This window comes from Micromonospora humi (assembly GCF_900090105.1).
Taxonomy (GTDB): domain Bacteria; phylum Actinomycetota; class Actinomycetes; order Mycobacteriales; family Micromonosporaceae; genus Micromonospora; species Micromonospora humi.
This window is the reverse complement of record NZ_FMDM01000006.1, coordinates 164,347-278,080: the sequence shown is the minus strand read 5'-3', so window position 1 is coordinate 278,080 and position 113,734 is coordinate 164,347. Positions and strand designations below refer to the sequence as shown.

Below are 113,734 nucleotides of genomic sequence, written 5' to 3'. Positions count from 1 at the left end.
CGAGCCGGCCACCCCGTCGGTGCCGGAGCGGCCCGACCGCTCCACCGGGCGGGCCGTGCTGGCCGGGCGGATCGCCGCCTGGCTGACCGTGCTGGGCGCCGCGCTGCACCTGGGCGCGGTGGTCACCCGGGGCATCGCCGCGGAGCGGATGCCCTGGGGCAACATGTACGAGTTCGTGCTGACGGTCACCTGGATCGGGGCGGCCGCCTGGCTCGTGGTGCTCTGGAAGCAGCCGTCGCTGCGCCGGCTCGGGCTGTTCCTGACCCTCGTCATGGTGCTGCTGCTCGCGTTCGCCGAGCTGAAGCTCTACGTGCAGGTCGTGCCGCTGATGCCGGCGCTGCAGTCGTACTGGTTCATCATCCACGTGTCGACGATCATCTTCTCCTCCGGCATCTTCCTGCTGGGCGTGGTGCCGGCCGCCGCCTACCTGATGCGGGCCGGCTGGGAGCAGGGGCGGCGCAGCTTCCCGTACACCCTGGCCCGCCGGCTGCCGGCGGCGGCCGGGCTGGAGCGGTTGACGTTCACGCTGCACGCCTTCGCCTTCCCGATCTTCACGTTCGCGGTGATCGCCGGGGCGATCTGGGCCGAGGCGGCCTGGGGTCGCGCCTGGGGCTGGGACCCCAAGGAGACCTGGGCGTTCATCTCCTGGGTGGTCTACGCGGGCTACCTGCACGCGAGGGCCACGCCGAGCGTGAAGCGCAGCGTGGCCACCTGGATCGCGGTCGTCGGCTTCCTGACCGTGCTGATGAACCTGTTCGGCGTCAACTTCTTCTTCACCGGCCTGCACTCGTACGCCGGCGTCTGAGCCTCAGTGGCAGGTGCCCGTCCCGGAGTCGGTGAACGTCTTGCCGGCCACCGGGAGGAACTGCCAGGAGTAGGCGTTGGTGGAGAGCGTCAGCTTGAGCACCCCGAACGTGGTGCCGTTCTTGACCTGGCTGTTGGCGGCCGGGGCGGGGAACGTGCTCATCAGCGGGCGGCCCCCGGTGCCGACCACCCACTCCCGGATTCCCCGGTCGGGTTCGGCGACGCCGGCCGGATTCTGCGGGGCGAAGCGTTCGTACTGGTGGTTGTGGCCGTTGATGACGATCTCGGCGCCGGCGTCGTAGAGCGCCTGGAACAGCGGCCGGACCGCCGACGACTCACGGCCGCCGGAGCTGAACAGCGGGTGGTGGTACTGCGCGAGGGTGCAGCGGTTCGGGTGCGCGGCGAGGTCGGCCCGCAGCCACTTCTCCTGGGGTGAGCCGGCCTGGCAGCCGCCCACGCGGGAGCAGTTGGTGTTGAGCACCACGATGTGCCAGCCGGCCTTGTCGAACGAGTAGTAGCCCTTCCCGGGCGGCAGTACCGCGCCGAAGTAGTCGAAGGTGGGCTTCGCCGTGGTGGACGAGATGTAGTCGTGGTTGCCGAGGATCGGCTTGGTGCGGTCCTTGAACTGGCCCCAGGTCGGGTCGTAGCAGTCGGCGAGCTGGGCGGCCGTGCCGCTGTCGGTCAGGTCGCCGCCGGCCATCACGGTGCCGGGCTCGCGGGCGACGATCTGCGCGGTCTGCGTCGCGCCGGTGGTGCTGCACGCGGAGATGTCACCGGCGTTGAGCAGCACGTTGTCCCCGGTCTGCGGTGGACCGGTGGTGATGACCAGCATCGGCGCGTAGGTGCCGGACTCCCGGCTGTCGTAGAAGGCGCCGTCCGGGTTGGTGGAGGAGAGCGCGAACGCGACCAGGCCGTTCCCGGTGACGGCGCTGGTGACATCCAGCTCGTACCAGGTGTTGGCGCGCACGGTGGCGAGCGAGGCGAGCGGCGCGCCGACGGGTGCCGGCCGGTTCGCGTACGTCAGGGTGCTCTCCGACCAGCCCGTGCCGGCTTCCTGCGCGGTGCCGCCGTTCGGGCTGGGGGCGTTGGCGGTGTTCTGGACGTGCAGCCGGAGGCGGGCGGTGGAGACCGGGTCGACCAGCCGGGTGACGGTGAACTGCAGGTAGGAGATCCGGGTCGGGGCGGCGCCCACGGCGAGCGAGTTGGTGCCGTTGAAGTTGGCGTTCGGGCTGGACGAGCTGACGTAGCTGTCTGCGGTGGCGGCAAACGGGAAGGTGGTGGTGGCTGCCGCCGCCGGTGGCGCGGCGGTGAGCAGCCCGGCGATGAGCGTCAGGGCGGCCAGCCCGGCGTGGAGAGCGTGCCGTTTCATGGGATCTCCGTTCCGGCGGCCTCGCGCTCGTGCCGTCCGGGCAGACCGTGCCGCCTCGTCGCGGAAACCCAGTGGACGATGCGGAGCGTGACACAGTCGTCACCGCAGGTGGAGATCTGGTGACGGCGTGGGGCACGACCGCTCCCCGCGGTCGTGCCCCACGCGCTCAGCTCACGGTGACCGCTGCGGTGTCGTTCGCCGGCTCGTCGTCGGGCCGGGGGTAGGCGTACGGCACGGTGACCGAGCCGGGGGCGCCGAGCGGGCCGTCGACCCGCAGGTCGAAGTCGACGAGGTAGCTGGCGCCGGCCGGGAAGACGCCGTCCGGCACGGTGCAGTACCAGGAGACCGGCGCGTCCGGGTCCTCCTCGTCCCCGGCGCTGGAGCAGCGCTCCCCATTCGTCACCACCGTCCCGGCGGGCGGGGTAAAGACGAAGCGGCCGCCGCTGTCACCGGAGACGGTGCCGTCCGGCACCCCGGGCCCGTCGTTGCGCAGGCCCACACGGACCCGGACCGTCTCGCCCGGCGCCCCGGAGACGGACGCACCGACCGCGACCACGTCGAACGCGCCCCGGACGGCCCGGAGGTAGTACTGGCCGGACTCGGACTGCTGGTCGGTGCCGAGGACGTCGACCGGGCCGCCGACCGGGCGCAGCCGCAGCGCCGCGTCGGCCGGGCGGTGCCGCAGTTTCACGCCCTCGGGGAGCGGGCCGGCGGTGGCCTCGGGTGCCACGGTCTGGATGATCCGCTTGTCACCGATCGCGGCCGGGCCGACGGTGGCGGGGAAGCCGCCGGGCACCTCGTAGCGCCGGCCCGGCATCAACTCCCGGCCGAAGTGGCAGACCACGATCGTGCTGAGCTGGCCGCCGGTGCCGTAGCGGCAGTTGCGGTAGGCCGTCGGCTCCAGGCCGACCGGGAAGCGGAACGTCGCCCTCAGCCCGGTCACCGGCCGGTCTCCGATGCTGATCAGGGTCACCGGCACGGCGAGCCGGTCGCCGGTGCCGGCGCCGCCGACGTACGCGTCGACGAGATCGGCGGTGGCCGGCCCGGTGCGCACCGTGACGGTCGCCTGCTGGGCCTCGCCGTCGAGGCCGTCGGCCAGTGCCGTCCAGCCGATGGTGCCGGCGACGCCGTCGCTGGCGTCGGCCACCGCGCGCAGCACGATCGGCACCGTGCCGTTGACGCCGCCGAACTCGTCGGTGGTGGCGTCGGGGGGCATCGGGCAGGTCACCGTCGCTCCCGCGCGGTCGCACCAGGCCGGGAACGTGGCGGTGGCGACGCCGCCCAGGCCGCTCAGGTCGACGGTGACGCGCGGGTGGACCGCGTCGGCGTCGCTGCTGAGCGAGAGGGCCGCGGTGCGGGCGGGTGCGGTCGGACCGCCGACGGTGGTGTCGCCGAGCCAGCCGCCGACCCAGCCGGGGCCGGGGTCGGCGGCGGCCGGTGCGGGCAGTGCCGCGATCAGACCCAGGGCGGCGAGCGCCGCCGCGCCGGCCGAAACGCGCAGACGTCTCATCGAGCTCCTTGCGGAAGGGGAGCCGACCCGAGTGGCCGGCGAGGGAGATCCTATGAGGAGCGTGTGACGTCGGTGAGCCCGCTCAGCACCTCGTCCACGCGCCTGGTGATCTGGTAGGCGACCTCGGGCAGGTCGGCCAGGTCGAGGCGGTCGGCCCGCAGTGCGAACTGGGCGTGCAGTTCGCGGGCCACCGCGTCGCGGATCCGGATCTGGAGTGGGCTGAGGCCGTCGGGGTCGCCCACCACGTATGCGTCGTCCATCCGCCCATGATGGCGGACGTGCGTCCTTGCCGTTTCATCGACGTGTGTCTATGGTTAACTGAAAGCGCTTTCTCACCCATCGTACGCACGCTCGAAAGGTGAAACCGGATGAGACGCAAAGTCGCCACGCGGTGGCTGGCCGGCGGCGCCACCGTGGTCGCGGGTGCCGTGGTCGCGCTGGCGTTGCAGATGCCCAGTGCCTCGGCCGCCACGAACCTGAGCCTCGGCGCCGGCGCCGACGGCTCCAGCAAGGCCAGCGGTACCAGCTACGGCAACGTCATCGACGGCAACGCCGGCACCTACTGGTCGCCGAGCGGCTCGACCGGCACGATCTCGGTCAAGTGGGGCAGCGCCACCACGGTGTCCTCGGCCGTCATCGTGCCGGCCTCGGGCGGCGGCTCGATCAGCGGCTGGCAGCTCAAGAACTTCGACACCGGCTCCGTCCTGGCCAGCGGCGGCAGCGCCCCGAGCACCATCACCTTCTCCTCGACGTCGCTGAAGAAGATCTCCTTCGTCATCACCAGCGCGTCCGGCACCCCGCGGATCGCCGAGTTCGAGACGTACTCCGGCGGCGGGTCGACCCCGACCAGTGGCCCCACCGGCGGCCCGACGTCCGGCCCGACCGGCAACCCGGGCACGCCGACCGGTGCGTGGCCGTCGTCGGCCGGCTCGGTGAACATCTCCAGCACGGTCAACGTCTCCGGAACCTTCGACGGCGGGATGAAGACCTACTGCTGCATGGGTGACGGTGGGCAGGGTGAGTCGCAGGACCCGATCTTCAAGGTCGCCAACGGTGGCACGCTGCAGAACGTCATCCTCGGTTCGCCCGCCGGTGACGGCGTGCACTGCGAGGGCACCTGCACGCTCCGCAACGTGTGGTGGAACGACATCGGTGAGGACGCCGCCACCTTCAAGCAGACCAACGGCGGCACCTCCTACGTCATCGGTGGCGGCGCGCGCAGCGGCAGCGACAAGACCTTCCAGCACAACGGCAACGGCACGGTCAACATCTCCGGCTTCTACCTCAAGGGGACCGGCAAGCTGTACCGCGCCTGCGGCAACTGCTCCACCTCGTACACCCGCCACGTGCGCATCGACAACGTCCTCGTCGACGACATCGACATGCTCGCCGGCATCAACAGCAACTGGAACGACACCGCGACGATCACTCGCGTGGTCGTGGTCGGCTCGGCCGTTATCTGCGGCAAGTACAAGGGTGTGGCCAAGGGCAGTGAACCGAGCTATCTCGGTGAGGGTTGGAACGACGCCAACTGCAAGGTCAACAGAAGCGACGTCATCTTCCGGTAGTCGGGTTCACCGAAGGGGCACCCACCGCCCGGTGGGTGCCCCTTCGACGGCTGAGGTTCACCCGCCGAACCAGCCGGGGACGTCGAGGTGGAAAACGTCGGCCGGGACCATCCGGCGCAGGTCGTCCTCGATGGCCGCGACCCGGTCGGCGCCGAGCGTGGCCGCCCAACTGTCGCGTAACTCGTCGAAGACGATCGCGGAGCGGCGCAGCCCGTCGTGGCCCCGGGCGGTCATCCGGACCAGCTTGCGGCGCGCGTCGACGGGGTCGTCCACGCGTTCCAGGTAGCCGAGCGCGACCAGCCGGTCCACCGTCTTCCCGGCGGCCTGCTTCGAGACGCCGAGGCGTTGCCCGAGGTCGGAGGCGGTGGTGCCGGCCGGGCCCACCGCCTGGAGGACGAAGCCGTGCGCGGGGCGCAGCTCGGCGTGACCCTGCCGGGCCAGCTCGGCGTGCAGGTCGTCGATGAGCGTGCGGAAGCCGGCCAGCAGCAGCAGCGGCAGCGCGAAGCCGGGGCGGTCAGGCGTTGCCATCTTCGACAACCACGTTTACTATTTGGTCAACCACGTTGACTATCTTACGAGAGGGGACGCGAGATGTCCCGCTTCACCGCGTACGACCTGCAGACCGCGCCCGCCGCCGCGCGGCCCGTCATGGCCGGCGTCCACCGCAAGCTGGGTCACCTGCCCGCCGCGGTCGGTCTGATGGCCGGTTCACCCGAGCTGCTCAAGGGCTTCCTCGCCGCGAACGCCGCCTTCGAGGCCACCGACCTCGACCCGGTCGCCCGGGAGGTGGTCGTGCTGACCGTGGCCACCCGCAACGGGTGCCACCTCTGCGTGGCCATGCACACCGCGACGCTCACCCGCGACGGCGCCGCTCCCGAACTGATCGACGCGCTGCGGGCCGGCGAGTCGTTGCCCGAGCCCCGGCTGGAGGCGCTGCGCCGGTTCACCGTCGCCGTCCTCGACCACCGGGGCGCGGTCCCCGACCCCGAGATGGACGCGCTCCTCGCCGCCGGCTGGCAGCCGCGGCACGCGCTCGACGTGGTGCTCGGCGTCGGCACGTACACCATCTCCACGTTCGCGAACCGGCTCACCGCCGCGCCGCTCGAGAAACCCCTCCAGGAGTACGCCTGGACGCCGGCTTCCTGAGCCGGGCCTCAGCGCAGGAACGGCAGCAGCAGGGCGGCGAGCTTCGCCGGCTGCTCCTCGAAGAGCCAGTGGCCGCAGTCCTCGACCACCGCACCGGTCACCGAGTCGGCATAGCGGCGGACCTGCTCCGCCACCTGCCCGCCCAGGCTGGCCTGCGCGCCGACGGCGAGCACCGGCATCGGCAGCTTCGTGCCGCGGTACGCCACGTTGTCCGCGACGTCCCGCCCGAACGCCCGGAAATAGCCGAAGCTGGCCCGCAGGTGCGCCTCGTCGCGCAGGTGGCCCGCGTACTCCTCGATGTCGTCCGGAGTCAGGCTGCCCTTGTTCACCATGATCGAGTCGGTGAACCGGTCGACCCAGAGCGCCTCCCGGCCGGCGACGAGCTGCTCGGGCAGGCCGTTCGGGACGTTGAAGAAACCGAAGTTCCACACCGCCGGGCCAGCTTCGGTCAGCGCGGGGATCGCGTAGATGCTCTCGTCGGGAATCGGCGCCTCGCTGAGCACCAGCCGGGCGACGGAGTCGGGATGGGCCGCGGCGTAGGCGTACGCGACCATGGTGCCGAGGTCGTGGCCGACCAGCCGGATCTCCTCGGCCAGGCCGAGGCCGGTCAGCAGCCGGTGCAGGTCGGCGGCGACCGTCCTCTTGTCGTACCCGTCGGGCGGGGCGTCGCTGTCGCCGAAGCCGCGCAGGTCCGGGGCGATCACCTCGTACGACCGGGCCAGCTCCGGCAGCAGATGCCGCCACATCCGCCAGCACTGGGGATACCCGTGCAGCAGCACCAGAGCGGGCCCCCGGCCACCTCGGACATAGTTGATCTCCACGTCGCCCGCCGCGGCCCGGTGCTCGGTGAACCCCGCCGGCACCCGCTCGTCACCCATGCGGCCGACTACCCGGCCGCCGGGGTGTTAAGCGGGGCCCCCGCCTCTACCGAATGCGTTAACAAGGGGCCCCGCCTTGCACCTCAGGGGGGTGGGGGAGGATGGGGGTATGGCGCGTGGGTTCCCGTACGACGATCTGAAGGACTTCCTCGCGGCCCTGGAGCGCGCGGGCGAGCTGCGCCGGGTCGGCGTCCCGGTCGACCCCACGCTGGAGATGAGCGAGGTGGTCACCCGCACGGTCCGCGCCGGCGGCCCGGCCCTGCTCTTCGAGCGGCCCACCCGGGGCGAGATGCCGGTCGCGGTCAACCTGTTCGGCACCGAGAAGCGGATGGCCATGGCGCTCGGCGTCGAGCGGCTCGACGAGATCGGCGAGCGGATCGGCGAGATGCTCAAGCCGGAGCTGCCGCAGGGCTTCGCCGGCATGATGGGCGGGCTCGGCAAGGTCATGCAACTCAAGTCCATGCCGCCGAAGAAGGTGCGGACCGCCCCCTGCCAGCAGGTGGTCTACCGAGGTGACGACGTCGACCTGAACCGGCTGCCCGGGCTCCAGGTCTGGCCGGGCGACGGCGGGATCTTCCACAACTTCGGGCTGACCCACACCAAGCACCCGGAGACCGGCAAGCGCAACCTCGGCCTCTACCGGCTCCAGCAGCACGGCCGCAACACGCTCGGCATGCACTGGCAGATCCACAAGAACTCCACCGCGCACCACGCGGTCGCCGAGCGGCTCGGCCAGCGGCTGCCGGTGGCGGTCGCCATCGGCGCCGACCCGGCGGTCGCGTACGCCGCCAGCGCGCCGCTCCCCGCCGACATCGACGAATACCTGTTCGCCGGCTTCCTGCGCGGCGAGCGGGTCGAGATGGTCGACTGCCTGACCGTCCCGTTGCAGGTGCCGGCGCACGCCCAGGTCGTGCTGGAGGGCTACCTGGAGCCGGGTGAGCGGCTGCCCGAGGGGCCGTTCGGTGACCACACCGGCTTCTACACACCGGTCGAGCCGTTCCCGGTGCTGCACATCGAGGCCATGACCACCCAGCGGGACCCGGTCTACCACTCGATCGTCACGTCCCAGCCGCCGCAGGAGGACCACGGCCTCGGCAAGGCCACCGAGCGGATCTTCGCGCCGCTGCTGCGGTTCCTGATCCCGGACATCGTCGACTACGACCTGCCCGCCGCCGGCGTCTTCCACAACTGCGCCATCGTGTCGATCCGCAAGCGCTACCCGAAGCACGCGCAGAAGGTGATGAACGCGATCTGGGGCGCGCACATGATGTCGCTGACCAAGCTGATCGTGATCGTCGACGAGGACTGCGACGTGCACGACTACAACGAGGTCGCGTTCCGCGCCTTCGGCAACGTCGACTACGCCCGCGACCTGCTCCTCACCGAAGGCCCGGTGGACCACCTGGACCACGCCTCGTACCAGCAGTTCTGGGGCGGCAAGGCCGGCGTGGACGCCACCCGCAAGCTGCCCACCGAGGGTTACACCCGAGGCTGGCCGGAGGAGATGCGGATGTCTCCCGAGGTGGTCTCCCTGGTCGACAAGCGCTGGCAGGAGTACGGAATCCGATGACCGCGGTGGCGGAGCGACCCGGCCGGGTCACGTCCTTCCTCAAGCTCGTCGCGATCGAGCACTCGGTGTTCGCGCTGCCGTTCGCGTACCTGTCGGCGTTGACCGCCATGCAGGTGAACGGCGGGCGGGTGCGCTGGGGCGACCTGCTGCTGATCACCGTGGCGATGGTCGGCGCGCGGACGTTCGCGATGGCCGCCAACCGGATCCTGGACCGGCGGATCGACGCCCGGAATCCGCGTACCGCGAACCGGGAACTGGTCACCGGGGCGGTGAGCGTGCGTACGGCCTGGACCGGCGCGGCCGTCGCGCTGGTGGTCTTCCTGGCCGCCGCCGCCCTGCTCAACCCGCTCTGCCTGGCGCTCGCCCCGCTGGCCGTGGTGCCGCTGGTGGTCTACCCGTACGGCAAGCGGTTCACCGACTGGCCGCACGCCATCCTCGCGGTCGCCCAGGCGGTCGGCCCGGTCGGCGCCTGGCTGGCGGTCACCGGCACGTTCGCCGGTTCCGGCCCGGCGTGGCTGCTCGGCGCCGCGGTCGGCCTCTGGATCGGCGGCTTCGACCTGATCTACGCCTGTCAGGACTCGGAGATCGACCGGGAGATCGGCGTGCGCAGCGTCCCGGCCCGCTACGGCCGGCGCTTCGCGCTGCACGCCTCCACGGCCGCGCACGTGGTGACGTTCGCGCTGTTCATCTGGTTCGGCGCGCTGGTCGGCTTCGGTTGGCTCTGGTGGATCGGGCTGGTGCTCACCGCTGTCGCCTTCGCCTACCAGCACGTGGTGGTCAGCCCCACCGACCTGAGCAAGGTCAACCGGGCGTTCTTCACCGCCAACGGGTTCGTCGGCATCGCGTTGTTCCTGCTCGCCCTGCTCGACCTGGTGGTCCGGCTCGGGCTGCGGCCCTAGACCGGTCGGCCCGCCGAGCCCGCCGGCCGGTCAGGGCGTCGCGGCGGCCGGGTAGCGGGCGCTCTCCAGCGTCCAGTCGACAGTGCCGCGGACCGCGGCGGCCACCCCGTCGAGGTGGGCGGTGACCGCCTCGTCCAGCGCCGGGCCGAACGACGGCACCGCCGCGCGCAGCGCCATGAAGCGGCTCATCTCGGCCCGCCAGTGCCCGGCCACCAGGTCCACCGCGGCCGGCAGCGGCACGCCCCGCTCACCGGCCACCGCGAGCACCAGGTTGTGCCCGCCGCCGGTGACCAGGTCGCGTTCCAGCGACGCGATGTCGTTGAACCAGGAGAGCAGGTCGTTGGCGAGGTCGGCGTGGCGGCGCAGCGCCGGGTGGTGGTAGACCGCGTCGGGCAGCGGCCGGCCGGCGGCGAACTCGATCAGCGGGTACGACACGTACGCCGCCGAGGTGGCCCGGCGCAGCCGCACGTACTCGGCGACGCCGGGCGGCCGGCCGGCCGAGGTGGCGGCCGCCTCCCGGGCCACGCCGTCCAGGTGGTCGGCGACGGCGTCGGCGAAACGCAGCCGCCAGCGGGCCGGCATCCGCCGGCGCGGCTCCCGCCACGCCTGCACCAGCAGCCGGCGCAGCGGGCCGGAGAAGCCGGTGTGGCGGGCCCGAGGGCCGTCGCGGAGCAGCGCCAGCGCGCCGTCGCGCAGCGCGCGGATCTGCGCCGGGGTCAGCCGGTCCGGGCCGTCACAGGCGTCGTCGACCAGGAAGAACCAGGTGAACAGCGCGGCCAGCACCCGCAGGTCGGGTTCGGTGGCGTCCGGGTAGAGCCGGCCGGCGTACCGGGCGAAGCCGGCCCGGGCCAGCCGGCTGCGCGTCGCCGGATCCAGCGGCAGGCCGAGCCGGTCGAGCCGGCCGACCAGCCAGGCCTGCGCCTCGTCGGCGTACGGGGAGAGCCGGGGCGGGACGGGACAGTCGGAGCGCAGCTCCCGCAGCACCGCAGCCGTCATCACCGGGCCCTTCCGTGGAGGGGGATCGCCGGACAGAAGAATCCCATGTCGCGGGAAGCCCCGTCGACCCGTCGGACATTTGGCCTGGCAGGCTTGACGTATGCGCGAACCATGGGTGGTCGGCGTCTCCGGCGCTTCCGGGACCCCGTACGCGGCGGCGGTCGTCCGGGGCCTGCTCGACGCCGGCCAGGCGGTGGACCTGATCGTCTCCCGGGCGGCCCGGCTGACCGTCCTCGACGAGACCGGCCGGCCCTTCCGGGACGCGCACTGGGCCGACGACCTGGCCGCCTGGCTCGACCGGGACCTGGCCGGGGCGGACCTGCGGCACTGGCCCGCCGGTGACCTGGCGGCCGGCCCGAGCAGCGGCTCCTACCCGGTACGCGGCATGGCGGTCGTGCCGGCCAGCACCGCGGCCTGCGCCGGCATCGCCATCGGACTCTCCAAGGACCTGCTGCAACGCGCCGCCGAGGTGAACCTGAAGGAACGCCGGCCGGTCGTGGTGGTGCCCCGGGAGACCCCGGTGACGCGCAGCCACCTGGAGCACCTCATCGCCCTGCACGACGCCGGCGCGGTGGTCCTGCCCGCCAGCCCGGGCTTCTACGGTGCCGGGGCGACGGCCTCCGCCCCGCAGTTGGTCGACTTCGTGGCCGGCAAGGTGCTCGACGCGCTCGGCGTCCCGCACACGCTGTTCCGACGCTGGTCAGGTGAGCTGGCCGCAGCCCGCCGGGACGCCGAACCGGCCGGACCGGACGGCTCGTGACCGGCCGGGGCGCGACCCGACCCACCGGCCGGACCGCGCCCCGCTCGCGTCAGTACATGCCGGCGTTCGCCGGGCCGGGGCCGGTCGAGGCGGTCGGGCCCATGTTGCGTGCCTTGCCCATGTCCTCCGCCTCGTCCAGCATGCCCTCCCCCTCAAGCAGGGCCCGCACCTCGGATTCCCGAAACCGGCGATGCCCGCCTGGAGTCCGGATGCTGCCGATCCGGCCGGCCGCTGCCCATCTGGTCACGGTCTTCGGGTCAACCCGAAACAGCGCAGCGACCTCACCCGGTGTCAGCAGGCGATCTCCAGTGTCCACAGCCCCCTCCTCGCGTCGACGAAGCCCCCGGCTGAACACACTGCCCCCGGCCGGTGCGAGCCCAGAGCCGTCATGAGGGACGTATGGCAATTACAGCACCAGCGATCGGGCGTGTCCGCCAAACGCGAAAAACGCACACAGTGGGAAAGTTAGTAAATGGTACCGGCGTAGAACCCCCGTGACCGCGCGTTTGTGAATGGCGACGTGACGTCATGTTCAACGGGTGCCGACCACGCCCGGTCACGCCCAAACCGATAGGGTCACTCTCCGTGGACACGATCGACCTGAGCCTCGTGGAGCTGCTGCGCGGAAACGCCCGCCTGTCCTACGCCGAGCTGGCCCGGCAGGTCGGCCTCTCCGCGCCGGCCGTGCACGAGCGGGTCGGCAAGCTGGAGTCCGGTGGGGTGATCCGCGCCTACCGGGCCGAGGTCGAACCGGAGGCCGTCGGGCTCGGGGTCACCGCCCTGATCGGCATCGTGGAGAACTCCGACGCGGACACCGACGACGTGCTGGAGGCGTTCCGCCAGATCCCCGAGATCGAGTCCTGCTATTTCATGGCCGGCGTCGAGTCGTTCCTGCTCAAGGCGCGGGTGGGCACCATCGCCGAGCTGGAGCAGCTGATCGTGCGGCTGAACCGCACCCCGGGGGTGGCCTCCACCCGCACCGGCATCGCCCTGTCGACCAAGTGGGAGAACCGCCCCCAGCCGCTCGAACTTCCGACCGCCTGACCCTGGCCGCCGACGGTGCGGGCGGTTAGCGTGCCCCGATGACGACCTCGGGGCGGGGTGCCGCCGTGGTGACCGGGGCGGCCGGCGGACTGGGCCGCGCGCTCGCCGCCGCGCTGCACGCCGACGGGTGGCGGGTGCTGCTGACCGACGTCGACGCCGCGGCGGCGGCCGACGCCGCCGGGCCGCTGGGCGGCTGGTCCCGGCCCCTCGACGTACGCGACGACGCCGCCTGCGCCGCGGTGGCCGCCGAGGCGGCCGGCGCGCCGGGCGGGCTCGGGCTCTGGGTGAACAACGCCGGCATCCTGGTCACCGGCCCCTCCTGGGGGCACGACGCGCCGACCCGCCGCCGGGTGGTGGAGGTCAACGCGCTCGGCGCGATGAACGGCACGCTCGCCGCCGTGGCGGTCATGCGGGAGCAGGGCCGGGGGCACGTGCTCAACGTCGTCTCGCTGGCCGGGCTGATCGCGGCGCCCGGCGAGACCGTCTACGCCGCCAGCAAGCACGCCCTGCTGGCGTTCAGCCTCGGCACCCTGACCGACCTGCGGATGGCCGGCGTCCGAGGCGTACACGTGTCGTGCCTGTGCCCGGACGGGATCTGGACGCCGATGCTGCACGACAAGCTCGACGACCCCGGCGCGCTGGCCTCCTTCACCGGGTCGCTGCTCACGCCGGAGCGGGTCGCCGCCCGGGCGGTACGGCTGGCCCGCCGACCCCGCCCGGTGGTCAGCCTGCCGCGCTGGCGCGGCGCGCAGGTGCGGCTGCTCGACGCGTACCCCCGCCTCGCCCTGGCCCTGACCCCGGTGGTGCGCGCCGCCGGTCGGGCCGGGCAGCGCCGGCAGGCGCGCCGGGTCCGGCCGGACGCGAGCCCACCTCGCTTGTAACGTTGCCGGCGTGACTCATCTCGACCGGTGTGACGAGGCCGGCCGGCGCTGGCTGACCGAGGCGATCGCCACGGTCGAGGCGGACGCCAACCGCTCCGCCGACACCCACCTGCTGCCCTTCCCGCTGCCCCGGGCGTGGGGGATCGACCTCTACCTCAAGGACGAGTCGGTGCACCCGACCGGCTCGCTCAAGCACCGGCTGGCCCGGTCGCTGTTCCTCTACGGGCTGTGCAACGGCTGGATCGGCCGCGACACCACTGTCGTCGAGGCGTCGTCCGGGTCGACGGCGGTCAGCGAGGCCTACTTCGCCCGGATGCTCGGGCTGCCGTTCATCGCGGTCATGCCCGCCTCCACCTCACCGGAGAAGATCGCCCAGATCGAGTTCCAGGGCGGGCGCTGCCACCTCGTCGAGGACCCGGCCAAGGTGGTGATCGAGGCGCGCTGGTTGGCCGAGGACACCGGCGGCCACTACATGGACCAGTTCACCTACGCCGAGCGGGCCACCGACTGGCGGGGCAACAACAACATCGCCGAGTCGATCTACGCCCAGCTCGCGCTGGAACGGCACCCGGTGCCCGCCTGGGTGGTGGTGGGCGCCGGCACCGGCGGCACCAGCGCCACCATCGGCCGGTACGCCCGCTACCGCCGGCTGCCCACCAAGCTGTGCGTGGTGGACCCGGAGAACTCCGCGTTCTATCCGGCCTGGCAGGCCGGCGACTGGTCGGTCCGCACCGACCGTGGCTCCCGCATCGAGGGCATCGGCCGGCCCGGCGTCGAGCCGTCCTTCCTGCCCAGCGTGGTGGACCGGATGGTCCAGGTGCCGGACGCCGCGTCGCTGGCCGCGATGCGGGCCGGCTCGGCCGTGCTCGGCCGCCGGGTGGGCGGCTCCACCGGCACCAACCTCTGGGGCGCGTTCGGCCTGATCGCGGAGATGCGCGCCGCCGGCCGCACCGGTTCGGTGGTCACGCTCATCTGCGACCCGGGCGACCGCTACGCCGACACCTACTATTCGGACGAATGGGTGGCCGCGCAGGGCCTCGACCTCGCCCCGCACCGCGCCGCCGTCGACCGCTTCCTGACCGACGGCGCCTGGCCGGGCTGAGCGCTCAACGGGGGTCGGCCCGCTCGGCGAGACCCGGGTACCGCACCACGAAGCCGTCCGGGTCGACCTGAAGCTCGGCGCTGAAGGTGCCGCTGGCGAAGCGGACCCGGCCCGGGCCGAGCGAGGTGTAGACCTGCTCGGACGGCACCACGGTCAGGCCCGGCAGCAGCACCCAGGCGACCGTCACGCTGGTGGCGAGGTCGGCCGGGAGCCGGCCCAGCCCGATCCGGCGGATCGGCAGCGTGTTGGTCAGCGGGGAGCCGCCCAGATCGACGTCGAGCGCCTCGGCCAGCCGCTCCGGGTCGTCCGTGCCGGGCAGGCCCGCCGGTGGGTGCCCGGCCGCACGCAGCGCCGCGTCCAGGTCACCCTCCTCACCGGTACGCACGCGCCACCCGTCCCGGCCCCGCTCCAGGCGTACGCTCCGCGCCCAGCCGGCGCCGTCCGCCTCCACCTCCAACCGGTTCGTCGACCAGTCCCGCGCGATGGTCAGCCGGTACCGGCAGGTGTAGGGGATCGGGTCGACCGCCAGCGCCACGCCCTGCGCGGTCAGCCCCTCGCGGTCGTCGAGCACCACGTGCTCGGAGCCGGCGGTGTCGGTCCTGGTCCAGAAGAGCGACTTCGGCATGGACCGGACGTTACGCGAGCCGGCGGCCACCGGCAGCGAATGCGCGAACGCCGCCGTCGAGCGGGTGCTCGACGGCGGCGTTCGTCCAGATGTTCCCCGGCAGCCCCGGATCAGTGGGTACGGGCCGGCGGGCGCCCGCCGAAACCGCGCCGGTCGTCGCGCGGCCGGTCGTCCCGGCCCCGCCCCTCGGAGCGGAACCCGCCCCGGCGCTCCGCCGGACGGAAGTCGCCCCGGTCGCCGAACCGCCGGTCGCCCCGGCCGTCCCGGTCGCCGAAGCGGCGCTCGCCCTGACCGTCCCGGTCGGTGAACCCGCGCTCGCCCCGGTCGTCGCGGTCGCCGAAGCGCCGCTCGCCCTGGCCGTCGCGGTCGCCGAAGCGCCGCTCGCCGTGCGGGCGGTCGTCGGGCCGGCGCTCGCCGAAGCCGCGCCCGCCGGTCGGCCGGTCGTCCTGTCGCCGGGCGTCCCGGTCGTAGCCGCGCTCGCCCGCCGGGCGGTTCCGGTCGAACGACCGGTCGCCACCGGGCCGGCCGTGCTCCGCGCGCTCGCCGAAACGCCTGTCACCGGCCGGGCGCCCGCCGAACCGGTCACCCCGGTCGTCGGAGCGACGCTCGCCGAAGCGCCTGTCGTCGCGGGCCTCGGGCCGCTCGAAGCGACGCTCGCCGCCGAACCGGTCGCCGTGGCCGCGCTCCCCGGTGGGCCGGTCGCCGAAGCGCCGCTCGCCCGCCGGACGGTCGCCGTAGCCGCCGCGCTCGCCGGTCGGGCGGTCGCGGTAGCCGCCGCGCTCGCCGGTGGGCCGGTCGCGGAAGCCGCCGCGCTCGCCGGTGGGCCGGTCGCGGAAGCCGCCGCGCTCGCCGGTCGGCCGGTCGCGGAAGCTCCGCTCGCCGCGGCCGTCGAAGCTCCGGCCACCACGGTCGAAGCCGCGGCCGTCCCGGTCGCCGAAGCGGCGCGGACCGCCACGGCGTTGCTCCGGCTCCTCGCGGACCGGCACGCCGCTCGGCTCGCGCGCGCCGGTCAGCTCGGTCAGCGCCTCGTCGCCGGCGCGGACCCGCGCCTGGGACGGCTCGACGCCCGCCTTCTCCAGCATGGCCAGCGTGGTCCGGCGCTGCTTCGGCAGGACCAGCGTCGCCACCGCACCCGACTCGCCGGCCCGGGCGGTGCGGCCGGCCCGGTGCAGATAGTCCTTCGGGTCCTTCGGCGGGTCCACGTGCAGCACCAGCGAGACCCCGTCGACGTGGATGCCGCGGGCCGCCACGTCGGTGGCGACCAGCACGTTCATCCGTCCCTCGCGGAACTCGGCAAGCGTCTTGGTGCGCATCCGCTGGGTCTTGCCGCCGTGCAGGCCACCGGCCCGGACGCCGACGGCGGTGAGCTGCTCGACCAGCCGGTCGACGCCGAGCTGCGTACGGGCGAACACCATGGTGCGGCCGTCCCGGGCGGCGATGGACGCGGTGACCGCGAACTTGTCGTGCGGCGGGATCAGCAGCAGGTGGTGGTCCATGGTGGACACGGCGGCCGTCGCCGGCGCGGTCGAGTGGGTGACCGGGTCGGTCATGAACCGCTTGACCAACGTGTCGACGTCGTTGTCCAGAGTGGCCGAGAAGAGCAGTCGCTGGGCGTCCGCCGGCGTCTTCGCCAGCAGCTCGGTGACCTCGGGCAGGAAGCCCATGTCGGCCATCTGGTCGGCCTCGTCCAGCACGGTGACCTCGACGTCGTCGAGCCGGCAGACGCCACGCGCGATGAGGTCGCCGAGCCGCCCCGGGGTGGCCACCACGATCTCCACGCCCCGGCGCAGCGCGTCGATCTGCCGGTCGTACGGCACGCCGCCGACCGCGGTCTTCAGGAAGATGCCGACCGACTTGCCGAGCGGCACCAGCGCGTCGTTGACCTGCATGGCCAGCTCACGGGTGGGAACCAGGATCAGGGCGCGGGGGTGCAGCGGCCGGGCCCGGTTGCGGTCGGCCAACCGGCCGATCACCGGGAGGCCGAAGGCGAGCGTCTTGCCCGAGCCGGTCTGGCCCCGGCCGAGCACGTCACGGCCGGCGAGCGCGTCCGGCACGGTGGCCCGCTGGATCTCGAACGGAGTGGTGATGCCCTGCCGGGTGAGCGCCTCGACCAGCGGCCGGGGCAGGCCGAGCGAGGCGAAGTCGGTGGTGTCGATGGTCGGGTCGACGGTGTCGGTGGTCGGGTCGACGGACGGGGACGTGCCGGAGGCAGCGAAGGTGGTCAAGAAATGCCTTTCGAGCGGGGCGCATCTTCGCGATGGCCCGCCGCGGCACCGTTACGCCGTCGAATCGCCCGCAAGATCGCCCAAGGGCGCGCAGTCGGCGCGCCGGGTCAGTGATCCCGACAAGTGTACGGCGATCCGCCGACACGGCCACCGCACCGCGCGGCCGTAGTGGGCGGGCTCACCCCGTCAGCCCGCTCAACGCGTCGTTGGCCAGGAAGACCACGAGCAGACTGATGGCGATCAACACCGTCAGCGCGACACCCAGCACGATGATGACCTTGGTGTTGCTGGCCCGGGCGGTCGGGGCGTCCTCGGACCAGCCCTGGGCCAGGATGTGACCGGTCAGCGAACCGGAGTTCTCCGTCGGGCTGCCCTGCGGGAACGAGACGGTGGCGAAGCCGGGGCCCTCGGTGCCGCCGTACGCGGTTCCGGCCAGGTCCTGACCGCCGGGCTGCGGGCGTACCGGACGGGTGGCCTCGGCGCCCCGGGCCGGAGTGGCCGGCGGCGGCCAGGTCGGCAGCGCCGGCGCCGGCACCACCGCCGGCGCGGGCGTGGCCGGCGGCTGGGGAGCGTACGTGCCGGCCCAGGCCGGCGGCGCCCCGGTGGCGCCGGACATCGCGGGCGGCGGCGGGAACGGCGGCGCGGGCATCGGACCCGGCGGCGCGGGCGGCGGGGGCACCAGCGGTCCCGGTGGCGGCGCGGGCGGCCCGGGCACCGGCGGGATCGGCCCGGGCGGGTTCGGCCCGGGTGCCGGGGACGGCGTGGGCAGCGGCGGGCTGGGCACCGGTGGGGTCGGGCGGAGCGGCGGCTCCGGCTCGGGAACGGGCGGGGCGGGCGACGGGGGCGTCGGACCGGGGACCGGGGTCGGTGCCGGCTCGGGCTCGGGACCGTGCGGGGTCGGCGGCTGCGCCGGCTCCGGTGGTTGGGCGGGCTCCGGCGGCTCCGGGTTGACCGGGCCGGCCCGGTAGACCTTCGCGGCGGCGGGAGCGGCTGCCACCGAGACCGCGACCTCGTCGGCGGACACCCGGCTCAGGCCCGGCACCGACGCGCTGGCCCGGGCCGCGGGCTCGGTGCGCGGCGTGGTGGTGGCCCGCCCGGCGAACCTGTCGTCCCGGGCGGCCTCGCCTGCCGACGGATCATCCGGCGCCCGCTGCGCGGGCACCTGGGCGGACCCGGAGATCCGCGGCGTCGGCGCGACGACGGCCGAGCCGTCGCCGGTCGCGGCCTCCCCGGCGCCGCCGGGGGTGGTGGCCGGCGGGTCGGCGGCGTCGCCGGTGGACGCGGAGGCGAGGGCCGGCGGGGCGGACGTCGGCGCGGCGAGGCCTGACCCCGCGGTGCTCGGGCCGGCCGTGCTCGGAGTGGTCGCGCTCGGGCCGGCGGGGTTCGGGTCGGTCGCGCTCGGCGTGGCCGAACTCGGCGTGGCGAGGCTCGGAACGGCGGGGTTCGGGGTGGCCGGACTCGATGTGGCCGGGGCCGATCCGGCGGTGTCCGGTCCGGCGGTGTCCGATCCGGCGGTGCCCGGTCCGGCGGTGCCCGGTCCGGCGGTGCCCGGTCCGGCGGTGCCCGGTCCGGCCGTGTCCGGTCCGGCCGTGTCCGGTCCGGCGGTGCCCGGGACGGCCGGTGCCGAGGCGGGCGTCGGGAGGGCGGCGTCGTGGGTGGGGCGGGCCGCCGGGTCGTCGGCGCCCCGGGCGGCGGAGGGCGTCTCCGGGGCGGCGGCCGGCGCGGGGTCGGGCGTCGGACCGGCGGCCGGGACGGCGTCGTGCGGCGGGCGGTCGGTGTCCTCGGCCGGGGCCGGGCGCTCGGCAGCCGCGAACGCAGACCAGCTGGACGGCGGAACGGTCGCTCCGGGGCGGCGTCGGTCGAGCGGCGGTGCGGTCTCCGCCGGAGCGCCCGCCCGGTAGGTGGTGGCGGTGGCCGGCGGCCCGGGGCGTTCCCCGCCCGCCGGCGGCGGCACGGCCGAACCGGCCACGCTGACCCGGGCCCGCGCCCGGGCCACGGCCACCGGCGCCGCCGGGCGCTCGTCGGCGTCACCGGCGGGGTCGGACGTGGATCCCGGGTGGACCGTCTCCGCCGGAACCTCGTGCTCGCCCATCTCGCCCTCCGCACCCACGCTCGCCCCCGACCGTGGCGCCGGCCGGAAGTGCCTGGATCTCACCGTGCCACATTCCGGCCCGGGAACACAGTCGGAGCGGACGGTTGGGTCAGCCGGCGCTGGTCGGGCTCGCGGAGTTGCTGCCGGCCGCGCTCTCGGTCGGCTTCGCCGCGCTCTCGGTCGGCTTCGCCGCGCTGCTCGACGGCGCGGCGGCGCTCTCGGTCGGCTTCGCCGAGGTCGTGCTCGGCTCGGCGGTGGCGGTGCGGCTCGGCGACGGGCTCGGCGACTCGGACGGGCTCGGCGCCGTCGGCGGCGTGGTGCTCGTCGACGGCGTGGGCGTCGGGCTGGACCCGGTCGGCGTCGGCTTCGGGGTGCCCGTCGGCTTCGGCGTGCCGGTCTTCGTCGGCTTCGGTGTCGGTTTCGGCGTCGGCTTCGACGTGGGCGGGTTGGCCGGCACCGTCGGGGCCGGCACGGGCGTGGCCGGGGCCGGCACGGCGCCGACCACGCGGGTCGCGGCGTAGAGCCGGGACCAGCGGACCACGGAGATCTTCACCACGTCGCCGGTGCGGGGCGCCTCGACCATCTTGCCGTTGCCGACGTACATGGCCACGTGGTGGATGCTGGTCCAGCTGCTGCTCGAGGCGAAGAAGAGCAGGTCGCCCGGGAGCAGCGCGTTCGGGCTGACGGTGCGGGACCGGGTCGCGAAGTATTGATCCCGGGAGACCCGCGGCAGGCCCCGGTAGCCGGCGGCCTGGTAGGAGGCGAGCATCAGGCCCGAGCAGTCGAACCGGTCCGGTCCCTCCGCCGCCCAGAGGTAGGGGTCGCCGAGCTGGGCCAGGGCGTAGCGCACGGCGTCGAGCGCCCGGGGGTCGGCGACCAGGCCGTTGATGCTCTGGTTGACGACGTACGGGTTGCCGCGCTGCTGCTCGGCGGCGTCCTCCCGGCGCTCGATGACGAGCAACCTGGCGGCGTTGTCCCGGCGCAGCTTGAGCAGCGCCGCCTCCTGCTTGTGCAGGTCGGTCTCGACGCGGGTGAACTCCGCGGTCTTCTCGGTGACCCGCCGCTGGACCGAGGCGTGCGCCTCGCGGGCGACCCGCTCGTCGTCGGTGGCGCGGAGCAACTCGCCGGTCACCGAGGTGCGGGCGCCCTCGGCCTTGTCGCCCCGGGTGATCCGCTGGAGGTCGCTGAACTGGCGCAGGCTGGTGCCGAACTCGCCGGGCGGCAGCGCGGCGTCGGCCTTGACCGCGTCGGCGGCGGCGCTCTTGGCGTTCTCCCGGGCCCGGACGAGGGCGGCCTGCGCCTCGGTGAGGCGGGCGGTGGCCGTGGTCAGCTCGGCCTGGGCCGCGTCCCGCTCGCCCTTGATCCGCAGCAACTCGTCGCCGAGCTGGGCGACCCGGGCGTCGACCTGGTTGATCTGCGCGATCAGCGGGCCGTCGGCCGGGTTGGCGGTCGTCGCGCCCGGCGCGCCCGCCGTGCGGCCCGGGCCGGTGGCCCCGGGGATCGTGGTGCCGGGAACGGCGCCCGCCCCGGTGGGGAGCTGGAGAGGACCGGTGACCTGCGGTCGGGAGCCGGCGCTGGGGATGGTGTCGGGCAGCGGATCGGCCCAGGCGGGGGTGGCGAGCGCCGCGGCCGCGACCGCCCCGAGCAGGGCGGACCAGAGCGCGGGGCGCAGCACCGGTGAGATCACCGGTGACCGGCCTCGTCGCCGTCGGGCCTTGGTGCTGTCGACCATTCCGCTCCCCGTCCGGTCTGGTGCGCGCCACGCGTCGTGGGCGTGTGGAGACAGGACGGCCCTGGTGTGTGTTCCGCCCCACTCTTGTCTTACCTCACCGGCGCAGCGATGTCGATGTGCGGAGGGTGACGGGCGGTGAACTGGGTCGCTGCGGTCGACCGCGTCGGCGGTCCGTCCGAGGAGCGACGTACGCTCGATCGGGACCCCAGGTGGAAGGACGTGGCTTTCGGATGGACGCCGGACTCAAGCGCGAGCTCGAAGCGAAGGTCTACGCGGGGGAGCGGCTGACCCGCGAGGACGGCATCGCGCTCTATGCGAGCGACGACCTGACCTGGCTGGGCCGGCTGGCTCACCACAAGCGCACCGAGCTCAACGGCGACCGGGTGATGTTCAACGTCAACCGGCACCTCAACCTGACCAACGTCTGTTCCGCGTCGTGCGCGTACTGCTCGTTCCAGCGCAAGCCGGGTGAGAAGGACGCCTACACGATGCGGATCGACGAGGCGGTCCGCAAGGCCAAGGAGATGGAGGACGAGCAGCTCACCGAGCTGCACATCGTCAACGGCCTGCACCCGACGCTGCCCTGGCGCTACTACCCCAAGGTGCTGCGCGAGCTGAAGGCCGCGCTGCCGAAGGTCAACCTCAAGGCGTTCACCGCGACCGAGGTGCAGTGGTTCGAGAAGATCAGCGGGCTCTCCGCCGACGCGATCCTCGACGAGCTGATGGACGCCGGGCTGGAGTCGCTGACCGGGGGCGGCGCGGAGATCTTCGACTGGGAGGTCCGGCAGCACATCGTCGACCACGCCTGCCACTGGGAGGACTGGTCGCGGATCCACGCGCTGGCCCACTCGAAGGGCATGAAGACGCCGGCGACCATGCTCTACGGCCACATCGAGGAGCCCCGGCACCGGGTCGACCACGTGCTGCGGCTGCGCGAGCTGCAGGACGAGACCGGTGGCTTCCAGGTCTTCATCCCGCTGCGCTACCAGCACGACTTCGTCGACTCGGCGGACGGCAAGGTCCGTAACCGGATCCAGGCCCGCACCACGATGGCCTCGCCGGCCGAGTCGCTCAAGACGTTCGCGGTGTCCCGGCTGCTGTTCGACAACGTGCCGCACGTGAAGTGCTTCTGGGTCATGCACGGGCTCTCGGTGGCTCAGCTGTCGCTCAACTTCGGCGTGGACGACCTGGACGGCTCGGTCGTGGAATACAAGATCACTCACGACGCCGACTCGTACGGCACGCCGAACACGATGCACCGCGACGACCTGCTCCACCTGATCTGGGACGCCGGCTTCCGCCCGGTGGAGCGGAACACCCGCTACGAGACCGTCCGCGAGTACGACGCCGCGCCGTCGATGGCCGACCGCCGCTCCGAGCCGCAGCAGGTCTGGGCCTGAGCACGGCGATGGGCACCGAGGAGCAGCCGCGCGCCTTCCCTCGGCGGGACGCCGAGGGGCGCATCCTCACCCTGGGTGACCTGCTCGGCGTGACGCTCGCCGGGCTGGTGATCGGGGTGCTGGCGCTGCTGCTCTTCGAGTGGGCGTTCGCCGCCGTGGGCGCCGGGGGGTTCGGGCGGACCAACGGCTGGCTGGCGGTGATCCTGCCGCTCTGGCTGTTCTGGGACGACTTCCGGGCCTGGGAGTTCGGCGCCGCCCGGGTGCTGGCCGCGCTGGTCGGCATCGGGGTCGGGGTCCTGGCCGGGTTGCTGGCGGCCGGCCTGGCCGCGGGGCTGCCGCCGCTGTTCACCGGCGCGCTGGCCGCGGCGGTGTTCACCGTGGTCTACGCGGTCATCTGGTTTCATGGCGTGCACTGGCTGGCCCGGCGTACGGGCTGAGGCGCGGAGAAAGTGGGAATTCGGGCATGAGCGCGGCGGTCAAGTACACGCTGGGCCGGGTCGGGCTGTTCGTCGGTGTGCTGGCGGCCCTCTGGTTCGTCGAGATGAACATGTTCCTCCGGCTGATGCTGGCGCTGGTCGCCTCCGCCGCGCTGTCGTTCTTCCTGCTCAAGGGCTGGCGGGACGAGATGGCCGGGGAGATGGCCGAGGCGTCGGAGCGGCGGCGCGCGGAGAAGGACCGGCTGCGGTCCGCGCTGGCCGGTGACGACCAGGGCGGGCCGGAGGGCGAGCTCCGGGAGGGCTGACCCGACACGGGGCAGCGGGTGGTCGTCCCGGCCGCTAGGGTCACCCGCCGTGAGTTTCCTGAACAAGATCGACGGATGGCGGACCAAGGTGTTCGTCTGGTTCGGCCTGCCGGTCATCGCGGCCATCGGGCTGATGATGGGTGCCACCGACCTCGTCCCCACCTGGCAGGCGAAGAACGGCGGCGGCACGGCGGGCACGTTCACCGCGGTGCACGAGGACTGCGGCCGGCGCAACTGCGAGTGGCGCGGCACCTTCGCCGCCGACCAGGGTGGTGGCCGGCGCGCCGACGTCATCCTCTACGACGCGCCGGACGGTCTCGCCGTGGGCGGCACCGCACCGGCCCGGGACACCGGGGCGCGGGCCGGCGTCTTCTCCACCACCGGCGGGTCCACCTGGCTGTTGGTGACCGGGCTGACCCTGGCCGGCGTGGCGGCGCTGGTGGCCTGGGTGGTGATCATCGTCCGGAAGGTGCGCGGTCGACGGGCGAAGCCCGTGGCCCCGCCCGTCTCGTTCGCCCCGTCCCGGTAGCTCCGCAGGTCCGGGCCCGGCGCGGACCGCGCGCCGGGCCCGGGCCGGTCACCAGTTGGTCGAGCCCGGGACCACCGGCCACCGCCGGTCGGTCGGCTTGATGAGGTACGCGATGCCGCCGGAGCCGGAGGCGACCGTGCCGTTGGCCCGGTACCGCTTGGTCCGCAGCCAGATCTGCTCGAACTGCTCGCGCTTGTAGACGTTGCGGACCGCGTCGTTCGACGACGACGCGGGGTCGTTGACGATCACGTCACCGTCGGCGGTGAAGCCGACGATCACGAACAGGTGCCCGGAGGTGCCGTAGTTGGCCCCGTCCAACTCCTCGGCCAGGAACGACTGCGACGTGACCACCGGGATGCCGGCCTTGACGAACCGTTCCGCCTCGTCCAGCGAGTGCAGTCGGGTGACGCGCGCCTCCAGGCCCGGGAAGCCGGCCGCGTACGCGGTGTTGAACGGCCAGTTGCCGGCGCCGTCGTACTCGTGGTCGTAGGTCATCCGGGCGGCGTGGTCGACGGTCGGGTCGGCGTAGGCGGGGTCGACCCAGGCGGTGTCCTCGGCCGAGGGCTTGCGGCCCCAGTACTCGACCACCATCTCGGTGGAGGTGGGGGAGCACCAGGCCTCACCGCCGCCGTCGTACTCGGGGTACTCGCCGATGTGGACGTTCTGGGAGTAGCGGGGGACGGCCAGCTCGGTGCCCCAGGCGATGTGGCCCCGGCTGGGCGTGACGGTGAACCGGTCCGGCACGTTCGAGGCCATCGCGCCGAGCATCCGCACCTGCGGTGCGGCGGCCTGGCCGGGTGCGCGGTAGAGCGTCAGCCGGAGCTGGTACGAGCGCAGCAGCACCCCGGCCGCCGCGTCGTCGATGGAGAACGTGTCGGTCCAGATGCTGGAGAAGGGGTCGCCCTGGCCGTCCAGGGTGGACCGCTTGATGTCCTGGTCACCGGAGGCCCAGCGGCCCATGACGTACCAGGGGGTGTGCTGCCCGGTGGTGTAGGTGCCGTTCAGCTCGATCTGGATCCAGGTGCCGGCGGGGGTGCTGGCGTTCCAGGACGCGACCAGTTCGGTGGCGTCGAATCCGATCCGCCGCTCGGGCGAGGTCCAGGTGGCGTACTCCCAGGTGCGGGTGGTGCCGGTGTGCTCGTCGGTGAACGCGGTGGTGCCGGCCGGCCGGCCGATGGTCAGCGCGGGGTGCCGGCCCGGGAGGGCGCGGGTGCCCTGGTGCGAGCCGCCGCGCCAGTCGGGGTAGCGGGAGAACTCCTGGAAGGTGATGTGTTCGTCGTGCGTGACGCCCGGCCGGGGGCCGTGCGCCTGGGCGGGTGCGGTGGTGCCGAGGAGGGTGAGCGCGGTCAGACCGGCGAGGGCGACCGTACGCAGGCGTCTTCCGAACATGGCAGCTCCACGGGGAAACGGCATCGTTGCCGTTCACTGTCGCGCTTGGCGGGAAGTTTCGCCAGAGGTTCAGGCATGGAAAATGATTGCCGACGTGAGGATCCGGTCGGGATGGATCCGGAGAAAGACGAATGTTGATATGACCATGTGACTCCTGGTGAAGTGTGCGGACAACGGGATCTCCCGTACCCCGAGGAGGTTGTCCATGGCCCTCCGCACGCTCCCGACCCGCCGGCGGCTGGCGCTCGTCGCCGCCGTCGGCCTGACCCTCGTCGTCGGCGCCGCCGGCCCGGCCGGCGCCCGCCCCACCCCGGACCGGGCCGGTGAGCCGGCCGCCGTCGCCTACCGGGTGCTCGGCCCACGGACCGTCGCCGACCGCAGCGCGGTCGCCCGCACCGGCGCCGCGATCGACTACTCCGAACACGGTGTGCTGCACGTCACGGCGACCACCGCCGAGGCCGCCGCCATCAACCGGCTCGGCTTCCGGCTGGAGAAGGACGTCGCCCCGGCGCCCGCCGGCGGCGCCACCGCCTACGCCTTCCCACCCGCCGACTCGAACTACCACGACTACGCCGAGCTGACCACGGTGGTGAACAAGGTCGTCGCCGACCACCCCTCGATCGCCCGCAAGCTCAGCATCGGCACGTCCTACCAGGGCCGGGACCTGATGGCCGTGAAGATCTCCGACAACGTCGGCACCGACGAGAACGAGCCGGAGATCCTGTTCAACGCGCAGCAGCACGCCCGCGAGCACCTGACCGTCGAGATGGCGATCTACCTGCTCAACCTCTTCACCGACAACTACGGCAGCGACTCCCGGATCACCAACATCGTCAACTCCCGGGAGATCTGGATCGTGCCGACGGTCAACCCCGACGGCAGCGAGTACGACATCGCCACCGGCTCCTACCGCTCCTGGCGGAAGAACCGGCAACCCAACAGCGGCTCCACCTACGTCGGCACCGACCTGAACCGCAACTGGAGCTACCAGTGGGGCTGCTGCGGCGGCTCGTCCGGCACGAAGTCGTCGGAGACCTACCGCGGCCCGTCCGCCTTCTCCGCCCCGGAGACCGCCGCGCTGCGCACCTTCGTCAACAGCCGGGTCGTCGGCGGGGTGCAGCAGATCAAGGCGAACATCGACTTCCACACCTATTCCCAGCTGGTGCTCTGGCCGTACGGCTACACGTACAGCAACACCGCGACCGGGATGACCGCCGACCAGTACAACACGTTCGCCACCATCGGCCAGCAGATGGCGGCCACCAACGGCTACACACCCGAACAGTCCAGTGACCTCTACATCGCCGACGGCACCAGCATCGACTGGATGTGGGGCACCCACAAGATCTGGGCGTACACCTTCGAGATGTACCCCGGCTCGGCCTCCGGCGGCGGCTTCTACCCGCCCGACGAGGTGATCCCGGCGCAGACCTCGCGCAACCGGGACGCCGTGCTCACGCTGTCCGAGTACGCCGACTGCCCGTACCGGGCGATCGGCAAGCAGAGCCAGTACTGCTAGACCTCCCACCACGGGTGGGGACCCCGGTTCCACCCCCGCCGGGGTCCCCACCCACCCTCCCGTCCGGGCGATCTCCGCTGGTCGTGCGCTACGGTGGCACCGACCGTGCCACAGCGAAGCCGGTGTGAAACCGGCGCTGTCCCGCAACTGTGATGCCCCGTACGCGCGGCGTCGGCCTCCCGCCGGCGCCGACGGACGTGGGACGAGCCAGGTCGCCTGCGGCCCGGTCGCGACACGCGCTCTCGAGGAAGGGCGCCTCGCGGACGGGGCCTATCCACCTGTCGGCGAAGCACCACGCTCCTCGACCGACAGGAGGATCGATGACCCCACGTACCCCTCGGCTCTTCGCCGCCGCGCTCGCGGCCGGCGTGCTGCTCCTCGGCGGCTGCGCCGAGAAGACCTCGCCCGACACCCCCGCCGCCGGCGCGTCCGGAGGCTCGTTCCCCGCCAGCGTGGGCAACCTGACGCTGGAGAAGCGCCCCGAGAAGATCGTCTCGCTGTCGCCGACCTCGACCGAGATGCTCTTCGCCATCGGCGCCGGCAAGCAGGTCACCGCCGTCGACGACCAGTCGAACTTCCCCGCGGACGCGCCGAAGAGCGACCTCTCCGGCTATCAGCCGAACGCCGAGGCCATCGCCGCGAAGAGCCCCGACCTGGTGGTGATCGCCAACGACACCAACAAGATCGCCAGCCAACTCGTCGCGCTGAAGATCCCGGTCCTGCTCGCCCCGGCCGCGGCCACGCTCGACGACACCTACCGGCAGCTCACCGACCTGGGCAAGCTCACCGGCCACCCGGCCGAGGCGGACGCCGTGGTGGGCAAGATGAAGGACGACATCACGGCGCTCACCAAGGACCTGCCCAAGCGCGCCGAGAAGCTCACCTACTACCACGAGCTGGGCCCGGAGCTGTACACCGCGACGAGCAAGACCTTCATCGGCACCATCTACGCGCTCGCCGGGCTGGAGAACATCGCCGACCCGGCCGACGCCGGCGGCAAGAGCGGCGGCTACCCGCAGCTCTCCCAGGAGGTCATCGTCAAGGCCGACCCCGACTTCGTCTTCCTGGCCGACACCAAGTGCTGCCAGCAGAGCGCGGACACGGTCAAGGCGCGCAGCGGCTGGGGCGGCGTCACCGCGGTGAAGAACAACCAGGTCGTGGCGCTGGACGACGACATCGCCTCGCGCTGGGGTCCGCGCGTGGTCGACCTGCTCCGGACGATCGTCGACGCCACCGCCAAGGTCCCGGCCTGACCGTGACCGTACGACCGGTGGACCCCGTGCCGGCCGGGACGCCCGACGCGTCCCGGCCGGCCGGCCGGCTGCCCCGCCGCGGCCCGGCCCGCGCCGACGCCCCGGCCCGCCCCGCCGGGCTGCGCACCCGCTGGCTGCTCGCCGGCCTGGTGGCGGTGCTGGTCGCGCTGGTGGCCGGCGTCTCGTTCGGCCCGGTCAGCCTGCCGCCCGGCAGCGTCGCGGCCGAACTGCTCAACCTGCTGCCCGGGGTGCACCTGGACAGCGGGCTCACCGAGCGGGAGATCGCCATCGTCACCGAGCTGCGGCTGCCCCGGGTGGTGCTCGGCCTGCTCGTCGGCGCGCTGCTCGCCCTGGCCGGTGGCTGCTACCAGGGCGTCTTCCGCAACCCGCTGGCCGACCCGTACCTGCTCGGCGTCGCCGCCGGGGCGGGGCTCGCGGTCACCGCCGCGATCGTGCTGGGCGCCGGCGCCGGCGGGGCGCTCACCGGGCTGCCGGTCACCATCCCGCTCGCCGCGTTCGTCGGTTCGCTCGGCGCGGTCGCGATGACGTACCTGCTCGGCGCCGCCGGCGGCCGGGACCGGTCACCGGCCACGCTGATCCTGGCCGGGGTGGCGGTGTCGGCGTTCCTCGCCGCCGGCCAGACCTACCTGTTGCAGACCCACTCCGACAGCCTCCAGCAGGTCTACTCCTGGCTGCTCGGCCGGCTCTCCACCGCCGGCTGGCACGACGTGCTGCTGGTCCTGCCCTACTTCCTGCTCACCGCCGTGGTGGTGCTGGCACACCGGCGCGAGCTGGACGTGCTCGCCCTCGGCGACGACGAGGCCACCAGCCTCGGGCTGCACCCGCAGCGCTCCCGCTACCTGCTGATCGCCGCCGCCTCGCTGGGCACCGCCGCCGCGGTCTCCGCCTCCGGCCTGATCGGCTTCGTCGGCATCATCGTGCCGCACACCGTCCGGCTGCTCGCCGGCTCCAGCCACCGGGTGATCCTGCCGCTGTCGATGCTCTTCGGCGGCGCGTTCCTGGCGCTGACCGACGTGGTCGCCCGGACCGCCGCGGCCCCCGCCGAGATCCCCATCGGGGTGGTCACCGCGCTGCTCGGCGGCCCGTTCTTCGTGCTGATCCTGCGTACCGCCCGCGGGATGCGGGCGTGAGCGCCCCCGCCGTCGACGTCCGGGGCCTGCGGGTGGAGCTGGGCGGCAGCCCGGTCCTGGCCGGCGTCGACCTGACCGTCGCGGTCGGCGAGTGGGTGACCGTCATCGGCCCCAACGGCGCCGGCAAGTCCACCCTGCTGCGCGCCGTCGGCGGCCTGCTGCCCGCGCCGGACGCCGTCTCCCTCTTCGGTACGCCGATCCGCGCGCTGCGCCGCCGCGACCGGGCCCGGGTGGTGGCCACCGTGGCGCAGTCGCCGGTGGTGCCGGCCGGCATGGCGGTCTTCGACTACGTCCTGCTGGGACGCACCCCCTACATGCCGCCGCTGGGCCGGGAGTCCGCCGCCGACGTGGCCGCCGTGCACGAGGTGCTGGACCGGCTCGACCTGGGCGGGTTCGGCCGCCGCGAGCTGGCCACCCTCTCCGGCGGGGAGCGGCAGCGGGTGTTCCTGGCCCGGGCGCTGGCCCAGGGCGCCACCCTGCTGCTGCTCGACGAGCCGACCAGCGCGCTGGACATCGGGCACCAGCAGGAGGTGCTGGAGCTGGTCGACCAGCTCCGCCGCGAGCACGAGCTGACCGTGCTCGCCACCATGCACGATCTCTCCATCGCCGGCGAGTACGCGGACCGCCTGGTGCTGCTCGCCGACGGCCGGGTGGCCGCCGCCGGCCCGCCCGCCGAGGTGCTCACCGAGGAGTTGCTGGCCCGCCACTACCGGGCGCACGTCCGGGTGATCCCCGGCCCGCACGGCCCGCACGTGGTCCCCCTCCGCCGGGTGTAAGGCGGGGCCCCCTTTTAACAGGTGGTGTTAAGAGGGGCCCCCGCCTCTACCGAATGCGTTAACAGGGGGCCCCTCCTTACACCTCAGCGGAGGGTGGAGACGGAGAAGAGGGCGCCCTGGGGGTCGCGGAGGGCCGCCGAGCGTCCGGCCGGGTTGTCGCGGGGCGGCACGAGGACGGTCCCGCCCAGCTCGGCGGCCCGCGCCGCGGTGGCGTCGGCGTCCTCCACCGCGAAGTAGACCGTCCAGTACGCCGGCAGGTCCGCCGGCAGCGGCTCGGCCGCGGGCAGCATGCCGGCGACGATGCGCGCGCCGCAGCGCCACCCGACGTAGGGGACCGACCCGGTCGGCCGTTCCTCGGCGTGCCAGCCGAAGACCAGCGCGTAGAACTCCCGCGCCCCCTCCGGGTCGGGGGTGACCAGCTCGTTCCAGCACATCGCGCCGGGTGCGTTGAACAGTTCCGCCCCGCGCATCGCCATCGGCTGCCAGACGCTGAACACCGCGCCGGCCGGGTCGGCGAGCACGGCCATCCGCCCCTGCCCGCTGACGTCGAACGGCGACACCAGCACCTGCCCTCCCGCCGCCTCCACCCGGGTGGCGACCAGGTCGGCGTCGTCGGTCGCCACGTACGTGGACCAGATCGGCACCTGGTCCGGCGTGGCCGGCGGGCCCGCCCCGGCGACGGCCCTGCCGTCCTTGCAGAAGACGGTGTAGCCGCCGGCGTCCGGCACGGTGGAGACCCGGCCGGTCCAGCCGAAGAGCTGCGGATAGAACCGTTTCGCGTCCTCCAGGCCGGGGGTGGCCAGGTCGGTCCAGCAGGGTGTGCCGGGCTCGACGCCGTTCACGGTGACCCCTCTCGCCGGGAGCGGCCCCGCTGGCCCGCCCTGCCGGCATCGTGGCACCGCCGGGTCGGCCACCGGGCCAGAACCGGACAAAAGGTCAGGTGAAGCGGCGTCCCTCGTCCCGCCGGTAGGCCCAGCCGGCGACGCCGGCGAGCACCAGCACCCAGACCACCAGCATGACCAGTGCCTTCGGGTCGGGCTGCCAGCCCGCGACCGCCGCCCACATCAGCTCCACCGCGCCCCGGGTCGGCAGGTAGGGGGCGATCACCTTGACGAAACCGGGCGCGTTGTCCGGCCCGGAGAGCAGGCCGCCGCCGAACGCCAGCGGGAAGAAGAGCACCTGCGCCACCACGATCGCCGCCTTGCTCGGCAGCGAATAGCCGATCGCGAGGCCGAGCAGGGTGAACGGCACCGAGATCACGGCGACCGCGACGAGCCCGAGCAGGAACCGCGCCGGGGTCACCCGGGCCGCGGTGGCCACCGCGGCGATCACCACCACCGGCACCATCGACAGGTACGTCAGCACCAGGCCGGCCAGGATCCGCCCGGCCAGCCGGGGCGCCGGCCCGGCCGGCAGGGTCCGGGTGTACGGGTTCCAGGGCTGGTCGCGATCCTCGGCGACGCCCACGCCGTACTGGAAGATGTTGGCGCTCATGGTCGCGAACGTCACCATCGCGGCGGTGGCGTAGGTGGCGCCGGCGGGGTCGTCGCCGGCGAACGGCACCACGAAGAAGAGCATCGCGGCGGCGGGGAAGAACGCGCTGCCGACCACCGCCACCGGGATCCGGACGATCTCCAGGAGTTGGTAGCGGGCGTGGACGAGGGCGAGCGGCACGGCGGTCTCCTAGGCGGGCGTGGGCGCGGGGCGGTCGCCGGCCGTGATGGCGAGGAACGCCTCCTCCAGCGAGGTGGGGCGCACCTCCAGATCGCGGAACGTGACCCCGGTGGCGACCAGGTCTCGGACGAGCTGGTCGGCGTCGGTGGTGAGCAGCTGGAACCGCCCGTCCACGCGTTCGGTGGCGACCACCCCGGGCAGCGCCGGCAGGTCGTCGGCGACCAGGCTGACCCGGCGCACGCCGACGATGCCGCGGATCGCCGCCACCGAGTCGTCGGCGAGCACCCGACCGTGGCCGATCACCACGACCCGCTGGGCCAGCGCTTCCACCTCTTCCAGGTAGTGGCTGCTCAGCAGCACCGTGCCGCCCTCGGCGTGGAAGCCGCGGATCGACTCCCAGAGCGCGTGCCGGGCCTCCACGTCCAGCCCGGTGGTGGGTTCGTCGAGCAGCACCAGCCGGGGCCGGCCGACGAAGGCCAGTGCCACCGCGAGCCGGCGGCGTTGCCCGCCGGAGAGGCCGCCGGTCTGCCGGCGGACCTGGTCGGTGAGGCCGAACCGGTCGAGCAGCTCGCCCCGGGGCACCGGGTCGGGATAGTGGGCGGAGACGAAGTCGACCACCTCACCGACGCGCAGCGTGCCGGGCAGCCCGGTCTCCTGCGGGGTCACCCCGAGCTGCCGCCGGCTGGCCGGGTCGCGTGGGTCGCCGCCGAGCAGCTCGACCCGGCCGGCGGTCGGGCGGCGCAGCCCCACCAGCAGGTTCATCAGCGTGCTCTTGCCGGCGCCGTTCGGGCCGAGCAGGCCGACCAGTTCCCCGGCCCGGACGGTCAGGTCGACCCGGTCCAGGGCCAGCACCTCGCCGTAGCGGCGGCTGACCTGTTCGGCGCAGGCCAGGATCATGATGGCTCCTCGGGCAGGCGGGGTGTTCCTCCCCTGTCTACCGTGCCGTCGCCACTCGCACCGCCCCCTGCCGGGGTGCGCGCATCACCTAGTCTGTGGACGCCGTCGACGACGGCGGAAGTTTCCGACCGGACACTGGGGAGGGTCCGTGACCAGTCCGAGCAGGAATCTCGACGTCCAGCCGGAGGCGTTGACGGCGTTCGCCGCCGCCTCGCGGGACCGGGCCACCCGCTTCCGCGAGCTGCACCGGGTGTTCCGCGACGGGCACGTGGCCCGGCACTCCTTCGGCGTGATGCCCGCGTCGTTCAGCCTCGCCGCCGCGTACGCGGAGCAGTTCGAGGCCTGCCTGCAGGGGCTGGAGGAGGGCGCGGAGGTGATGGCCGACATCGCCGAGGGGATGACCGACACCGCCGACGCCTACACCGGCACCGACGTGGCGACCACCGACATGTTCACGCCGGGCGCCTGAGGGGGCACCGATGAGCACCGAGGCGCTCCAGCGCAACAAGACCTACTTCGAGCAGATCGTGTCGGGCACGCCCGACCCGTTCAAGCCGCTCTCCAACGCGGTGCTGTGGCCGTTCGAGCAGTTGCTGGAACTGGTCGCCGGTGAGCCGGACGACCTGATGCAGGCCGCTCAACTGGCGCTGACCACCGGCGAGGCGGTCCGGCAGATCGCCGGCGACCAGGTCGCCGACCGGGCCCGGCTGCGCGGCGCCTGGGACGGCGACGCGGCGGAGAAGTTCCACGCCTCGATGGAGTCCGTCGAGGAGGCGATCGAGGAGCTGGCCAAGGGGCTGGACGGCACCAAGGAGGTGCTCGTCGACGCCGCGAACGCGGCGGTCGACGCGTTCAACCTGCTGGTCGAGCTGATCCTGGAGTTCCTGCTCTGGTTCCTGACCGAGGTGATCATCGCGGCGGTGGCGGCCGCGCTCAGTGCCGGCGTGACCCTGGCGGCCACCGTGGTGCGGGTGTTGGCCCGGCTGGCCACCACGGTCGGTCGCATGGTCAAGATCGTGGCGCGGTTCGCGGAGATCCTCACCAAGCTGGTCACCAAGCTGGAGAAGGTCGCCGAGCTGCTCACCCGCTACCGCAAGCTGGTGATGGAGCTGCGCAAGGCCAAGAAGGCGTACAAGGCGTGGAACAAGTCCGGCTACACGAAGGAGGCGTTTGCGTTCAAGATGAAACGGACCGCCATCCTGTTCCCCGGGAAGTTCGCCATCAACCAGGCGTCCCCGGTGAACATCCCGGGCATCGGTGGGGCGCTGCTCGACACCGGCGTCGGCCTGCGCGACGTCTCCGACGGCCACAAGGACCGCAACTACCTGGTGGACGGCACCTACCGCGAGGATCTCGGCCCCTACACCAGGGGCGTGCAGAACGTGTTCGACTCGATCGTGAACTGAGAGGCAGCCATGACGTTCCCGGCCCTGGACCGGATCGAGGCGCTGGCCCGCAACCTGGACGGGTGGCAGCGTGAGCTCGGCGCGCGGATGGCCGAGCTGGAGCAGAGCAGCGCCGAGGGCGCGAGCGACTCCGGCCTGGTCACCGTCGTGGCCGCCGCCGACGGCAAGATCCTCTCCACCGAGATCAACGCGCGGGCCATGCGGTTCGACTCCTACACGCTGGCCGAGGAGTTCACCGCCGCGGCCAACCGGGCCCAGGAGGCCGCCGCCGCCCGGGTGCGCGAGATCGTCGGCGAGGTGATGGGCAACGCCCCGGCCGCGGAGCGCCGTGCCGACGACGGCTACGGCCACGACCGATACTGAGCCGATGGACGAGTCCAGATACCGCGAGGCGATCGGCCGGCTCGTCGAGCCGGGGGAGCGGGTGCTGGCCCAGGCCAAGACCGACGTCGGCGGCGGCCTCACCCCGCCACCGCCGCCCGAGCCGGCGCCGGCCGCCGGGCCGGGCCGGCGGACCGTCGGCTCGGTGCTGCTGAACGTGCTCCTGCCGTTGGCCACCTGGGAGCGCGGCGACCGTTTCGTCGACCTGGTCGGCTGGGGAATCGCCGGTCGCGGCGCGCCCGGTTCGGCCGCGTCCCGGCTGCACCGGGCGCTGAATCCGCCCGGGCCCGACCTCAAGGTCCGGGAGACCCTGCTCGCGGTGACCGACCGGCGGCTGCTGGTCTGTCGCACCGGCGGCGTCACGTTGCTCGCCGGGCGCGAGGCCGAGGAGCGGGCGCTGGCCGAGACCGAGGTGATCTGGTCGGCGTCCCGGGCGGACGTCGCGTCCGCCCGGGTCGGCTGGCACCGGCTCAACCCGAAGCGGCTCCGGATCGACTTCACCGACGGGTCCTGGCTCGCCTTCACCGTGCCGATCGCCGAGTCGGGCGCACCGCTGCGCGCCGTCGCCGCCGCGCTCGCGGCCTGACCGACGCCGGGCCGGTCAGGCGGCCAGCGGCGCGGGTAGCGGGTCGCGGTGCAGCACCGCCAGCCGGGAGACCGCCCGGGTCAGCACCACGTAGAGGCGGTGCAGGCCGCGCGGCTCGGCGGCCACGATCGCGGCCGGCTCGACGACCACCACGTGGTCGTACTCCAGGCCCTTGACCAGCGTCGCCGGCACCACCGTGACCCGCGCCGCGGCCTCGACGTCGTCGACGGTCGCGGTCGCCACGCCCGCGTCGGCGAGCGCCGCGCGGAGCCGGTCCACCGCGTCGTCGGCCGCGATCACCCCGACCGAGCCGTCGTACGCCAGCGCCGCCCGCACCTCGGCCACCGTCGCGGCCGTCAGGTCCTCGGCGGTACGCACGTCGAGTGACCCGTCGTGGCGCAACGACCGCGCCGCCGGCACGTCGACGGCGAGCGCGGGCAGCAGCCGGTTCGCGAACGCCACCACGGCGGCCGGCACCCGGAAGCCGACGCTCAGCGGCACCACCGCGGCGTCCGGCTTGCCCAGGTGGGTCAGGGACTCGTGCCAGTCGGTGGCCGCCCACGGAGAGGTGCCCTGGGCCAGGTCGCCGAGGAGCGTGATCGAGCCGTGCTCGCTGCGGCGGGCGATGGCCCGGCACTGCATCGGAGAGAGGTCCTGTGCCTCGTCGACCACCACGTGACCGAAGCCGCCGGCCCGTTCCAGCAGCCCGGCGACCTCGTCGATCAGGACGGCGTCCGCGGCGGTCCAGCGGGTCGCCTTCGGGGTACGCCCGACCTTGCCGGCCCGGAACAGCTCCTGTTCCTCGACGGTGAGCAGCCCGTCGGCCGCCGTCGCGAGCGCGTCGGCGTCGGTGCGCAGGAGGTGCACCAGGCCGTCCGGGGTGAGCGCCGGCCAGACCGTGTCGAGCAGTTCGGTGACCGGCTTGATCCGGCTCATCCGGCGCAGCCAGGCGTCGGACGGCGACTCGGCGCGGCGGGCCTCGGCCTGGCGTTGCAGCAGCCCCACCACCCGGGCCCGGACCCGGTCCCGGCCGGTGGCGTACGGCAGCCCTTCCGCGCGGGTCTCGGCGACCACCCGGTGCAGCGGGTCGAGGCCGATCCGCCAGCGGAACGAGCCGTCCGACACCATGATCGGTTCGGACGGCGTACCGATGTGGGCGTCGACGGCGCGGCGCAGCACCTCCGCCATCCGGATGTCGTGCTTGAGCGCGGCGGCGGCCGGCTCGTCGACGGCCCGGACCGGCACCCGGGCGACCAGGTCCTCCACCGTCGCCTGCTCGACCTCGACCTCGCCGAGCGCCGGCAGCACCGCGGCGATGTACGACAGGAACGCGCGGTTCGGCCCGACGATCAGCACGCCCGACCGGCGCAGCCGCTCCCGGTGCAGGTAGAGCAGGTAGGCGGCGCGGTGCAGCCCGACCGCCGTCTTGCCGGTGCCCGGCGCGCCCTGGACGCAGATCGAGTCGGCCAGGTCGGCCCGGACCAGCTCGTCCTGCTCGGGCTGGATGGTGGCGACGATGTCCCGCATCGGGCCGACGCGGGGGCGTTCGATCTCGGCGGTGAGGATCCGGCTGGCCGTGCCGAGTTCCTCGCCCCGGTCGAGGTGCTCGTCCTCGAAGCTGGTCAGCACGCCGGAGCTGAACCCGAACCGGCGGCGCACCGCGACGCCCTGCGGGTCGCGGGCACTGGCCCGGTAGAACGACCGGGAGACCGGGGCCCGCCAGTCCAGCACCAACGGCTCGCCCAGCTCGTCGGTGACGTGTCGCCGCCCGACGTGGTAGTCCCGCCCGGCGTGGTCCGGATCGGTCTCGCCGAAGTCCAGCCGGCCGAAGAAGAGCGGGGTGGTCGGGTCGTCGGCCAGCTCCTTGACCCGCCGGGCCATGTGTCGGCCGAGCTGCTCGGCGGTGTAGGCGTCGCCGGCCACCTTGTCGCCGGTGGCGAAGAGCGACTCGGCGCGCTCCCGCATCCGGCTCAGCGCGGCGCGGGAGGTGTCCAGGTGGGTGCGCTCGGCGAGGAGCTCGCCGTCCAGGGTCGTGGCGTCTTCCAGTCTCGGTGCGGGCACTGTGAACTCCCAAGGCTCAACATGATGCTCGCTCGCGTGTCCGGGGCGGTTGGCCTGCTCCCGGCGCGGGGACGTCCGCTGCGGTGCGTGCTCACCGCGGCCGTCGGGCGGTCAACCACTATACGGAACCGCTCCGCGTGGGCGCGCCCCTATTACGGCCGGAGGGCGCATCGGCCGTCGACGCGCGCTCGTCACCCTTGGTAGTCGGACGAGTTGTCACCGACGGTGTCGGCGTGCTCCGAAGCCGGGCCCTGCCCCGCGGCGCCTTTGCTCTGCAGCCATCGGCGCATCACCGGCTTGAGCTGCTACGACGGATTTTCGGTCCGATCCGGCTCGGACCTTGGTCGTGACGGTGCGTGTGTGCTGCGCCCATGGCTGCAGAGCAAAGGGAGCGGACGTCGGTGGTCCGCCTGCGGCGGATCGTCACCCGCTGTCACTGCTTCCGTCGGCGAAGCGGGTCGACCGCCTGGCGACGACGACGTCGCGGGGCCACCTCTCGCGTCCCGCGCCCGTCGAGGCGGAATCATGGGGGCATGACCGAGGCGCGTCCGGAACAGCATCGGGTGACCATCAGCGACCCGCAGGTGATGCGGGCGCTGGCCCATCCCGCCCGCATGGCGATCATGGAACACCTCAGCGCGGGGGAGAGTGGTGCGACCGCCACCGAGTGCGCCGAGATCGCCGGCCTCTCGCCGAGCGCCACCAGCTACCACCTGCGCGAGTTGGCGAAGTTCGGCCTGGTGCGGGAGGCGGCCGGGCGGGGGGACGCGCGGGAGCGGGTGTGGCAGGCGGTGAACGCCTCATACTCCGTCGCGGCCGGGCCGGACGCCGACCTGGAGACGCACGCCGCCGAGGCGGCGCTGGTGGAGGCGCACCTGGTCCGGGACGCGCAGCGGGTTCGGGACTGGATGCGCCGCGTGCCGGACGAGCCGCACGAGTGGTACGACGCGACCTGGTTCAGCGACAGCGTGCTGCTGTTGACCGCCGAGGAGTTGGCCGAGCTGAACGAGGCGGTCCGGGCGTTGACGTCGCCGTACCGGCAGCGGGTCCGGACCGATCCGCCGGCGGGCGCGCGCAAGGTGGCGGTGCAGTACCGGGCGATGCCCATCGACTGAGACGGGTTGCGTACGCCAGGTGTGAAGGATTATTTTCGAAGTATGTCCTTCACACCTGGCTCGTCGCGTTGGTCGGACGTCTGGCTCGCCACCACCGCCCGGGGTCTCTCCAGCTGTGGCGACTTCCTGGCCGCCACCGCGCTGACCCTGGCGCTCCAGTCCGCCGGGGCGGGCGGCCTCGCCGTCTCCGGGCTGCTGCTCGCCGCGACGCTGCCGCTGGTCGCGCTCGCCCCGCTGACCGGGCGGCTGGCCGACCGGGTGGACAGCCGGGTGCTGCTGGTCGGCACCGGCCTGGCCCAAGCCGCGATCTGCGTGGCGCTGGCCTACGCGAGGGACCCCGTCCTGGTCGTCGCGCTGGTGGCGTTGCTGGCGACCGGGCTCGCGATCACCCAGCCGGTGCTCGCCGCGCTGGTGCCGGCGATGGTGCGGGCCGAGGACCTGCCCCGGGCCGGTGCGCTCAACCAGACCGCCGGCACGCTGGGCGCGCTGGCCGGGCCCGCGCTGGCCGGCCTGCTCGTCGGGCAGTACGGCACCCGGGTGCCGCTGCTCGTCGACGCGGTCAGCTACCTCGCGCTGGTCCTCGCCGCGCTGCTCATCCGTACCCGACGGGGTGGCCGGGCCACGGCGGCGGCCGGCGTCGCCGCGGCCGCCGCCCCGGTCTGGCGGCTGCGGCGCGACCCGTTGCTGCTGGTCATGGTCGGCAGCGTGGCCGCGGTGGTCGGCGCGGTCGGGGCGATCAACGTGATCGAGGTCTTCTTCATCCGGGAGACCCTGCACAGCTCCACCACCGTGTACGGCCTGGTCACCGGCTCCTGGACGCTCGGCATCGTGCTCGGTGCCTGGCTGTTCGCCCGGGTGGCCCGTCGGCTCGCGGACGACGGCGCGCTGCTCGGCGCCGGGCTGGTGCTGCTCGGCGGCTGCTGCCTGGCGGTGCTCGTCTCGGCGGCGGTGCCGTCGGCCTGGATCCTCGTGCCGATCTGGCTGCTCGGTGGCGTGGCCAACGGCGGCAACAACGTCTTCGGCAACCTGTTGCTGGCCCGCCGGGTGCCCGACGCGGCCCGAGGCCGGGCGTTCGCGGTCTTCGGCGCGGCGGTGCAGGGCGGCGGGATGGCCGGCTACCTGGTCGGCGGCCTGTTGCTGGAGGTGGCCGAGCCCCGACCGCTGGTCGCCGGCTGCGGCGTGGTCGGCCTGCTGGTCGTGGCGGCGCTGGCCTGGCCGGTCCGCCGCGCGGTACGCGCCGAGCGCGCCGCCGTCGCGCCGGCACCCGCCGCGGCGCCGGTCGCCGGGATGAGCGGTTAGGAGGGGCCCCCTCCTCTACCGAATGCGTTAAGCGGGGCCCCCTCCTTCCACCCGGTGCGGGATGGGCCACTCCGGGGGCTCCCTGCGGGGCGGGGAGGTGCGGGCGGGGATACGGTCGGGTCATGGCCGACCGCATCGCCCGCCCCCGGGTGGGGCACATCCAGTTCCTGAACTGCCTGCCCATCTACTGGGGCCTGATGCGGTCCGGGGCGCTGCTCGACGTCGACCTGCACAAGGACTCGCCGGACCGGCTGAGCGCCGACCTGGTCCGCGGTGACCTCGACATCGGCCCGATCACGCTCGTGGAGTTCCTGAAGCACGCCGACGAGCTGCTCCTCCTGCCCGACCTGGCGGTCGGCAGCGACGGCCCGGTGCTCTCCGTCAACATGGTCTCCACCCGGCCGCTGGCCGAGCTGGACGGCGCCCGGGTGGCGCTGGGCTCCACCTCGCGCACCGGGGTGCTGCTGGCCCAGGTGCTGCTCGCCGAGCGCTACGGGGTGCACCCGGAATACTTCCGCTGCCCGCCGGACCTGACCCAGATGCTGCTGGAAGCCGAGGCCGGGGTGCTGATCGGCGACGTGGCGCTGCGCGCGCTCTACGAGGCGCCCGGCAAGGGCCTCGCGGTGACCGACCTCGGGCAGGCCTGGCACGAGTGGACCGGGCTGCCGATGGTGTTCGCCGTGTGGGCGGTTCGCCGGGACTTCGCCACCGCCCACCCGGGCTTGGTCAAGGAGGTGCACGAGGCGTTCCTGCGTTCGCGTGACCTGTGCCTGGCCGAGCTGGACCAGGTGGCCGAGGCGGCGGCCCGTTGGGAGCCGTTCGACGCCGAGACGCTCGCCACCTACTTCCGCACGCTCGACTTCTCGCTGGGCGAGCGGCAGGTGGCTGGGCTGCGCGAGTTCGCCCGCCGGGCGGCCGCGTACGGGGAGGTGCCCGCGTTGCCGCCGGGCGGGCCGGAGTTCTTCCAGGGCTGAGCGCGGGCTGCGGCTCAGTTCGCCGGGCGGAGCAGCGCCTCGGTGATCTGCTCGCAGGCCTTCATGCCGTAGTCCCACCCGCCGACGCTGAACGGGCTCTTGACCATCACGCCCATCGTCCAGGTGTCGCCGATCGCCAGGCAGTTGACGTGGTACTCCTTTTCCTTCTGCCGGTCGATCCAGCCGTTCTTGATGGCGATCTTCTTCTGCTCGGCGGCCGGGAACGCCTTGCGGATGCCGAAGTCGCCGTCGCCGCGCACCAGCCGCATCTCGTTGAGCAGCCACTTGGTCCACTTCGGCCCGGCCGCCCGCCCGTCGTCGATGCAGAGGCCGAGTCGCGCGGTGTCGCGGGGGGACAGCAGCGTGCGGCTCCAGCCGCCGTCGGCGGCGGCCTTGCTGTCGGTCAGCTTGCAGATCGAGATCAGCCGCTTGATCGAGGCCGCGCTGCCGACGCTCTCGTAGAACTCCTGGGCGCGGGTGTTGTCGCTGTCGCGGATGATCCGGGTGGCGTCGGCGAGTTTCGCGTCGCTCGGGGTCTTGCCGTCCTCGGCGCTGCGGCGCAGGTAGTCGGCGACCACCCAGGACTTGATCAGGGACGCGGTGGTGCTGGTCTCGCCCATGTTCTTCGAGCCGATGATCTTCCCGGTGCGCTTGTCCAGCACGGACCAGGCGTACCAGCCCTCGATGTCGAGGTCGTCGAGATCCTGGGCCTGGAACGGCAGCGGCTCCAGGGACCGCGCCGGCGCCGGCGCGGGCCGGGCGTTGCGGTCGGTGGGCTGGGTGGTGGACCGCTCGCCGGCCGGTTCGGGGTGCGACGTGGCGGTCTGCTGCAACGGCGACCCGGGGACCAGCCGCAGCGAGAGGACCAGCAGGCCGACCAGGGCCACGGCCACGGCGGTGAACGCCAACGGGCGGTGGTGGCTGCCGGGCCGACGTCGGGCGCCGGCCATCAGAGCTTCCCGACCGGCTGCTGCGGCACCTTGAGGGCGGCACCCGGTTGCGGGGTGACGAGCTGCGTGGCGACGCTCGCGCAGACCTTCGAGCCGTACGCCAGGCCGTTCTTCTGCGGGTAACGCATCATCACGGACAGCGTCCAGTCGTCGGTGATCGCCAGGCAGTTGACGTGCCACTGCCCGTCAGCCCAGAGCATGGTGAAGCCGTTCTTGATGCTGACCGGGCCCTGCGCCTTCACCGTGGCGGGCAGCCCGTCGATGATGCCCCAGCGCCCGCCCTGCACGGTGACGCTCTTCTGGTCCGCGACGCCACCACGAACCTTCGTCATCTCGCCGAGCACGAAATTGGTCCACTTCGGGCCCGCGGCGCGGCCGTCGCCGATGCACGTTCCCATCCGCACCGCATCCCGCGGTGACATCCGGGTGTACGCCCACTTCGCCGACGTGGCCTCAAGCTTCGTGTCGGTCAACTTGCAGGTCTTGATCATGCGGTCGAGCACCAGGCGGCGCCTGCCGGCGTTGTAGAGGGACTCCGCCGCGTTGTCGTTGCTGTCTCGGATGGCGGTCACCACCTGCTGCCGCCGCTGGGCGCTCAGCGGCTTGTCACCGAGCTGGTGCAGATAGTCGGAGACGATCCACGCCTTGATCATTGACTCGGTCGAGTTCGTGGCGTTCATGTTCTTGGCGCCACTGATCCGGCCGGTCTTCCGGTCCATCAGGGCCCAGGAGAAGAACTGGCCCTTGAAGTTCACCGAGACCGGGGCATCGGCCAGCGTCGGGGGCGGTGGCGCGCTGGGGGTGGGCGCGGGCACCTGCTCGGCACCGGCGCCGACGCCGCCGAGGCTGCTCAGGCCGTCTCCGCCGGAGAGCTTCGCGTACGCGGCGGGCACCAGCATGCCGCCGCCGACGAGGACCGCCACGACGGCGAGCACCATGGTCACGCGAGGTCGCATGAGTGGGTGAACTCCAGATGTCTGGCCGGGGGGACCGGCGCTTGCGCATGTCTTCGGCCCCGATCGCCACAAGGCCGGGGGACGGTGGCCTGAGCGGTGGCGATCAACGGCAGCCGATCGGTGTGCCGGGGGAAGTCTACTTCCGGACCGGCCAACCGCCAGATCCCGACACCCGGTGACTCGCCAGGTGGGCGGGACATTGAGCCGCTATGCCGCCCTTGGGGGGTTTCATCTTCGACAAGTGGTCGACGTCACAGCCGTTTGCCCAGGTCAGGGGCGACCACGGCGAGCGCTGGCCCGGTCACCGAAGGTGGTGTCGGAATCCTGTTACACCCTCTGGTGTCATGCGGCGCGAGCTGTAACACTGGCTTCATGTATGGCAATGACTTCGCCCCACCCGAGGACGCTCCGGGCGGCGGCCTGCTCGGCGAGGTGGAAGCCGCGGAGGCGGCGCTGCGCGAAGCGGCGGCGCGGGCCCGTCGCGGCGCCCCCGCGCCGGACGAGGACGTTGAGGCCTACTTCACCGACGTGATCGACGCCGACCAGAAGATCGAACCCCGGGACTGGATGCCCGAGGCGTACCGCAAGACGCTGATCCGGCAGATCGCCCAGCACGCGCACTCCGAGATCATCGGCATGCAGCCGGAGGGGAACTGGATCAGCCGGGCCCCGTCGCTCAAGCGCAAGGCCATCCTGCTGGCCAAGGTGCAGGACGAGGCCGGCCACGGGCTCTACCTCTACGCCGCCGCCGAGACGCTCGGTATCAGCCGGGACGAGCTGGTGGACCTGCTGCTCGACGGCCGGCAGAAGTACAGCTCGATCTTCAACTATCCGACCCTGACCTGGGCCGACGTCGGCGCGATCGGCTGGCTCGTGGACGGCGCGGCGATCGTCAACCAGGTGCCGCTGTGCCGCTGCTCCTACGGCCCGTACGCCCGCGCCATGATCCGGGTCTGCAAGGAGGAGTCGTTCCACCAGCGCCAGGGCTACGAGATCCTGCACACGCTGGCCCACGGCACCGAGGCCCAGAAGGCGATGGCCCAGGACGCGGTCGACCGCTGGTGGTATCCGTCGCTGGCCATGTTCGGCCCGCCGGACGGCGACTCCACGCACAGCGCGCAGTCCATGGCCTGGAAGATCAAGCGTTTCTCCAACGACGAGCTGCGCCAGCGCTTCGTCGACATGTGCGTCGGCCAGGCGGAGGTGCTCGGCCTGCGCATCCCCGACCCGGACCTGCGCTGGAACGAGGAGCGCCAGGCGTACGACTACACCCAGCCCGACTACGCCGAGCTGATGCGGGTGATCAAGGGCAACGGGCCGTGCAACCGGGAGCGGATGACGCACCGGCAGCGGGCCCACGCCGACGGCGCGTGGGTACGGGAGGCCGCCGCGGCATACGCCGCGAAGCGGGCGGAGCGGAAGGCGGTAGCCGCATGACTGGGCAGTCCTCACCCCTGTGGGAGGTCTTCGTGCGGGCCCGGCGCGGCCTGTCGCACACCCACGTCGGCAGCCTGCACGCCCCCGACGCCGAGCTGGCCCTGCGCAACGCCCGCGACCTCTACACCCGCCGCCAGGAGGGCGTCTCGATCTGGGTGGTGCCGGCGAGCGCGATCACCGCGTCCAGCCCGGACGAGAAGGACGCCTTCTTCGATCCGGCGGCCGACAAGGTCTATCGCCACCCGACGTTCTACGAGGTGCCGGACGGGGTGTCGCACCTGTGACCACGGTCTTCGACTTCACGCTCGGCCTCGGCGACGACGCGCTGATCGCGGCGCAGCGGCTCGGCGAGTGGACCACCCGCGCGCCGGAGATGGAGGAGGACATCGCGCTGGCCAACATCGCCCTCGACCAGCTCGGCGCGGCCCGGCTCCTGCTCACGTACGCCGGCGAGCTGGAGGGCGCGGGCCGGGACGAGGACGCCCTGGCCTACCTGCGCGACGACCGCGAGTTCCGCAACTGCCTGTTGGTCGAGCTGCCCAACGGCGACTTCGCGGTGACCGTGGCGAAGCTGTTCTTCCTGGCCGCCTGGCAACTGCCGCTCTACACCGCGTTGGCCGGCTGCGCCGACGAGCGGCTGGCCGCGATCGGCGCGAAGGCGCGCAAGGAGTCGGCGTACCACCTGGACCACGCCTCGCTCTGGATGAGGCGCCTCGGCGACGGCACCGACGAGTCGCACCGCCGCGCCCAGGACGCGGTCGACCAGGTGTGGCCGTACGTCCACGAGCTGTTCGTCGCGGCCCCGGCGGCGCCGGTCGACCCGGCCACCCTGCGGGCCGACGTCGACGCGACCGTGGCCGCGGTACTGGACGAGGCGACGCTGACCCGGCCGGAGACGGGCTGGACGCCCGGCGGCGGCCGGGACGGCCTGCACACCGAGCACCTGTCCTATCTGCTGGCCGAGATGCAGGTGCTGCACCGCGCCCACCCCGGGGCGACATGGTGACCACGGCGACCGACGCCAGGGCGGCCGTGGCGGCGGTGGTGGACCCGGAGATCCGGGTGATCACCATCGACGAGCTGGGCATCCTGCGCGCGGTCGAGCGGGAGCCGGACACCGGCCGGGTGGTCGTGACCATCACCCCCACCTACACCGGCTGCCCGGCGATGGACGTGATCCGCGCGGACATCCGCCGGGCGCTCGCCGCCGCCGGCCATCCGGAGTCCGAGGTCCGCACGGTCTACAGCCCGGCCTGGAGCACCGACTGGATCTCCGAGACCGGGCGGGCCAAGCTGGCCGCCGCCGGCATCGCCCCGCCCGCCCCGCGCGGCGACGACACCGTGGTGCCGCTGACCCTGGCGGTCCGCTGCCCGCGCTGCGGATCCCCGGAGACCACGCAGGTCAGCCGGTTCGGCTCCACCGCCTGCAAGGCGTTGTGGCGCTGCCGCTCCTGCTCCGAACCCTTCGACCACCTGAAGGCGCTGTGACTGTCACCATCACCCGGCCGGTGCGCCGCCGGCCGGTCTTCCACCCGCTGCCCGTCGCCGCCGTCGACCGGCTCACCGACGACTCGGTGTCGATCACCTTCGCGGTGCCCGAGGAGCTGCGGGAGACGTTCGCGTTCCGGGCCGGGCAGCACCTCACGGTCCGGCGCCCGGCCGTCGCGGACGACCCGGAGGCCGAGGAGGCGCGGCGGTCGTACTCGATCAGCTCCACCCCGGACGAGCTGGCCCGGCACGGCCGGCTGCGGATCGGGGTGCGCGAGGTCCCCGGCGGGGCCTTCTCCGCGTACGCGTGCGGCGCGCTGCGCGGTGGCGACACCGTCGAGGTGCTGCCGCCGCTCGGGCACTTCACCTCCGCGTTCGCCCCGGACCGGGTCCGCCGCTACGGCGCGGTGGTCGCCGGCTCCGGCATCACGCCGGTGCTCGGGCTGGCCGCGACCGCGCTGGCCGTCGAGCCGGAGAGCACGTTCACACTGGTGTACGGCAACCGCACGGCGAACACGGTGATGTTCGCCGAGGAGTTGGCCGACCTGAAGGACCGCTATCCGAGCCGGCTGCACCTGGTGCACGTGCTGTCCCGCGAGATGGGCGAGTCGGCGCTGCTCTCCGGCCGGATCGACGCCGATCGGCTGACCCGGCTGCTCGACACCGTGGTGCCGGGTGACGAGATCGAGGAGTGGTTCCTCTGCGGCCCGTACGGGATGGTGGAGGACGCCAAGGCGGTGCTGGCCGGGCGCGGGGTGCCCGACAAGGCGGTGCACACCGAGCTGTTCCACGTGGACTCGGCGGCGGAGCCGGCCCGCCGCCCGGCCGAGCGGCCCGGTGACGGGTCGGGCACCGAGGTGACGCTGGTGCTGGACGGGCGCTCGTCGCGCTTCACCATGGGCCGCGACGAGCGGGTGCTGGACGCGGCGCTGCGGGTGCGGGGCGAGCTGCCGTACGCCTGCAAGGGCGGGGTCTGCTCGACCTGCCGGGCCCGGGTGGTGGAGGGCGAGGTGACGATGGCCCGCAACTACGCGCTGGAGCCGGACGAGGTGGCCGCCGGATACGTGCTGACCTGCCAGTCCAGCCCGGTGACCGAAAAACTGACGGTCGACTACGACGCGTGACGTGTAGGACGCGACGTCCTGCACGTGGCCGCGTGGAACAGATTGCTCGAGGGGCGGGCGACGGCCCCCACGACGACCGGGCCGGTGCCCATGTCGCCGGTGCTCGGCGATCCCATGGTGGACGTCGCGGCGGCGCTGGTCGAGGCGCGCGATGAGGAACGCTGGTGATCTACCTCGACTCCGCGGAGATCCTGGCCCGCCAGGCGACGGCTACGGAGTTCGTGGCGTTCCTGACCGACGACCGGCGGCTGCTGGCGGCGGCCAAGGCGGTGGGGTTGCCGGTGGCGAGCCCGGGAATGGCCTGACCCGGCGACTGGGGTCCTCGTCACCTGGCCGAGGAGTGGCGTGTCGGTCGTCGTGGCCGCGACGTAGGCTCGACGGCGTGACGGTGAGCCGGGAGATCGACGACATCCTGCAGCGTGGCGCGGACGGTGGGCGGATCACGCCCGAGGAGGCCCTGCTGCTCTACACCGAGGCGCCCTTCCACGCGCTGGGCGAGGCGGCCGACGCGGTACGGCGGCGCCGCTACCCGGACAACATCGTCACCTACCTGATCGACCGCAACATCAACTACACGAACGTCTGCGTGACGGCGTGCAAGTTCTGCGCGTTCTACCGGGCCCCCAAGCACGCCGAGGGCTGGACCCACCCGACCGAGGAGATCCTGCGCCGCTGCGGCGAGGCGGTCGAGCTGGGCGCCACCCAGGTCATGCTCCAGGGCGGGCACCACCCCGACTACGGCGTGGACTACTACGAGGAGCTGTTCTCCTCGGTCAAGCAGGCCTACCCGCAGCTCGCCATCCACTCGATCGGCCCGAGCGAGATCCTGCACATGGCGAAGGTCTCCGGCGTGAGCCTCGACGAGGCCATCGCCCGGATCAAGGCCGCCGGGCTGGACTCGATCGCCGGTGCCGGCGCCGAGATGCTGCCGGACCGGCCGCGCAAGGCGATCGCCCCGCTGAAGGAGTCCGGCGCGCGCTGGCTCGAGGTGATGGAGCTGGCGCACCGGCAGGGCCTGGAGTCGACCGCGACCATGATGATGGGCACCGGCGAGACCAACGCCGAGCGGATCGAGCACCTGCGGATGATCCGGGACGTGCAGGACCGCACCGGCGGCTTCCGGGCCTTCATCCCGTGGACCTACCAGCCGGAGAACAACCACCTGAAGGGCCGCACCCAGGCGACCGCGCTGGAATACCTGCGCCTGATCGCGGTGGCCCGGCTCTTCTTCGAGACGGTGCCGCACCTGCAGGCGTCCTGGCTGACCACCGGCAAGGACGTCGGGCAGCTCGCCCTGCACATGGGCGTGGACGACCTCGGCTCGATCATGCTGGAGGAGAACGTCATCTCCTCCGCCGGCGCCCGGCACCGGTCCAACCTGCACGAGCTGATCGGCATGATCCGGTCGGCCGACCGGATCCCGGCCCAGCGGGACACGCTCTACCACCGGCTCGCGGTGCACCACACTCCCGCCGACGACCCGAGCGACGACCGGGTGGTCTCGCACTTCTCGTCGATCGCCCTGCCGGGCGGCGGCGCCGGCCGGTCGCTGCCGCTGGTCGAGGTGAACTGAGCGCTCGGCGAGCGTCTCCGCACCGCGTGTGACGACCGGCGGTCGGTCGAACGGCTGATGGTTGCTGAGCTAACGGGTCCTTCCGGCGGGCCGGTCGTCCGGTCGCCGGGAGGGGCGCAGCGGAGCAAGAGCGATCAATTCGGACCACCTTTAAGCGATCCTTAGGTGTGCAGGTGGTGAACGTCCGCCGGGTGGGATGGCGGGGGAGATCGCGGACCGCTAATGTCCCCGCCCGTACCCTTTCCTGCACCCCACGGGGGGAACCACTTCCATGCTTATCCGTAGTCGCGTGCTCGCCGGTGCCACCGGTGTCCTCGCCGCCGGCCTCTTCGCCGCGCCGGCGATGGCCGAGCCCAACTCGGCCGACCTCGCCATCGAGGCCACCGGCACCACGATCGCCGTGGGCGCGCCCGGCAAGACCGCCAGCGTCTCCCTGGTGAACAAGAGCAAGGTGGACGCCAAGGGCATCCTCGTCGGGCTGGACATCAGCAAGCTGGACACCGCCAAGGTGGACATCGACGAGTCCGGTTGCAACAAGCGCGAGGACGGCATCATCCTCTGCGGCATCGAGGGCGACGTGCTGAAGGCCGGCGCGGACGTCGACTGGGGCTTCCCGCTGAAGCGCAAGGGCACCGGGGTCGGCGACGCCGGCGAGATCAGCGCCATCATCCTGCACGACGGCCCGGACCCGGACGAGTCCAACAACGAGGTGACCGTCAAGGTCAAGGTCGAGGGCACCGGCCCGGACCTGACCGTGGTCGCCTCCGACGTGGACAAGGCCGTCAAGGTCGAGGGCAACAAGCTCTCGGTGGTCGGCGACCTGCACGCCGGCGAGACCGCCCAGCTGATCTACAGCACCTGGAACCAGGGTGACGCCACCGCGTCCGGCCTGAAGATCGGCGTCAAGCTGCCCAAGGGCGTGACGTTCGCCGAGGCCGAGGAGGGCTGCGTGGACGACGCCGCCAAGTCCTCGCGGGTCTGCACCTACCAGGACCTGGACTTCATCCCGGAGTCGAAGGACAAGCCGGGTGACGACCAGATCGCCGGTGGCCGCTTCTTCCACCTGCTCACCGTCGGCAAGGACGTCAAGGCCGGCAGCCTGAGCGGTGGCAAGGTCACCGTCGAGGCGCTGGGCACCCAGTCGCTGACCGCCCGCGCCACGGGCCGCAGCGCCCTGCCGGCGAACGCCGAGGCCGCCGCGCCCGTCGAGGTCGACGCGACCGACAACACCGACGCGTACGCTGTCGTGGTCGCCGCCGCCCAGGGCGGTTCCGGCGGTGGCGACGGTGACGACGACGGTGGCCTGCCGGTCACCGGTCCGCAGGCCGGCCTGCTCGGCGGCGTCGGCGTGGCCGTGCTGGCCGCCGGTGGCGCGCTGTTCATGGCCGCCCGCCGTCGCCGCGTGGTCCTGGTGACCCCGGGTGACGAGAAGTCGACCGTCTGACGGTTGTCCTCCATCGGCCCATGAGGGCCGTTCACATAACGCACCGCGGCAGGGGCGGGATGGGTGACCATCCCGCCCCTGCTGTTTGCCGAGGCAGGCGGGAATCCCATCCGCGCAGCGCTGGCGCTACGCCGCGCCGCTCCGGTACCGTCCGTTCGTTCCGTGCCTGATCGGCACGTCCCTACCCCCGGGGGAACCATGACCAACCGTTACCGATCCACACTGGCGCGTGCCGGCGTGGTGGCCCTTCTCTCCACCGCCGGTCTCGGCGCGGTCACCGGCCCGGCGCACGCCGCCGGCGAGGCCGACCTTCAGCTCATCCCGCTCAGCTACCAGCTGGCCAAGGGCGTCGACCAGGCCAAGGCCAAGCCGTTCAAGTTCCAGGTCGACAACACCACCGGCACCGTCGACGCCAAGGACGTCCGGGTCACGGTGGAGACCAAGGGCCTCAAGCCCCGCAAGGTGGGCGTGCTCGTCCCGGACGGCTGCGAGGTCTCCGGCACCGCCTTCTCCTGCCTGCTCGGTGACCTCGCCGCCGGCACCACCGAGGACTTCGGCATCCCGCTCTTCTCCACCGGTGGCAAGGGCGCGGCCGGCACGCTCACGGTCTCCATCAGCTCGGCCACGGCCGACCCCGACCTGGAGAACAACACGGTCGACCACGACGTCACCGTCACCGCGCCCGGCTACGACCTCACCACCTGGGTGCAGGACGTCTACGCCGACGTGCAGGTCGACGGCGACGAGGTCGGCGAGGCGAACCTGCGTCCGGTCCGGCCGGGCGAGACCGCGCCGCTCGACTGGGCCGTCTTCAACGACGGCAGCAAGCGGGCCACCGGCGTCGCGTACGGGATAACGCTGCCGGCCGGCGTGACCTTCGCCGAGCTGCCCGAGGGCTGCGTCGAGCAGGACCTGGGCGGCTTCGCGCAGGCGTACTGCGAGGACCGCGGCGTGGTGCTCAAGCCCGGCCAGTACTACACCGCGGGTGTGCGGGTGAAGGTCGGCGCGGACGTGACCGAGAAGCTGCTCCGTCCCGGCTTCGTCTTCGCCGCCGGCCTGGACTCCGCCTCCGGCGCGCCCGAGGAGGCGCCGCGCGTCGCCAGCTCGGCCCAGCGGCGGACGTTCTCCGAGGTCGACGACGTCGACAACAGCGCCCAGTTCGACGTCTTCGTCGACCCGAGCGCGGAGCCGAGCCCGACGCCGACGCCGACCCCGACGGCCACGCCGACGGCCGAGCCGACCCCGAGCGGCAGCGCGACCGCGGTGCCGACGCCGACCCCGACCACGGGCGGCGGAAGCGGCGGTGGCTCCGGCGACGGCGGCCTGCCGGTGACCGGCATGCAGGTGGGCCTGATCGGCGGCATCGGCGCGGTCGTGCTGGCCGCCGGCGCGGCGCTGCTGATGCTGTCCCGGCGTCGCAAGGTGGTCCTGGTCGCCCCGACCGAGGAGCGCACCGAGGACTGAGCCGGCCGGACCGGACATGGCGGGGGCGAGGTGGGCGACCACCTCGCCCCCGCGCCGTACCTCCGGTGGCGTGGCTGGCAGAGTGGAGGGGTGAACAGTCGTTCCCCGCAGGGCCGGCGCGCCAGCCTGGAGAAGCAGCCGCACGAGGTCGCCGCCATGTTCGACGGCGTGGCGGCCCGGTACGACCTGACCAACACCGTGCTCTCCTTCGGGCAGGACCGGTCCTGGCGGCGGGCCACCCGGGCGGCGCTCGGGCTGCGTCCCGGCGAGCGGGTGCTCGACGTCGGCGCCGGCACCGGCGTCTCCACCGAGGAGTTGGCCCACTCCGGCGCGTACGCGGTCGGCGCCGACCTGTCGTTGGGCATGCTGCACGCCGGCAAGCGCACCCGCCCGGCGGTGCCGCTGCTGGCCGGGGACGCGTTGCGGCTGCCGTTCGCCGACGCGAGCTTCGACGCGGTGACCATCTCCTTCGCGCTGCGCAACGTGAACGACACCGACGCGGCCCTGCGTGAGCTGGCCCGGGTCACCCGGCCGGGCGGGCGGCTGGTGGTGTGCGAGTTCAGCACCCCGGTCAACCCGGCGTTCCGGACGGTCTACCTGTCGTACCTGATGCGGTCGCTGCCGGCGGTGGCCCGGACGGTGTCGAGCAACCCCGACGCCTACGTCTACCTCGCCGAGTCGATCCGGGCCTGGCCGGACCAGGCGGCCCTGGCCGCCCGGGTCGGCGCGGCCGGTTGGGGTCGGGTGGCGTGGCGCAACCTGACCGGGGGCGTGGTCGCCCTGCACCGCGCGGTCCGGAACTGATCGCCCGGCCGGTTCACCGGCCATTTCGTGAATGTCGGACTTCGTGGTGGCTTGCGCCGTAGGCTCGCGCCCATGACGGGATCCGACCACACCGCCACCGACGACGACGCCGCCGAGCTGATCGCGCAGCTGAGGGAGCTGGCCGGCGCGGATCCCGCAGAGGTACGTCAGGTGGTCGCGGAGGTGCTGGCGGCGCTGGACCGGGCGGCCGGCGGCGCGTTGCGCGACCACCTGCCCGAGACGATCCGGCTCGACGCCGGCCTCGGACCGGCCGCGCCGGCCCGCCCGTGACCGATCTCCACCTTCTTACCGGCTGGTTTCCGAGAAGTTAGGCCCCCCTGGGCGCATACAGGTGTAACGCCGGTCATAGACTCCAACCCGATCGGCTTGTGAAGCATTTCACGAGCATGCGGGAGGAGGCGCGGATGACCGCGGTGGAGAACGACGCCGACGTCATCGTCGTGGGCGCCGGTCCCGGAGGATCGGCCACGGCATACCACCTGGCGCGGCACGGCGTACGCGTGCTGCTGCTGGAGAAGACGGAGTTTCCCCGGGAGAAGGTCTGCGGCGACGGGCTCACGCCCCGCGCCGTGCGCCAGCTCGTCCGGATGGGCGTGGACACCTCGCCCGAGGCCGGGTGGCTGCACAACAAGGGCCTGCGGGTGATCGGCGGCGGGGTCCGCCTGGAGCTGGACTGGCCCGACCTGGCCAGCTTCCCCAACTACGGCCTGGTCCGGACCCGGCTCGACTTCGACGACCTGCTCGCCCGGCGTGCCGTCGCCGCCGGCGCGGAGCTGCGTACCGGCGTGAACGTCCTGGGCCCGGTGCTCGACGCCGACGACCGGGTGACCGGCGTGCAGGCCGAGGTCGGCCCGGGCAAGGAGCCGGCGACCTTCCACGCGCCGCTGGTGGTCGCCGCCGACGGCGTCTCCGGCCGCTTCCCGCTCGCCCTCGGCATGGCCAAGCGGGAGGACCGGCCGATCGGCGTGGCGGTCCGCCGCTACTACCGCTCGCCGGCCAAGCACGACGACGACTACCTGGAGTCCTGGCTGGAGCTGCGGTCCAAGGGCAACGACGCGTTGCTGCCCGGCTACGGCTGGATCTTCGGCCTCGGCGACGGTCGGGTGAACGTCGGCCTGGGGGTGCTCAACTCCTCCTCGGCCTTCGGCAAGACGAACTACCGCAAGCTGCTCACCGACTGGTTGGCCAACACCCCGGAGGACTGGGGGATGACCGACGAGGCCAACGCGGAGGGGCCGATCCTCGGCGCCGCGCTGCCGATGGGCTTCAACCGGGTCCCGCACTACAGCCGGGGGGTGTTGCTCGTCGGCGACTCCGGCGGCATGGTCAACCCGTTCAACGGCGAGGGCATCGCGTACGCGATGGAGTCCGGCGAGCTGGCCGCGGAGGTCGCCGTGCAGGCGCTCGCCCGCCCGGCCGGCGCCGAGCGGGAGCGGGCGCTGATGGCGTACCCGCAGGAGCTGAAGGCCCGCTTCGGCGGCTACTACCGGCTCGGCGGGATCTTCGTGAAGCTGATCGGCCGCCCCGAGGTGATGCGGATGGCCACGAAGCACGGCATGCCGCACCCGATGTTGATGCGCTTCGTGCTGAAGCTGCTGGCGAACCTCACCGACCCGCGCGGTGGGGACGCGATGGACCGGGTCATCAACGCCATGACGAAGGTGGCGCCGGCCGTGTAGAAGACCACCGGCCCGGGGTCGACCGACCACGGACCGGAGAGATCGACCCCCGCCGACCGAGGTCGTCAGGGACGTGAATAGTGTGATTTTGGCCAACCACCGAGGTCAGGGAAGGACGAGCAGGGGACAACGATGACGCTCTCTCCTTATGCACCCATCATCGGGCTGTTCGCCCTCGCCGCGGGGTTCGCGCTGTTCTCCGTGGCCGCCGCCCGATTCGCCGGCCCCCGGCGTCTGAACAAGGCCAAGCTCGAGGCGTACGAGTGTGGCATCGAGCCGAGCCCGCAGCCGGTCGGCGGCGGCCGGTTCCCGATCAAGTTCTACCTGACGGCGATGCTCTTCATCGTCTTCGACATCGAGATCATCTTCCTCTACCCCTGGGCGGTCTCCTTCGACGCCCTGCCGATCTTCGGCTTCGTGGAGATGGTCATGTTCATCGTCGCGGTCTTCGTCGCCTACGCCTACGTCTGGCGGCGCGGCGGCCTGGACTGGGACTGAGGAGGTAGCAGATGGGCATCGAGGAGAAGCTTCCCTCCGGCGTCCTGCTCACCAGCGTCGAGAAGCTGGTCAACTGGTCGCGGAAGTCGTCCGTCTGGGGCGCCACGTTCGGCCTGGCCTGCTGCGCCATCGAGATGATGGCCGCGGGTGGCCCGCACTACGACATGGGTCGGTGGGGCATGGAGGTCTTCCGCGCCTCGCCCCGGCAGGCGGACCTGATGATCGTGGCCGGCCGGGTCAGCCAGAAGATGGCCCCGGTCCTGCGGCAGATCTACGACCAGATGGCCGAGCCCCGCTGGGTCATCTCGATGGGCGTCTGCGCCAGCAGCGGCGGCATGTTCAACAACTACGCCATCGTGCAGGGCGTCGACCACGTCGTCCCGGTCGACATGTACCTCCCCGGCTGCCCGCCCCGGCCGGAGATGCTCATCGACGCGGTGCTCAAGCTGCGCGAGAAGATCATGTACGAGCCGCTGGGCCCGAACGGCCGCAAGATGCTCGAGGCCCGCAAGGAGCGCGGTGACGTGCCGGTCGTGCCGTACGGCTCGATGCCGTCGTCGTACCGCAACGACAAGGCCCGGCGCGCCGAGTGGACGAAGGCCGTCCGCGAGGGGCGCGAGGAGCAGCTGCGGATCGAGAACTGGATGAAGGCGCAGAACCACCTCCAGACGCAGGGGGGACCGAAGTGAGCAACGACCGGAACGACGACGGCGGGGTGCCGGTACCCAGCGTCCCGGCCGGCGCCAGCGGCACCGCGCCGGCCGAGTACCCGCCGGCCAGCCCGGCGGGTCGGGGGATGTTCGGCAACCAGGGCACCGGCGACGTCTCCGGCTACGGCGGCCTGGTCCGCCCGCGTCGGTCGATCGAGGAGGCGTCCCGGCCGTACGGGAGCTACTTCGACGAGGTGCGGGACGCGCTGGAGGAGGCGTACCCGCAGTTCGGCGAGGCGATCGAGAAGGTCGTGGTCGACCGGGGTGAGCTGACCCTGCACGTGCGGCCGGAGCGCATCGCCGAGGTCTGCCAGGTGATGCGCGACGACATGTCGCTGCGCTTCGAACTCTGCTCCTCGGTGTCCGGGGTGGACTACCTGGGCGCCGACGGGCGTCGACTGCACGTGGTCTACCAGCTCACCTCGATGACCTACCGGCGGCTGGTCCGGCTGGAGGCCGCGGTCTCCGCCGAGGACCCGCACCTGCCGAGCGTCACCGCCGTCTACCCGACCGCCGACTGGCAGGAGCGGGAGACGTACGACATGTTCGGCATCGTCTTCGACGGCCACCCCAACCTGACCCGGATCCTCATGCCGGACGACTGGGAGGGGCACCCGCAGCGCAAGGACTACCCGCTCGGCGGCGTACCCGTCGAGTACAAGGGTGCGGAAATTCCGCCGCCGGACCGTAGGAGGTCCTACCAGTGACGACGTCGAACTACGCGACCGAGCGCGAGACCACCGAGGGCAAGGTCTTCACCGTCACCGGTGGGGACTGGGACCAGGTCGTCTCCGGCACCGACCCGATCAACGACGAGCGGATCGTCGTCAACATGGGTCCGCAGCACCCGTCCACGCACGGCGTGCTCCGGCTGATCCTGGAGCTGGAGGGCGAGACGGTCCGCGAGGCCCGCTCCGTCATCGGCTACCTGCACACCGGCATCGAGAAGAACCTGGAATACCGCAACTGGGTCCAGGGCTCGACGTTCGTGACCCGGATGGACTACCTCTCGCCGATCTTCAACGAGACGGCGTACGCGCTCGCGGTGGAGAAGCTGCTCGGCGTCACCGACGACGTCACCGAGCGGGCCACCACCATCCGGGTGCTGATGATGGAGCTCAACCGGATCTCCTCGCACCTGGTCTGGCTGGCCACCACCGGCATGGAGCTGGGCGCGATCAACATGATGTTGTACGGCTTCCGCGAGCGGGAGTACATCCTCGACATCTTCGAGACCATCACCGGCCTGCGCATGAACCACGCGTACGTGCGGCCGGGCGGGGTGGCGCAGGACGTGCCGGACGACGCGATCCGCAAGATCCGCGACTTCCTGGTGCTGATGCCGAAGAAGCTCAAGGAGTACGAGAACCTGCTCTCCGGGCAGCCGATCTGGATCGAGCGCACCCAGAACGTCGCGGTGCTCGACACCACCGCCTGCGTGGCGCTCGGCATCACCGGGCCGGTGCTCCGCTCCGCGGGGCTCGCCTGGGACCTGCGCAAGACCATGCCGTACTGCGGCTACGAGACGTACGAGTTCGACGTGCCGACGCACACCGACGGCGACGTCTGGGGCCGCTACCTGGTCCGGCTGGCCGAGATCCGTGAGTCGCTGAAGCTGGTCGAGCAGGCGCTGGACCGGTTGAAGCCGGGCCCGGTCATGGTCGCCGACAAGAAGATCGCCTGGCCGGCGCAGCTCGCCATCGGCGTGGACGGCATGGGCAACTCGCTGGAGCACGTCGCCAAGATCATGGGTCAGTCGATGGAGTCGCTGATCCACCACTTCAAGCTCGTCACCGAGGGCTTCCGGGTGCCGCCGGGCCAGGTGTACGTCGGCATCGAGTCGCCCCGCGGCGAGCTGGGCGTGCACGCGGTGTCCGACGGCGGCACCCGGCCCTACCGGGTGCACTACCGGGAGCCGAGCTTCGTCAACCTCCAGGCCCTCCCGGCCATGGCCGAGGGTGGCCTGATCGCCGACGTGATCGCCGGCGGCGCCTCGCTGGACCCCGTGATGGGTGGTTGTGACCGATGAGTACGACGTTCACCGAAGAGACCCGGCTGCGGGCGCGGGAGATCATCGCCCGCTACCCGGCGGACCGGTCCCGATCGGCCCTGCTGCCGCTGCTGCACCTGGTGCAGTCCGAGGAGGGTTACGTCTCCCCGGCCGGCGTCGAGTTCTGCGCCGAGGTGCTCGGGCTGAACAAGGCCCAGGTCGGCGCCGTCGCCACCTTCTACACCATGTACAAGCGCAAGCCGACCGGCGACTACCTGGTCAGCGTCTGCACCAACACGATGTGCGACGTGCTGGGCGGGCAGGCGGTCTACGACGCGCTCGCCGAGCACCTGGGCGTCGGGCACGAGGAGACCACCGCCGACGGGAAGATCACCCTGGAGCACGCCGAGTGCCTGGCGGCGTGCGACTACGGCCCGGTGATGACCGTCAACTACGACTTCTTCGACAACGTCGAGCCGCAGGGCGCGCTCGGTGTGGTGCAGGAGTTGCAGGCCGGCGGCCGGCCGATGCCGACCCGGGGCGCGCGGCTCTGCACGCTCAAGGAGATGGCGGTCCAGCTCGCCGGGTTCGCCGACGAGCGGGACGGCGCGGTGGCCGACGGCGGGCCGGGCGAGCCGAGCCTGCGCGGCCTGCGCCTGGCCGAGCAGCACGGCATCTCGGTGCCGGGCTACGACCCGAAGACGCCGATCCGCAGCAAGGCCGAGGCCGACCGGGCCGCCGCCGAGGCGAAGGCGAAGGCCGAGGCCGAGAAGCCCGCCAGCGGCAGCACCGCCCCGGACGTGAAGGCGCCGGACGACAAGTCGCCGCAGGTGCGTACCGCCGAGACCCGGCAGCCGGACGCGCGGACCCCGGTCGCGGACGCGCCCGGCACCAAGGTCCCGACCGACGGCCCGGCCCCGGCGCCGCGCGACGCGCGGGCGGCCGAGGCGGCCGGCGCGGCGGCGAACCCGCCGGCCGGCGACGGCAAGCCCGCCGGCGACGCGGCCGGCGCGCAGGAGCGCAACCTCAAGGACGCCGAGGCCGGTACGGACGCCGACGGCGTCGACCCGGCGGACGCGAACGGAACGGGGGTCCGGAAGTGACCACGCCTCGGCCGGAAACGCTGGCCAAGCTCACGCCGGTGCTCACCAAGCGCTGGCTGTCGCCGGACGCCTGGCGGCTCGGCACCTACGAGAAGCTGGACGGCTACGCCGCCCTGCGCAAGGCGCTCAAGGCGCACCCGGACGACCTGATCCAGCTGATCAAGGACTCCGGGCTGCGCGGGCGGGGCGGCGCGGGCTTCCCGACCGGTCTCAAGTGGGGTTTCATCCCGCAGGGCGACGGCAAGCCGCACTACCTGGTGGTGAACGCCGACGAGGGCGAGCCGGGCACCTGCAAGGACCTGCCGCTGATGACCCACGACCCGCACGCGCTGGTCGAGGGCGTCATCATCGCCTCGTACGCGATCCGGGCCAGCCGCGCCTACATCTACATCCGCGGCGAGGCCGTGCACGCCGCCCGCCGGCTGCGCAGCGCGGTCGACGAGGCGTACGCCAAGGGCTACCTGGGCCGGAACGTCCTCGGCTCGGGATTCGACCTGGACCTGGTGGTGCACTCCGGCGCCGGGGCGTACATCTGCGGTGAGGAGACCGCGCTGCTGGACTCGCTGGAGGGCTTCCGGGGCCAGCCCCGGCTGCGCCCGCCGTTCCCGGCGACCCACGGCCTGTACGCCAGCCCGACCGTGGTCAACAACGTCGGCACCATCGCCAGCGTGCCGCACATCGTGCTCGGTGGCGCCGACTGGTGGAAGACCATGGGCACGGAGAAGTCGTCCGGGCCGATGATCTACTCGCTCTCCGGCCGGATCGCCTTCCCCGGCCAGTACGAGGCCTCGATGGGCATCACGCTGCGCGAGCTGATCGAGCTGGCCGGCGGCATGAAGCCCGGGCACGAGCTGAAGTTCTGGACCCCGGGCGGCTCCTCGACGCCGCTGCTCACCGCCGAGCACCTGGACGTGCCGCTGGACTTCGAGGGGGTGGCGGCGGCCGGCTCGATCCTGGGCACCACGGCCACCCAGATCTTCTCCGATCAGGACTGCCCGGTGTACGCCACCTACCGGTGGCTGGAGTTCTATCACCACGAGTCGTGCGGCAAGTGCACCCCGTGCCGGGAGGGCAACTACTGGATGGTCCGGGTCTACCGGCGCATCCTCGCCGGCCAGGGCACCCACGAGGACCTCGACACCCTGCTCGACACCTGCGACAACATCCTCGGCCGCTCGTTCTGCGGCCTGGGTGACGGCGCCACCAGCTCGGTGACCTCGTCGCTGAAGTACTTCAAGCAGGACTACCTCGACTACATCGAGGGACGTACCGCGCCGAAGCTGTCGGACAAGCAGCTGGTGGGAGCCCACTAATGACCGACGTAGCCAAGCAGACCGAGACCGTCACGCTGACCATCGACGGCGTGGAGGTCACCGCGCCCAAGGGCACCCTGCTGATCCGGGTGGCCGAGCAGATGGGCACCGAGATCCCGCGGTTCTGCGACCACCCGCTGCTGGCCCCGGCCGGCGCCTGCCGGCAGTGCCTGGTGGAGGTGGAGGGCCAGCGCAAGCCCGTCGCCTCCTGCACCCAGACCGTCGCCGACGGCATGGTGGTGCGGACCCAGCTCACCTCGCCGGTCGCGAAGAAGGCCCAGGAGGGGGTGATGGAGCTGCTGCTCCTCAACCACCCCCTGGACTGCCCGATGTGCGACAAGGGCGGCGAGTGCCCGCTGCAGAACCAGGCGATGTCCACCGGCCGGACGGACTCCCGGTTCCACGAGCACAAGCGGGAGTACCCGAAGCCGCTGCCGATCAGCACCCAGGTGCTGCTCGACCGCGAGCGGTGCGTGCTCTGCCAGCGGTGCACCCGGTTCTCCGAGGAGATCGCCGGCGACAAGTTCATCGACCTGATGGGACGCTCCTCGCACGAGGAGATCAATATCTACCGGGACGACGCGTACGGCGAGGAGGGCGACGAGGGGGACGTCCCGTTCAACTCGTACTTCTCCGGCAACACCGTGCAGATCTGCCCGGTCGGCGCGCTGACCGGCGCCCAGTACCGCTTCCGCTCCCGCCCGTTCGACCTGGTCTCCTCGCCCAGCGTCTGCGAGCACTGCTCGGCCGGCTGCGCGCAGCGCACCGACTGGCGGCGGGGCAAGGTGCTGCGCCGGCTGGCCGGCGACGACCCGGCGGTGAACGAGGAGTGGAACTGCGACAAGGGTCGCTGGGGCTTCCAGTACACCCGCGCGTTCGACCGGCTCACCACCCCGCTGGTGCGCGACGACAAGACCGGTGAGCTGCGCGAGGCGTCGTGGAGCGAGGCGTTCACCCGGGCCGCCGAGGGGCTGCGCGCGGCCCGCGACGCGGGCACCGGCACCGGTGTGCTGACCGGCGGCCGGTTGACCGTCGAGGACGCGTACGCGTACGCGAAGTTCGCCCGGGTCGCGCTGCACACCAACGACATCGACTTCCGGGCCCGCCCGGTCTCCCGCGAGGAGGCCGACTTCCTGGCCAGCAACGTCGCCGGGGTCACCGACGTGACCTACGCGGACGTGGAGAACGCGCCCGCCGTGGTGCTGGTCGGCCTGGAGCCGGAGGAGGAGTGCCCGATCCTCTTCCTGCGGCTGCGCAAGGCGTACCTGAAGAAGACGCTCACGGTGTACGCGATCGCGCCGTTCGCGACCCGCGGCCTGGAGAAGCTCGGGGCGAAGCTGGCCCGGGTGGTGCCGGGTGAGGAGGCCAGCGTGCTGGCCGAGCACGCCACCGTGGCCGAGGCGCTGGGGCAGCCCGGCGCGATCCTGATCGTCGGCGAGCGACTGGGCGCGGTTCCCGGCGGCCTCTCCGCCGCGGCGGACGTGGCCCGGCGTACCGGTGCCCGGCTGGCCTGGGTGCCGCGTCGCGCCGGTGATCGCGGCGCGGTCGACGCGGGCTGCCTGCCCAACCTGCTCCCCGGCGGCCGGGTGGTCACCGAGCCGGCGGCCCGCGCGGAGCTGGGCGAGGCGTGGGACCTGCCGGCCGGGGTGATCCCGAGCCAGGCCGGTCGGGACACCGACGGCATCCTCGCCGCGGCGGCCGACGGCACGCTCGGCGCGCTGGTGGTGGCCGGCGTCGACCCGGCCGACCTGGCCGACCCGCGCGCGGCCGAGGCGGCCCTGGACGCGGTGCCGTTCCTGGTCAGCCTGGAACTGCGGATGAGCGCGGTGGCTCGCCGGGCGGACGTGGTCTTCCCGGTCGCCCCGGCGGTCGAGAAGGACGGCAGCTTCCTCGACTGGGAGGGCCGCCTGCGTACCTTCGATCGGGTGCTGGACACCGGCGCGATGACCGACGGCCGGGTGCTCGACGCGATCGCCGCGCAGCTCGACGTGCGGCTCGGCGTCGGCGACGTGCCGAGCGTGCGCCGCGAGCTGGGCGCGCTGCCGCGCACCCGGACGTCCCGGCCGTCCGCGCCGTCGGTCGAGCCGGCCGCCGTGCCGCAGCCCGGCCCGGGCGAGGCCGTGCTGTCGACCTGGCACCAGCTCGTCGACCTGGGCAGCCTGACCGACGGCGACGAGCACCTCGCCGGCACCGCCCGCCCGCCGGTCGTCCGGCTGGGCAAGGGCACCGCCGAGGCGCTCGGCGTGGCCGACGGCGACCCGGTCACGGTCGGGACCGACCGTGGCGCGGTGACGCTGCCGGCGGCGATCAGCGAGATGCCGGACGGCGTCGTCTGGCTGCCGACCAACTCACCCGGCTCGACCGTGCGACGCAGCCTCGGCGCGACCTCCGGTCACGTGGTCACGGTGACCGCGGCGCCTGTCGCCGCGGACGCCGCCGCCCGCCCGGGCCCGCTCCTCAACGCAGGGGGTGTCTCCGAGTGAATACCGTCGTCCTCGCGGCGCAGGACCCGACGCTCGCCGACTTCGGCAAGGACCCGTGGTGGCTGGTCCTCGGGAAGATCGTCTTCGCGTTCGCGTTCGGCCTGCTGGCCACGCTGCTCGGCGTCTGGTTCGAGCGGCGGGTGGTCGGCCGGATGGCGGTCCGGCCCGGCCCCAACCAGGTCGGCCCGTTCGGCCTGCTCCAGACGCTCGCCGACGGCCTGAAGATGGCGTTCAAGGAGGACATCCTTCCGCGCGCCGCCGACAAGGTGGTCTTCTTCTTCGCGCCGACCATCTCGGTGATCTCCGCGGTCACCGCGCTGTCGGTGATCCCGTTCGGCCCGAGCGTGAGCATCTTCGGCCACTGGACGCCGCTGCAGGTCACCGACGTGCCGGTGGCGGTGCTGGTGATCCTGGCCTGCTCCTCGATGGGCGTCTACGGCATCGTGCTCGGCGGCTGGGCCTCCGGCTCGACCTACCCGCTGCTCGGCGGCCTGCGCTCCAGCGCCCAGATGATCTCCTACGAGGTCGCCATGGGACTGAGCATCGTGGCCGTCTTCATGACCGCCGGCACCATGTCGACGAGCGGGATCGTCGCCGCGCAGGGCGACGCCACCCGGCTGAGCATCGGCGGGTTCGAGCTGCCCACCCCGGGCTGGTACGCGATCCTGCTGCTGCCCAGCTTCATCATCTTCTTCATCGCCATGGTCGGTGAGACCAACCGGGCGCCGTTCGACCTGCCGGAGGCGGAGTCGGAGCTGGTCGCCGGCTTCATGACGGAGTACAGCTCGCTGAAGTTCGCGCTCTTCATGCTCTCCGAGTACGTGGCCATGGTGAGCATGTCCGCGGTCACCACCACGCTGTTCCTCGGCGGCTGGCGGGCACCGTGGCCGATCACCCTGTGGTCGGGCGCCAACGACGGCTGGTGGCCGATGCTGTGGTTCTTCGGCAAGGTGATCCTGCTGGTCTTCGTGTTCGTCTGGCTCCGCGGCACGCTGCCCCGGCTCCGCTACGACCAGTTCATGCGCTTCGGCTGGAAGGTGCTGCTGCCGATCAACCTGGTCTGGATCCTGGTGCTCGCCGGGCTCCGTTCGATCGAGGACTGGCAGACCCGGGACCGGCTGCTCGTCACCGCCGTCGGCGCGGGCGTGCTGCTGCTGGCCACGCTCTTCTGGCCGAGCCGGAAGAAGGAGCCGAAGCCGTCGCCGCAGGAGCAGGCGGACAGCCGGCCGTACGGCAGCTTCCCGCTGCCACCGATGGATCTTCAGGTCCCGCCGAGCCCGCGTACCAAGCGCGTGGTCGCCGAGCGGGAGCCGGCCAACGTCGTCGCCGGCTCCGAATCCAGGGAGGTGTGACGTGGGCGCGATCACCGGAACGTTCAAGGGCTTCGGGGTCACCTTCTCGCACATGTTCAAGAAGGTCGTCACCACCGACTACCCGTTCAAGCCGCCGGTCTCGGCGCCGCGCTACCACGGGCGGCACATCCTCAACCGGCACCCGGACGGGCTGGAGAAGTGCATCGGCTGCGAGCTGTGCGCCTGGGCCTGCCCGGCCGACGCGATCTTCGTGGAGGGTGGCGACAACACCGAGGAGCAGCGCTTCTCCCCCGGTGAGCGGTACGCCAGCAACTACCAGATCAACTACGCCCGGTGCATCTTCTGCGGGCTCTGCATCGAGGCCTGCCCGACCCGTTCGCTCACCATGAGCAACGAGTACGAGCTGGCCCGGGACAACCGGCAGGATCTGATCTTCACCAAGGAGCAGCTGCTCGCGCCGCTGCTCGAGGGCATGGAGCAGCCGCCGCACCCGATGCGGCTGGGCGACAGCGAGAAGGACTACTACGTCGGCGCGCTGGCCAACCCGGGCACCTCGGCCGGCGCCGAGCACTCCCCGGCGGGCGGCCAGTATCCGGTGGAGGAGCACCCCGGGGTGACCTTCCCCGGCGCCGAGCAGGCCGCGCAGCGGTCCGAGGCGGGCAAGGGAGCAGGGGTATGACCACGCAGACTGTGCTCGCCGCGGCGGGCGAGGTGTCCGGGGGTGAGGAGGTCACCTTCTGGATCCTCGCCCCGCTGGCCCTGATCGGGGCGCTCGGCATGGTGTGGGCCCGCAACGCGGTGCACTCCGCGCTCTGGCTGGTGCTCACCATGCTCTGCCTGGGCGTGTTCTACGTGCTCCAGGCCGGGCCGTTCATCGGCATGGTGCAGATCATCGTCTACACCGGCGCGATCATGATGCTCTTCCTGTTCGTGCTGATGCTTGTCGGCCGGGACGCGTCCGACTCGCTGATCGAGACGCTGCGCGGCCAGCGGGTCGCCGCGGTGGTGCTCGGGCTCGGCTTCGCCGGCCTGGTCGGCACCGGGCTGTCCCGCGCGCTCAACGGTGTCCAGGCGGTGGGCCTCGACCAGGCCAACGCCGAGGGCAACGTGCAGGGCATCGCCCGGCTGCTCTTCACCAAGTACGTCTTCGCCTTCGAACTGACCTCGGCGCTGCTGATCACGGCCGCGGTGGGCGCGATGGTGCTGGCGCACGTGGAGCGGCGCAAGGAGGACCGGATGGACCAGGTCGCCACCATGAAGGCGCGGTTCCGGCCGGGCAACTACCCCGGCCCGAAGCCGGGCCCGGGCGTCTTCGCCACCTCCTCCTCGGTGGCCACGCCGGCCCGCCTGCCGGACGGCCGGCTGACCGACCGCGGCATCCCGGAGATCATGCCGGTGCGCGAGCTGACCTCCGAGGAGACCGCACTGAAGGGTACGGAGAAATGACGCCGGACTACTACCTGATCCTCGCGGCGGTGCTGTTCACCATCGGCGCCGTCGGCGTGCTGGTCCGGCGCAACGCGATCGTGCTGTTCATGTGCGTCGAGCTGATGCTCAACGCGGCCAACCTGACCCTGGTCACGTTCAGCCGGATCAACGGCGACCTGAACGGCCAGATCATGGCGTTCTTCGTGATGGTGGTGGCGGCGGCCGAGGTCGTGGTCGGGCTCGCGATCATCATGGCGATCTTCCGGACCCGGCGCTCGGCCAGCGTCGACGACGCCAACCTGCTGAAGTACTGAGGGGTCTGCGGTGGAACAGACTGTGGAATTCGCTACGGCGGATGGCCTGCTGGGCAGCGTCTGGCTGCTGGTGGCGATCCCGCTGGTCAGCGCGGCGGTCCTGCTGCTGCTCGGCAAGCGGGCGGACCGCTGGGGCCACTGGCTGGGCGTGGCGGCCATCGGCGCCGCGTTCGTGCTCGGGCTGACCTACTTCTTCCAGCTGCGCGGCCTGGAGAACAAGCAGGTCCAGACGAGCCTCTGGCAGTTCATCACCGTGGGCGACCTGAAGGTGGACTTCGGTCTGCTCTTCGATCCGCTGGCCGCGGTGTTCGTCCTGCTGATCACCGGGGTGGGTTTCCTGATCCACCTCTACGCGGTGGAGTACATGGCGCACGACGAGGGCCGGCGACGGTTCTTCGGGTACTTCAACCTGTTCGTCGCCGCGATGCTGCTGCTGGTGCTCGGCAACAACTACGTGATGCTCTACTTCGGCTGGGAGGGCGTCGGTCTGGCGTCGTACCTGCTGATCTCCTTCTGGTACGGCCGGCCGAGCGCGGCTACCGCCGGCAAGAAGGCGTTCCTGATGAACCGGGTCGGCGACGCCGGCCTGGCCATCGGCATCTTCGTCCTCTTCGCCCAGCTCGGCACCACCCAGTACGACGAGGTGTTCAACGGGGTCGGGTCGATGACCTCGACCACGGTGCTGGTGCTCGGCCTGCTGCTGCTCCTGGGCGCCGCCGGCAAGTCCGGCCAGTTCCCGCTCCAGGCGTGGCTGCCGGACGCGATGGAGGGCCCGACCCCGGTCTCCGCGCTCATCCACGCGGCCACCATGGTCACCGCGGGCGTCTACCTGATCGCCCGCTCCAACCCGATCTTCTCGGCCAACGAGACGCTCCAGCTCGTGGTGGTCAGCGTCGGCGCCCTCACGCTGCTGCTGGGCTGCATCATCGGCGCCGCGAAGGACGACATCAAGCGGGTGCTGGCCTGGTCCACGGTCAGCCAGATCGGCTACATGTTCCTCGGCGTCGGCCTCGGCGGCGGCGCGTACGCGCTGGCCATCATCCACCTGCTGGCGCACGGCTTCTTCAAGGCCAACATGTTCCTCGGCGCCGGCTCGGTCATGCACGGCATGAAGGACCAGGTGGACATCCGCCGCTTCGGCGGGCTGTCGAAGTACATGAAGATCACCTGGCTGACCTTCATGATGGGCTGGCTGGCCATCATCGGCATCCCGCCGCTCTCCGGCTACTTCTCCAAGGAGCCGATCATCGCGTCCGCGTTCGAGCGGGAGGGCTGGACCGCCTGGCTCTTCGGCGGCGCGGCGCTCCTCGGCGCCGGGCTCACCGCGTTCTACATGACCCGGCTCTTCGTGCTCACCTTCCACGGCCCGAAGCGGTGGACCGAGGACATCGAGCACCCGCACGAGTCGCCGAAGCTCATGACGATCCCGCTGATCCTGCTCGCCGCCGGCTCGGTGGTGGCCGGTGGTCTGATGACGCTCAACGACGGCGTGGTGTCCTGGCTGACCCCGGTGCTCGGCGAGGAGGCCGGTGGCGAGGCGCACGGCGTGCTCTCGCACACCGTGATCACCATCCTCTCCATCCTGATCACCGTGCTCGGGGCCGGGCTGGCCTGGTTCCTGTTCCGCACCGGCACGGCCACCGAGCCGCAGCCGGCCGGCGTCGTGGTCACCGCCGCGCGCCGCAACCTCTACACGGACGCCTTCAACGAGGCGGTCTTCGAGAAGCCGGGCATCTTCCTCACCCGGGCGCTGGTCTTCCTCGACAACCGGGGCGTCGACGGGCTGGTCAACGGCCTCGCCGCCGCGGTGGGCGGGGGCTCGGGCCGGCTCCGGCGGCTGCAGACCGGCTTCGTGCGGTCGTACGCGACCTCGATCCTGACCGGCGCGCTGCTCGTGGTGGCCGCGTTCCTGGCGGTGCAGGCGGGGTGGCTGGCGTGATCGACAGCAACGCGGCCGCCCCCGCCGGCGGGCCACGCAGTCACGACGGAGGTAAGGCCGAATAATGTCCAACTTCCCGTTCCTCTCGGTGCTGACCGTGGCGCCGCTGGTCGGCGCCCTGGTGGTGGCACTGCTGCCACGCAAGCGGCCGGACCTGGCCAAGCTGGTGGCGTTCGGCTGGTCGCTGCTGGTGCTGGTGCTCTCGGTGGTGATGTGGTTCGCCTTCTCCGCCGGCGGCGACCGGTTCCAGTTCCGCGAGTCGTACGCGTGGATCCCGAACTGGGGCGTGCGGTTCACCTTCGAGGTGGACGGCATCGCGCTGGTCATGCTGATGCTGATCGCGATCCTGGTGCCGCTGGTGATCCTGGCGTCGTGGCACGACGCCGAGTCGTCGAAGCGTTCGGTGCCGGTGTACTTCGCGCTGCTGCTCGTCCTCGAGTGCACGATGATCGGCGTCTTCGCCGCCGCCGACGTCTTCCTGTTCTACGTGTTCTTCGAGGTCATGCTCGTGCCGATGTACTTCCTGATCGGCAGCTACGGCGGCCACCAGCGGCAGTACGCGGCGGTGAAGTTCTTCCTCTACTCGCTGGTCGGCGGCCTGTTCATGCTGGCCGCCGTGATCGGCCTCTGGGTGGTCGGTGGCAAGACGTTCGACTGGCAGACGCTGAGCCAGGCGGAGTTCGCCACCAACACCGCCCGCTGGCTGTTCCTCGGCTTCTTCCTGGCGTTCGCGATCAAGGCGCCGTTCTTCCCGTTCCACACCTGGCTGCCGGACGCCGGTGGCGCCGCCCCGGCCGGTGCCGCCGCGCTGCTGGTCGGCGTGCTGGACAAGGTCGGCACGTTCGGGATCCTGCGCTACTGCCTGCCGCTGTTCCCGGAGGCGTCGCGCTGGTTCGCGCCGTGGGCGCTGGCGCTCGGCGTGATCGGCATCATCTACGCCGCGTTGCTGGCGGTCGGGCAGAACGACCTGAAGCGGCTGGTGTCGTACACGTCGATCGCGCACTTCGGCTTCATCGGCGTCGGCATCTTCGCCTTCACCACCCAGGCCGGCACCGGCGCGGTGCTCTACATGCTCAACCACGGACTCGCCACCGGCCTGCTCTTCCTCGTGGTCGGCATGCTGATCGCCCGCCGCGGCTCGTCGCTGATCAGCGACTTCGGCGGCGCGGGCAAGCTGGTGCCGGTGCTGGCCGGCGTGCTCTTCTTCGCCGGTCTGGCGTCGCTGGCGCTGCCCGGCACCGCGCCGTTCGTGTCCGAGTTCCTGGTGCTGATCGGCACGTTCACGGTCAACAAGCCGGTCGCGGTGATCGCCACGCTCGGCATCATCCTGGCGGCGGCGTACGTGTTGTGGATGGTGCAACGCACCACCCAGGGCACGCTGAACCCGGCGCTGACCGAGGTCGAGGGCATGCGGCGGGACCTCAGCCTCCGCGAGAAGGTGGTCGTCGCGCCGTTGATCGCGCTGATCGTGCTGCTCGGCTTCTATCCCAAGCCGGTCACCGATGTCATCAACCCCGCCGTCCAGGCGACCATGCAGGACGTCGGCAAGTCCGATCCCGCCCCTGAGGTCGGCAGCGTCCAGGAGGCCGCGAAGTGAGTGAACTGAAGCTGCCGTCGATCGACTACGCGGCGCTCGCTCCGATCCTGATCATGCTGGGCGCCGCCCTGCTCGGCGTCCTGGTCGAGGCGTTCGTGCCGCGCCGCCTGCGCAACGCGGTGCAACTCGGGCTCGCCCTGGTGGCGGTGCTCGCCGCGGTCACCATGGTGATCCTGAAGTCCGAGAGCCGGGTGATCACCGCCGGCGGCGCCCTCGCGGTGGACGGGCCGACGCTCTTCCTCCAGGGCACCGTCCTGGTCCTGGCCGCCATGGCGCTGCTGCTCGTCGGCGAGCGCACGGTGGAGCGGGGCGGCGCGTTCGTGGCGCACGCCGCGGTCACCGCCGAGTCGCCGGAGGACCGCAGGCAGGCCGAGGGCGTCGGCGGGGCCACCGAGGTCTACCCGCTGATGACGTTCGCGATCGGCGGCATGCTGATCTTCGTGGCGGCGAACGACCTGCTGACCATGTTCATCTCGCTCGAGGTGTTCTCCCTGCCGCTCTACCTGCTCTGCGCGCTGGCCCGCCGCCGGCGGCTGCTGAGCCAGGAGGCGGCGATGAAGTACTTCCTGCTCGGCGCGTACGCCTCGGCGTTCTTCCTGTTCGGTGTCGCCCTGATCTACGGCTTCACCTCGGGGATCCCGGGCCGGGGCGCGGGTGTCGACTTCGCCACCGTGCACGCCGCGGTCGGCGAGTCGTCGTCCAGCCAGGTGCTGCTCTTCGCCGGCATGGCGCTGCTCGCCATCGGTCTGCTCTTCAAGGCCGCCGCCGCCCCGTTCCACGTCTGGACGCCGGACGTCTACCAGGGCGCGCCGACGCCGGTGACCGGCTTCATGGCCGCCTGCACCAAGGTCGCCGCGTTCGGCGCGTTGCTGCGCGTGTTCCATGTCGCGTTCGCCGGCGCCTCCTGGGACTTCACCCCGGTGATCGGCGTGCTGGCGGTGCTGACCATGCTGGTCGGCGCCGTGCTGGCGGTCACCCAGACGGACATCAAGCGGCTGCTCGCATACTCGTCGATCGCGAACGCGGGCTACCTGCTGGTGGGTGTGTTGGCCCCCAGCAAGGAGGGGCTGTCCGGCACGATGTTCTACCTCGCCGCGTACGGCTTCTCGGTGCTCGCCGCGTTCGCGGTGGTGACGCTGGTGCGCGACGCCGACGGTGAGGCCACCCACCTGTCCCGCTGGGCCGGGCTGGGCCGGCGCTCGCCGTTCTTCGCGGCGATCTTCACGTTCATCCTGCTCGCCTTCGCCGGCATCCCGCTCACCAGCGGCTTCACCAGCAAGTTCGCGGTCTTCGGCCCGGCGCTGGAGGCGAACCAGGCCTGGCTGGTGATCGCCGGCGTGCTGACCAGCATGGTGCTGGCGTTCCCGTACCTGCGGGTCGTCGTGATGATGTGGCTCTCCGAGCCGGGTGAGGCCACTCCGACGGTGACCGTGCCGGGCGCGCTCACCTCGGCTGCCCTGGTCATCGGCGTGCTCGCCACGCTGGTCCTCGGCGTGGTTCCCGGGCCCCTGCTCGACCTGACCACCGGTGCCGCCGAATTCGTCCGATGACAGAGGTGGTCCGACCGGGGGCCGGCGCGCCGTGGCGTGCCGGCCCCCGGTCCGTATCCCCCTCACCGAGCAGGTCGAACGGGTGTGGCATGGTTGAAGACGTGGTGAACCCGGCTGGCGAGCATTCAGGTCAGTTCGGCGCGCTCGGCCTGCACCTCGCCGACCCGCGCGTCGAAGCGTCCGTGCTGGGCGTGCTCGACCGGGTCGAGACCGAGCTGCGTGCCAGCGTGACGAGCGCCGACCCGTTGGTCACCGAGGCGGCGCGGCACCTGATGGAGGCCGGCGGCAAGCGGTTCCGCCCGTTGCTGGTGGCGCTGGGCGCCCAGTTCGGCGATCCGGACGCCCTCCACGTGGTGCCGGCGGCCGTGGTGATGGAGCTCACCCACCTGGCCACGCTCTACCACGACGACGTGATGGACGAGGCGGCCGTGCGGCGGGGCGCCCCGAGCGCCAACTCCCGCTGGGCCAACTCGGTGGCCATCCTGGTCGGCGACTTCCTCTTCGCCCGGGCCGCGGACATCGCGGCCGATCTGGGCCCGGAGGCGGTCCGGTTGCAGGCGCGCACGTTCGCCCGCCTGGTGCACGGCCAGATCGCCGAGACGGTCGGCCCACGCGACACCGATCCGGTCGCGCACTATCTGCACGTCATCGCCGAGAAGACCGGTTCGCTGATCGCCACCTCGGCCCGCTTCGGCGGTATGTTCGGCGGCGCGTCCGCCGCGCACATCGAGGCCCTGGCCGGGTACGGCGAGATCATCGGCGTCGCCTTCCAGCTCTCCGACGACCTGCTGGACATCGCCAGCGAGTCGGTGCAGTCCGGCAAGACACCCGGCACCGACCTGCGTGAGGGCGTGCCCACCCTGCCGGTGCTCTACGCGATGGCCGGTGACGACGCGGACGCGGCAAGCGTGCGGCTGCGGGAGATCCTGGCCACCGGCCCGCTGGTCGACGACGCGCTGCACGCCGAGGCGCTCACCCTGCTCCGGGAGTCCCCGGCGCTCAAGCGGGCCCGGGAGACGGTGCGCAGCTACGCCGAGGAGGCCCGCGCCCGCCTGACCCCGCTCCCCGAGGGCCCGCCGCGTCGCGCGCTGGAATCCCTCTGCGACTACATCGCCGACCGCACGAGCTGACATCGGCGGCCCGCTCGGCCCGCTCGGCCCGCTGGCCCGCCGGTTCCGTCCGCTCGCGCTGGGGACGCCGGGCCGCGGACGCCGGGGCCATCGGGGCCTCCTCACCGGCCGCTACCGACCGTAGTCTCCGGCGAGAACAGCTCGTTTTCGGTGGCATACCTGGGAGTCATAATTATGACTCTCAGGTATGCCGCGCGAAAGTGATGCCTTCCCGCGGGCGGCCCGCTGCTGGCACGGCATGCGGGTCGCCGCCCCACCGCGACCAACAGCGCGCCCGGCCACCGCGACCAGCCCGGCCGACCGGCGACCCGGCCGACCGGCGACCCGGTCGGGCCGGCGACCCGGTCGGGCCGGCGACCCGGTCGGGCCGGCGACCCGGTCGGGCCGGCGACCCGGTCGGGCCGGCGACCCGGTCGGGCCGGCGAGGCGCGCCGACAGTCCAAGGTGGTGCGGAGACGGCGGGGGCGGTGCGTCCGGGGGCGGACGGAGGTCAGGCGGTGTGGGCCAGCCGCCGGGCGCCCAGCAGCATGAGCAGTGCGGCCAGGAACATGGCCGAGGCGGCGGTCAGCCACATGGCCGGGTAACCGGCGGCGTCGGCCAGCGCGCCGAGGCCGAGCGGGCCGACGCAGCCGCCCGCGTACACCCCGGTCTGGGTGATGGAGGTGGCGGCGGCCGGCGCCTGCGGATGGAGCCGGACCACCGCGAAGTTGAGCAGCCCGGGCCAGGACCAGCCGAGCCCGAAGCCGAGCACGACGCCCACGACCAGCGAGGCGGGACCGGCCACGGCGAGCAGCAGCAGCCCCACCGAGCCGGCCAGCAGCAGCCCGGCGACGACGCCGACGTGTCCACCCGCCCGGCGGTCGGCCAGCCAGCCGACGCCCACCCGGGCCAGCACGCAGACCGCGCTGCCCAGGGTCAGGGTGAGGCCGGCGAGGGCGGGGGACAGCCCTCGACCGGCCGACGAGTCGACCAGGAACGTGGCCAGTGCGTTCGCCGCGCCGGCCGCCAGCGTCGCGGCCAGCCCGACCACCACCAGCGCGGCTGTGCCGCGGCCACGGCCGGCGGAGCGGGTCCGGGCCCGGCGGTCCCGGCCGGACCGGGGTACGGCCGTCAGCGCGGCCGCCGCGGCCCCGGCGGCGGCCACGAACGCCCAGCGCCAGCCGGCGGTCAACGCGACGGTCGGCACCGCCGCGCCGGCCAGCAGCGTGGAGGCCGGGATGGCGGCCTGCTTCACGCCGAAGGAGAGCCCCTGGCGGTGGGCGGGCACGTGTTCGGCGAGCGCGGCGTTGCTGGCGAGCTGACCGAGGGCGTTCGCGGCGGCGCTGAGCGCCAGCAGCGCCACCAACACTGGGTAGGACCGGGCCAGGCCCGCCACGGCCAGCAGCGAACCGGCGGAGAGCCCGATGGCGACCCGGGCGATCGGGGCCGGCCCGTAGCGCTCGACCAGGGCGCCGGACGGCACCGAGGCGAGCGCGCTGACCCCGAAGTAGACCGACACCGCCAGACCCAGCCCGGTCGGGCTGAACCCCAGCTCGTCGCCGAGTTGGACGGCGAGGCCACCGACCAGGAAGACCGGCAGGACGCAGGCGATCGTGGTGATGGTGGCGCCCGCGCCGACCCGGACGGCCCGTCCGGTGGTCGGTGGGCCGGTTCGCGAAATTGTTTCGGTCATCGTCGGCCAACCTACGCCGAACGCGTTTTCGCTGCTGATCGTGTCTGTCGGTGCACGGTCTGTGTCCGGTGATCTGGCATCCTCGACCCGAACAGGCATTTCGCACTCGGCCTCTTTTTCATATGGTGTAAGTCCCCGGCGTCGGAGGTGGCTGTGCGCGACCCCCTGGCGGAACCTTCGGACCTGATCCGGAGCGTCTCCCGCGCGCTTCGAGTGCTCGAGTCGGTCGGCCGTGCGCCGCGGGGCCTCACCGTGAAACAGATCGCCCGCCGCTGCGAGCTGACCGTCGCCACCACCTATCACCTGGTGCGCACGCTGGCCTACGAGGGCTACGTGATCCGGCGCGAGGACGGCACGTACATCGTCGGGCTGGAGATCGCCGACCGCTACCGCGAGTTGGTCACCGCGTTCCGGGGGCCCCCGTCGGTCGGCGAGGCGCTGCGCCGGGCCGCGGCGGACACCGGGTGGAGCCACTACCTCGGCCGGTTCGTGGGCGGGCAGGTGGCGGTGACCGCGTGCGCCGAGGGGCCGCGCTCGCCCTACCTGGAGGATCTGGTGCCGGGCTTCGACGAGGGTGCGCACGCCACCGCGCTCGGCAAGAGCCTGCTCGCCACGCTCACCGCCGAACAGCGCTTCCGTTACCTGCGCGAATACGGCATGCGTCCGTTCACCACCGCCACCCTCACCACGGTCGAGGCGTTCGAGGCCGACCTCGCCGCCGGTGACCGGCGCGGCATGCAGTTGGAGCTGGGCCAGTTCCGGCAGGGCGTGGCGTGCGCGGCGGTGCTGGTCGCCCCGGACAAGGACATCGAGCGGCGGGTGGTGCTGGCCTGCGCGCTGCCGGCCGGCGAGATGATGACGTCCGCGCGGGTGGTCCGGGCGAAGCTGCTCACCACCGCGCGGGCGGTCGCCGACGGGATCGCCACCGAGAACTGAGCGGGCCACCACCGCAGGTGCGATGGTGGCCCGTCAGCGGGCGGCCCAGCGCCGGGCCGCCCCGGGGAGTGCTCAGCTGCCGACCGCGCCGCCGTCGAGCCGCCAGGTGACGACCACGCCGGGCTTGGCGAAGTCGCCGTCCGGCCAGGTGGAGGCCGGGTTCTCCACCGACGCGCCGGAGATCTCACCGGGGTGCTGCACGGCCACGAACACCGACCGGTTGTCCTTGGTGATGAACGGGCCGCAGGTCTCCGCGCCGAGCGGCACGGTGAGGAACTGCTTCAGGTGCCCCCGCTCCGGGCCCTCGACGGCGGTGGCGAAGAGGCCGTCGTTGCTGCCCAGCGCGTTCCCGTCGGTCGAGATCCAGAGGTTGCCGGTGGCGTCGAACGCGACGTTGTCCGGACACGAGATCGGGGAGACCTTTGTCTTGTCGTAGCCGGCGAACCAGGTCGAGGCGTCGGCCGGGTCGCCGCAGACGATCGGCAGCGACCAGCCGAAGGTCTCGGCCGTGTTGTCGCCCCGGTCCTCGACCAGCTCCAGGATCTGGCCGTGCTTGTTGGCGTTGCGCGGGTTCGCCTCGTCGGCCGGCGCCTTGCCGACCTTGCCCCGGTCGGTGTTGTTGGTCAGCGCCACGTAGACCTTGCCGGTGAGCAGGCTCGGCTCGACGTCCTCGGGACGGTCCATCTTGGTCGCGCCGACCTTGTCCCCGGCCAGCCGGGTGAAGGTGAGCACGTCGGCGGCGGTCATCCCGTCGACGTACGAGCGGTTGCCGGCGACCAGCCTGATCCACCGACCCCGGCCGCCGAAACCGCCGTCGGCGGGGAGCGTGCCGGTGCCGTCGATCTCGCCGGCCGGGCTGTCACCCTCGATCCGGGCGACGTAGAGCGTGCCCGACTCCAGCAGCGTCAGGTTGTGCTTGCGGGCCACCCAGGAGTTGCCCGGCATGAACTTCTTGTCCGAGACGAACTTGTAGAGGTAGTCGAACCGCTCGTCGTCACCCATGTACGCGACCACGTGCCCGCTGCGCGCCACGATGACGTTCGCGCCCTCGTGCTTCACCCGGCCCAGCGCGGTGTGCTTGCGCGGCCGGGACTCCGGGTCGAACGGGTCGATCTCGACGACCCAGCCGAACCGGTGCGCCTCGTGGGGGTGCTTCGCCAGGTCGAAGCGCTCGTCGGCGCGGTCCCACTTGCGGCTGCCGCTCGGGTAGCGGACGTCGGTCGGGATGCCGTAGCGGGCCAGCTTCGGCTTCAGCTCCTCCGGCGCGCCGTCGCCGCCGACGAAGTACTGGTTGAAGTTCTCCTCGCCGGAGAGCACGGTGCCCCACGGGGTGACCCCGCCGGCGCAGTTGTTCAGCGTGCCGACGACCGTCCGGCCCTTCGGGTCGGCGGCGGTCCGCAGCCACGCCGAGCCGGCGGCCGGGCCGGTCAGCTCGAACGTCGTGGCCAGCGCGGTGACCCGGCGGTTGTACTCCCGCCGGCCGCGCCGCACCGGCCGCCACTGCCCGGTGTCCGCCACCCGTTCCAGCTCGACCACGGACATGCCGTGCGCGGCCATCGCCACCCGCACCTGCTCCACGGTCAACGCGTCCTGGCTCGTGAAGCCGGGGAACATCAGGTCCTCGTTGGTGTACTCGTGGTTCACCACGAGCAGCGCGCGCCTGCGGTCGATCGGCAGCACGCCGACGAAGTCGTTGTTGTAGCCGAACTGCCTGGCCTGGGCGGCGGCGCTCTGGTGGCGTACGTCGAACGCGGGCGCGCCCGGCACCACCTCGTCGCCCCACTTGATCACCACGGCGTGGTCGTAGCCGTTCGGCACGACGAGCGTGTCGAGCTTGTTCGGCGGGATCGGCTTGAACGTCAGCGCCCCGCTCCCCGGACGGCCGGCAGCGGCGGCGACCGGGTCGGTGCCGGGCGCGGTCGGGGTGGCCGGCGCCGCGGCGGCGGACGCGGCGCCGGTGAGCGCACCGGCGGCGGCGCCACCGAAACCGAGCACGAGCGCGCCCACCGCGCCGGCCCGGACGACTCCGCGCCGGGAGACCTCGGCGTCGACCAGGTCACCGAAGTACGGGTTGTCGGAGCGGTTGGGCACCGGGTGGTCGCAGGCGTTGCCGCACCGGTACAGACAGGTCATCGCGTCGCGGCTGCCGTGCCGGGTGCCACCCAGCAGCGGGAGCAGGCGGGGACGGTCGCTCATGAGGTGGAGCCTCCTGATCGGACTCGAAGGCGCGCCGGGCGGTCGGCCCGGGCGCGTACCCGCCGGACGGTGCCAGTGCGCGGTGAGCGCCGGTCGGCCCGCATCTGAACCGGGCGTGAACAGCTCCGGCGTGACCTGGGGCTGAACCGTTCGGCGTCACGGCACGTATGGAAGGGCGAACGCAACGCCCGGACGGGCGGACGCATCGCCGGTCTCCCCGCCGCCGGAAGCGAGGTACCGCCATCAGTGACCACGACGCCCAACTGCTGCGCGCGCTGCACGACGAGCATGCCGACGCGCTGTTCGCGCACGCCCTGAGGCTGGTCAACGGCGATCGGCCGCGGGCCGAGGACCTGGTCCAGGAGACGCTGCTCCGAGCCTGGCGGCACCCGGAGTCGCTGGACCCGCGACGCGGCTCGGTCCGCGCCTGGCTCTTCACCACCGCTCGCAACCTGGCCATCGACGCGTGGCGTCGCCGCTCGGCCCGGGTCGGCGAGGTCTACACCGACGAACTGCCCGAAACCGCCGAGACGGTCGACGAGACGGAGCGCGCGGTGGAGGCGTGGACGGTGGCCGAGGCGCTCAACCGGCTGAGTCCGACCCACCGCGAGGTGCTGGTCGAGTGCTTCTACCAGGGGCGGTCGGTGGCGGAGGCGGCCGCCCGGCTGGGCGTGCCGCCGGGCACGGTGAAGTCGCGCACCCACTACGCGCTGCGCTCGCTGCGGTTGGTGCTGGCCGAGATGGGGGTGACCGGATGACCCGCTGCGAGTTCGCGCACGACGACGGGGCCTACGTGCTGGGCGCCCTCGCCCCGGCCGACCGGGTCGCCTACGAGCGGCACCTGGCCGGCTGCGCGCAGTGCCGGGAGGCGGTGGCCGAGATCGCCGTGCTGCCCGGGTTGCTGGGCCGGCTCGACCCGGCCGGGCTGGAGCAGTTCCTGGAGGTCGGGCCGGAGACCTCGCGGGTGCCCGCGCTGCTCGACGCCGCGCGGGAGCGCCGGCGCCGCGAGCGGTCCCGCTCCCGACGGCGGTACGCGCTGACCGCGCTCGCCGCCGCCGCGCTGGCGGTGCTCGCCGGTGTCGGGGTGGCCGTGGTCCGGCCGCCGGCCGAGCCGGCCACCCGCCCGGTGGCGCTCACCTCCATGCGGCCGGTCGCCGGCACCGCGCCGGTGCACGCCGAGGTGGGACTGACCGAGACGCCGTGGGGCACCGAGGTCACCATGCACTGCGGCTACGACCGGCGGGCCGGGCACCGCGAGGCGTACACGTTCCGGCTGGTGGCGCACGGCCCGGACGGCGCGACCGAGCAGATCGGCTCCTGGCTGGCGGCCCCCGGTGACGACCTGCGCTTCTCCGGCGTCACCCGCTTCACCCGGGGCGAACTGGTCCGCCTGGAACTCCTCCGCGCCCCCGACACCCCCGTCCTCGCCTACGACCTCCGCTGACCCGCCCCCGCCCCCGCCCCCCGCTTCGGCGATCTTGCACTTGCGGCCCTCGTTACGGGTGGTTCGTGCCTTTTGCCGGGGCGGTAAGTGCAAGATCGCCGGGGAGGGTGGGGCGGGGGCGACGGCGGGAGTGGTGGAGGGCGTCGGCGGTGAAGACCAGCAGGGCCAGCCAGACCAGGGCGAAGCCGGCCAGTCGGGCCGGCGGCATCGGCTCGTGGAAGATCAGCACGCCGCAGCCGAGCTGGAGGATCGGGGCGAGATACTGCAGCATGCCGACGGTGGACAGCGGCAGCCGGTTCGCCGCGCCGGCGAAGAGCAGCAGCGGAATCGCGGTGGCCGCGCCGGCCAGCACCAGCAGCGCGGTGTGCCCGGCGGAGACGTGCCCGAACGTCAGGTCGCCGCGCGTCGACAACCAGACCAGGTAGGCCAGTGCGGGCAGCGCCAGCACCGCCGACTCGACGAAGAGCCCTTCGGCGGCCGGTAGGCCGAGCCGCTTCTTGACCAGGCCGTAGCCGGCGAAGCTGAACGCGAGTGTCAGCGCCAGCCAGGGCAGCCGTCCGTAGTCGACGGTGAGCACGGCCACCGCGAGCGCGCCGACGCCGAGCGCCGCCCACTGGGCCGGGCGCAGCCGCTCCCGCAGCGCGACGACGCCGAACAGCACGGAGACCAGCGGGTTGATGAAGTAGCCGAGCGCCGTCTCCACCACCCGGTCGGAGTTCACGCCGTAGATGTAGGTGCCCCAGTTGACCGCGATCAGCACGGCGGCGAGCGCGATGCCGGCCAGCGCCCGGGGCCGCCGGGCCAGCGTCCGCAGGAAGGCGACGTGCCGCATCGCGGCCAGCAGCAGCGCCACGAACGCCACCGACCAGACGATCCGGTGCGCGAGGATCTCCACCGGCCCGGCCGGGCGGAGCAGCTTCAGGTAGATCGGGAAGAAACCCCAGAGCAGGTACGCGCCGATGCCGTAGAGGTAGCCGAGGCGGAGCTGGTTCACCGCTCCACCGTAAGTGGTGAATTCGGCTATTGGTCCTTTCCGGTGATCGGCGTCACCCGCCGGTCCAGCTCCAGGTACCGATCCGCCGCCACCGGCTGGAAGTCGAGCTTCGCGTACACCCCGTGCGCGTCGAGCGTCGCCAGCAGGATCCGGCGTACGCCCAGCTCGGCCAGGTGGTCGCGGACGCCGCCGACCAGCCAGGTGCCCAGCCCGCGACCCCGCTCGGCCCGCTCCACGTAGACGTCGCAGAGCCAGGCGAACGTGGCCCGGTCGGTCACCACCCGGGCCACCGCCACCTGCCGACCGTCGCCGGGCCGGTGGACGCCGAAACCGATCGAGCCGGCGAAGGCGCGCTCGACCGTCTCGAGGTCCCGCCCGAGCGCCCAGTAGGCGTCGGTGGCGAGCCAGGCGTGCACCCGGTCCAGGTCGAGTCGCTCCGGGTCGGTGCTGAGCTGGTAGCCGTCGGCGCGGGTCACGGTGAACACCCGCCCGGGGGTAGTGCCGGACCCGGACCGTACCTCCGACGGTTTCCCGTCTGCTGGACCGGCCGGTCGCCGGACGCGCGGCGACCGGCCGGGACCCGTCAGTCGCGGTCGAGGACGGCGCCGAGGATCCAGGTGACGATGCCGACGAAGAGCGCGCCCAGCACCGCCGCCGGCCAGAACCCGTCCACGTGGAAGGGCAGCCCGGCCTCCCCGGCGATCCAGCTGGTGAGCAGGAAGAGCAGACCGTTGACCACCAGTGCGATCAGGCCGAGGGTGAGCAGGTAGAAGCCGCAGCCCACGGTCTTGATGATCGGCTGGAGCACCGCGTTCACCACGCCGAAGATCACCGCTACGAGCACCAGCGTGGTCACCGTCTCGGTGGCCGAACCGGAGTCCAGCGAGATGCCCGGGATGAGCAGCGTGGCGAGCCAGAACGCCACCGCCGTCGTGGCCACCCGGATCAGAAGACCCTTCAGAAAATCCATGGCCGGGATCGTGCCACGCCGTCTCCGCCTGCGGAACCCGTGCCGGCGGCTCAGCGCCGGGTCGGCCGACCGACCAGTTGCGACTCGACCGGGGTCGGCGAGAGCAGCGCCCACCGCAACGCCCGCCGGTTGACCACCGCCACCATGTCGTCGCGGATCCGGGTGAGCCAGTCGGCGGAGGCGCCTAGGCCGAGCGCGGTGCCGGCCAGCGCCGCCTCGGCCGGGTCGAGCGGTTGCAGGACGGCCAGGTCGGCGCGGGCCAATGCGGGCGCGTCGGCGGGCGTCAGCTCGTCGCGCACCACCAGCACGGACTGCCAGGCCGCGGCCGGCCCTGCCTCCGGCGGCACCGGACCGGCGTCGACCACCAGCAGCAACGGCCGCAGTGGCGAACCGGGCGGGCCGCCGACCGGCCGCCCGGGCGGGAGCAGCGGCACGGGTGCCCCGACACCCCGGACGAAGGCCTCCCAGGCGCGCGGCCGGGCCGTCCGCACCGCCACCCGCGCGCCGAGCGCCAGCGCCCGCAGCACGACGAGCTGCGCGGCCGGAATCCCGCCGACCAGCAGCACCCGGGTCGTCGCCGGCCGGAACAGCCGGACGGTGAGCGGCCCGCCACGCCGGTTGGCGCCCACCATCACGCCGGACCCGCCGACCGGCAGGTCCGGCGCGGCCGGCGGCGAGCCGGCCGGGGGCGCGCCCGCTCCGGTGACCGCCAACGGCAGGGTGGCGGCCAGCCCGGTCAGCTGCTCGCCGTCGAGGCGGCGCAGCTCGCCGCCCGCGTCGGTGGCCACCCGGCCCAGTGCCCGCTCGGCCACCACCAGCTCCGTCGCGCTCCCGGCGGCCACCCGGACGGTCAACTCGGCCGGGGTCGGCGCGGAGTCGGCGCGGGGGCCGACGCACAGCGCGACGGTGGTGGCGGTGGCCGGCACCGCCAGCAGCCGGGGCACCAGGGAACGGACGGCCTCACCCCGGGGATCCGGCCACCGGCGCAGCCGCCAGGTGGCCTGCGCCAACCCGCCCACGGTGAGCAGCGACCAGGCCTCCCGGGCCGGCGCGCCGGCGTCGTGGTGGGCCAACTCGGCGATGACCCGCAGTGCCGCCGGAACGCCCAGCGGCCGGCCGGTCAGCGGACCGAGCCGGCGGACCATCCGCCGGACCGTGCCGGAGAGCGCCCGCAGCAGTTCCCCGTCCGGCCAGCCGTCGGCCCGCATCACCCGGACCGCCAGCACCACCCGGGCGCGCCCGGCCAGCCGGCCGTCGGTGAGCTGGCGGTAGGACGTCCCGGCCGGGCCGGCGGCGACGGCCGGCGCGGGCGCGGGGGAGGCCGAGAAGAGCAGCTGGAGCCGGACCGGCGGGCTCTCCGGGGTGGCCGGGGGAAGCAGGTCGAGCGGCGCCGGGAGCGCCAGCGGGTGGTCACCGAGCAGATCGTCCGGGTCACCGAGCTCCAGCAGCGCGGTCAGCCCGGCCGCGTCGTGCAGCACGGCGGCCGGACCACCGGCCAGCTCCGCGGCGTGCAGCACGGTGCCCGGCCCGACCAGCTCCAGCAGCGCCGCCGGATCGGCCGCCGCGGGCAGGGCGCGGCGACGGCTGAGGTACGCCCCGGCAACGGTCAGCCACTCGTACCACCAGCGGCCCCGGAACCGGACCCACGCGGCGGGCAGCAGCAGCGTCGCCGTCAGCAGTGCTACCGCGGTGGGCACGACGCCCCGCCCCAGGGCGGCCACGAGCACGGCGGCCGCGACCTGCGTGGTCACCACCTGGCCGGCACGGAGCCGGACAGTCGACCGCCGCCTCCACTGTGGAGTCGGGAGGGGGGCGGGGGTGGACCGGTCGGTCATGGTCGCGGTCACCGCACCTCCTCGTCCGGCCCGCCGGGTGACGCCGCCGTGGCTCATCGTAGTGGCGTCGTTGTCCACAGGGGAGGCCCGGGGGGTAGCAGAACCGGACTGAGACGGCTACCGTCAGCGACGAAAATCGTCACGCGTGCGCCCGCCGCCCCCTCCCCTCCGGCGGCCGCGAGCGCCGCGTCGACGAGTCCACGGTGGCCGCATCGGCGGCCAGCCACGACCGAGGAGACGAGGTGACGTCCGGGATGTCCCAGACCCAGGCAGAAGCCGCGGTGATGCAGCAGACCGCCGCGAAGTTCGAGCAGGTCGACCAGTCACTGCAGACCATGCTCAGCGGCCTGATGGCCGAGCTGGAGGTGCTGCAGCAGGCCTGGCGGGGCGCCGGTGGGCGCTCGTTCACGCAGGTCAAGCAGCAGTGGGCGCAGGACCAGGCGGCCCTGCAGCGGGCGCTGCGCGAGACCGCCACCGCGATCCGCAGCGCCGGCCGGCACTACGACGTCTCCGACACCGAGGCCGCCGGCCGGGTGGCGGGCACCAACCGCGGCATCCAGCTGCCGCTCTAGAGCATCGGAAGGGATCGAACCCATGGAGCACGGTGTGCTGGTCGTCAACTTCGCCGCCCTGCAACAGGCGGGCGCGGACATCCAACGGGCGTTGACCACCCTCGAAAGCCAGCTCGGGCAGCTCGAACGCGACGCCGCACCGCTGGTGGCGAGCTGGAACGGTGAGGCGCGTGAGGCGTACGAGCAGCGGCAGTCCCGGTGGCGGGCCGCCTCGCAGGACATGCAGGCGATGCTGCGCGACATCAAGCTCGCCGTGGAGGACTCCGCGGCCGACTACCTCGACACCGAGAAGCGCAACGCCAACCTGTTCCACTGAGTCGGCGGCGGCCCGGGTCTCCCGCCCGGGCCGCCGCCACCGCTCAGGCCGGCCCGGCCGGGCGCCAACGTCGGCGGGCACCCCGGGGCAGCACCACGGCCACCAGCGCCACCAGCGCCGCCGCGCCGCCGGTCGCACCGGCCACCAGCAGCGCCCGGTCCCGGGCCGTGTCCCGTCGGGCCTGGCGGGCCAGCACCGCCGGGTCCGGCCGGTCGGCCGGGAGCGCGGCCCCGCCCCCCGAGCGGGCGGACGCTCCGCCGGGCACCTCGGTCACCGCGCGGTACGGGTTCAGCACCCCCGCGCCATAGCCCTCACCCCGGCCCGGCGCCGGGTCGGCCCCGGCCACGATCCGTGCGGTCACCTCGGCCGCGCTCAGCTCCGGGCGATACTGCCGCAGCAACGCGGCGGTGGCGGCCACGAAGGGTGTGGCATAGCTGGTCCCCTCCGCCCGGTGGTGGCCCTGCCGGGGCGCCGCCATCAGCACCTCGCCGCCCGGGGCCACCAGGTCGACGTACGCGCCGGTCTGGGAGAAGGCGGCGCGCGTCCCGTCCCGCCCGATCGCGCCCACGCCGAGCACCCCGTCGTACGCCGCCGGGTAGGGCCGCGGGTCGCCGTTGTCGTGCAGGTTGCCGGCGGCGGCCACCACCACCACGTCCCGCCGCAGGGCGTAGCTCACCGCGGCGCGTACGGCCGGGTCGTCCGCGTAGAGCACGACCGAGAGGTTGAGCACGTCCGCGTCGTGGTCGACGGCCCAGCGGATGGCTGAGGCGAAGCCGGCCGCGTCGACGGTGCGCCCCGACTCCCGCCCGTCGACCACCTGCTGCTCGCTCACCCGTACCGGCAGGATGCGCGCGCCCGGCGCGAGCCCGCGGAACGCGACGCCCGGTTGCGGCGTGGCAGCGATGATGCTCGCCACCCCGGTGCCGTGCCCGGCGCAGTCGCGGGTGCCGTCCCCGCCCGGGTCGAGGAAGTCCGCGCCCGTCGACACCCGGCCGGTGAGCTGCGGATGGGACCGGTCCACCCCCGAGTCGACCACCGCCACCACCACGCCGGCGCCGGTCGCGAGCGGGGCGAGGCGCTCCGGGGCGTACCGTTGCTGGGGCCACGGCTGCTCGACCACCGGCCGGGCCGGCGCGGGCGGCGTGGCGCAGCGGGCCGGCGCGCGGGCCGCCGCCGGAGCGGCGGGCAGGCCGGTGACGAGGAGGGTCGCCAGGGCGGCCAGCGCCGGGCGCGCGAAGGGCCGGGCCATCGACGACCTCCGTAACGTGTCGACTCCGGAACGGGATGTTAGCGCCTCGCCGGCGCCACGGCCGACCGTCGATGGTCAGACATTGTGATCTTGTTACCACCTTGTAGGTTGTAGGCGATGCCTGTGGCCTGTTCACGGAAGGAGAGGTGGCCGTGACCGGATGGGAACCGGCCACCGAGGCCGAGGTGGCGATGCGGGACGCGCTGCACGCGCAGGACCAGCAACAATACTTCCGCGTCCTGACCCACGTCGATCTGGTGCTGCCGGTCGCCGGCGGTTCCGGCGCGGAGTGGGGCACCTGGACCTCCGGGGGACGGACGCACGTGCTGGCGTTCACCTCCGTCGCCGCGCTCCGGGCCAGCCTGGGCGAGAACGCCGGCGCCACGCGCCGCCTCCCGTTCGCTGACCTGGCCGCCGGCTGGCCCGACCAGGAGTGGTGGTTGGCGGTCAACCCGGGCCTGCCGGTCGAGGGATACCTGCCGGCCTGGTACGTCGCGCAGCTCGCCCGGGGCGACGTCCGGCTGCCCGGCCGGACCATGGGTGCCCGGGCCCGCCTGGAGCGGGTGCAGAGCGCCGCCCGGGCCGCCCGCAACGGCGCCACCGGATCCGCCCACGACGACCCGGCCGTCCTGGTCCCGGCCGCGTCCCCGCCGCCGCCCCCGGTCCCTCCGGAGCGCCGCGGGCGGGTGGCGGAGCCCGAGGAGCCCACGACGGTGCCGATGCGAACCGGTCCGGTCCTGGGCCGCCGCGTCCCGACCGTGTCGCCGCCGCGTCCGGAGCCGACCACCGGCGAGCGGGGCCGTACCGCGTCGGGCGACGGATCCGACGTGGACGCGCTCGACGGTTGGCTCACCGACCTGCGCCGCCATCCGGGCGAGCCGGACCCGTTCGCCGCCGGCCGCACCGCGCCGGCCGCGGAGACGCCGCCGGCGCCACCGCCCGCCCGGTCCTTCTTCGAACCCACCTCGGGCCGGTCGACCCGACGGTCCTCGCCGCTGGACACCCCCCGGCGGCCCGCCGAGCGGGCCACGCCGCCGTCCCGGTTCGCCGGCGGCCAGCCGTTCCCCCGGCGCCGGCCGCTCAACGAGCCGGTACGCGAGGACCCGACCCGGGTGTTCGGGGTGGGGCCGGACGAGCCGGCGTCGCCGCCGCACGCCGCCGAGCCGGCCGCACCGTTCCAGCCGGCGCGTCCGCCCGAGGACGCCACCCGGACGCTGCCCCGCCGGTCCGCCGGTCCGGCCGTGCCCGCCGCGGACGAGTGGGCGCCGACCGCCCCGCAGCGGGACGCCCCGGGATGGCGCGCCCTCGCCGAGCCGGCCGAGGTGGAGGAGTTGCCGCCGTCGGTCGCCGAGCCGGTGTCCGTCCCGTCCGCGCCGCTTCCTCGTGACTTCACGCCGATCGTCATCGAGGGCGTCGTCATCGAGGCCCGTGACCTGACCGATCCCGCGCCGGCCTGGTCGCCGCCGGCCGCGGACGGGTACGCCGCCGCCCCCGACCCGGCCGCCGGTGCGACGGCGCCGTGGGCGGGCTCCACCGACCCGCTGCCCCACCTGGCCGCGCCGGTCGAGGAGAAGACGTCACCGCTCCCGCCGGTGGCCGGTCCGGACGACGTGACGGTGCGACTGGGCCGACGGGACGCGCCCTCCGCCGAGCCGACGGTGTCGCTGTTCGAGCCGACCAGCCCGCTGTTCGAGCCGACGCCGGACGAGCCGTCCCCGGTGGCGTCCCTCGCCGGGGAGCCCCGCACGTCGCTGTTCGAGCCGCATCCCGCCGCGGAGCCGACCTTCGGGACGTCGTCCCCGGCCGAACCCACCGTCTCGCTCTTCACTCCGGCGTCGTCCGAGGAGCCGACCACGTCGCTGTTCGGGCCGGGCTCGCCCGAGGAGCCGACCACGTCGCTGTTCGGGCCGGGCTCACCGGAGGAACTGACCACGGCGTTCGCGCCGTCGTCCCCGGTGGAGCCGACCGCGTCGCCGGTCACGCCGACGTCGTCGGAGGAGGCGACGGCGTCGTTGTTCGCCCCGGCACCGCTGGAGGACGCCACGACCGCGTTGTTCGCCCCGGCGCCGCCGGAGGAGGCGACGACCGCGTTGTTCGGGCCGGCGTCGTCGCCGAATTCGACCACGGCGTTGTCCGGGTCGGGGTCGGAGGAGGAGCCGACAGCGTTCGTGCCGGCGGCCCCGGTCGAGCCGAGCGCGTCGCTCTTCGAGCCGGCGGCCCCGACCGCCTCCTCGTACGCGCCGACGCCGGAGGAGGCGACGACGGCGCTGTTCACGCCGGGATCGCCGGAGGAATCGACCGCGGCGCTGTACGCGCCGACGCCGGAGGAGTCGACGACGACCCTGTTCACGCCGGTGCCGGCGGAGGAGTCGACCACGGCGTTGTTCGCGCCGGCGGCGGCCGAGCCTGCGTACCGTCCCACCGAGGCCGAGCGGACCGTTGCCGAGCCGGTGGCCGCCGGTTCCCCGCCTCCGCCGGCCGAGCCGGACTTCGAGCCGGCGAACGAGGTGGAGGAGGAGTTGCTGGCCGCGGCCGGCAGCGGAAACACCGACGGTTTCCTCACCACGCTGCTGCTGGCCCGGGTGCTGCTGCCGGTCGCGTTCGATTCGGCGGCGGGCAGCCGCCCCGGCGACCCGGGCTTCTCCTGGCGTACCGAGACGGTCGACGGGGTGCGGTACGTGGCGGTCTTCACGTCGCCGGAGCGGCTCGCCGAGCACGCCGAAGGCCCCGTCGACACGATCCGGGTCAAGTTCGTCCAGCTCATCCGGCGATGGCCGGACGAGAACTGGTCTTTCCTCATCAACCCGGGCAGCCCGGTCGGTGCCTCGTACCCGGGGGAGCAGGTCCTCGCGCTGGCCAACTGGGCCGCCGAGGTGGGGCTCGGCGACGATCCGGAGACCGAGCCGGAGCCGGCCGCCACCGGCCCGGCCCCGGCGGCCCGGCCCCGGTCGGACGCGCCGGCGGCGCAGCCGAGCCGCCCGGTGACGATGCAGAAGGCGATCGCGGCGAGCCAGCTCTCCTACTACCTGGAGCGGGGCTACGACCGGGTGTCCGGCTTCGTGCACCGGGCCGGCGAGCTGAGCCACCTGCGTACCCCGGCGGAGCTGTACGACGCCCTCGGCCTCGGCCATCCCGGCTCCCCGTTCTCCCGCGACGACGAGGAGTTGTACCTGCTGCGCTGGCCGGCCTACCGGCCGAGTCTCTACCGGATCCCGTACGGCGGGCAGAACGAGGCCGCGATGCGCGCGATGGAGGGCTGGGTGATCGAGCGGTCGCCGTTCCGCGGCAACGGCTTCGCGCCGGGCGAGAGCAGCGACGTGATCGCCGAGTTCAAGGTGGACAGCGCCCGGCTGCCGCACGGCGCCGAGCTGTGGCGGGTCGGCGCCGACGGTGACGCCCGGCTGGTCGCGGTCCTGGACACCGACGCCCTGCTCTGGCGGAAGGCGGACGAGGCGTGACCCGCGACGGCTACGTGGCGCGCTGGCACGGCCGGGAGTACCAGGCCAGCCCGGACGGCGACGACGTCCGCCTCTACCAGCCGGAACCGGACGAGGGCTTCACCGAGGTACGCCCCGGGCGGTACGTCCGGGTGGTGCCGGCGGTCGAGGTGGACGACCTGGCGTACGTGCGAACCATCTGCACCTGGCAGGGGCAGCCGTTCATCGTCCTGGCCGAGCACGAGGGCTGGTTGCGGGTGGAGTACACCGGCGGGCGCTGGCCGGTGGCCGAGGCGATGGGCCTGGAGGCCTTCGACTTCGGCGTCTACCAGGGCTGGGCGCCCGCCACCGAGGTGGCCGGGCTGGGCGAGCAGCGGGTCTGAGTCAGGACTTCGCCCACCGCAGGATCTCGCCGAGCACCAGGTCGCGGGCCTCCACGTGCGGGAAGTGGCCCACGCCGTCGAGCAGCCGCCACTCGTAGGGCGCGCTGACGTAGCGGCCGGAGCCCTGGGCGGTGCGCGGCAGCGACGCCTCGTCCAGCGCGCCGTGCAGTTGCAGCGTCGGTGTGACCAGCGGCTTCTGCATCAGCTTCACGAACCGGTAGCCGTGCAGCCGCAGCGCCGACCGGAACGCCCACCGGTAGCCCTCCAACGCGCAGAACGCGGCCTGCGGGATCTGCATGGCCACCCGGCAGCACCGGGCGTAGTCGGCGAATTCCGGCCCGGCCACCCAGCGCGGCCCGCCCCAGCGGCGCAGCATCTCCTCCACCTCGGCGGCGCCGTCCCGGGTCAGCACGTGCTCGTAGCGGGGAAGCTGGAACTTCAGCGTCGCGGTGGCCGAGGCGAACTGGCCGCGCGGGTCGGCGACGATGGCGGCCCGTAGCCGGAGCGGGTGCGGCGCGCCGAGCACCACGAGCCGGCGGACCAGCGTGGGGTGGAACGAGGCGGCGGTCCAGCCGATGAGGCCGCCGGCGCCGGTGCCGACCACGGTGGCCGAGCGCTCACCGAGCGCCCGGATCAGCCCGGCCACGTCGGCGGCGAGCGTGTAGCCGTCGTACCCCCGGGGTGGCTTGTCGCTCGCGCCGTAACCGCGCAGGTCGACGGCGACCGCGCGGAAGCCGGCGTCGGCGACGGCGGGGAGCATCTCGTGCCAGGCGTACCAGTATTCCGGGAAGCCGTGCAGGAGGAGCACCATCGGACCGGTGCCCGCCTCGACGACGTGGAACCGGCTGCCGTTGGCGCCGACGAACCGGTGCGTCCACGGCCCTTCGGGCATCACGCAGGACTCGTCGGCGGCCCCGCCGCGCTGGTCGGTCATGGGCTCAGCCTAGGGCCGGGGGTGGTGCGTCGGCCCCGCAGGTGCGCAGGATCAGGGGTTTCTCCGGGACGGCGGCACGGCCGGTCAGGCCACGCGTTCGATGCGCAGCAGGCCGAGCGGCCGGCCCGGTCCGCATTCGACGCCCTCCGGCGCCGGGCCCACGGTGACCCGGACCCAGGTGCCGGCGGGCCAGGTGCCCTTGTCCCGGCCGTAGAGCCCGTGCTCCTGACCGTCGTCGGTGACCAGGGTGTAGCAGGGGCCACCGCCGCCGTGGCTGATCCGGCCGGCGAGGACGTTCGGCTTCAGCTGGTCGGTCGGGTGCCGTGGGGGTCCGGTCGGCGGCCGGAGCGTCGGCAGGTCGGTCGCGGAGAGCGGGGGCCGGCCGGAGGAGGCGGCCGGGGTGGGTGCGGCCGGGGTGGGTGGCGTCGTCGCGGGTTCGGGTGTGGGTTCGGCGGGACGCTCGGACGCGGGCACGTCGGTTCCTTCCTGCGGGCCGCCTTCCCGGTCGGCGCAGCCGGCCAGGGTCAGGGCCAGGGGCAGTGCGAGGACCGCGGCTAGGCGGCGGTCGAGGCTCGTGGTCACCTGCCTGGGACGCGCGGTGGGCCGGCGCGGTTCCCGTGCGGCGCACAACGGGCGAGGCCCGGGCAGGTGACCTGCCCGGGCCTCGCCGTGGTGTTGCGTGGATCAGTGGTTCAGGAGAAGCGGACCTTCACCGAGGTGCCGTCCTGCTCCAGGACCTTGATCTTGGTGCCGGTGGCCGGGAGCTTGACGCCGTGGTTCGGCAGCTCCGGGTACCAGTACTGCTTGGTGTCGTCGAACAGCGGCTGCGCGTCCTGGCCACGGATGTACTGCGGCTGGCTGTTGATGTGCAGCGTGAACGAGTCCGCCTTCTTCAGGCCGAACGGCGCGTCGTAGACCTGGACACGGGCCCGCCAGGGCGCCCCGGTCAGGTTGTAGATCGGCCGCGGGTGAGCGTCGATGATCATGTTGCGACCCTCGCCCGGGTGCACGAACGTGTCGTTGTCCGCCCACCGAAGGTTCCAGTAGGAGATCAGCAGACCCTCCTGGTACGCGTAGTGGTCCACGTAGTCCGGGCGGGTGTTCGCGTAGCCGAAGTAGTACGGGCCGGTCTTGAGGTACTTGTCGTACGAGGTGTACGACCGGTTGCCGGCGATGTAGTAGTTGTCGAACTTGCGGATGTAGGTCTCCGCGACGATGCTCCAGCCGCTGAGCGTCCAGCCGGCGGCACCGGTCTCGGCACCGTCGCTGAGCACCGTCTGGCCGTCGGCGGTCACGGTGAGCGCGTCACCGTAGAAGCCACCGGCGGAGACGCCGCCGTCCGTCTGGTAGCGGAGCCGGAACTGCACGACCTTGCCCGCCGCCGCGTCCATCGGGATGTTGACGTCGACCCACTTGTCGTCGCTGGAGCCGTCCAGGGCGAAGCGCCCAGGCGAGATCTCCTTGAGCGCCTTGCCGTTGGCCGTACCCGGGAGCGTCGCCCAGGTCTGGCCACCGTCGGTGGAGGCCTCGAAGAAGAGGTAGTCGTAGTCCTCTTCGATGTTGTAACGACCCTTCATCGACAGCGCGGCGCTGGTCTTCCCGGTGAGGTCGATCGTCCGCGTCATCGTGGTGTTCAGGTCGTCGTCGTTGCCCGAGAAGAACTGCTTCGTCCCCTCGAACGGCTTGCCGTTCTGGAAGGTGTACTCCCGCTGCGGCAGCACCACCACGGCGCCCTGCGCCTTGGCGGAGTTGTACTCCTGCGGGCCCAGCTCCAGCGTGCGCTTCTGACCGGCGACGACCACCTCGTAGTCGAGCCAGCCGAGCTGGAGCTTGTTCCAGGCACCCAGGTCGCCACCGCGCTCGCCGATGCCACCGTCGTTCTTGGCGCCGAGCCGGCTCTGGGCCATCAGGGTCCAGTGCTCGTTGTTGTTGTCCCCACCACTGGTGACGTTGTAGTCGTCCGGCAGACCGAGGTCGTGGCCGTACTCGTGGTAGAAGACGCTCCGGCCACCGTTCTCCGGCTGGATCGTGTAGTCACCGATCCAGACGCCGGTGTTGCCGATCTGGGTGCCGCCGGCCGGGAAGTTCGCCGGGCCGGTGTTGCCCTGGTCGCTGGCGAACGCGTACCAGCGGTGGCTCCAGATGGCGTCCTCACCCTGGATCGGGTCACCGTCGGCCTGGTCGCCGCCGGCGTGGACGATCTGGAAGTGGTCGATGTAACCGTCCGGCTCGTTGAAGTTGCCGTCGCCGTCGAAGTCGTAACGGTCCCACTCGTCCATCGACTTGACGTCAGCGGCGATCTCCGCGTCCGAGCGGCCCTGCGCCTTCTGGTCGGCGACCCACTGGTTGGCGGCGTCGCGGACCAGGGCCCAGGTGTTGTTGCAGACGTTCGAGGCGCACGGGTAGCCGTTGGAGCGGCCGTAGCGAGCCTCGTTGTACTTCACCTTCACCCAGTTGGTGACCTCGCCGTCGACGCTGTACCGGCCCGAGGACTGGGCCTCGTAGTACTGCTTCAGCGACTCGTCACCCGGGTTGGTGCCGAAGTACAGCTGCCGGAAGTGATCGGCGCTGTAGTCCGACTGCCAGACGGTGGAGTTGTCCACCGCCCGGTTGGGCTGCGGGATCTGGTTGACGCGCGGACCGTCGAACCGGGTCGGACCCGCGACGTTCGGGTCGGTGTCCTGGTCCGGGTAGTTCGGGTGCCGCTCGTCGCCGAACTCCGCGAGGATGACGAAGATCTTGTCGGTCTTCTCGCGGGAAAGCTCGACGTACTGGTCCTCGGTCGGACCCTTGCCGGCCTTGGTGCTCCTGGCGGCCTTGCCCGCCGCGGCACCCTCGGCAGCCTTCTCGCCAACCTTGACGACCGTGCTGCCGTTGATCTTCTCGGCCTTCGTCCTGCCGGACAGGACCTCGCTGAGGCCTTCCTGGCGCAGTGCGCGCCGCTTGTCCTCGAGCGGGTTGGGCAGGTCGTGTTCAGCCTGCGCAGGCTCGGCCACCGACGGAGCGGTGGTCGGCAGCTTCGGCGTCGGCGCGGCACTGGCGGACGTGCCTGCCATCAGCCCCGTCGCGGTCAGCGAAAGCCCGAGCAGACCCACTGCGACTTTGCGCACGTGGTACCTCCGGTGTGAGGGAACCGGCCCCTTGGGGGTACGGGCCGGTGGAACGTCCCACAAGTGGGACCCCTGGTGAACATAGACACTGCTGGGACCGGTGTGAAGATGTGCGCGTCGATTTGTAGCAACTTTTTGTTGGGGACGGCTTTGCCCGTCACACCCCGGTCCGTCGACACGGCGCTGACCAGCACCGATGTCCGTTCGGTCAAACCCAGCGACATCTATGGATGTGCGGAAGGGTCGGGAGCGATACCGCTCCCGACCCTTCCCTTCATCCGGACCGTTCAGCCCATTTTTCCGGGCATTCCGGTTCCGGTTTTGCGTTGTTGATCAGCTCTTCGGCGGGACCACGAACACCGTGGCGTACGCGTTGTCCCGGGCGGCCTTCAGGATGACGATCGAGGTGCCGTACGCGACGCCCGCGTCCCGCGGGTTGCCGGTGCCCAGCACGATCGCGCCGCCACCCAGCTCGGTGCCGTACCAGTCGGTCGCCGGGCTGCCGTCCGGGTTCACCACCCGGGTGGTGTACTTCTGGTTGCCCTTCGACGGGACGACCACCGAGGCGTCGTTGTCCCGCGCGTACGCCGCACCGTCGCGGATCTCGATGCCCGGGTACCAGCCCTTGGCGTCGGTGAAGGCCCGCACCGGCGCCTGTGCCTTGAACTTCGTGCAGTACTCGCTGTACGGCTCGTCCGCCGCCTCCAGGCACTCCTTGAACGGGTACGTCTTCGTCAACCCGAACGCGGCGTTGGACGACTGCGGGCGGCTGGGCAGGTTCTTCAGCACCGACGGGTCCTTCGCGGCCGCCGCGCCCGTGCGGCGCAGCGGGTCGTTGTGCGAGTCGACGATCAGCAGCCCGCCCTTGGCGCCGTAGCTGGGCAGCGCGGTCATCTGCCCGGTGACGTGGTTGACGTCGCCGAGTTCGGTGTCCCGGTACCAGACCAGCATGCCCGGCGCGTTGTAGGAGATCCGGTCGACCTTCCACGCCTCGTGCGAGTAGACCGTGTCGTAGGCGTACTTCAGGCCCTTGTCGAAGCCGTCGAAGTTGCGCCACTCGGCCAGGTAGTAGTGCGACCTGACCTGGGTGCCGGTGTCGATGTGCCAGCCCGCGCCGCTGGTGTCGGTGAACGTGCCGCCGGTCTGGGTCCAGCCGGCAGCGCCGCCCTCGACGTCGTCGCTCCACGTGGTCGCGCCGCCGCCGGTCACCGAGAAGTCGTCGGCGAACCAGCCGCGCTCCTGGAACGCCTCGTCGGTCGCGTACCGCAGCCGCACCTGCACGGTCTGCCCGGCGTACGGCGACAGGTCGACGTAGTCGTGCCGCCAGCCGTCGGTGCTGCCGGTCAGGCCGTACTTCTTGTTGCCGAAGTCGACCATCCGCCCGTTCGGGTCGGAGTAGCCGTCGTCGGTGGAGACCAGTGCCCCGGATTCGTCGTAGACCTTGCGCTCGGCCCAGGTGGCGCCACCGTCGGTGGAGACCTCGACGAAGCCGTAGTCCCAGTCGTCCTCGATGACGTAGTCGTTCCACATCCAGAACTTCGCGTCGGCGGCGTCCGGCACGGTCACCGTGCGGCTCAGCTTGACGTCCGCCCAGGCCTGGTCCGCGCCGGAGTACCACATGTTCGCCCCGCTGTGCGGCTCGGCCAGCGTGATCACCTTGTCCGGCAGGTCGATCTTGATGCCGTCCTCGGTGCCGACCGGCGTACGCGAGGTCTGCCCGAGCTTGACCAGCTTGGACCGGTCGCCCGGCCCGAAGGTCTTCGGCTCGGCCCAGCCGAGCACCCACTTGTCCCAGAGACCCATGTGGGTGGGAAGCGCCTGGAAGATCTCGCCGGAGTGCGAGCCGGACGCCATCAGGTCCCAGAAGTCCACGTCCGAGTCGGCGTTGCCGGAGGTGTCGTAGAGGTCCGGCAGGCCGAGGTCGTGCCCGAACTCGTGCGCGAAGACGCCGACGCCGGCGTCCTCCGGCTGCACGATGTAGTTGGACACCTTCAGGTTGGTGCCGGGGATGGTGTAGCCGCCGGCCACGGTGGACGAGTGCGCCCAGACCGAGTAGATGCCGACGTCGCCGCCCCCGCGGGACTTGCCCTGGTTGGCGTGCACCAGCACCAGGTGGTCGATCACGCCGTCCGGCTCGTGGAAGTTGCCGTCGCCGTCGCGGTCGCTCTGGTCCTCGATGTCGTAGTCGGCCCACGGGAAGTTCGGGTCGGCGGCGGCCAGCGCGTCGATCGCGTCGGTGGCGAGCCGGCCCGCGCCCTGCGGGTTGTCCGGGTGGCCGTTCATCGACTGCTCACGCCCGGCGACCCAGTTGCCGTTCTCGTCCTGGAAGCAGCGCGACGCCGCGTACCAGCCCTCCGAGTGCGGCACCGTGATCCACGGGCTGGCCTGCCCGTCCACGGTGTAGGCGTTCTTCGACATCTCCAGGTACATGTTGTGCATGGTCCGCCCGGCCAGGCTGATGCCCGGCTTGCCGTCCGGCCCCTTGAGGTCCTTACGGACCCGCTCGGTGATGCCCTTCTTGGTGTAGAGCATCTTGTCGTAGTGGGCCGGGGAGAAGTCCGGCACCCACATCGAGTTGTTGTCCTTGTGCGGCAGCGTGGCCGGGTTCGGGATGGTGTTGTGCCGCGGCCCGTTCTGCACGGTGCCGGGAACGCAGGTGCGATCCTCGAAGACCGTCTTCGGGACCATCACGTTCGTGAAGTCGTCGTTGGCCTTGTCGTTGAACTCGACCAGCAGCGTCAGCAGCTTGGCGGTCTGGGTGTTCTTCGCTTTCTTGATCTTGCGCGGGCTCTGGCCGGTGCGGATGGACTTCGCCTCCAGCTTGGCCAGTTCCCGGGCGGTGGCCGGGTTGCCGCCGGCGTACTTCCGGTCGTAGGCGCGGGCCTCGTCGGCCGGCGAGGCGAAGACCCCGTCCTTGCCCTTGGTCTCCCTGCCGCCGGTGTCCGGCTGCACCTCGGGCTCGGCGTAGTTGATGTAGTACTCGTCCGCCGCGATGGTGGCCGGCGCGGAGCGGGACGGTTGGGCCGCCGCGCTGCCCGCCGCGGTCAGCGACGTGGCCGCGAGGGCGATGGCGGGCAGCGCGACGAGTAGTCGCCGGCCCGCCCGGGACTGCGAAATGGGGAGCATGCCACTCCGATCGTAGGGAATGGTGAGAGACCGGTCGACTCAGTGACGCCTGTCGAAATCCGCCGGTTGCGGCTGAAGGTAGTCGACCGGGCTCGCCATCGACAGGGGTGAACAGGCCAGTGCGCCTCCGCCGATCGACCGGCATGATCCCCGGGTACGCGAGAGGGCGGGCCGCCCGCGCGACCCGCCCTCTCGTTCCGCTGTGCTCAGTCCTCGTCGGACTTGCCGCTGCTCATCCCCGAGGAGATCAACTCCATCACCGAGGAGTCCTGGAGCGTCGTCACGTCACCGAGCGACCGGTTCTCCGCCACGTCCCGCAGCAGCCGCCGCATGATCTTGCCGGAGCGGGTCTTCGGCAGCTCCGGCACCAGCATGATCTGCCGCGGCTTGGCGATCGGGCCGAGCGTCCTCGCCACGTGGTTGCGCAGCTCCGCGATGAGCTGCTCGCCCGCGTCGCCGCCGGTCTCCGCGCTGCCGCGCGGGATGGCGAACGCCACGATCGCCTGCCCGGTCGTCGGGTCGGTCGCGCCGACCACCGCCGCCTCCGCCACCGACGGGTGGCTGACCAGCGCCGACTCGACCTCCGTGGTGGAGATGTTGTGCCCGGACACCAGCATCACGTCGTCGACCCGGCCGAGCAGCCAGATGTGCCCGTCGTCGTCCTTCTTGGCGCCGTCACCGGCGAAGTAGACCCACTTGTCGCCGGTGTTGGCGCCCGCGCCGAACCGCGACCAGTAGGTCTCCAGGAACCGGTTGTCGTCGCCCCAGACGGTGCGCAGCATCGACGGCCACGGCTCGGTCAGCACCAGGTAGCCACCCCCGCCGTTCGGCACCGACTCGCCCTGGTCGTCGACCACGTCGGCCACGACGCCGGGCAGCGGGGCCATCGCCGAACCGGGCTTCGCCTCGGTCACGCCCGGCAGCGGCGAGATCATCATGGCGCCGGTCTCGGTCTGCCACCAGGTGTCGACCACCGGCAGCTCGCCCCGGCCCACGTACTGCCGGTACCAGATCCACGCCTCCGGGTTGATCGGCTCGCCGACGCTGCCGAGCAGGCGCAGCGACGACAGGTCGTAACCGGCCGGGACGTCCTCGCCCCACTTCATCATGGTGCGGATCAGCGTCGGCGCCGTGTAGAGGATGGTCACCCGGTACTTGTCGACGATCTCCCAGAACCGGCCCTTGTGCGGGGTGTCCGGGGTGCCCTCGTACATGACCTGGGTGGCGCCGTTGGAGAGCGGGCCGTAGACGATGTAGGAGTGCCCGGTCACCCAGCCGATGTCGGCGGTGCACCAGTAGACGTCGGTCTCCGGCTTCAGGTCGAAGACCGCGTGCGTGGTGTACGACGCCTGGGTCAGGTAGCCGCCGGTGGTGTGCAGGATCCCCTTCGGCCGGGCCGTGGTGCCGCTGGTGTAGAGGATGAACAGCGGGTGCTCGGCGTCGAACGGCTGCGCCTCGTGCTCCGGCGAGGCGTTCTCCACCGCGTCGTGCCACCAGTGGTCCTTCGCCGACCAGCCGACCTCCTCGCCGGTGCGGCGGACCACCAGCACGTGCTCCACCGACGGGCAGTTCGCCACCGCCTCGTCGACGGTCGGCTTGAGCGCCGACGGCTTGCCCCGGCGGAACCCGCCGTCCGCGGTGATCACCACCTTGGCACTGGCGTCCTGGATCCGGTTGGTCAACGCGTCGGCGGAGAAGCCGCCGAACACCACGCTGTGCGTGGCGCCGATCCGGGCGCAGGCGAGCATCGCCACCGCGGCCTCCGGGATCATCGGCAGGTAGATCGCCACCCGGTCGCCGGCCGTCACGCCCAGCTCGGTCAGCGCGTTGGCCGCCTGGCAGGTGAGCCGGTGCAGGTCGGCGTAGGTGACGGTGCGGGTGTCACCCGGCTCGCCCTCCCAGTGGATCGCCACCTTGTCGCCGTGCCCCGCCTCCACGTGCCGGTCCACGCAGTTGTACGCCACGTTGAGCCGGCCGCCGGTGAACCACTTCGCGAACGGCGCGTTCGACCAGTCGAGCACCTGCTCCCACGGCTGCGCCCAGGCCAGCCGCCCGGCCTGGCGCTCCCAGAAGGCGAGCCGGTCACCGGCCGCCTCGTCGTACGCCGCCGCGGTCACGTTGGCGTTCGCGGCGAGTTCGGCCGGCGGCGGGAACTGGCGCGTCTCGTTCAGCAGATTGGCCAATGCCTCGCTCATACGGTGACTCCTTCGTCGCGTGACCTGCGTCTCCCTACTCCGGGGAAGGTTAGCCCCGCGGTACCGCACCCGCGACCGCCCCGCCCCGCTCCGCGCGCCCAGCGGCGCCCCCTCCGCGCTGAGGTGTAAGGCGGGGGCCCCGGTTAACGCCTCCGGTAGAGGAGGGGCCCCTGCTTAACACCCCGTACCGTGTCAGGGTGACCACTGATCCGCTGGCCCCGCTGCTCGCGCTCGCCGACGTCGCGCCCGCCGTCGAACGGGCGCGCGACCGGGTCGACCAGGCCCACCGGCACCGGGCGCTGCGCCGCCAGGGCGGCCCGCTCGCCGCCGAGGTCAGCCTCCGCTCGGCGGTCGCCAGCGCGGCGCTGGAAGGCCGCGTCCACGACCGCGAGGAGGTACGTGCCGGCACGGTCACCGACCCGGTGCTCCAAGGCGCGCTGCGGGTGGCCGGCGCGCTGCCCGGGCTCAGCGACCTCTGGCCGAAGGCTCCCCGGCAGGTGCTCGCCCGGCTGCACGTGCTCGTCGCCCGCGACGTGGTGACCGAGGAAGAGGTGGGCCGGCCGGTGACCGATCCGGTGGTGGCGGCCCGGCTCGACGGCCTGTCCGGACTGGTGGCCGGCGGCACCAAGGTGCCACCGCTGGTGCTGGCCGCCGTGGTGCACGGCGAACTGCTGAACCTGCGCCCGTTCCCCGGCCCCTCCGGCGTGGTCGCCCGGGCCGCCGCACGACTGGTGCTGATCTCCACCGGCTTCGACCCGCGCGGGCTGGTCGCCGTGGACGTCGGCCACCGCGAGCGGGAACCGGAGTACGTCGGCGCGGCCGGCGCGTTCGCCACCGGCACCCCGGACGGCCTGCGTTCCTGGCTGCGGCACTACATGAGCGCGGTGGAGGTCGGCGCGGACCAGATCACGCTGATCGGCGACGAACTCCTCGCCGCCTCCTGAACCCGGCCCCGCGCCGTCAGCCGGTGGGCGCGGCGGCCCGGGTGCGCCGGTGCCGGCCGTACCAGGCGATGCCGATGGCCACCCCGACACCCACGCCGAGCGCTGCCGCCGCGACCGGCACCGCCGGCCGCTCCCGCAGCCGGCGACCCAGCGGGATCGGATGCCGGAACTCCAGCACCGGCCAGCCGTTCTCCGCCGCCAGCTTGCGCAGCGTCCGGTCCGGGTTGACCACGCTCGGGTGACCCACGCACTCCAGCAACGGCCGATCGCTGTACGAATCGGAGTACGCGTACGAGTCGGCCAGGTCGTAGCCACGCTCCAGGGCCAGCTCGCCCACGGCGTCGACCTTGCTCGGACCGGCCGCATAGAACTCGACCTCGCCGCTGTAGCGGCCGTCGACGACCGCCATCCGGGTGGCGATCACGTCGGTCACACCGAGCAGCTCGCCGATCGGCCGGACCATCTCCTCGCCCGAGGCGGAGACCAGCACCACGTCCCGGCCGGCGGCCTGGTGCTCCTCGATGAGGGCGGCCGCCTCGGCGTACACATAGGGGTTGATCAGTTCGTGCAGCGTCTCCGCGACGATCTGGCGGACCTGTTCCACCGGCCAGCCCTTGCAGAGCGTGGCCAGATAGTCCCGGGTGCGGGCCATGGTCTGCTCGTCGGTGCCGCCCAGCCGGAACATCAGCTGCGCGTACGCCGACTTGACCACGTCACGCCGAGTGATCAGCCCGTCCCGGTAGAACGGCCGACCGAACGCCAGGGCGCTCGACTTGGCGATGACGGTCTTGTCGAGATCGAAGAAAGCGGAACCACGGCCCACGGCGCGAAAGTCTAGCCGGACGGGACGCCCGCGACCGCCCGCCCCGGGGCCGCGCGGGCGAGGTGTACCCGACGGAGTGACGGCGGTCACATCTCTGTGCGAGAAATTAGCTTTGCGTGGAGTGAACACCACTCGACGTATAAGGGTCGGCTGCGGCATGCTTGTCCTCGCGACAGGAGTTCGCGTCCGGTCGCCCGCAGGCCCTCGGCGGTTGCACCCCCCGTGACCGCTGAGTCGGTTCGGCTCGACCCCCCCGGAGCCGAACCACCCGACGACCCCCGTCTCCCCCCGACGGGGGTCGTCCCTTTGTGGCTTCCCCTTCGCCGCAGGTGGAGTCGGGTTCTCCGGGCCGGCCGGGCGCTGGCTGGCGCGCGTCATGACGAGCTGCGGCAGCAGTGGCGGGACTGGATCACGCGGCGTCCGCAGAAGCTACCTCGGGCGACGTCCACGCTCGCGCCGCTGAGGCGTGCGGCCGACAAGCGAGGACCGGGCAGTCGGTCCGACGTCGATCAGGTCGCCTTCCGTGTCGCGCCTGTCCGCAGGGCGTCGAGGTCCCGTTCGGCGAACTGCCGGTGGTGCCACTCCTCGTTCAGGACGATCAGCAGGCACTCGCGTACCGGGAAGCTCTCCGGCGGCGGCCAGCCGGTCCCCTCGACGGGCTCGGTGTGGCCGGCCAGGGACGCGTCGGTCAGGCCGTCGACCACCGTGCGCACGGTGGCCATCCGTTCGCGGCGCAGCGCCAGGACCTCTTCGAGCGAGGGACGGGCCTCGCGGTCCCGCGGGATCCCCGGGGCGCTCGGCATCTCGTCCCACGGCAGGTCGAGCGGGTCCCACGGCGAGGGGTCGCCCAGGATCGCCCGCCGTACCCACGCGTCGGTGGCGAACACCAAGTGGCGCAGGGTCTGGATGAACGACCACTCGCCGTCCACCGATTCGTGCAGTAGCCCGGGGTCCAGGCCGCGAGCCCGCTCGACGGTGCCGTCCCAGAGCCGCTCGACGATGCCCCACGCCTCCCGGAATCCATCAGGGTCGGCCGGGCGCATCCTGGCCCGGACGGGGTCGCGCCGGTCGAGCTCGGCATTGACCAGAGGCGCGACGTCGACCCCGTTGACCACCAGGTTCTGGATCTCACCGTCGATGCGGACGTCAACCAGCTCGACGCCGCGCATCACCACCCCGCTCAAGTCGACGCCGCGGAATCGGGCGCCGGAGAGGTCGACGGCACGGAACTCGGCATCGGCGAGGTTGACACGCGCGAAACGCGCGCCGCTCAGGTTGTCCCCCGTGAAGTCAGCCATGGCCGGACCCTAGCCGCGCCCTGCGACAGGCCGTCGTCTCGAGCGCGGCCCGGACGACGGCACGGCCAGCGCGTCTGACCACGCGTACGGCACTCGATCACACTCGCTGCTACGTCAGGTCACCTCCCCGACGGGGGTCGTCCCGTTTCACCCCGACACGACGGAGCGGTCGGACCGTCGCTGGCCCGACCGCTCCTGTCCGCTGTCAGGACTTGCGCAGCGTGACGACCGTGGTGTCGTTGACCTCGACGTACTGGTTGTACTGGCTGTCGTAGCCCTGGGCCCTGGTGCTGACCTCGACGTCGCCCTTGACGAACGGCTGGGTGCCGGCCGGCGTGGCGGTGGCGGTCCAGGCGGCCGGGCTTCCCGGCACGCAGTTCACCCGGGTGGTGAAGTCGGCCCGGACGATGGCCTTCTTGACGATCTCGGTGACCGTGCCGTAGAGCGACACCGAGGTCGGCTGGTTGCAGGTGACGGTGCCGTGCACGACGGCCTTGCCGCTGACCGTGCTGGCGGTGCCGTCGGTGGCCACGGCGAGTGCGAGGTCCAGCGGTGCCGGTGCCGGCGGGTTGGCGATGTGCACCTCACCCCGGGCCGCCGCGGTGCCGCCCTCACAGTGCTGTTCGAAGGTGGCGTCGAACGTCTGGACGTAGCCGTTCGGTCCGAAGACGGCGTTGAGCACCGTGAACGTGCCGGTCAGCTGGTTGCAGCCGCGCCCGTTCCCGTCCAGGCTGAGCCCGGGACCGGCGCCGTTGAAGGGGTAGCGCGTCGCGTTCTCGTAGGTGCCCGGGACCAGTGGCTGGCTGCCCGGAGCGTCGAAGTCCAGGTACCACCAGTCGCCGTTGTAGCCGTTGACGTTGACCGACACGTGGCTGGTGTCGGTGGACGCGGCGGTGGTGAGCTGGTCACCGCCGGCGACCGAGTAGGCGTACGAACCGCCGCCGGTGATGTAGTCGCCCGGGTCGCCGCTGAAGGTGACCGAGCCCGACTCCACCGCCTGCGCCTGTGCCGGCGCGGCGGCGACGACGAGCCCGCCCAGCGCCCCCGTGATCGAGAGGCCGGCCGCCAGGGCCACCCTCCGCCAGGTGTTGTGCATCCCCGCTCCTCTCGGATGAGACGGCTGGGCGGTCGTGCCGCCCGGAAGTTGCCGTCGGTCAATTACCGCTGAGCGTGGCCGTGGCGTTACACCCCGAGGACGAAAGCGTCCTTAGTGGACATGATCAGCGAGCAACTGCGCGCAGGGTCTCCGATGCGGGCTCGAAGCAGACCAGCGCCCGACCTCGGTCGTCGGTCACCACCCACGGGTGCCCCACGTACGTCTGCTGGTGGTGGGTCTGTCCCGGCCCCAGCACCGCGTACCGCTGGCGCTGGCCGCCGTAGTCCAGCCAGTAGACGACGACGGTTCCCGATCGGGCGTTGACGAAGTCGACGAAGGTCTCCGGGCCGCCGCTGCGGGAGCGTAGCGACGATTCCCGGGACGCCGGCAGTGGGGTGAGCTCACCAGGCCGTGGCGCGGACGGTGTGGCGCGGCTGGCCGTCGGCTTCGGCGCCGGCGGTCGGGCAGCCGGCGTGGTGCGGCGCGGCGGCGTGGGCCGGCGGGTGGGCAAGGCGGCGCGGGTGGAGAGCGACACGGGCGCCGGCGAGTACGACTCGGTCGACACGTCCGCCGCCGGCGTGGAGTTTCCCGGCGAGGCCAGGATCGCCTCGCTCCCGATGGGCGGCGGCAGGTCGGGCCGGCGGGGCATCGCGAAGAAGCTGAGCGTGCCGACCAGCACGACGACCACGGTGCCGATCGCCACCGAGGCGAGCGTGGCCGGGGACGGGTCGCGGAGCCAGGTCTCCCCGGACGGGTGCGCCGGGCGGGCGTGGTGGCGGGCGGGTCGGGTTCCGGCGCCCTGCGGTGGATCGGTCATGGCCTCGATTCCGCGAGCCGGTGCCGTCCGTTCCGCGGCAAGGGATCCGATTATGCGGGACGGGTGATCCCCCTCGTCAATGGCTGACGGTCTTCCCGCGCCGACCGGTGGGCCGGGGTGGGCCGGCCTTTTCGGAGGCTCGGCACGCCGTGCCGCCAGGTATTTCCCGCCGATCCGGCGGCGCGGACCCATAGCAGATCGACTCCTCGGCCGGGGTCTGTCCACATCGCGCACTTGTCCACAAGTGGGCGTCCGGTGTCCCCGCCCGGCTCGGCCGACTTGGGCAGGCTGCGTTGCGGCACGTCCGAGTCCGACCCATGGAGGCCGCCATGCCGCCCCGTACCCCGCTCCCGCCGTACCGTCGGCTGCCCCTGCTCGTCACGGCTGACGGCGACCTGCTCGACGAACTGCTGCGGCTCGCCGCGGCCGGCGGCACCGAGGTCGAGCTGGCGGCCGATCCGGCCGCGGCCCGCGCCCGCTGGGCACCGGCGCCGCTGGTGCTGGTCGGCGCCGACCAGGCGGCGGCCTGCCTGCGGGCCCGCCTGCCGCGGCGTCCGCGCACGGTCCTGGTCGGTCGCGCCGGCCAGCTCGATCCGGGTACGGAGTTGGCCGAGCTGATCGGCGCCGAGCACGTGGCGGCGCTGCCGGCGGCGGAGCCCTGGCTGGTGGACCGGTTCGCCGAGTGCGTGGCCGGGCCGGCGGATGCGGGCCCGGCGCGGGTCGTGGCGGTGCTCGGCGGGCGCGGGGGCGCCGGGGCCAGCGTGCTCGCCGGCGGGCTCGCCGTCAGTGCGGCCCGGGCCCGGTTGCGCACGCTGCTGGTCGACGCCGATCCGCTGGGTGGCGGGTTGGACCTGGTGCTCGGCTGGGAGCAACTCGACGGGTTGCGCTGGCCGGAGCTGGCCGGCGCCGACGGGCGGGTCGATCCGCCGGCGCTGGTCCGTGCCCTGCCCAGCCGTGGTGACCTGGTGGTGCTCTCGTGGGACCGGGGCGACCTGCGGCACCTGCCGGCGGAGGCGATGGCCGCCACGGTCGACGCCGGCCGGCGGGGGCGGGACCTGGTCGTGCTCGACCTGCCCCGGCATCTCGACGACGCGGCCGTGGTCGCCCTCCAGGCCGCCGACCGGGCGTTCCTCGTGGTGCCCGCGGAGCTGCGGGCCACCGCGGCCGCAGCCCGGGTGGCCGCCGTCGTCGCCCCGCACTGCGCCGACCTGTCGGTGATCGTGCGGGGCCCGGCCCCGGGTCGACTGCGGGCGGCCGAGGTGTCCCGGGCGCTCGGCCTTCCGCTCGCCGGCACGCTCCGGCCCGAGCCCGGCCTGTGTCGAGGGCTGGAACGCGGCGAGGCACCCGGCGCCACCGGCAAGGGTCCGCTCGCCGCGCTGTGCCAGCGGCTCGTCGACGAGCTGACCGGCCGATCCGCGGCGGGCGCGGCGTGACCGGGCCGGCCGACCCGGAGGACCTGGCCGCCCGCGTCCGCCACCGGTTCGCTGCCGAGGCCACGCCTGTCACGTCCGCCGCGGTCGTCTCCGCGGTACGCGCCGAACCGGCCACCGGGGTGCTCGGTGACATCGCCCTCCTGCGCATCGCCGACCGCGTGCACGACGACCTCATCGGCGCCGGCCCGCTTGCGCCGTTGCTGGCCGATCCGGAGGTCACCGACGTGCTGGTGAACGGGGTCCGGGTCTGGGTCGACCGGGGACGAGGGCTGCACCAGGTGGCGGTGCCGCTCGGCACTGTCGACGACGTACGCCGGTTGGCCCAGCGGCTGACCTCGGCGGCCGGTCGCCGGCTCGACGACGCCTCGCCCTACGCCGACGCACGACTGCCCGACGGCACCCGGCTGCACGCCGTGCTGCCGCCGGTGGCGACCGATGGCCCCTACCTGTCGCTGCGGACCTTCCGACAGCGACCGTTCACGCTGGATGAGCTGGTCGAGCACGGCACCGTGCCCCGGCCGGTCGCACCGCTGCTCGACGCGTTGGTGGCCGCCCGGCTGGCCTACCTGGTGACCGGTGGCACCGGCTCCGGCAAGACCACCCTGCTCAACACGTTGCTCGGGCTGGTGCCCGGCAACGAGCGGATCGTGCTGGTCGAGGATGCCGCGGAGCTGCGTCCGGTGCACCCGCACGTGATCGGGTTGCAGGCGCGCACCGCGAACGTCGAGGGCGCCGGCGTGGTCGGGCTGGGCGACCTGGTCAGGCAGGCGCTCCGGATGCGACCGGACCGGCTGGTGGTGGGCGAGTGTCGGGGCGCCGAGGTGGTCGACCTGCTGGCCGCGCTGAACACCGGTCACGACGGTGGGGCGGGGACGTTGCACGCCAACGCGCCGACCGACGTCCCCGCCCGGCTGGAGGCGCTCGGCATGCTCGGCGGGCTGCCCCGGGTCGCGCTGCACGCCCAGGTCGCCGCCGCGTTGCAGGTGGTGCTGCACCTCCGCCGGACCGGAGCGGGCCGGGTGCTCGACTCGATCGGTCTGCTCCTACCGGAAGGGCCCGACCGGGTGGTGACCGTGGTCCCGGCGTGGATCCGCGGCCGTGGTCTCGGCCTGGCCGCCCGGTCACTCGGCAACCTGCTGCGGGAGCGTGGCGTGCCCGTACCGCCGATTTTGCGGGTGGTCTGGCCCGGCTCGGCGGGTCCGTCGTGACCGGGCAGCTCTGGCTGGCGTTCCTGCTCCTGGCCGGTGCCGCGGTGGTGGTCGCCTGGCCGGCCCGCACCGGTCGAATCCGTCGGCGTGCGGTCCTCGACGCGGGAGCCGCTTCCGCAGGTGCCCGGCCGAGCGGTGGCAGGACGGGCACTGGCAGCGGCATCCGAGGGTCGGTGCGTCCGTGGGCGGTCCCGGCCGGGCAGAGGCCCGGCCGGTTCGACCGGTTGCGCCGACCGGGGGCTGGGCCTGGCCGTTCCCGCCGTCGCTGGACCAGCCCCGGTGGGCACCCGCCCGGCCCGGGTCCCGGGCGTGCCGACCGGCCGCCCACATCGTCGCTCCGACCGCCCACCGATCGGGTGCCCGCCGGTGAGCCGCGCCTTCGGGCCACGCTGTCCGCCCGGCGCGCGTTGCCGACGGCGGCGCTGCTCGGCGGCGGCGTCGGCGCGTTCCTCGGCGGCCCGGTGGCCGCGGTGGTGCTGACCGCCTACGGCACGCTCGCGGCCCGCGCGGCGCTGCGCCGACGCGAACAGCGGAAGGCCGACCTGGCCCATCGCCGCGATCTCGACCGGCTCGGTGCGGCCGCGGCCGACCTACGCGCCGGCCTGCCCGCCGACGGGGCGGCCCACGACGGCACGGGGCGGATCGCCCGGCTGTGCCGAGCGGCGGTGCGCCTGGCCGACCGGACCGGGGCGCCGCTTGCCGACCTGTTGGAGCGGATCGAGGCCGACGCCCGCGCGGCCGACCGGGGCCTGGCGGCGGCCGCCGCCCAGGCAGCCGGCGCCCGGGCGACCGCCTGGCTGCTCGCCGCCCTGCCGCTCGGCGGGATCGGTCTCGGTTACGCCATCGGGGTCGACCCGGTGGCCGTACTCCTGCACACGCCGGTCGGCGGCGGGAGCGCGGTGGCGGCCGTCGTCCTGCAGATCGGTGGTCTGCTCTGGGCGGAGCGGCTCGGTGCCGGGCCTCGGCAGGCGACCTGATGTCCCGCCAGGTGGTGGCCGCGGCCTGTCTCACCGGCGCCGCGTCGCTCCTCGTCCTCGCCGGGCCGGTCGTCCGCCCGGCCCGGCGACTACGGCGGCTCGGGCCCGCCCCTCGACGGGCCCGTCCGACCTGGTGGCCGGACCGGATCCGGCTGGGCGCAGGCCTGGCGGCGGTGGCCGTGGCGGTGGTCGTCGGCGGGTGGGCCGGTCTGTTCGCCGGGCCGTTGGCCGGCGTGGCCGCCGACCGTCTGCTCCGCCGGGTCGAGCCGCGCGCCGCGCGGGACCGGCGCCTGCGCGAGACCGCCGATCTGCCACTCGCCGCCGACCTGCTGGCCGCGGCACTCCGCGCCGGCGCGCCGGTCGACCGCTCGGCGCTCGCGGTCGCGGAGGCGCTCGGCGGGCCGCTCGCGGAGCGGCTCGGCCGGGTGGGTCGCACGCTGAGCCTGGGCGGTACGCCGGCGGAGGCCTGGGCCCACCTGCGGCCCGTGTCCGGGGCGCAAAGCCTGGTCGGCGCCGCGATCCGGTCGTCGAACAGCGGCGCCGCACTGGCCGGCGCGCTCACCCGGCTCGCCGACGACCTACGGACCGAACGCTCGACCGCGGCCGAGGCGTCCGCCCGGCGCGCGGGAGTGCTCATCGTGCTGCCGCTCGGGCTGTGCTTCCTGCCCGCCTTCATTCTCGCCGGTCTGGTGCCGGTGATCGTCGCCGTTCTCGGCGACGTGCTGTGAACCATCGAGAAGGGACGTACGACATGCGCAGACTCCTCGCCCGCCTCCGGGGTGACGCCGGCATGAACACGGCCGAGTACGCCGTGGGCACCCTCGCCGCGGTCGCCTTCGCCGGCATCCTGCTGAAGGTGCTCACCTCCGGAAACGTGCAGTCCGCCCTGACCGCGGTGATCGACCGGGCCCTGAAGTGACCGGGCGCCGGTGGGCCGGCCGACGGCCCGGTGTCTCGGCGGCCCCGGAGGTCGGCGCGGTGACGCCGCCCGGCGACCCGGGCGGCGTCACCCGGCGTCTCCCGCGGGTTCTCCGGGAGCGGGGATCGTTCACCGCCGAGCTGGCGGCCGGCCTGCCGGCGTTGATGCTCCTCCTCTTCGCCGGACTCACCTCGGTCGACGCGGTGGCCACCCGGGCGGGCTGTGCCGACGCCGCCCGGGAGGCGGCGCTCGCCGCCTCCCGGGGCGAATCCGGCGTGTCCGCCGGTGCCCGCCACGCACCCGCCGGCGCGGAGGTGACGGTGACCGTGGCCGGCGACCGGGTGATCGCCACCGTCCGGGCACCGGTGCGGACGGTCGGTGCCCGGCTGCCCAGGTTGACCGTGTCGGGAGTCGCGGTGGCCGCCGTGGAACCCGGCGTTCCCGGCCCGGCGCAATGACGGCGGGAAGAGCGTCGCCGCGTCGCGTCGGACGGTGCGATCCCAAAACGCTTGCCGATGGCGTTCCCGGACCGGTCGCTAGCGGCGTTCCCGGACCGGTCGCCATTGGCGTTCCCGGACCGGTCGCAGACGGCGCGGTTCTCTGGCCGTGCGCTGGCCGCGGGCCGTCCGCCGACGGTGGGGTCGTCCGGCCGTGCGCTGGCGACGGGCCGGCCGCCGACGGGTCGGCTTCCTCACCGCCCGTACCCGGTGCAGCCGCCGAACGGGGCGGGGCGACGGTGTGCCTGCTCGCCCTCGGCCTGGTGTTCGTGCTGGTCGGGCTGTTCGGGGCGGGGCTCGGGGCCGCCCGGTGCGCACGTCACCAGGCGCGGATCGCGGCCGATTTCGGGGCGCTCGCGGGCGCGGCCCGTGCCCTCGACGTACCGGGCGCCGCATGCGGGCGGGCCGCCGAGCTGGTGGCGGCCAACGGCGGCCGGTTGGCGGGCTGTCGAGCCGACGGGCTCGACCTGATCGTCACGGCGCAGGTACGGGTCGCGCCGCTGCCCGGGCTGGTCCGCGTCGCCACCGCGACATCGCGAGCCGGCCCGGCCCGGATCGTCGATCCCTCAGGCCGATCCGAGGAAGACCGCCGACCCGGGGGAGGCGGCTGATCCGGGGGAGACCGCCGACCCGGGAGGGGGGGTGGCCGCAGACCGCGATGGGCGCCGGGCGTGCGGACCGATCCGGGTGACCGGCCGGCGGAGTTAAGTGACGGGCTCCGCCGGCCGGTGCCGGGTCAGCGGGACTGGAGGGCGTCCAGGCCCACCGCCATGGCGATGACCAGCCGACGGTCGATGTGCGGGTGGTGGATGTCCACCACGTACCGGTCGCGGAGGCCCCACTTCTTGTCGACCGAGAACACCGGCTGGCCGCCGGCCACGAAGTCGAAGTGATAGGGCAGCCAGGAGAGCGAGTCGACGAAGCGGCGCAACAGCGCCACCGGCAGGCTGCGCTCCTGCCCGGTCGCCGGCGGCAGGCCGGGCTGCTCGACGTGCCAGGTCGACCGCAGCAGCGACTGGGCGAAGTCCTTGCGGAACAGGCCGATCGGGTTGCCGGCGTGGTCGGTCACGTCGTAGGTGGCGCCGAGGTCGAGGCGCTGGCGGGCCTTGAAGCCGAGAAGGGGGTACTGCTTGGTGTCATCGGTGTAGATCGTGACCTGCTCCTTGAAGGCGAGCCGCTTCTGCTGCGCGAACGCGAGCAGCCCACCCTCGGAGCCGTCCGGTGCCGCGGCGTGCACCTCGTACTGGTTGACCATCATCCGGATCCGTTGACGGACGATGAAGCGGTGCTGCGCCTGCAGGTTGTCGAGCGACATCTGATCTCCTTCGAGGGGTCGCCGGAGTGTCGCACAGCGCTGCCACCAGCGCGCGCCCGTGGAGCGGCGACGCCGCTGCGGCTGCGCGGGGGCGCGATCGGCTTCAGCCCGCCGAGATGGTGGCGTCGGTCGATGCCTGACACCTCCGCCTGGGTCACCCACGGCAGGCCAGGTCGACGGGCACCGGGCAGTGCCCCGACGGCCCGCGCCGCAGCGCGTAGCCGGCGCGGAGGGTTCAGCGTCCGCCGTCGACCGTGGCCTTCATCGCCCACGTGTTCAACACCTGGTGGATGCCGCGTAGGCGTTCGTTGATCTGTTCCAGCCGCTCCGCCTGGGCCAGGTTCGCGAGCGCCGTACCCAGCGCGATCTGCTGGTCGGGGGTGAGGCTTTCCTGGTCGATGGTGTAGAGCAGCTCGACGGTCTCGGCGATCGTGTCGGCCACGGCGGCACCTCCGGCGGACGGGTCTCGGGGTCACGTCTGCGCTACCGGAATGATGCATGGAAGCGCTCCCATACATCAATGCCCCAACGCCGCCGACCTCATGCCCCCATCCCACCAACCAGACTCACGCCCTGTCGGCCCGGCGAACGCGCGAACCGGCAGCGCCTCGTCGATCTTGCACTTGGCGCCCGGACGAATTGGGTGAGAAGGGGCGAGGCGTGGGCCGAAACTGCAAGATCGAGGGAGGTGGGGTGGGGTGGGGTCAGTTCGACGGGGCGGGCGTCGAGGGCTGGGCGGCTGCGCGGTCGTCCTGTCGCGGCAGCGCGCCCGGCAGCGCGGCGTCACCGGGCGGGGCGCCGCCCGCCGTCGCGGCGGCCAGGTTGGTGAGCACCACGTCGAGGACCTTCACCGCCTCCGGCTTGGCCAGCGGGTTGTTGCCGTTTCCGCACTTCGGGGACTGGACGCAGGACGGGCACCCGGTCTCGCACCCGCACTCGACGATCGCGTCGCGGGTGGCGCGCAACCAGGCGGCGGCCGTCCCGTACGCCCGCTCGGCGAAGCCCGCCCCGCCGGGGTGACCGTCGTAGACGAAGACGGTCGGCGCCTCGGTGTCCGGGTGCAGGGCGGTGGACAGCCCGCCGATGTCCCACCTGTCGCACGTCGCCATCAGCGGCAGCAGGCCGATCGCGGCGTGCTCGGCGGCGTGCAGTGCCCCGGGGACGTCCGCCGTCTCCACCCCGGCGCGGGCCAGCGACCCGGGGGAGAGCGTGAACCACACCGCGACGGTGCGCAGCTCCCGCGCCGGCAGGTCCAGCGGCCGGGTGTCGATCACCTCGCCGGTGGCGATTCTCCGCCGCTGGTACGACACCACCTGGCTGGTCACGTCCACCTCGCCGAGGAACAGCCCGACCGGGCCGGCGTCGGTGTAGGAGCGGACGGAGGCCACGGAGAGCGAGGTGACGTCGCGGGCGTGGGTGGACCAGTCCGGCTCCTCGGTGTGCACCAGCGCGCACCCGTCGGCCAGGTCGAGCGAGTCGACCACGTAGGAGACGCCCTGGTGCAGGTAGACCGCGCCGGTGTGCAGCAGGAAGTGCGCCGAGCCGCCGTCGACGGTGCCGAGCAGCCGGCCGGTGGACTCCTCCACCACGCAGACCGGCGCTCCGCCCTCGCCGCGCAGGTCGACCTCGGGGCGTTCCCGGTGCCGCCAGTACCAGCCGGTGGGCCGTTGCCGGAGCGCACCGGCCTCGACGAGCGAGTCCACCGCCTCCTTCGCACCGTCACCGAAGAGGTCCAGGTCGGCGGGGGTGAGCGGGGCCTCGTGCGCGGCGCAGGCCAGCTGCGGCGCGAGCACGTAGGGGTTCGCCGGGTCGAGCACGGTGGCCTCGACCGGCCGCCCGAACAGCGCCTCCGGGTGGTGCACGAGATAGGTGTCGAGCGGGTCGTCGCGGGCCACCAGCACGGCGAGGGCCTCGTCGCCGCTTCGCCCGGCGCGCCCGGCCTGCTGCCACAGCGAGGCCCGGGTGCCCGGCCAGCCGCAGATCAGCACCGCGTCCAGCCCGACCAGGTCGACGCCGAGTTCCAGCGCATTGGTGGAGGCCAGGCCGAGCAGGTCGCCGTGCAGCAGCGCCCGTTCCAGCTCGCGGCGTTCCTCGCGCAGGTAGCCGGCGCGGTAGGCGGCGACCCGGCCGCCCAGCCCGGGCACCGCCTCGTCGAGCGACCGTCGGGCGGTCGCGGCGACCACCTCGGCGCCCTTGCGGGACCTGACGAACGCGAGCGTGCGGACCCCCTCGACCACGCTGTCCGCGAGCAGGTCGGCGGTCTCCCGCAGCGCGGAGCGCCGGACCTGGACGAGATCAGCGTCAACAGACGAATCCGTGGGCGGCAGCAGCGGCGGTTCCCAGAGCGCGAACGTCACCCCGCCGCGCGGCGACGCGTCCTCGGTGACGGCGGTGACGGGCAGGCCGGTGAGCCGCCCGGCCGCCGTCGCCGGGTCGCCCGACGTGGCGGAGGCAAGCAGGAAGACGGGGGTACGCCCGAAGCGGGCGCACTGTCGGCGCAGCCGCCGCAGCACGTGCGCGACGTGTGAGCCGAACACGCCCCGGTAGGTGTGGCACTCGTCGACCACCACGTACGCGAGGCGGCGCAGGAAGCCGGACCAGTGCGCGTGCCCGGGCAGGATGCCGTGGTGCAGCATGTCCGGGTTGGTCAGCACGAACCGGGCGTGCCGGCGGATCCACTCCCGTTCGGCGCGCGGCGTGTCCCCGTCGTAGGTGGCGGGGCGTACCCCGTCCAGCTCCAACGCGGCGACGGCGCGGAGCTGGTCGGCGGCGAGCGCCTTGGTGGGGGCCAGGTAGAGCACTGTGGCGCGCGGGTCGGTGAGCAGGGTGCTCAGTGCCGGCAGCTGGTAGGCCAGCGACTTGCCGGACGCCGTGCCGGTGGCCACGACGACGTGCTGGCCCGCGTACGCCAGCTCGGCGGCCTCGCCCTGGTGCCGCCACGGGGCGACCACGCCGCGTCGCGCGAACGCCGCCCGCAGTTCCGCCGGGGCCCAGTCGGGCCACGGCGCCGGCTCGCCGGCGCGGGCCGGCACCCGCTCGACGTGGGTGACCGGGTCCGTGGGGTGACGCAGCCGCAACCGCCGCAGCAGCTCGCCCGGCGCGCGCCTCGGGCCGGGCCTGTCGTCGGTCACGTCCTGCACTCTCGCACTGGTGTTCGGAATTGGGAACCGCAGGGTGGGGGTATGGGGAGGGGCAGGCCGGTGACCCGAAGCGGTCGCACGGGGGGATGGTTAGATGCCCAGGAGAGTTTACCGAGGAGGGGCCGATGGAGCTGTCGCTGGCGACCCACGCCGTGGGGGAGCACACGGTGCTCGAGGTCGGCGGTGAGGTGGATGTCTACACCGCCCCCCGGCTGCGGGAACGGCTCATCGAGCTGATCGACGGCGGGGCCCGCCACGTGGTGGTGGACCTGGGCCGGGTGGACTTCCTCGACTCGACCGGGCTCGGCGTGCTGGTCGGCGCGCTCAAGCGGCTCCGGTCGGCCGGCGGCTCCTTCGCCCTGGTGTGCGACAAGGAGCCGCTGCTCAAGATCTTCCGGATCACCGCCCTGGACCAGGTCTTCCCGCTGCACCCGACGGTCGACGCGGCCATCGCCGCCGACTCCACCGGCGCGTGATGGCCACCGTCAAGCTGTCCTTCTCCCCGGCCCCGGTCCACGTCCGCACCGCCCGTCTGGTCGGCGTCGCGGTGGCCCGGCGCGCCGGCGTACGCGAGGACCTGCTCGACGAGGTGCGCCTGGCCATCGGTGAGGCCTGCACCCGGGCGGTCGCGCTGCACCGCCAGTACGGCCTGGCCGAACCGGTGTACGTGGAGATGTCCGACGGCGGGCCGTACACGGTCCGGGTGGTGGACCGGGCCCCGATCGAGGCGGGTCTCGGGCTGGCCGCGCTCGGCCCGGACGAGCTGGCGAAGGAGTCGCTCAGCGAGGACGCGCTCACCACCGGTGTGGGCTTCGCCCTGCTCGCCGGTTTCGTGGAGGACCTGCAGGTCCGCCCGGTCGACGAGGGTGTCGGCACCGAGGTCCGGATGGCCTGGCCGGCCGGCCGCGCCTGACCCGTTCGTCCCGCAGGCCGCGTTCCCCGCACGGGGAGCGCGGCCTCGTCGTGCTGACCGCCCTATATATCAGATTTCCTCGCATAACACAGTTACGAAGATCATCGAGAACGGGTGCCCCCTCGGTGTGACCCTCACCACGCGGGAGGGCTACAGTACCCGGGTTGTCAGCAAGTGATCGCTGCCCGCAGCCAGCGGGAACGGGTGGATGGCGCGCGCTGGCGAGTTCGCATCCAGGCGTCGGCCCGTGCGTCTCCACGAGCCGACGCGAGTGTTCGGTACAGGAGGACACAGATGTCCGGGACCTTGGCCGCCGACGGCGGCGCACTGTCCCTTACCGGAGCCAACGTGACGTACGTCGTCATCGCCGCGGTCATCGCGCTGGTGGCGCTCGTCTTCGCCGCCGCCTTGACCAAGGCGGTACTGGCAGCCGGTACGGGAACCACCAACATGCAGGAGATCTCCGGGGCGGTGCAGGAGGGCGCGTCGGCGTACCTGCTGCGGCAGTTCCGCACCCTGGCGATCTTCGTGGTGATCGCCGTCGTGCTGCTGTTCCTGCTGCCGGTGCACGACACCGACGGCAACCAGACCCTGGTGAAGATCGGCCGGTCGGCGTTCTTCGTGGTGGGTGCGCTGTTCAGCGCGTTCATCGGCGGCGCCGGCATGTGGCTGGCCACCCGCGCCAACCTGCGGGTCGCCGCCGCCGCGCGGGAGCGTGAAGGCGGGCGCGAGGGCGCCATGAAGATCGCCTTCCGCACCGGCGGCGTGGTCGGCTTCCTCACCGTCGGCCTCGGCCTGTTCGGCGCGGCGCTGGTCGTCATCCTGTTCAAGGGCGACGCCCCGACCGTGCTGGAGGGCTTCGGCTTCGGCGCCGCGCTGCTCGCCATGTTCATGCGGGTCGGCGGCGGCATCTTCACCAAGGCCGCCGACGTCGGCGCCGACCTGGTCGGCAAGGTCGAGCAGGGCATCCCGGAGGACGACCCGCGCAACGCCGCCACGATCGCCGACAACGTGGGCGACAACGTCGGTGACTGCGCCGGCATGGCCGCCGACCTCTTCGAGTCGTACGCGGTCACGCTCGTCGCCGCGCTGATCCTGGGCCGGGCCGCGTTCGGCGAGGACGGGCTGGTCTTCCCGCTGATCATCTCCACCATCGGCGTGCTGGTCGCGATCGTCGGCGTGTTCATCACCCGACTGCGCACCAGCGACCGCAACGGCCTCACCGCGATCAACCGGGCCTTCTACGTCTCCGCGGTGATCTCCGCGGTGCTGGTGGCGATCGCCGCGTTCGCCTATCTGCCGGCCACCTTCGGTGAGCTGGAGGGCGGCCTGACCGACGTGGACCGCAACCCGCGACTGGTGGCCATCGGCGCGGTCGTGATCGGCATCGTGCTGGCCGCCGCGATCCAGGCGCTCACCGGCTACTTCACCGAGACCAACAAGCGCCCGGTGCAGGACATCGGCAAGAGCTCGCAGACCGGCGCCGCCACCGTCATCCTCGCCGGCATCAGCGTCGGCCTGGAGTCGGCGGTCTACTCGGCGCTGCTGATCGGCGCCGGCGTGTTCGGCGCGTTCCTGCTCGGCGGCAGCTCGATCACCCTGTCGCTGTTCGCGGTCGCGCTGGCCGGCACCGGCCTGCTCACCACCGTCGGCGTCATCGTCGCGATGGACACCTTCGGCCCGATCTCCGACAACGCGCAGGGCGTGGCCGAGATGTCCGGCGACATCGACGAGCACGGCGCGCGGACGCTCACCGAGCTGGACGCGGTCGGCAACACTACCAAGGCGATCACCAAGGGCATCGCGATCGCCACCGCGGTGCTGGCCGCGACCGCGCTGTTCGGCTCGTACACCGACACGCTGCGTTCGTCGTACTCCGACGCCGGCGTGGGCGACGTGGGCGCCGAGATCCTCAACGCGCTGAACGTGGCCAACCCGCGCAACCTGGTCGGCCTGATCATCGGCGCCGCGGTGGTCTTCCTCTTCTCCGGCCTGGCCATCAACGCGGTCTCCCGCTCGGCCGGCGCCGTGGTGATGGAGGTACGCCGGCAGTTCCGCGAGCTGCCCGGCATCATGGACCGCACCCAGCGGCCCGAGTACGGCAAGGTCGTCGACATCTGCACCCGGGACGCGCAGCGCGAGCTGATGACCCCCGGCCTGCTGGCCATCCTGGCCCCGATCGCGGTCGGCTTCGGCCTCGGCCCGGGCGCGCTCGCCTCCTACCTGGCCGGCGCGATCGGCGCGGGCACGCTGATGGCGGTCTTCCTGGCCAACTCCGGCGGCGCCTGGGACAACGCCAAGAAGCTCGTCGAGGACGGCGCGTA

105 protein-coding genes, 3 pseudogenes and 1 riboswitch (2 of these 109 running past the window's edge) are annotated in these 113,734 nt (G+C 72.9%); of the genes and pseudogenes, 71 read left to right on the top strand and 37 right to left on the bottom strand.

Annotation, left to right across the window (positions count from 1 at the left end; all coding sequences use genetic code 11):
* Positions 1-805: the 3' portion of a c-type cytochrome biogenesis protein CcsB gene (gene ccsB / locus GA0070213_RS14425; protein ID WP_091062942.1), read on the top strand. Its footprint begins 170 nt before the window's first position; only the last 805 of its 975 coding nucleotides appear in the window; its start codon lies off the left edge, out of view; it ends in the stop codon at positions 803-805.
* A 3-nt stretch (positions 806-808) separates the two neighbouring features.
* On the opposite strand, the gene GA0070213_RS14420 is transcribed toward ccsB, so the two are convergent.
* From GA0070213_RS14420 to GA0070213_RS14410, 3 genes are all read right to left on the bottom strand, one after another.
* The gene (locus tag GA0070213_RS14420; RefSeq protein ID WP_091062940.1) at positions 809-2,173 is read right to left on the bottom strand and encodes a CBM96 family carbohydrate-binding protein; all 1,365 of its coding nucleotides are present in this window, start codon (positions 2,171-2,173) and stop codon (positions 809-811) included.
* Positions 2,174-2,339: 166 nt separating this feature from the next.
* Complete coding sequence (locus tag GA0070213_RS14415) at positions 2,340-3,683, bottom strand: hypothetical protein (RefSeq protein ID WP_091062938.1); 1,344 nt, start codon at positions 3,681-3,683, stop codon at positions 2,340-2,342.
* 50 nt (positions 3,684-3,733) lie between these two features.
* On the bottom strand, positions 3,734-3,943 hold the full coding sequence (locus GA0070213_RS14410) for a hypothetical protein (RefSeq protein WP_091062936.1): 210 nt from the start codon (positions 3,941-3,943) through the stop codon (positions 3,734-3,736).
* A 108-nt stretch (positions 3,944-4,051) separates the two neighbouring features.
* Here GA0070213_RS14410 and GA0070213_RS14405 point away from each other — a divergent pair, with 108 nt between their 5' ends.
* Positions 4,052-5,251: a pectate lyase gene (locus GA0070213_RS14405; RefSeq protein WP_091062934.1), complete on the top strand. Its 1,200-nt coding sequence runs from the start codon at positions 4,052-4,054 to the stop codon at positions 5,249-5,251.
* 57 nt (positions 5,252-5,308) lie between these two features.
* Here the strand turns inward: GA0070213_RS14405 and GA0070213_RS14400 are convergent, their stop codons facing one another.
* Positions 5,309-5,779 carry a MarR family winged helix-turn-helix transcriptional regulator gene (locus GA0070213_RS14400; RefSeq protein WP_091062932.1) on the bottom strand — a complete coding sequence of 157 codons (471 nt, stop codon included), beginning with the start codon at positions 5,777-5,779 and terminating at the stop codon, positions 5,309-5,311.
* Positions 5,780-5,842: 63 nt separating this feature from the next.
* On the opposite strand from GA0070213_RS14400, the gene GA0070213_RS14395 reads away from it, so the two are divergent.
* Complete coding sequence (locus tag GA0070213_RS14395; protein ID WP_091062931.1) at positions 5,843-6,397, top strand: carboxymuconolactone decarboxylase family protein; 555 nt, start codon at positions 5,843-5,845, stop codon at positions 6,395-6,397.
* A gap of 8 nt (positions 6,398-6,405) precedes the next feature.
* Here GA0070213_RS14395 and GA0070213_RS14390 read toward each other — a convergent pair whose 3' ends face one another.
* Positions 6,406-7,275 (bottom strand): alpha/beta fold hydrolase, encoded by an 870-nt coding sequence (locus GA0070213_RS14390; RefSeq protein ID WP_091062929.1) that lies wholly within the window; start codon positions 7,273-7,275, stop codon positions 6,406-6,408.
* Positions 7,276-7,384: 109 nt separating this feature from the next.
* Here GA0070213_RS14390 and GA0070213_RS14385 point away from each other — a divergent pair, with 109 nt between their 5' ends.
* Together GA0070213_RS14385 and mqnP are read left to right on the top strand one after the other, a co-directional pair.
* Positions 7,385-8,845, top strand: coding sequence for a menaquinone biosynthesis decarboxylase (locus GA0070213_RS14385; protein ID WP_091062927.1), 1,461 nt, complete (start codon positions 7,385-7,387; stop codon positions 8,843-8,845).
* Positions 8,842-9,744: a menaquinone biosynthesis prenyltransferase MqnP gene (gene mqnP, locus GA0070213_RS14380; RefSeq protein WP_091062925.1), complete on the top strand. Its 903-nt coding sequence runs from the start codon at positions 8,842-8,844 to the stop codon at positions 9,742-9,744. The genes GA0070213_RS14385 and mqnP overlap by 4 nt, the downstream gene beginning before the upstream one ends.
* 30 nt (positions 9,745-9,774) lie before the next feature.
* Here mqnP and GA0070213_RS14375 read toward each other — a convergent pair whose 3' ends face one another.
* Entirely contained in the window at positions 9,775-10,740 is a 966-nt protein-coding gene (locus tag GA0070213_RS14375; protein WP_091062923.1) for a terpene synthase family protein, read from the bottom strand.
* 100 nt (positions 10,741-10,840) lie between these two features.
* On the opposite strand from GA0070213_RS14375, the gene GA0070213_RS14370 reads away from it, so the two are divergent.
* On the top strand, positions 10,841-11,500 hold the full coding sequence (locus tag GA0070213_RS14370) for a UbiX family flavin prenyltransferase (RefSeq protein WP_091062921.1): 660 nt from the start codon (positions 10,841-10,843) through the stop codon (positions 11,498-11,500).
* Positions 11,501-11,549: 49 nt separating this feature from the next.
* Here GA0070213_RS14370 and GA0070213_RS14365 read toward each other — a convergent pair whose 3' ends face one another.
* Positions 11,550-11,816, bottom strand: coding sequence for a BldC family transcriptional regulator (locus GA0070213_RS14365; RefSeq protein ID WP_013473529.1), 267 nt, complete (start codon positions 11,814-11,816; stop codon positions 11,550-11,552).
* Positions 11,817-12,085: 269 nt separating this feature from the next.
* Between GA0070213_RS14365 and GA0070213_RS14360 the strand changes: the two genes are divergently transcribed.
* Genes GA0070213_RS14360 through cds1 form a run of 3 tightly spaced genes read left to right on the top strand, consistent with a single transcriptional unit; the run spans position 12,086 to position 14,527 of the window.
* The gene (locus GA0070213_RS14360) at positions 12,086-12,544 is read left to right on the top strand and encodes an Lrp/AsnC family transcriptional regulator (protein WP_091062919.1); all 459 of its coding nucleotides are present in this window, start codon (positions 12,086-12,088) and stop codon (positions 12,542-12,544) included.
* Positions 12,545-12,582: 38 nt separating this feature from the next.
* Positions 12,583-13,425: an SDR family NAD(P)-dependent oxidoreductase gene (locus GA0070213_RS14355; RefSeq protein ID WP_091062917.1), complete on the top strand. Its 843-nt coding sequence runs from the start codon at positions 12,583-12,585 to the stop codon at positions 13,423-13,425.
* 10 nt (positions 13,426-13,435) lie between these two features.
* Positions 13,436-14,527, top strand: coding sequence for an L-cysteine desulfhydrase Cds1 (cds1, locus tag GA0070213_RS14350; RefSeq protein ID WP_091062916.1), 1,092 nt, complete (start codon positions 13,436-13,438; stop codon positions 14,525-14,527).
* A gap of 4 nt (positions 14,528-14,531) precedes the next feature.
* On the opposite strand, the gene GA0070213_RS14345 is transcribed toward cds1, so the two are convergent.
* The 4 genes from GA0070213_RS14345 to GA0070213_RS14325 all read right to left on the bottom strand — a co-directional run bounded on the left by GA0070213_RS14345 (position 14,532) and on the right by GA0070213_RS14325 (position 21,201).
* The gene (locus GA0070213_RS14345) at positions 14,532-15,152 is read right to left on the bottom strand and encodes a putative glycolipid-binding domain-containing protein (protein WP_091063226.1); all 621 of its coding nucleotides are present in this window, start codon (positions 15,150-15,152) and stop codon (positions 14,532-14,534) included.
* A 110-nt stretch (positions 15,153-15,262) separates the two neighbouring features.
* A complete protein-coding gene (locus GA0070213_RS14340) occupies positions 15,263-17,377 on the bottom strand; it encodes a DEAD/DEAH box helicase (protein WP_091062913.1) in 2,115 nt (704 codons plus the stop codon).
* Between the two features lie 178 nt (positions 17,378-17,555).
* Positions 17,556-19,469, bottom strand: coding sequence for a hypothetical protein (locus GA0070213_RS32195; protein WP_245716386.1), 1,914 nt, complete (start codon positions 19,467-19,469; stop codon positions 17,556-17,558).
* 109 nt (positions 19,470-19,578) lie between these two features.
* Positions 19,579-21,201 carry a C40 family peptidase gene (locus GA0070213_RS14325; RefSeq protein ID WP_175441337.1) on the bottom strand — a complete coding sequence of 541 codons (1,623 nt, stop codon included), beginning with the start codon at positions 21,199-21,201 and terminating at the stop codon, positions 19,579-19,581.
* Positions 21,202-21,431: 230 nt separating this feature from the next.
* Here GA0070213_RS14325 and mqnE point away from each other — a divergent pair, with 230 nt between their 5' ends.
* Genes mqnE through GA0070213_RS14305 form a run of 4 tightly spaced genes read left to right on the top strand, consistent with a single transcriptional unit; the run spans position 21,432 to position 23,872 of the window.
* The gene (gene mqnE / locus GA0070213_RS14320) at positions 21,432-22,601 is read left to right on the top strand and encodes an aminofutalosine synthase MqnE (RefSeq protein WP_091062911.1); all 1,170 of its coding nucleotides are present in this window, start codon (positions 21,432-21,434) and stop codon (positions 22,599-22,601) included.
* A gap of 8 nt (positions 22,602-22,609) precedes the next feature.
* Positions 22,610-23,038 (top strand): hypothetical protein, encoded by a 429-nt coding sequence (locus GA0070213_RS14315; RefSeq protein ID WP_091062908.1) that lies wholly within the window; start codon positions 22,610-22,612, stop codon positions 23,036-23,038.
* A 26-nt stretch (positions 23,039-23,064) separates the two neighbouring features.
* Positions 23,065-23,343, top strand: coding sequence for a DUF4229 domain-containing protein (locus GA0070213_RS14310; RefSeq protein ID WP_091062906.1), 279 nt, complete (start codon positions 23,065-23,067; stop codon positions 23,341-23,343).
* A gap of 49 nt (positions 23,344-23,392) precedes the next feature.
* A complete protein-coding gene (locus GA0070213_RS14305; RefSeq protein WP_091062904.1) occupies positions 23,393-23,872 on the top strand; it encodes a hypothetical protein in 480 nt (159 codons plus the stop codon).
* Between the two features lie 48 nt (positions 23,873-23,920).
* Here the strand turns inward: GA0070213_RS14305 and GA0070213_RS14300 are convergent, their stop codons facing one another.
* Complete coding sequence (locus GA0070213_RS14300) at positions 23,921-25,261, bottom strand: C39 family peptidase (RefSeq protein WP_091062902.1); 1,341 nt, start codon at positions 25,259-25,261, stop codon at positions 23,921-23,923.
* Between the two features lie 205 nt (positions 25,262-25,466).
* On the opposite strand from GA0070213_RS14300, the pseudogene GA0070213_RS14295 reads away from it, so the two are divergent.
* The 4 genes and pseudogenes from GA0070213_RS14295 to GA0070213_RS14280 all read left to right on the top strand — a co-directional run.
* Positions 25,467-26,777 (top strand): annotated as a pseudogene (locus GA0070213_RS14295) (M14 family metallopeptidase); the annotation flags it as partial.
* Positions 26,778-26,898: 121 nt separating this feature from the next.
* Positions 26,899-26,992, top strand: a riboswitch (cobalamin riboswitch).
* 108 nt (positions 26,993-27,100) lie between these two features.
* Positions 27,101-28,033, top strand: a complete 933-nt coding sequence (locus tag GA0070213_RS14290; protein ID WP_091062898.1) for an ABC transporter substrate-binding protein — start codon at positions 27,101-27,103, stop codon at positions 28,031-28,033.
* A 68-nt stretch (positions 28,034-28,101) separates the two neighbouring features.
* Positions 28,102-29,184: a FecCD family ABC transporter permease gene (locus GA0070213_RS14285; RefSeq protein ID WP_091063216.1), complete on the top strand. Its 1,083-nt coding sequence runs from the start codon at positions 28,102-28,104 to the stop codon at positions 29,182-29,184.
* Complete coding sequence (locus GA0070213_RS14280; protein ID WP_091062896.1) at positions 29,181-29,960, top strand: ABC transporter ATP-binding protein; 780 nt, start codon at positions 29,181-29,183, stop codon at positions 29,958-29,960. Before GA0070213_RS14285 ends, GA0070213_RS14280 begins: the two co-directional genes overlap by 4 nt.
* Positions 29,961-30,043: 83 nt before the next feature.
* Here the strand turns inward: GA0070213_RS14280 and GA0070213_RS14275 are convergent, their stop codons facing one another.
* From GA0070213_RS14275 to GA0070213_RS14265, 3 genes are all read right to left on the bottom strand, one after another.
* Entirely contained in the window at positions 30,044-30,802 is a 759-nt protein-coding gene (locus tag GA0070213_RS14275; protein WP_091062894.1) for a VOC family protein, read from the bottom strand.
* Positions 30,803-30,896: 94 nt separating this feature from the next.
* Entirely contained in the window at positions 30,897-31,634 is a 738-nt protein-coding gene (locus GA0070213_RS14270) for an ABC transporter permease (RefSeq protein ID WP_091062892.1), read from the bottom strand.
* A gap of 9 nt (positions 31,635-31,643) precedes the next feature.
* Positions 31,644-32,531, bottom strand: a complete 888-nt coding sequence (locus tag GA0070213_RS14265; protein WP_091062891.1) for an ABC transporter ATP-binding protein — start codon at positions 32,529-32,531, stop codon at positions 31,644-31,646.
* Between the two features lie 148 nt (positions 32,532-32,679).
* Here GA0070213_RS14265 and GA0070213_RS14260 point away from each other — a divergent pair, with 148 nt between their 5' ends.
* Genes GA0070213_RS14260 through GA0070213_RS14245 form a run of 4 tightly spaced genes read left to right on the top strand, consistent with a single transcriptional unit; the run spans position 32,680 to position 34,904 of the window.
* Positions 32,680-33,000: a type VII secretion target gene (locus GA0070213_RS14260; RefSeq protein ID WP_091062889.1), complete on the top strand. Its 321-nt coding sequence runs from the start codon at positions 32,680-32,682 to the stop codon at positions 32,998-33,000.
* Between the two features lie 10 nt (positions 33,001-33,010).
* Positions 33,011-33,937 (top strand): WXG100 family type VII secretion target, encoded by a 927-nt coding sequence (locus GA0070213_RS14255; RefSeq protein ID WP_091062887.1) that lies wholly within the window; start codon positions 33,011-33,013, stop codon positions 33,935-33,937.
* 9 nt (positions 33,938-33,946) lie between these two features.
* Positions 33,947-34,300: a YbaB/EbfC family nucleoid-associated protein gene (locus tag GA0070213_RS14250; RefSeq protein WP_091062885.1), complete on the top strand. Its 354-nt coding sequence runs from the start codon at positions 33,947-33,949 to the stop codon at positions 34,298-34,300.
* 4 nt (positions 34,301-34,304) lie between these two features.
* Positions 34,305-34,904: a hypothetical protein gene (locus GA0070213_RS14245; RefSeq protein ID WP_091062884.1), complete on the top strand. Its 600-nt coding sequence runs from the start codon at positions 34,305-34,307 to the stop codon at positions 34,902-34,904.
* 15 nt (positions 34,905-34,919) lie between these two features.
* On the opposite strand, the gene GA0070213_RS14240 is transcribed toward GA0070213_RS14245, so the two are convergent.
* A complete protein-coding gene (locus GA0070213_RS14240) occupies positions 34,920-36,965 on the bottom strand; it encodes a HelD family protein (RefSeq protein WP_091062882.1) in 2,046 nt (681 codons plus the stop codon).
* Between the two features lie 533 nt (positions 36,966-37,498).
* Here GA0070213_RS14240 and GA0070213_RS14235 point away from each other — a divergent pair.
* From GA0070213_RS14235 to GA0070213_RS14225, 3 genes are all read left to right on the top strand, one after another.
* Complete coding sequence (locus GA0070213_RS14235) at positions 37,499-38,080, top strand: ArsR/SmtB family transcription factor (protein WP_091062880.1); 582 nt, start codon at positions 37,499-37,501, stop codon at positions 38,078-38,080.
* A gap of 42 nt (positions 38,081-38,122) precedes the next feature.
* Positions 38,123-39,379: an MFS transporter gene (locus tag GA0070213_RS14230; protein WP_091062879.1), complete on the top strand. Its 1,257-nt coding sequence runs from the start codon at positions 38,123-38,125 to the stop codon at positions 39,377-39,379.
* 122 nt (positions 39,380-39,501) lie between these two features.
* Positions 39,502-40,353, top strand: a complete 852-nt coding sequence (locus GA0070213_RS14225; protein ID WP_091062877.1) for a menaquinone biosynthetic enzyme MqnA/MqnD family protein — start codon at positions 39,502-39,504, stop codon at positions 40,351-40,353.
* 14 nt (positions 40,354-40,367) lie between these two features.
* On the opposite strand, the gene GA0070213_RS14220 is transcribed toward GA0070213_RS14225, so the two are convergent.
* Positions 40,368-41,303: a serine hydrolase gene (locus GA0070213_RS14220; RefSeq protein WP_091062875.1), complete on the bottom strand. Its 936-nt coding sequence runs from the start codon at positions 41,301-41,303 to the stop codon at positions 40,368-40,370.
* Complete coding sequence (locus GA0070213_RS14215) at positions 41,303-42,259, bottom strand: hypothetical protein (RefSeq protein ID WP_091062872.1); 957 nt, start codon at positions 42,257-42,259, stop codon at positions 41,303-41,305. Before GA0070213_RS14215 ends, GA0070213_RS14220 begins: the two co-directional genes overlap by 1 nt.
* Before the next feature lie 372 nt (positions 42,260-42,631).
* Between GA0070213_RS14215 and paaA the strand changes: the two genes are divergently transcribed.
* From paaA to GA0070213_RS14075, 28 genes are all read left to right on the top strand, one after another.
* The gene (gene paaA, locus GA0070213_RS14210) at positions 42,632-43,696 is read left to right on the top strand and encodes a 1,2-phenylacetyl-CoA epoxidase subunit PaaA (protein ID WP_091062871.1); all 1,065 of its coding nucleotides are present in this window, start codon (positions 42,632-42,634) and stop codon (positions 43,694-43,696) included.
* Positions 43,693-43,980 (top strand): 1,2-phenylacetyl-CoA epoxidase subunit PaaB, encoded by a 288-nt coding sequence (gene paaB / locus GA0070213_RS14205; RefSeq protein WP_091062869.1) that lies wholly within the window; start codon positions 43,693-43,695, stop codon positions 43,978-43,980. Before paaA ends, paaB begins: the two co-directional genes overlap by 4 nt.
* On the top strand, positions 43,977-44,702 hold the full coding sequence (gene paaC, locus GA0070213_RS14200) for a 1,2-phenylacetyl-CoA epoxidase subunit PaaC (RefSeq protein ID WP_091062867.1): 726 nt from the start codon (positions 43,977-43,979) through the stop codon (positions 44,700-44,702). Before paaB ends, paaC begins: the two co-directional genes overlap by 4 nt.
* The gene (gene paaD, locus GA0070213_RS14195) at positions 44,699-45,184 is read left to right on the top strand and encodes a 1,2-phenylacetyl-CoA epoxidase subunit PaaD (protein ID WP_245716385.1); all 486 of its coding nucleotides are present in this window, start codon (positions 44,699-44,701) and stop codon (positions 45,182-45,184) included. Before paaC ends, paaD begins: the two co-directional genes overlap by 4 nt.
* Positions 45,181-46,308: a 1,2-phenylacetyl-CoA epoxidase subunit PaaE gene (gene paaE, locus GA0070213_RS14190; protein WP_091062864.1), complete on the top strand. Its 1,128-nt coding sequence runs from the start codon at positions 45,181-45,183 to the stop codon at positions 46,306-46,308. The genes paaD and paaE overlap by 4 nt, the downstream gene beginning before the upstream one ends.
* 24 nt (positions 46,309-46,332) lie before the next feature.
* A complete protein-coding gene (locus GA0070213_RS14185; RefSeq protein ID WP_245716384.1) occupies positions 46,333-46,476 on the top strand; it encodes a hypothetical protein in 144 nt (47 codons plus the stop codon).
* Positions 46,473-46,613 (top strand): hypothetical protein, encoded by a 141-nt coding sequence (locus GA0070213_RS14180; RefSeq protein WP_245716383.1) that lies wholly within the window; start codon positions 46,473-46,475, stop codon positions 46,611-46,613. The genes GA0070213_RS14185 and GA0070213_RS14180 overlap by 4 nt, the downstream gene beginning before the upstream one ends.
* Before the next feature lie 77 nt (positions 46,614-46,690).
* The gene (gene mqnC / locus GA0070213_RS14175; RefSeq protein WP_091062863.1) at positions 46,691-47,881 is read left to right on the top strand and encodes a cyclic dehypoxanthinyl futalosine synthase; all 1,191 of its coding nucleotides are present in this window, start codon (positions 46,691-46,693) and stop codon (positions 47,879-47,881) included.
* Between the two features lie 271 nt (positions 47,882-48,152).
* Positions 48,153-49,325, top strand: a complete 1,173-nt coding sequence (locus GA0070213_RS14170) for a hypothetical protein (RefSeq protein ID WP_139128670.1) — start codon at positions 48,153-48,155, stop codon at positions 49,323-49,325.
* A gap of 198 nt (positions 49,326-49,523) precedes the next feature.
* On the top strand, positions 49,524-50,789 hold the full coding sequence (locus GA0070213_RS14165) for a COG1361 family protein (RefSeq protein ID WP_091062859.1): 1,266 nt from the start codon (positions 49,524-49,526) through the stop codon (positions 50,787-50,789).
* 90 nt (positions 50,790-50,879) lie between these two features.
* Positions 50,880-51,593: a demethylmenaquinone methyltransferase gene (locus GA0070213_RS14160; protein ID WP_091063212.1), complete on the top strand. Its 714-nt coding sequence runs from the start codon at positions 50,880-50,882 to the stop codon at positions 51,591-51,593.
* 72 nt (positions 51,594-51,665) lie between these two features.
* Positions 51,666-51,884 (top strand): hypothetical protein, encoded by a 219-nt coding sequence (locus GA0070213_RS14155; protein WP_091062857.1) that lies wholly within the window; start codon positions 51,666-51,668, stop codon positions 51,882-51,884.
* 134 nt (positions 51,885-52,018) lie between these two features.
* Positions 52,019-53,293: a geranylgeranyl reductase family protein gene (locus GA0070213_RS14150; RefSeq protein WP_091063209.1), complete on the top strand. Its 1,275-nt coding sequence runs from the start codon at positions 52,019-52,021 to the stop codon at positions 53,291-53,293.
* A gap of 132 nt (positions 53,294-53,425) precedes the next feature.
* Complete coding sequence (locus GA0070213_RS14145; protein ID WP_089154551.1) at positions 53,426-53,791, top strand: NADH-quinone oxidoreductase subunit A; 366 nt, start codon at positions 53,426-53,428, stop codon at positions 53,789-53,791.
* 11 nt (positions 53,792-53,802) lie between these two features.
* Positions 53,803-54,480: a NuoB/complex I 20 kDa subunit family protein gene (locus tag GA0070213_RS14140; protein ID WP_091062855.1), complete on the top strand. Its 678-nt coding sequence runs from the start codon at positions 53,803-53,805 to the stop codon at positions 54,478-54,480.
* Positions 54,477-55,208, top strand: coding sequence for an NADH-quinone oxidoreductase subunit C (locus GA0070213_RS14135; protein WP_091062852.1), 732 nt, complete (start codon positions 54,477-54,479; stop codon positions 55,206-55,208). Before GA0070213_RS14140 ends, GA0070213_RS14135 begins: the two co-directional genes overlap by 4 nt.
* On the top strand, positions 55,205-56,530 hold the full coding sequence (locus GA0070213_RS14130) for an NADH-quinone oxidoreductase subunit D (RefSeq protein WP_091062850.1): 1,326 nt from the start codon (positions 55,205-55,207) through the stop codon (positions 56,528-56,530). The genes GA0070213_RS14135 and GA0070213_RS14130 overlap by 4 nt, the downstream gene beginning before the upstream one ends.
* On the top strand, positions 56,527-57,594 hold the full coding sequence (gene nuoE / locus GA0070213_RS14125; RefSeq protein ID WP_091062848.1) for an NADH-quinone oxidoreductase subunit NuoE: 1,068 nt from the start codon (positions 56,527-56,529) through the stop codon (positions 57,592-57,594). Before GA0070213_RS14130 ends, nuoE begins: the two co-directional genes overlap by 4 nt.
* Positions 57,591-58,907, top strand: coding sequence for an NADH-quinone oxidoreductase subunit NuoF (gene nuoF, locus GA0070213_RS14120; RefSeq protein ID WP_091062846.1), 1,317 nt, complete (start codon positions 57,591-57,593; stop codon positions 58,905-58,907). Before nuoE ends, nuoF begins: the two co-directional genes overlap by 4 nt.
* Entirely contained in the window at positions 58,907-61,390 is a 2,484-nt protein-coding gene (locus tag GA0070213_RS14115) for an NADH-quinone oxidoreductase subunit G (RefSeq protein ID WP_091062844.1), read from the top strand. Before nuoF ends, GA0070213_RS14115 begins: the two co-directional genes overlap by 1 nt.
* Positions 61,387-62,742, top strand: coding sequence for an NADH-quinone oxidoreductase subunit NuoH (nuoH, locus tag GA0070213_RS14110; protein WP_091062842.1), 1,356 nt, complete (start codon positions 61,387-61,389; stop codon positions 62,740-62,742). Before GA0070213_RS14115 ends, nuoH begins: the two co-directional genes overlap by 4 nt.
* 1 nt (position 62,743) lies before the next feature.
* A complete protein-coding gene (nuoI, locus tag GA0070213_RS14105) occupies positions 62,744-63,382 on the top strand; it encodes an NADH-quinone oxidoreductase subunit NuoI (protein ID WP_091062840.1) in 639 nt (212 codons plus the stop codon).
* A complete protein-coding gene (locus GA0070213_RS14100; RefSeq protein WP_091062838.1) occupies positions 63,379-64,149 on the top strand; it encodes an NADH-quinone oxidoreductase subunit J in 771 nt (256 codons plus the stop codon). Before nuoI ends, GA0070213_RS14100 begins: the two co-directional genes overlap by 4 nt.
* Complete coding sequence (gene nuoK, locus GA0070213_RS14095; protein ID WP_089154544.1) at positions 64,146-64,445, top strand: NADH-quinone oxidoreductase subunit NuoK; 300 nt, start codon at positions 64,146-64,148, stop codon at positions 64,443-64,445. Before GA0070213_RS14100 ends, nuoK begins: the two co-directional genes overlap by 4 nt.
* Before the next feature lie 10 nt (positions 64,446-64,455).
* Positions 64,456-66,384: an NADH-quinone oxidoreductase subunit L gene (nuoL, locus tag GA0070213_RS14090; RefSeq protein WP_091062836.1), complete on the top strand. Its 1,929-nt coding sequence runs from the start codon at positions 64,456-64,458 to the stop codon at positions 66,382-66,384.
* Between the two features lie 64 nt (positions 66,385-66,448).
* The gene (locus tag GA0070213_RS14085; RefSeq protein WP_091062834.1) at positions 66,449-67,981 is read left to right on the top strand and encodes an NADH-quinone oxidoreductase subunit M; all 1,533 of its coding nucleotides are present in this window, start codon (positions 66,449-66,451) and stop codon (positions 67,979-67,981) included.
* Complete coding sequence (gene nuoN / locus GA0070213_RS14080; protein ID WP_091062831.1) at positions 67,978-69,531, top strand: NADH-quinone oxidoreductase subunit NuoN; 1,554 nt, start codon at positions 67,978-67,980, stop codon at positions 69,529-69,531. The genes GA0070213_RS14085 and nuoN overlap by 4 nt, the downstream gene beginning before the upstream one ends.
* Positions 69,532-69,620: 89 nt before the next feature.
* Complete coding sequence (locus GA0070213_RS14075; protein WP_091062829.1) at positions 69,621-70,661, top strand: polyprenyl synthetase family protein; 1,041 nt, start codon at positions 69,621-69,623, stop codon at positions 70,659-70,661.
* A gap of 490 nt (positions 70,662-71,151) precedes the next feature.
* On the opposite strand, the gene GA0070213_RS14070 is transcribed toward GA0070213_RS14075, so the two are convergent.
* Positions 71,152-72,333: an MFS transporter gene (locus tag GA0070213_RS14070; protein WP_091062827.1), complete on the bottom strand. Its 1,182-nt coding sequence runs from the start codon at positions 72,331-72,333 to the stop codon at positions 71,152-71,154.
* Positions 72,334-72,486: 153 nt separating this feature from the next.
* Between GA0070213_RS14070 and GA0070213_RS14065 the strand changes: the two genes are divergently transcribed.
* The gene (locus GA0070213_RS14065) at positions 72,487-73,269 is read left to right on the top strand and encodes an IclR family transcriptional regulator (RefSeq protein WP_091062825.1); all 783 of its coding nucleotides are present in this window, start codon (positions 72,487-72,489) and stop codon (positions 73,267-73,269) included.
* Between the two features lie 72 nt (positions 73,270-73,341).
* On the opposite strand, the gene GA0070213_RS14060 is transcribed toward GA0070213_RS14065, so the two are convergent.
* Positions 73,342-75,465, bottom strand: a complete 2,124-nt coding sequence (locus tag GA0070213_RS14060) for a PhoX family protein (RefSeq protein WP_091062823.1) — start codon at positions 75,463-75,465, stop codon at positions 73,342-73,344.
* Between the two features lie 167 nt (positions 75,466-75,632).
* Here GA0070213_RS14060 and GA0070213_RS14055 point away from each other — a divergent pair, with 167 nt between their 5' ends.
* The gene (locus GA0070213_RS14055) at positions 75,633-76,223 is read left to right on the top strand and encodes a sigma-70 family RNA polymerase sigma factor (protein WP_091062821.1); all 591 of its coding nucleotides are present in this window, start codon (positions 75,633-75,635) and stop codon (positions 76,221-76,223) included.
* Positions 76,220-76,909, top strand: a complete 690-nt coding sequence (locus tag GA0070213_RS14050) for an anti-sigma factor family protein (RefSeq protein WP_091062819.1) — start codon at positions 76,220-76,222, stop codon at positions 76,907-76,909. The genes GA0070213_RS14055 and GA0070213_RS14050 overlap by 4 nt, the downstream gene beginning before the upstream one ends.
* 52 nt (positions 76,910-76,961) lie before the next feature.
* Here the strand turns inward: GA0070213_RS14050 and rarD are convergent, their stop codons facing one another.
* The 4 genes from rarD to eccE form a co-directional block, all read right to left on the bottom strand.
* Positions 76,962-77,903, bottom strand: coding sequence for an EamA family transporter RarD (gene rarD, locus GA0070213_RS14045; RefSeq protein WP_091062818.1), 942 nt, complete (start codon positions 77,901-77,903; stop codon positions 76,962-76,964).
* 26 nt (positions 77,904-77,929) lie between these two features.
* Complete coding sequence (locus GA0070213_RS14040) at positions 77,930-78,388, bottom strand: GNAT family N-acetyltransferase (protein ID WP_091062816.1); 459 nt, start codon at positions 78,386-78,388, stop codon at positions 77,930-77,932.
* A gap of 98 nt (positions 78,389-78,486) precedes the next feature.
* Positions 78,487-78,873, bottom strand: coding sequence for a phage holin family protein (locus GA0070213_RS14035; RefSeq protein WP_091062813.1), 387 nt, complete (start codon positions 78,871-78,873; stop codon positions 78,487-78,489).
* A 50-nt stretch (positions 78,874-78,923) separates the two neighbouring features.
* On the bottom strand, positions 78,924-80,708 hold the full coding sequence (gene eccE / locus GA0070213_RS14030; RefSeq protein WP_425412832.1) for a type VII secretion protein EccE: 1,785 nt from the start codon (positions 80,706-80,708) through the stop codon (positions 78,924-78,926).
* 254 nt (positions 80,709-80,962) lie between these two features.
* Here eccE and GA0070213_RS14025 point away from each other — a divergent pair, with 254 nt between their 5' ends.
* Entirely contained in the window at positions 80,963-81,280 is a 318-nt protein-coding gene (locus GA0070213_RS14025; protein ID WP_091062809.1) for a WXG100 family type VII secretion target, read from the top strand.
* A 22-nt stretch (positions 81,281-81,302) separates the two neighbouring features.
* Positions 81,303-81,596 carry a WXG100 family type VII secretion target gene (locus GA0070213_RS14020; RefSeq protein WP_091062807.1) on the top strand — a complete coding sequence of 98 codons (294 nt, stop codon included), beginning with the start codon at positions 81,303-81,305 and terminating at the stop codon, positions 81,594-81,596.
* 43 nt (positions 81,597-81,639) lie between these two features.
* Here GA0070213_RS14020 and mycP read toward each other — a convergent pair whose 3' ends face one another.
* On the bottom strand, positions 81,640-82,845 hold the full coding sequence (gene mycP, locus GA0070213_RS14015) for a type VII secretion-associated serine protease mycosin (RefSeq protein WP_091062806.1): 1,206 nt from the start codon (positions 82,843-82,845) through the stop codon (positions 81,640-81,642).
* A gap of 191 nt (positions 82,846-83,036) precedes the next feature.
* Here mycP and GA0070213_RS32760 point away from each other — a divergent pair.
* The 3 genes and pseudogenes from GA0070213_RS32760 to GA0070213_RS14005 all read left to right on the top strand — a co-directional run.
* A pseudogene (locus tag GA0070213_RS32760) lies at positions 83,037-83,321 on the top strand (SseB family protein); the annotation flags it as partial.
* 1,854 nt (positions 83,322-85,175) lie between these two features.
* A pseudogene (locus tag GA0070213_RS32755) lies at positions 85,176-86,303 on the top strand (SseB family protein); the annotation flags it as partial.
* Positions 86,300-86,665, top strand: coding sequence for a hypothetical protein (locus GA0070213_RS14005; RefSeq protein ID WP_091062803.1), 366 nt, complete (start codon positions 86,300-86,302; stop codon positions 86,663-86,665). The pseudogene GA0070213_RS32755 and the gene GA0070213_RS14005, both read left to right, overlap by 4 nt.
* A gap of 1 nt (position 86,666) precedes the next feature.
* Here GA0070213_RS14005 and GA0070213_RS14000 read toward each other — a convergent pair whose 3' ends face one another.
* The 5 genes from GA0070213_RS14000 to acs form a co-directional block, all read right to left on the bottom strand.
* Complete coding sequence (locus GA0070213_RS14000) at positions 86,667-87,599, bottom strand: alpha/beta fold hydrolase (protein ID WP_091062801.1); 933 nt, start codon at positions 87,597-87,599, stop codon at positions 86,667-86,669.
* Between the two features lie 84 nt (positions 87,600-87,683).
* On the bottom strand, positions 87,684-88,073 hold the full coding sequence (locus GA0070213_RS13995) for a hypothetical protein (protein ID WP_139128669.1): 390 nt from the start codon (positions 88,071-88,073) through the stop codon (positions 87,684-87,686).
* A gap of 218 nt (positions 88,074-88,291) precedes the next feature.
* Positions 88,292-90,694, bottom strand: a complete 2,403-nt coding sequence (locus GA0070213_RS13990; RefSeq protein WP_091062797.1) for an immune inhibitor A domain-containing protein — start codon at positions 90,692-90,694, stop codon at positions 88,292-88,294.
* Between the two features lie 348 nt (positions 90,695-91,042).
* The gene (locus tag GA0070213_RS13985; protein WP_091062796.1) at positions 91,043-93,835 is read right to left on the bottom strand and encodes an immune inhibitor A domain-containing protein; all 2,793 of its coding nucleotides are present in this window, start codon (positions 93,833-93,835) and stop codon (positions 91,043-91,045) included.
* A 206-nt stretch (positions 93,836-94,041) separates the two neighbouring features.
* A complete protein-coding gene (gene acs, locus GA0070213_RS13980) occupies positions 94,042-96,030 on the bottom strand; it encodes an acetate--CoA ligase (RefSeq protein WP_091062793.1) in 1,989 nt (662 codons plus the stop codon).
* A gap of 197 nt (positions 96,031-96,227) precedes the next feature.
* Here acs and GA0070213_RS13975 point away from each other — a divergent pair, with 197 nt between their 5' ends.
* Positions 96,228-96,974: a Fic family protein gene (locus GA0070213_RS13975; RefSeq protein WP_091062792.1), complete on the top strand. Its 747-nt coding sequence runs from the start codon at positions 96,228-96,230 to the stop codon at positions 96,972-96,974.
* Positions 96,975-96,990: 16 nt separating this feature from the next.
* Here the strand turns inward: GA0070213_RS13975 and GA0070213_RS13970 are convergent, their stop codons facing one another.
* The 4 genes from GA0070213_RS13970 to GA0070213_RS13955 form a co-directional block, all read right to left on the bottom strand.
* The gene (locus GA0070213_RS13970) at positions 96,991-97,797 is read right to left on the bottom strand and encodes an HAD family hydrolase (protein WP_091062790.1); all 807 of its coding nucleotides are present in this window, start codon (positions 97,795-97,797) and stop codon (positions 96,991-96,993) included.
* A 509-nt stretch (positions 97,798-98,306) separates the two neighbouring features.
* Positions 98,307-99,095: a DinB family protein gene (locus GA0070213_RS13965; RefSeq protein WP_091062787.1), complete on the bottom strand. Its 789-nt coding sequence runs from the start codon at positions 99,093-99,095 to the stop codon at positions 98,307-98,309.
* Between the two features lie 205 nt (positions 99,096-99,300).
* Positions 99,301-100,191 carry a hypothetical protein gene (locus tag GA0070213_RS13960; protein ID WP_175441336.1) on the bottom strand — a complete coding sequence of 297 codons (891 nt, stop codon included), beginning with the start codon at positions 100,189-100,191 and terminating at the stop codon, positions 99,301-99,303.
* Between the two features lie 124 nt (positions 100,192-100,315).
* Entirely contained in the window at positions 100,316-101,008 is a 693-nt protein-coding gene (locus tag GA0070213_RS13955) for a VHL beta domain-containing protein (protein WP_091062785.1), read from the bottom strand.
* A 329-nt stretch (positions 101,009-101,337) separates the two neighbouring features.
* Between GA0070213_RS13955 and ssd the strand changes: the two genes are divergently transcribed.
* The 7 genes from ssd to GA0070213_RS13920 all read left to right on the top strand — a co-directional run bounded on the left by ssd (position 101,338) and on the right by GA0070213_RS13920 (position 106,653).
* Positions 101,338-102,441: a septum site-determining protein Ssd gene (gene ssd / locus GA0070213_RS13950; RefSeq protein ID WP_091063198.1), complete on the top strand. Its 1,104-nt coding sequence runs from the start codon at positions 101,338-101,340 to the stop codon at positions 102,439-102,441.
* Positions 102,438-103,649, top strand: coding sequence for a TadA family conjugal transfer-associated ATPase (locus tag GA0070213_RS13945; protein ID WP_091062784.1), 1,212 nt, complete (start codon positions 102,438-102,440; stop codon positions 103,647-103,649). Before ssd ends, GA0070213_RS13945 begins: the two co-directional genes overlap by 4 nt.
* Positions 103,646-104,626, top strand: coding sequence for a type II secretion system F family protein (locus GA0070213_RS32190; RefSeq protein ID WP_091062782.1), 981 nt, complete (start codon positions 103,646-103,648; stop codon positions 104,624-104,626). Before GA0070213_RS13945 ends, GA0070213_RS32190 begins: the two co-directional genes overlap by 4 nt.
* On the top strand, positions 104,626-105,354 hold the full coding sequence (locus GA0070213_RS13935; RefSeq protein ID WP_091062780.1) for a type II secretion system F family protein: 729 nt from the start codon (positions 104,626-104,628) through the stop codon (positions 105,352-105,354). The genes GA0070213_RS32190 and GA0070213_RS13935 overlap by 1 nt, the downstream gene beginning before the upstream one ends.
* A 23-nt stretch (positions 105,355-105,377) precedes the next feature.
* The gene (locus tag GA0070213_RS13930; RefSeq protein ID WP_091062778.1) at positions 105,378-105,545 is read left to right on the top strand and encodes a DUF4244 domain-containing protein; all 168 of its coding nucleotides are present in this window, start codon (positions 105,378-105,380) and stop codon (positions 105,543-105,545) included.
* Between the two features lie 59 nt (positions 105,546-105,604).
* The gene (locus tag GA0070213_RS13925; RefSeq protein ID WP_091063195.1) at positions 105,605-106,003 is read left to right on the top strand and encodes a TadE family type IV pilus minor pilin; all 399 of its coding nucleotides are present in this window, start codon (positions 105,605-105,607) and stop codon (positions 106,001-106,003) included.
* Positions 106,004-106,107: 104 nt separating this feature from the next.
* Positions 106,108-106,653, top strand: coding sequence for an Rv3654c family TadE-like protein (locus GA0070213_RS13920; RefSeq protein WP_091063191.1), 546 nt, complete (start codon positions 106,108-106,110; stop codon positions 106,651-106,653).
* A 125-nt stretch (positions 106,654-106,778) separates the two neighbouring features.
* Here GA0070213_RS13920 and GA0070213_RS13915 read toward each other — a convergent pair whose 3' ends face one another.
* From GA0070213_RS13915 to GA0070213_RS13905, 3 genes are all read right to left on the bottom strand, one after another.
* Positions 106,779-107,357, bottom strand: a complete 579-nt coding sequence (locus tag GA0070213_RS13915; RefSeq protein WP_091062774.1) for an LURP-one-related family protein — start codon at positions 107,355-107,357, stop codon at positions 106,779-106,781.
* Positions 107,358-107,592: 235 nt separating this feature from the next.
* Positions 107,593-107,799: a hypothetical protein gene (locus GA0070213_RS13910; RefSeq protein WP_089154522.1), complete on the bottom strand. Its 207-nt coding sequence runs from the start codon at positions 107,797-107,799 to the stop codon at positions 107,593-107,595.
* 262 nt (positions 107,800-108,061) lie between these two features.
* The gene (locus GA0070213_RS13905; protein WP_425412831.1) at positions 108,062-110,530 is read right to left on the bottom strand and encodes a DEAD/DEAH box helicase; all 2,469 of its coding nucleotides are present in this window, start codon (positions 110,528-110,530) and stop codon (positions 108,062-108,064) included.
* A 92-nt stretch (positions 110,531-110,622) separates the two neighbouring features.
* Between GA0070213_RS13905 and GA0070213_RS13900 the strand changes: the two genes are divergently transcribed.
* The 3 genes from GA0070213_RS13900 to GA0070213_RS13890 all read left to right on the top strand — a co-directional run.
* Positions 110,623-110,973 carry an STAS domain-containing protein gene (locus GA0070213_RS13900; protein WP_091062772.1) on the top strand — a complete coding sequence of 117 codons (351 nt, stop codon included), beginning with the start codon at positions 110,623-110,625 and terminating at the stop codon, positions 110,971-110,973.
* A complete protein-coding gene (locus GA0070213_RS13895; RefSeq protein ID WP_091062769.1) occupies positions 110,973-111,410 on the top strand; it encodes an ATP-binding protein in 438 nt (145 codons plus the stop codon). The genes GA0070213_RS13900 and GA0070213_RS13895 overlap by 1 nt, the downstream gene beginning before the upstream one ends.
* Positions 111,411-111,704: 294 nt before the next feature.
* Positions 111,705-113,734: the 5' portion of a sodium-translocating pyrophosphatase gene (locus GA0070213_RS13890; protein WP_091062767.1), read on the top strand. Its footprint extends 319 nt past the window's final position; only the first 2,030 of its 2,349 coding nucleotides appear in the window; the start codon lies at positions 111,705-111,707; its stop codon lies beyond the right edge, outside the window.

Coding starts and splice junctions, on each gene's coding strand:
- GA0070213_RS14420 (WP_091062940.1), bottom strand. CDS start 2,173: ATGAAACGGCACGCTCTCCACGCCGGGCTGGCCGCCCTGACGCTCATC.
- GA0070213_RS14415 (WP_091062938.1), bottom strand. CDS start 3,683: ATGAGACGTCTGCGCGTTTCGGCCGGCGCGGCGGCGCTCGCCGCCCTG.
- GA0070213_RS14410 (WP_091062936.1), bottom strand. CDS start 3,943: ATGGACGACGCATACGTGGTGGGCGACCCCGACGGCCTCAGCCCACTC.
- GA0070213_RS14405 (WP_091062934.1), top strand. CDS start 4,052: ATGAGACGCAAAGTCGCCACGCGGTGGCTGGCCGGCGGCGCCACCGTG.
- GA0070213_RS14400 (WP_091062932.1), bottom strand. CDS start 5,779: ATGGCAACGCCTGACCGCCCCGGCTTCGCGCTGCCGCTGCTGCTGCTG.
- GA0070213_RS14395 (WP_091062931.1), top strand. CDS start 5,843: ATGTCCCGCTTCACCGCGTACGACCTGCAGACCGCGCCCGCCGCCGCG.
- GA0070213_RS14390 (WP_091062929.1), bottom strand. CDS start 7,275: ATGGGTGACGAGCGGGTGCCGGCGGGGTTCACCGAGCACCGGGCCGCG.
- GA0070213_RS14385 (WP_091062927.1), top strand. CDS start 7,385: ATGGCGCGTGGGTTCCCGTACGACGATCTGAAGGACTTCCTCGCGGCC.
- mqnP (WP_091062925.1), top strand. CDS start 8,842: ATGACCGCGGTGGCGGAGCGACCCGGCCGGGTCACGTCCTTCCTCAAG.
- GA0070213_RS14375 (WP_091062923.1), bottom strand. CDS start 10,740: ATGACGGCTGCGGTGCTGCGGGAGCTGCGCTCCGACTGTCCCGTCCCG.
- GA0070213_RS14370 (WP_091062921.1), top strand. CDS start 10,841: ATGCGCGAACCATGGGTGGTCGGCGTCTCCGGCGCTTCCGGGACCCCG.
- GA0070213_RS14355 (WP_091062917.1), top strand. CDS start 12,583: ATGACGACCTCGGGGCGGGGTGCCGCCGTGGTGACCGGGGCGGCCGGC.
- GA0070213_RS14345 (WP_091063226.1), bottom strand. CDS start 15,152: ATGCCGAAGTCGCTCTTCTGGACCAGGACCGACACCGCCGGCTCCGAG.
- GA0070213_RS32195 (WP_245716386.1), bottom strand. CDS start 19,469: ATGGGCGAGCACGAGGTTCCGGCGGAGACGGTCCACCCGGGATCCACG.
- GA0070213_RS14325 (WP_175441337.1), bottom strand. CDS start 21,201: ATGGTCGACAGCACCAAGGCCCGACGGCGACGAGGCCGGTCACCGGTG.
- mqnE (WP_091062911.1), top strand. CDS start 21,432: ATGGACGCCGGACTCAAGCGCGAGCTCGAAGCGAAGGTCTACGCGGGG.
- GA0070213_RS14315 (WP_091062908.1), top strand. CDS start 22,610: ATGGGCACCGAGGAGCAGCCGCGCGCCTTCCCTCGGCGGGACGCCGAG.
- GA0070213_RS14310 (WP_091062906.1), top strand. CDS start 23,065: ATGAGCGCGGCGGTCAAGTACACGCTGGGCCGGGTCGGGCTGTTCGTC.
- GA0070213_RS14300 (WP_091062902.1), bottom strand. CDS start 25,261: ATGTTCGGAAGACGCCTGCGTACGGTCGCCCTCGCCGGTCTGACCGCG.
- GA0070213_RS14290 (WP_091062898.1), top strand. CDS start 27,101: ATGACCCCACGTACCCCTCGGCTCTTCGCCGCCGCGCTCGCGGCCGGC.
- GA0070213_RS14265 (WP_091062891.1), bottom strand. CDS start 32,531: ATGATCCTGGCCTGCGCCGAACAGGTCAGCCGCCGCTACGGCGAGGTG.
- GA0070213_RS14255 (WP_091062887.1), top strand. CDS start 33,011: ATGAGCACCGAGGCGCTCCAGCGCAACAAGACCTACTTCGAGCAGATC.
- GA0070213_RS14250 (WP_091062885.1), top strand. CDS start 33,947: ATGACGTTCCCGGCCCTGGACCGGATCGAGGCGCTGGCCCGCAACCTG.
- GA0070213_RS14245 (WP_091062884.1), top strand. CDS start 34,305: ATGGACGAGTCCAGATACCGCGAGGCGATCGGCCGGCTCGTCGAGCCG.
- GA0070213_RS14235 (WP_091062880.1), top strand. CDS start 37,499: ATGACCGAGGCGCGTCCGGAACAGCATCGGGTGACCATCAGCGACCCG.
- GA0070213_RS14230 (WP_091062879.1), top strand. CDS start 38,123: ATGTCCTTCACACCTGGCTCGTCGCGTTGGTCGGACGTCTGGCTCGCC.
- GA0070213_RS14225 (WP_091062877.1), top strand. CDS start 39,502: ATGGCCGACCGCATCGCCCGCCCCCGGGTGGGGCACATCCAGTTCCTG.
- GA0070213_RS14220 (WP_091062875.1), bottom strand. CDS start 41,303: ATGGCCGGCGCCCGACGTCGGCCCGGCAGCCACCACCGCCCGTTGGCG.
- GA0070213_RS14215 (WP_091062872.1), bottom strand. CDS start 42,259: ATGCGACCTCGCGTGACCATGGTGCTCGCCGTCGTGGCGGTCCTCGTC.
- paaA (WP_091062871.1), top strand. CDS start 42,632: ATGTATGGCAATGACTTCGCCCCACCCGAGGACGCTCCGGGCGGCGGC.
- paaB (WP_091062869.1), top strand. CDS start 43,693: ATGACTGGGCAGTCCTCACCCCTGTGGGAGGTCTTCGTGCGGGCCCGG.
- GA0070213_RS14170 (WP_139128670.1), top strand. CDS start 48,153: ATGCTTATCCGTAGTCGCGTGCTCGCCGGTGCCACCGGTGTCCTCGCC.
- GA0070213_RS14165 (WP_091062859.1), top strand. CDS start 49,524: ATGACCAACCGTTACCGATCCACACTGGCGCGTGCCGGCGTGGTGGCC.
- GA0070213_RS14155 (WP_091062857.1), top strand. CDS start 51,666: ATGACGGGATCCGACCACACCGCCACCGACGACGACGCCGCCGAGCTG.
- GA0070213_RS14150 (WP_091063209.1), top strand. CDS start 52,019: ATGACCGCGGTGGAGAACGACGCCGACGTCATCGTCGTGGGCGCCGGT.
- GA0070213_RS14145 (WP_089154551.1), top strand. CDS start 53,426: ATGACGCTCTCTCCTTATGCACCCATCATCGGGCTGTTCGCCCTCGCC.
- GA0070213_RS14140 (WP_091062855.1), top strand. CDS start 53,803: ATGGGCATCGAGGAGAAGCTTCCCTCCGGCGTCCTGCTCACCAGCGTC.
- nuoE (WP_091062848.1), top strand. CDS start 56,527: ATGAGTACGACGTTCACCGAAGAGACCCGGCTGCGGGCGCGGGAGATC.
- GA0070213_RS14115 (WP_091062844.1), top strand. CDS start 58,907: ATGACCGACGTAGCCAAGCAGACCGAGACCGTCACGCTGACCATCGAC.
- GA0070213_RS14100 (WP_091062838.1), top strand. CDS start 63,379: ATGACCACGCAGACTGTGCTCGCCGCGGCGGGCGAGGTGTCCGGGGGT.
- nuoK (WP_089154544.1), top strand. CDS start 64,146: ATGACGCCGGACTACTACCTGATCCTCGCGGCGGTGCTGTTCACCATC.
- GA0070213_RS14085 (WP_091062834.1), top strand. CDS start 66,449: ATGTCCAACTTCCCGTTCCTCTCGGTGCTGACCGTGGCGCCGCTGGTC.
- GA0070213_RS14075 (WP_091062829.1), top strand. CDS start 69,621: ATGGTTGAAGACGTGGTGAACCCGGCTGGCGAGCATTCAGGTCAGTTC.
- GA0070213_RS14070 (WP_091062827.1), bottom strand. CDS start 72,333: ATGACCGAAACAATTTCGCGAACCGGCCCACCGACCACCGGACGGGCC.
- GA0070213_RS14060 (WP_091062823.1), bottom strand. CDS start 75,465: ATGAGCGACCGTCCCCGCCTGCTCCCGCTGCTGGGTGGCACCCGGCAC.
- GA0070213_RS14055 (WP_091062821.1), top strand. CDS start 75,633: ATGGAAGGGCGAACGCAACGCCCGGACGGGCGGACGCATCGCCGGTCT.
- GA0070213_RS14050 (WP_091062819.1), top strand. CDS start 76,220: ATGACCCGCTGCGAGTTCGCGCACGACGACGGGGCCTACGTGCTGGGC.
- GA0070213_RS14035 (WP_091062813.1), bottom strand. CDS start 78,873: ATGGATTTTCTGAAGGGTCTTCTGATCCGGGTGGCCACGACGGCGGTG.
- eccE (WP_425412832.1), bottom strand. CDS start 80,708: ATGACCGACCGGTCCACCCCCGCCCCCCTCCCGACTCCACAGTGGAGG.
- GA0070213_RS14025 (WP_091062809.1), top strand. CDS start 80,963: ATGTCCCAGACCCAGGCAGAAGCCGCGGTGATGCAGCAGACCGCCGCG.
- GA0070213_RS14020 (WP_091062807.1), top strand. CDS start 81,303: ATGGAGCACGGTGTGCTGGTCGTCAACTTCGCCGCCCTGCAACAGGCG.
- mycP (WP_091062806.1), bottom strand. CDS start 82,845: ATGGCCCGGCCCTTCGCGCGCCCGGCGCTGGCCGCCCTGGCGACCCTC.
- GA0070213_RS14000 (WP_091062801.1), bottom strand. CDS start 87,599: ATGACCGACCAGCGCGGCGGGGCCGCCGACGAGTCCTGCGTGATGCCC.
- GA0070213_RS13985 (WP_091062796.1), bottom strand. CDS start 93,835: ATGCTCCCCATTTCGCAGTCCCGGGCGGGCCGGCGACTACTCGTCGCG.
- acs (WP_091062793.1), bottom strand. CDS start 96,030: ATGAGCGAGGCATTGGCCAATCTGCTGAACGAGACGCGCCAGTTCCCG.
- GA0070213_RS13965 (WP_091062787.1), bottom strand. CDS start 99,095: ATGGCTGACTTCACGGGGGACAACCTGAGCGGCGCGCGTTTCGCGCGT.
- GA0070213_RS13960 (WP_175441336.1), bottom strand. CDS start 100,191: ATGCACAACACCTGGCGGAGGGTGGCCCTGGCGGCCGGCCTCTCGATC.
- GA0070213_RS13955 (WP_091062785.1), bottom strand. CDS start 101,008: ATGACCGATCCACCGCAGGGCGCCGGAACCCGACCCGCCCGCCACCAC.
- ssd (WP_091063198.1), top strand. CDS start 101,338: ATGCCGCCCCGTACCCCGCTCCCGCCGTACCGTCGGCTGCCCCTGCTC.
- GA0070213_RS13935 (WP_091062780.1), top strand. CDS start 104,626: ATGTCCCGCCAGGTGGTGGCCGCGGCCTGTCTCACCGGCGCCGCGTCG.
- GA0070213_RS13930 (WP_091062778.1), top strand. CDS start 105,378: ATGCGCAGACTCCTCGCCCGCCTCCGGGGTGACGCCGGCATGAACACG.
- GA0070213_RS13915 (WP_091062774.1), bottom strand. CDS start 107,357: ATGTCGCTCGACAACCTGCAGGCGCAGCACCGCTTCATCGTCCGTCAA.
- GA0070213_RS13900 (WP_091062772.1), top strand. CDS start 110,623: ATGGAGCTGTCGCTGGCGACCCACGCCGTGGGGGAGCACACGGTGCTC.
- GA0070213_RS13895 (WP_091062769.1), top strand. CDS start 110,973: ATGGCCACCGTCAAGCTGTCCTTCTCCCCGGCCCCGGTCCACGTCCGC.